This is a genomic window from Candidatus Proelusimicrobium volucris, from assembly GCF_959605025.1.
GTDB lineage: Bacteria > Elusimicrobiota > Elusimicrobia > Elusimicrobiales > Elusimicrobiaceae > Proelusimicrobium > Proelusimicrobium volucris.
The window spans coordinates 284138-399480 of sequence record NZ_CAUHCY010000001.1 but is presented as its reverse complement, the minus strand read 5'-3'; the positions used below and the strand labels follow the sequence as shown (position 1 = coordinate 399480).

The 115343-nt window shown below is 43.6% G+C and carries 106 protein-coding genes and 4 tRNA genes (2 of these 110 running past the window's edge); 59 read left to right on the top strand and 51 right to left on the bottom strand.

The features are described from left to right. The 4 genes in view from ACQY3M_RS01960 to ACQY3M_RS01945 are tightly spaced (at most 12 nt apart) and all read left to right on the top strand, a layout consistent with a single transcriptional unit that may run on beyond the window. Positions 1-839: the 3' portion of a tetratricopeptide repeat protein gene (locus tag ACQY3M_RS01960; protein ID WP_428065730.1), read on the top strand. 121 nt of this gene lie to the left of the window's left edge; 839 of the gene's 960 nt are visible here — the last part of the coding sequence; its start codon lies beyond the left edge, outside the window; the stop codon is at positions 837-839. Between the two features lie 12 nt (positions 840-851). Next, on the top strand, positions 852-2768 hold the full coding sequence (locus ACQY3M_RS01955) for a heavy metal translocating P-type ATPase (RefSeq protein ID WP_428065728.1): 1917 nt from the start codon (positions 852-854) through the stop codon (positions 2766-2768). Further along, positions 2761-3171 (top strand): preQ(1) synthase, encoded by a 411-nt coding sequence (gene queF, locus ACQY3M_RS01950; RefSeq protein ID WP_428065726.1) that lies wholly within the window; start codon positions 2761-2763, stop codon positions 3169-3171. Before ACQY3M_RS01955 ends, queF begins: the two co-directional genes overlap by 8 nt. Continuing rightward, positions 3168-3905 (top strand): hypothetical protein, encoded by a 738-nt coding sequence (locus tag ACQY3M_RS01945; protein WP_428065724.1) that lies wholly within the window; start codon positions 3168-3170, stop codon positions 3903-3905. Before queF ends, ACQY3M_RS01945 begins: the two co-directional genes overlap by 4 nt. A 113-nt stretch (positions 3906-4018) precedes the next feature. Here ACQY3M_RS01945 and ACQY3M_RS01940 read toward each other — a convergent pair whose 3' ends face one another. Further along, positions 4019-5122, bottom strand: a complete 1104-nt coding sequence (locus ACQY3M_RS01940) for a GMP reductase (protein ID WP_428065722.1) — start codon at positions 5120-5122, stop codon at positions 4019-4021. Positions 5123-5297: 175 nt separating this feature from the next. On the opposite strand from ACQY3M_RS01940, the gene ACQY3M_RS01935 reads away from it, so the two are divergent. The 17 genes from ACQY3M_RS01935 (at position 5298) to hflX (ending at position 21348) form a co-directional block, all read left to right on the top strand. Next, positions 5298-6011 carry a hypothetical protein gene (locus tag ACQY3M_RS01935; RefSeq protein WP_428065720.1) on the top strand — a complete coding sequence of 238 codons (714 nt, stop codon included), beginning with the start codon at positions 5298-5300 and terminating at the stop codon, positions 6009-6011. A 1-nt stretch (position 6012) separates the two neighbouring features. After that, positions 6013-6996, top strand: a complete 984-nt coding sequence (locus ACQY3M_RS01930; protein ID WP_428065718.1) for an AAA family ATPase — start codon at positions 6013-6015, stop codon at positions 6994-6996. Continuing rightward, positions 6996-7877: a DUF58 domain-containing protein gene (locus tag ACQY3M_RS01925; RefSeq protein WP_428065716.1), complete on the top strand. Its 882-nt coding sequence runs from the start codon at positions 6996-6998 to the stop codon at positions 7875-7877. Before ACQY3M_RS01930 ends, ACQY3M_RS01925 begins: the two co-directional genes overlap by 1 nt. Beyond that, positions 7877-8938 carry a hypothetical protein gene (locus tag ACQY3M_RS01920; RefSeq protein WP_428065714.1) on the top strand — a complete coding sequence of 354 codons (1062 nt, stop codon included), beginning with the start codon at positions 7877-7879 and terminating at the stop codon, positions 8936-8938. Before ACQY3M_RS01925 ends, ACQY3M_RS01920 begins: the two co-directional genes overlap by 1 nt. A gap of 2 nt (positions 8939-8940) precedes the next feature. After that, a complete protein-coding gene (locus ACQY3M_RS01915) occupies positions 8941-10047 on the top strand; it encodes a VWA domain-containing protein (protein ID WP_428065712.1) in 1107 nt (368 codons plus the stop codon). Between the two features lie 4 nt (positions 10048-10051). Beyond that, complete coding sequence (locus ACQY3M_RS01910) at positions 10052-11053, top strand: vWA domain-containing protein (RefSeq protein ID WP_428065710.1); 1002 nt, start codon at positions 10052-10054, stop codon at positions 11051-11053. A gap of 6 nt (positions 11054-11059) precedes the next feature. Beyond that, positions 11060-11728, top strand: coding sequence for a hypothetical protein (locus ACQY3M_RS01905; protein ID WP_428065708.1), 669 nt, complete (start codon positions 11060-11062; stop codon positions 11726-11728). A 1-nt stretch (position 11729) separates the two neighbouring features. Beyond that, positions 11730-13523, top strand: coding sequence for a BatD family protein (locus tag ACQY3M_RS01900; RefSeq protein ID WP_428065706.1), 1794 nt, complete (start codon positions 11730-11732; stop codon positions 13521-13523). After that, positions 13523-14254: a tetratricopeptide repeat protein gene (locus ACQY3M_RS01895; RefSeq protein WP_428065704.1), complete on the top strand. Its 732-nt coding sequence runs from the start codon at positions 13523-13525 to the stop codon at positions 14252-14254. Before ACQY3M_RS01900 ends, ACQY3M_RS01895 begins: the two co-directional genes overlap by 1 nt. A gap of 3 nt (positions 14255-14257) precedes the next feature. Then, a complete protein-coding gene (locus ACQY3M_RS01890) occupies positions 14258-14815 on the top strand; it encodes a D-sedoheptulose-7-phosphate isomerase (protein WP_428065702.1) in 558 nt (185 codons plus the stop codon). A gap of 3 nt (positions 14816-14818) precedes the next feature. After that, on the top strand, positions 14819-15283 hold the full coding sequence (gene rpiB, locus ACQY3M_RS01885) for a ribose 5-phosphate isomerase B (RefSeq protein WP_428065700.1): 465 nt from the start codon (positions 14819-14821) through the stop codon (positions 15281-15283). A gap of 21 nt (positions 15284-15304) precedes the next feature. Next, complete coding sequence (locus ACQY3M_RS01880; protein ID WP_428065698.1) at positions 15305-16954, top strand: glucose-6-phosphate isomerase; 1650 nt, start codon at positions 15305-15307, stop codon at positions 16952-16954. A gap of 16 nt (positions 16955-16970) precedes the next feature. Then, on the top strand, positions 16971-17393 hold the full coding sequence (locus ACQY3M_RS01875) for a hypothetical protein (protein WP_428065696.1): 423 nt from the start codon (positions 16971-16973) through the stop codon (positions 17391-17393). A gap of 8 nt (positions 17394-17401) precedes the next feature. After that, a complete protein-coding gene (miaB, locus tag ACQY3M_RS01870) occupies positions 17402-18628 on the top strand; it encodes a tRNA (N6-isopentenyl adenosine(37)-C2)-methylthiotransferase MiaB (protein WP_428065694.1) in 1227 nt (408 codons plus the stop codon). Positions 18629-18637: 9 nt separating this feature from the next. Further along, the gene (locus tag ACQY3M_RS01865; protein ID WP_428065692.1) at positions 18638-19105 is read left to right on the top strand and encodes a PilZ domain-containing protein; all 468 of its coding nucleotides are present in this window, start codon (positions 18638-18640) and stop codon (positions 19103-19105) included. Positions 19106-19177: 72 nt separating this feature from the next. After that, entirely contained in the window at positions 19178-20122 is a 945-nt protein-coding gene (miaA, locus tag ACQY3M_RS01860) for a tRNA (adenosine(37)-N6)-dimethylallyltransferase MiaA (protein WP_428065690.1), read from the top strand. Further along, positions 20107-21348 carry a GTPase HflX gene (hflX, locus tag ACQY3M_RS01855; protein ID WP_428065688.1) on the top strand — a complete coding sequence of 414 codons (1242 nt, stop codon included), beginning with the start codon at positions 20107-20109 and terminating at the stop codon, positions 21346-21348. Before miaA ends, hflX begins: the two co-directional genes overlap by 16 nt. On the opposite strand, the gene ACQY3M_RS01850 is transcribed toward hflX, so the two are convergent. From ACQY3M_RS01850 to ACQY3M_RS01775, 16 genes are all read right to left on the bottom strand, one after another. Next, positions 21334-22299: a trypsin-like serine protease gene (locus ACQY3M_RS01850; RefSeq protein WP_428065686.1), complete on the bottom strand. Its 966-nt coding sequence runs from the start codon at positions 22297-22299 to the stop codon at positions 21334-21336. The genes hflX and ACQY3M_RS01850 overlap by 15 nt on opposite strands. Beyond that, entirely contained in the window at positions 22296-23237 is a 942-nt protein-coding gene (locus ACQY3M_RS01845; protein WP_428065684.1) for a trypsin-like serine protease, read from the bottom strand. The genes ACQY3M_RS01850 and ACQY3M_RS01845 overlap by 4 nt, the downstream gene beginning before the upstream one ends. Before the next feature lie 462 nt (positions 23238-23699). Then, the gene (locus tag ACQY3M_RS01840) at positions 23700-24377 is read right to left on the bottom strand and encodes a hypothetical protein (RefSeq protein WP_428065682.1); all 678 of its coding nucleotides are present in this window, start codon (positions 24375-24377) and stop codon (positions 23700-23702) included. 279 nt (positions 24378-24656) lie between these two features. Next, positions 24657-24732: transfer RNA gene (locus ACQY3M_RS01835), tRNA-Pro, on the bottom strand. 28 nt (positions 24733-24760) lie between these two features. Further along, positions 24761-24835 (bottom strand) — tRNA-Pro (locus ACQY3M_RS01830). A 56-nt stretch (positions 24836-24891) separates the two neighbouring features. Further along, positions 24892-25245, bottom strand: coding sequence for a MerR family transcriptional regulator (locus ACQY3M_RS01825; protein WP_428065680.1), 354 nt, complete (start codon positions 25243-25245; stop codon positions 24892-24894). A gap of 3 nt (positions 25246-25248) precedes the next feature. Continuing rightward, on the bottom strand, positions 25249-25509 hold the full coding sequence (locus ACQY3M_RS01820; protein WP_428065678.1) for an HU family DNA-binding protein: 261 nt from the start codon (positions 25507-25509) through the stop codon (positions 25249-25251). A gap of 30 nt (positions 25510-25539) precedes the next feature. Further along, positions 25540-26526, bottom strand: a complete 987-nt coding sequence (locus tag ACQY3M_RS01815; protein ID WP_428065676.1) for an NAD(P)H-dependent glycerol-3-phosphate dehydrogenase — start codon at positions 26524-26526, stop codon at positions 25540-25542. Then, positions 26513-27127, bottom strand: a complete 615-nt coding sequence (plsY, locus tag ACQY3M_RS01810; RefSeq protein ID WP_428065674.1) for a glycerol-3-phosphate 1-O-acyltransferase PlsY — start codon at positions 27125-27127, stop codon at positions 26513-26515. Before plsY ends, ACQY3M_RS01815 begins: the two co-directional genes overlap by 14 nt. A gap of 284 nt (positions 27128-27411) precedes the next feature. Next, complete coding sequence (locus tag ACQY3M_RS01805) at positions 27412-33054, bottom strand: alpha-2-macroglobulin family protein (RefSeq protein ID WP_428065672.1); 5643 nt, start codon at positions 33052-33054, stop codon at positions 27412-27414. A 65-nt stretch (positions 33055-33119) separates the two neighbouring features. Then, entirely contained in the window at positions 33120-34715 is a 1596-nt protein-coding gene (gene argS / locus ACQY3M_RS01800) for an arginine--tRNA ligase (RefSeq protein ID WP_428065671.1), read from the bottom strand. Between the two features lie 12 nt (positions 34716-34727). Next, a complete protein-coding gene (rsfS, locus tag ACQY3M_RS01795) occupies positions 34728-35279 on the bottom strand; it encodes a ribosome silencing factor (protein ID WP_428065669.1) in 552 nt (183 codons plus the stop codon). Positions 35280-35325: 46 nt separating this feature from the next. Further along, a complete protein-coding gene (locus tag ACQY3M_RS01790) occupies positions 35326-36231 on the bottom strand; it encodes a LytR C-terminal domain-containing protein (RefSeq protein ID WP_428065667.1) in 906 nt (301 codons plus the stop codon). Further along, a complete protein-coding gene (gene yqeK / locus ACQY3M_RS01785) occupies positions 36201-37331 on the bottom strand; it encodes a bis(5'-nucleosyl)-tetraphosphatase (symmetrical) YqeK (protein ID WP_428065665.1) in 1131 nt (376 codons plus the stop codon). The genes ACQY3M_RS01790 and yqeK overlap by 31 nt, the downstream gene beginning before the upstream one ends. After that, entirely contained in the window at positions 37328-38629 is a 1302-nt protein-coding gene (locus ACQY3M_RS01780; protein ID WP_428065663.1) for a protoporphyrinogen/coproporphyrinogen oxidase, read from the bottom strand. The genes yqeK and ACQY3M_RS01780 overlap by 4 nt, the downstream gene beginning before the upstream one ends. Next, positions 38619-39644, bottom strand: coding sequence for an MraY family glycosyltransferase (locus ACQY3M_RS01775; RefSeq protein WP_428065661.1), 1026 nt, complete (start codon positions 39642-39644; stop codon positions 38619-38621). Before ACQY3M_RS01775 ends, ACQY3M_RS01780 begins: the two co-directional genes overlap by 11 nt. Before the next feature lie 33 nt (positions 39645-39677). On the opposite strand from ACQY3M_RS01775, the gene ACQY3M_RS01770 reads away from it, so the two are divergent. Further along, positions 39678-40304, top strand: coding sequence for a hypothetical protein (locus ACQY3M_RS01770; protein ID WP_428065659.1), 627 nt, complete (start codon positions 39678-39680; stop codon positions 40302-40304). Between the two features lie 53 nt (positions 40305-40357). On the opposite strand, the gene ACQY3M_RS01765 is transcribed toward ACQY3M_RS01770, so the two are convergent. From ACQY3M_RS01765 to ACQY3M_RS01750, 4 genes are read right to left on the bottom strand one after another with little or no spacing between them, the layout of a single operon-like run. Continuing rightward, positions 40358-41797, bottom strand: a complete 1440-nt coding sequence (locus ACQY3M_RS01765; RefSeq protein ID WP_428065657.1) for an oligosaccharide flippase family protein — start codon at positions 41795-41797, stop codon at positions 40358-40360. A gap of 12 nt (positions 41798-41809) precedes the next feature. Next, positions 41810-42631 carry a purine-nucleoside phosphorylase gene (locus ACQY3M_RS01760; RefSeq protein WP_428065655.1) on the bottom strand — a complete coding sequence of 274 codons (822 nt, stop codon included), beginning with the start codon at positions 42629-42631 and terminating at the stop codon, positions 41810-41812. A 10-nt stretch (positions 42632-42641) separates the two neighbouring features. Next, positions 42642-43007, bottom strand: coding sequence for a YraN family protein (locus ACQY3M_RS01755; RefSeq protein ID WP_428065653.1), 366 nt, complete (start codon positions 43005-43007; stop codon positions 42642-42644). Further along, positions 43000-43650 carry a ribonuclease HII gene (locus ACQY3M_RS01750; RefSeq protein ID WP_428065651.1) on the bottom strand — a complete coding sequence of 217 codons (651 nt, stop codon included), beginning with the start codon at positions 43648-43650 and terminating at the stop codon, positions 43000-43002. Before ACQY3M_RS01750 ends, ACQY3M_RS01755 begins: the two co-directional genes overlap by 8 nt. A gap of 198 nt (positions 43651-43848) precedes the next feature. Between ACQY3M_RS01750 and ACQY3M_RS01745 the strand changes: the two genes are divergently transcribed. Together ACQY3M_RS01745 and ACQY3M_RS01740 are read left to right on the top strand one after the other, a co-directional pair. After that, complete coding sequence (locus ACQY3M_RS01745; RefSeq protein ID WP_428065649.1) at positions 43849-43983, top strand: hypothetical protein; 135 nt, start codon at positions 43849-43851, stop codon at positions 43981-43983. 206 nt (positions 43984-44189) lie between these two features. Next, positions 44190-44546 (top strand): hypothetical protein, encoded by a 357-nt coding sequence (locus tag ACQY3M_RS01740; protein ID WP_428065648.1) that lies wholly within the window; start codon positions 44190-44192, stop codon positions 44544-44546. Between the two features lie 126 nt (positions 44547-44672). Here the strand turns inward: ACQY3M_RS01740 and ACQY3M_RS01735 are convergent, their stop codons facing one another. The 4 genes from ACQY3M_RS01735 to ACQY3M_RS01720 form a co-directional block, all read right to left on the bottom strand. Then, positions 44673-44984: an ankyrin repeat domain-containing protein gene (locus ACQY3M_RS01735; protein WP_428065646.1), complete on the bottom strand. Its 312-nt coding sequence runs from the start codon at positions 44982-44984 to the stop codon at positions 44673-44675. Between the two features lie 248 nt (positions 44985-45232). Beyond that, complete coding sequence (locus ACQY3M_RS01730; RefSeq protein ID WP_428065644.1) at positions 45233-45970, bottom strand: hypothetical protein; 738 nt, start codon at positions 45968-45970, stop codon at positions 45233-45235. A gap of 314 nt (positions 45971-46284) precedes the next feature. Further along, positions 46285-47358 (bottom strand): type II toxin-antitoxin system HipA family toxin, encoded by a 1074-nt coding sequence (locus tag ACQY3M_RS01725; RefSeq protein WP_428065764.1) that lies wholly within the window; start codon positions 47356-47358, stop codon positions 46285-46287. Then, complete coding sequence (locus tag ACQY3M_RS01720; RefSeq protein ID WP_428065642.1) at positions 47354-47701, bottom strand: helix-turn-helix domain-containing protein; 348 nt, start codon at positions 47699-47701, stop codon at positions 47354-47356. Before ACQY3M_RS01720 ends, ACQY3M_RS01725 begins: the two co-directional genes overlap by 5 nt. Positions 47702-48408: 707 nt before the next feature. On the opposite strand from ACQY3M_RS01720, the gene ACQY3M_RS01715 reads away from it, so the two are divergent. Together ACQY3M_RS01715 and ACQY3M_RS01710 are read left to right on the top strand one after the other, a co-directional pair. Beyond that, on the top strand, positions 48409-48702 hold the full coding sequence (locus tag ACQY3M_RS01715) for a helix-turn-helix domain-containing protein (protein ID WP_428065641.1): 294 nt from the start codon (positions 48409-48411) through the stop codon (positions 48700-48702). Continuing rightward, entirely contained in the window at positions 48699-49670 is a 972-nt protein-coding gene (locus tag ACQY3M_RS01710; RefSeq protein WP_428065639.1) for a reverse transcriptase family protein, read from the top strand. The genes ACQY3M_RS01715 and ACQY3M_RS01710 overlap by 4 nt, the downstream gene beginning before the upstream one ends. 82 nt (positions 49671-49752) lie before the next feature. Here the strand turns inward: ACQY3M_RS01710 and ACQY3M_RS01705 are convergent, their stop codons facing one another. The 5 genes from ACQY3M_RS01705 to ACQY3M_RS01685 form a co-directional block, all read right to left on the bottom strand. Further along, positions 49753-49992 (bottom strand): hypothetical protein, encoded by a 240-nt coding sequence (locus ACQY3M_RS01705; protein ID WP_428065637.1) that lies wholly within the window; start codon positions 49990-49992, stop codon positions 49753-49755. A gap of 91 nt (positions 49993-50083) precedes the next feature. After that, a complete protein-coding gene (locus ACQY3M_RS01700) occupies positions 50084-51001 on the bottom strand; it encodes a tyrosine-type recombinase/integrase (protein WP_428065635.1) in 918 nt (305 codons plus the stop codon). A 191-nt stretch (positions 51002-51192) separates the two neighbouring features. Then, the gene (locus ACQY3M_RS01695) at positions 51193-51414 is read right to left on the bottom strand and encodes a helix-turn-helix transcriptional regulator (RefSeq protein ID WP_428065633.1); all 222 of its coding nucleotides are present in this window, start codon (positions 51412-51414) and stop codon (positions 51193-51195) included. Between the two features lie 241 nt (positions 51415-51655). Further along, entirely contained in the window at positions 51656-52369 is a 714-nt protein-coding gene (locus tag ACQY3M_RS01690; RefSeq protein WP_428065762.1) for a phage/plasmid replication domain-containing protein, read from the bottom strand. A gap of 587 nt (positions 52370-52956) precedes the next feature. Further along, positions 52957-54018 (bottom strand): hypothetical protein, encoded by a 1062-nt coding sequence (locus ACQY3M_RS01685; RefSeq protein ID WP_428065631.1) that lies wholly within the window; start codon positions 54016-54018, stop codon positions 52957-52959. A 486-nt stretch (positions 54019-54504) separates the two neighbouring features. On the opposite strand from ACQY3M_RS01685, the gene ACQY3M_RS01680 reads away from it, so the two are divergent. The 6 genes from ACQY3M_RS01680 (at position 54505) to ACQY3M_RS01655 (ending at position 64179) form a co-directional block, all read left to right on the top strand. Continuing rightward, the gene (locus tag ACQY3M_RS01680; RefSeq protein ID WP_428065629.1) at positions 54505-57459 is read left to right on the top strand and encodes an SNF2-related protein; all 2955 of its coding nucleotides are present in this window, start codon (positions 54505-54507) and stop codon (positions 57457-57459) included. After that, on the top strand, positions 57444-58022 hold the full coding sequence (locus ACQY3M_RS01675) for a hypothetical protein (RefSeq protein WP_428065627.1): 579 nt from the start codon (positions 57444-57446) through the stop codon (positions 58020-58022). The genes ACQY3M_RS01680 and ACQY3M_RS01675 overlap by 16 nt, the downstream gene beginning before the upstream one ends. After that, positions 58012-59727 carry a site-specific DNA-methyltransferase gene (locus tag ACQY3M_RS01670; protein ID WP_428065625.1) on the top strand — a complete coding sequence of 572 codons (1716 nt, stop codon included), beginning with the start codon at positions 58012-58014 and terminating at the stop codon, positions 59725-59727. Before ACQY3M_RS01675 ends, ACQY3M_RS01670 begins: the two co-directional genes overlap by 11 nt. A 10-nt stretch (positions 59728-59737) precedes the next feature. Continuing rightward, a complete protein-coding gene (locus ACQY3M_RS01665) occupies positions 59738-60499 on the top strand; it encodes a hypothetical protein (RefSeq protein WP_428065623.1) in 762 nt (253 codons plus the stop codon). 19 nt (positions 60500-60518) lie between these two features. Then, a complete protein-coding gene (locus ACQY3M_RS01660) occupies positions 60519-63158 on the top strand; it encodes a DEAD/DEAH box helicase (RefSeq protein WP_428065621.1) in 2640 nt (879 codons plus the stop codon). A 178-nt stretch (positions 63159-63336) separates the two neighbouring features. Continuing rightward, the gene (locus ACQY3M_RS01655) at positions 63337-64179 is read left to right on the top strand and encodes a TIGR02391 family protein (RefSeq protein ID WP_428065619.1); all 843 of its coding nucleotides are present in this window, start codon (positions 63337-63339) and stop codon (positions 64177-64179) included. A gap of 414 nt (positions 64180-64593) precedes the next feature. On the opposite strand, the gene ACQY3M_RS01650 is transcribed toward ACQY3M_RS01655, so the two are convergent. The 9 genes from ACQY3M_RS01650 to ACQY3M_RS01610 form a co-directional block, all read right to left on the bottom strand. Beyond that, positions 64594-65289: a response regulator transcription factor gene (locus ACQY3M_RS01650; protein WP_428065617.1), complete on the bottom strand. Its 696-nt coding sequence runs from the start codon at positions 65287-65289 to the stop codon at positions 64594-64596. 11 nt (positions 65290-65300) lie between these two features. Then, positions 65301-67961, bottom strand: coding sequence for an ATP-binding protein (locus ACQY3M_RS01645; protein WP_428065615.1), 2661 nt, complete (start codon positions 67959-67961; stop codon positions 65301-65303). Next, positions 67948-68511, bottom strand: a complete 564-nt coding sequence (gene kdpC / locus ACQY3M_RS01640; RefSeq protein ID WP_428065613.1) for a potassium-transporting ATPase subunit KdpC — start codon at positions 68509-68511, stop codon at positions 67948-67950. The genes ACQY3M_RS01645 and kdpC overlap by 14 nt, the downstream gene beginning before the upstream one ends. A 1-nt stretch (position 68512) precedes the next feature. Next, entirely contained in the window at positions 68513-70597 is a 2085-nt protein-coding gene (gene kdpB, locus ACQY3M_RS01635; RefSeq protein WP_428065611.1) for a potassium-transporting ATPase subunit KdpB, read from the bottom strand. Between the two features lie 5 nt (positions 70598-70602). Continuing rightward, positions 70603-72279 carry a potassium-transporting ATPase subunit KdpA gene (kdpA, locus tag ACQY3M_RS01630; RefSeq protein WP_428065609.1) on the bottom strand — a complete coding sequence of 559 codons (1677 nt, stop codon included), beginning with the start codon at positions 72277-72279 and terminating at the stop codon, positions 70603-70605. A gap of 11 nt (positions 72280-72290) precedes the next feature. Continuing rightward, on the bottom strand, positions 72291-72374 hold the full coding sequence (locus ACQY3M_RS01625) for a potassium-transporting ATPase subunit F (protein ID WP_428065760.1): 84 nt from the start codon (positions 72372-72374) through the stop codon (positions 72291-72293). 513 nt (positions 72375-72887) lie between these two features. Continuing rightward, a tRNA-Arg gene (locus ACQY3M_RS01620) sits at positions 72888-72959 on the bottom strand. Between the two features lie 171 nt (positions 72960-73130). Next, positions 73131-73649, bottom strand: a complete 519-nt coding sequence (locus ACQY3M_RS01615; protein WP_428065607.1) for a hypothetical protein — start codon at positions 73647-73649, stop codon at positions 73131-73133. Positions 73650-73661: 12 nt separating this feature from the next. Continuing rightward, positions 73662-74429 carry an exodeoxyribonuclease III gene (locus tag ACQY3M_RS01610; RefSeq protein ID WP_428065606.1) on the bottom strand — a complete coding sequence of 256 codons (768 nt, stop codon included), beginning with the start codon at positions 74427-74429 and terminating at the stop codon, positions 73662-73664. 33 nt (positions 74430-74462) lie between these two features. On the opposite strand from ACQY3M_RS01610, the gene metK reads away from it, so the two are divergent. Both metK and ACQY3M_RS01600 read left to right on the top strand, forming a co-directional pair. After that, complete coding sequence (metK, locus tag ACQY3M_RS01605) at positions 74463-75623, top strand: methionine adenosyltransferase (RefSeq protein WP_428065604.1); 1161 nt, start codon at positions 74463-74465, stop codon at positions 75621-75623. 59 nt (positions 75624-75682) lie between these two features. Further along, on the top strand, positions 75683-77932 hold the full coding sequence (locus ACQY3M_RS01600; protein ID WP_428065602.1) for an AsmA family protein: 2250 nt from the start codon (positions 75683-75685) through the stop codon (positions 77930-77932). Between the two features lie 53 nt (positions 77933-77985). Here ACQY3M_RS01600 and ACQY3M_RS01595 read toward each other — a convergent pair whose 3' ends face one another. Beyond that, positions 77986-79224 (bottom strand): MDR family MFS transporter, encoded by a 1239-nt coding sequence (locus tag ACQY3M_RS01595; protein WP_428065600.1) that lies wholly within the window; start codon positions 79222-79224, stop codon positions 77986-77988. A gap of 90 nt (positions 79225-79314) precedes the next feature. On the opposite strand from ACQY3M_RS01595, the gene ACQY3M_RS01590 reads away from it, so the two are divergent. From ACQY3M_RS01590 to ACQY3M_RS01580, 3 genes are all read left to right on the top strand, one after another. After that, positions 79315-80001, top strand: coding sequence for a YggS family pyridoxal phosphate-dependent enzyme (locus ACQY3M_RS01590; RefSeq protein ID WP_428065598.1), 687 nt, complete (start codon positions 79315-79317; stop codon positions 79999-80001). A 20-nt stretch (positions 80002-80021) separates the two neighbouring features. Continuing rightward, on the top strand, positions 80022-80285 hold the full coding sequence (locus ACQY3M_RS01585; protein WP_428065596.1) for a DUF167 domain-containing protein: 264 nt from the start codon (positions 80022-80024) through the stop codon (positions 80283-80285). Between the two features lie 388 nt (positions 80286-80673). Beyond that, a complete protein-coding gene (locus tag ACQY3M_RS01580) occupies positions 80674-81534 on the top strand; it encodes a hypothetical protein (RefSeq protein ID WP_428065594.1) in 861 nt (286 codons plus the stop codon). 116 nt (positions 81535-81650) lie between these two features. Here the strand turns inward: ACQY3M_RS01580 and smpB are convergent, their stop codons facing one another. Continuing rightward, positions 81651-82121 carry an SsrA-binding protein SmpB gene (gene smpB, locus ACQY3M_RS01575; RefSeq protein ID WP_428065592.1) on the bottom strand — a complete coding sequence of 157 codons (471 nt, stop codon included), beginning with the start codon at positions 82119-82121 and terminating at the stop codon, positions 81651-81653. Between the two features lie 96 nt (positions 82122-82217). On the opposite strand from smpB, the gene ACQY3M_RS01570 reads away from it, so the two are divergent. The 16 genes from ACQY3M_RS01570 (at position 82218) to ACQY3M_RS01495 (ending at position 97506) form a co-directional block, all read left to right on the top strand. Beyond that, positions 82218-82301: transfer RNA gene (locus ACQY3M_RS01570), tRNA-Leu, on the top strand. Positions 82302-82403: 102 nt separating this feature from the next. Continuing rightward, positions 82404-82640, top strand: coding sequence for a hypothetical protein (locus tag ACQY3M_RS01565; RefSeq protein WP_428065590.1), 237 nt, complete (start codon positions 82404-82406; stop codon positions 82638-82640). A 21-nt stretch (positions 82641-82661) separates the two neighbouring features. Then, entirely contained in the window at positions 82662-82994 is a 333-nt protein-coding gene (locus tag ACQY3M_RS01560) for a hypothetical protein (RefSeq protein WP_428065588.1), read from the top strand. Positions 82995-83102: 108 nt separating this feature from the next. After that, positions 83103-83969: a cell division protein FtsQ/DivIB gene (locus ACQY3M_RS01555; protein ID WP_428065586.1), complete on the top strand. Its 867-nt coding sequence runs from the start codon at positions 83103-83105 to the stop codon at positions 83967-83969. 15 nt (positions 83970-83984) lie between these two features. After that, complete coding sequence (gene ftsA / locus ACQY3M_RS01550) at positions 83985-85238, top strand: cell division protein FtsA (protein WP_428065584.1); 1254 nt, start codon at positions 83985-83987, stop codon at positions 85236-85238. Between the two features lie 3 nt (positions 85239-85241). Further along, positions 85242-86441 carry a cell division protein FtsZ gene (gene ftsZ, locus ACQY3M_RS01545; protein ID WP_428065582.1) on the top strand — a complete coding sequence of 400 codons (1200 nt, stop codon included), beginning with the start codon at positions 85242-85244 and terminating at the stop codon, positions 86439-86441. A 1-nt stretch (position 86442) separates the two neighbouring features. After that, positions 86443-87516 carry a type IV pilus twitching motility protein PilT gene (locus ACQY3M_RS01540; RefSeq protein WP_428065580.1) on the top strand — a complete coding sequence of 358 codons (1074 nt, stop codon included), beginning with the start codon at positions 86443-86445 and terminating at the stop codon, positions 87514-87516. After that, the gene (cmk, locus tag ACQY3M_RS01535) at positions 87513-88199 is read left to right on the top strand and encodes a (d)CMP kinase (RefSeq protein ID WP_428065578.1); all 687 of its coding nucleotides are present in this window, start codon (positions 87513-87515) and stop codon (positions 88197-88199) included. The genes ACQY3M_RS01540 and cmk overlap by 4 nt, the downstream gene beginning before the upstream one ends. Next, positions 88193-88798 carry a lysophospholipid acyltransferase family protein gene (locus ACQY3M_RS01530; protein WP_428065576.1) on the top strand — a complete coding sequence of 202 codons (606 nt, stop codon included), beginning with the start codon at positions 88193-88195 and terminating at the stop codon, positions 88796-88798. Before cmk ends, ACQY3M_RS01530 begins: the two co-directional genes overlap by 7 nt. Positions 88799-88847: 49 nt before the next feature. After that, positions 88848-90041, top strand: a complete 1194-nt coding sequence (locus ACQY3M_RS01525; RefSeq protein WP_428065574.1) for a S1 RNA-binding domain-containing protein — start codon at positions 88848-88850, stop codon at positions 90039-90041. A gap of 189 nt (positions 90042-90230) precedes the next feature. Continuing rightward, positions 90231-91166 (top strand): RDD family protein, encoded by a 936-nt coding sequence (locus ACQY3M_RS01520; RefSeq protein ID WP_428065572.1) that lies wholly within the window; start codon positions 90231-90233, stop codon positions 91164-91166. A 12-nt stretch (positions 91167-91178) separates the two neighbouring features. Beyond that, a complete protein-coding gene (locus tag ACQY3M_RS01515) occupies positions 91179-92201 on the top strand; it encodes an RDD family protein (protein ID WP_428065570.1) in 1023 nt (340 codons plus the stop codon). 422 nt (positions 92202-92623) lie between these two features. Beyond that, entirely contained in the window at positions 92624-92812 is a 189-nt protein-coding gene (locus ACQY3M_RS01510) for a hypothetical protein (RefSeq protein ID WP_428065568.1), read from the top strand. A 978-nt stretch (positions 92813-93790) separates the two neighbouring features. Continuing rightward, positions 93791-94750: a hypothetical protein gene (locus ACQY3M_RS01505; protein WP_428065567.1), complete on the top strand. Its 960-nt coding sequence runs from the start codon at positions 93791-93793 to the stop codon at positions 94748-94750. A gap of 1742 nt (positions 94751-96492) precedes the next feature. Then, positions 96493-96996, top strand: coding sequence for an O-acetyl-ADP-ribose deacetylase (locus ACQY3M_RS01500; RefSeq protein ID WP_428065565.1), 504 nt, complete (start codon positions 96493-96495; stop codon positions 96994-96996). A gap of 3 nt (positions 96997-96999) precedes the next feature. Then, on the top strand, positions 97000-97506 hold the full coding sequence (locus tag ACQY3M_RS01495; protein ID WP_428065563.1) for a DNA-deoxyinosine glycosylase: 507 nt from the start codon (positions 97000-97002) through the stop codon (positions 97504-97506). A 161-nt stretch (positions 97507-97667) separates the two neighbouring features. On the opposite strand, the gene ACQY3M_RS01490 is transcribed toward ACQY3M_RS01495, so the two are convergent. Continuing rightward, positions 97668-98648 (bottom strand): hypothetical protein, encoded by a 981-nt coding sequence (locus tag ACQY3M_RS01490; RefSeq protein ID WP_428065561.1) that lies wholly within the window; start codon positions 98646-98648, stop codon positions 97668-97670. 134 nt (positions 98649-98782) lie between these two features. Between ACQY3M_RS01490 and ACQY3M_RS01485 the strand changes: the two genes are divergently transcribed. The 4 genes from ACQY3M_RS01485 to ACQY3M_RS01470 are packed head-to-tail and all read left to right on the top strand — an operon-like array spanning position 98783 to position 102156. Continuing rightward, positions 98783-99055 carry a hypothetical protein gene (locus ACQY3M_RS01485; protein ID WP_428065559.1) on the top strand — a complete coding sequence of 91 codons (273 nt, stop codon included), beginning with the start codon at positions 98783-98785 and terminating at the stop codon, positions 99053-99055. A 4-nt stretch (positions 99056-99059) separates the two neighbouring features. Then, positions 99060-100106 carry a quinolinate synthase NadA gene (nadA, locus tag ACQY3M_RS01480; protein ID WP_428065557.1) on the top strand — a complete coding sequence of 349 codons (1047 nt, stop codon included), beginning with the start codon at positions 99060-99062 and terminating at the stop codon, positions 100104-100106. Continuing rightward, a complete protein-coding gene (gene nadC / locus ACQY3M_RS01475; RefSeq protein ID WP_428065555.1) occupies positions 100103-100933 on the top strand; it encodes a carboxylating nicotinate-nucleotide diphosphorylase in 831 nt (276 codons plus the stop codon). The genes nadA and nadC overlap by 4 nt, the downstream gene beginning before the upstream one ends. 11 nt (positions 100934-100944) lie before the next feature. Continuing rightward, entirely contained in the window at positions 100945-102156 is a 1212-nt protein-coding gene (locus ACQY3M_RS01470) for a PLP-dependent aminotransferase family protein (protein ID WP_428065553.1), read from the top strand. Between the two features lie 179 nt (positions 102157-102335). Here ACQY3M_RS01470 and ald read toward each other — a convergent pair whose 3' ends face one another. The 7 genes from ald to ACQY3M_RS01435 all read right to left on the bottom strand — a co-directional run bounded on the left by ald (position 102336) and on the right by ACQY3M_RS01435 (position 109664). Beyond that, positions 102336-103457 (bottom strand): alanine dehydrogenase, encoded by a 1122-nt coding sequence (gene ald, locus ACQY3M_RS01465; protein ID WP_428065551.1) that lies wholly within the window; start codon positions 103455-103457, stop codon positions 102336-102338. A gap of 131 nt (positions 103458-103588) precedes the next feature. Next, on the bottom strand, positions 103589-105175 hold the full coding sequence (locus tag ACQY3M_RS01460; protein WP_428065549.1) for a CTP synthase: 1587 nt from the start codon (positions 105173-105175) through the stop codon (positions 103589-103591). 13 nt (positions 105176-105188) lie between these two features. Then, positions 105189-105935 carry a 3-deoxy-manno-octulosonate cytidylyltransferase gene (kdsB, locus tag ACQY3M_RS01455; protein ID WP_428065547.1) on the bottom strand — a complete coding sequence of 249 codons (747 nt, stop codon included), beginning with the start codon at positions 105933-105935 and terminating at the stop codon, positions 105189-105191. Further along, positions 105932-106921, bottom strand: coding sequence for a D-glycero-beta-D-manno-heptose-7-phosphate kinase (rfaE1, locus tag ACQY3M_RS01450; protein ID WP_428065545.1), 990 nt, complete (start codon positions 106919-106921; stop codon positions 105932-105934). Before rfaE1 ends, kdsB begins: the two co-directional genes overlap by 4 nt. Positions 106922-106931: 10 nt before the next feature. Continuing rightward, a complete protein-coding gene (locus ACQY3M_RS01445; protein ID WP_428065543.1) occupies positions 106932-108185 on the bottom strand; it encodes a DUF3108 domain-containing protein in 1254 nt (417 codons plus the stop codon). Next, the gene (locus tag ACQY3M_RS01440; protein WP_428065541.1) at positions 108182-108733 is read right to left on the bottom strand and encodes a D-glycero-alpha-D-manno-heptose-1,7-bisphosphate 7-phosphatase; all 552 of its coding nucleotides are present in this window, start codon (positions 108731-108733) and stop codon (positions 108182-108184) included. The genes ACQY3M_RS01445 and ACQY3M_RS01440 overlap by 4 nt, the downstream gene beginning before the upstream one ends. Then, complete coding sequence (locus tag ACQY3M_RS01435) at positions 108723-109664, bottom strand: lysophospholipid acyltransferase family protein (protein ID WP_428065539.1); 942 nt, start codon at positions 109662-109664, stop codon at positions 108723-108725. Before ACQY3M_RS01435 ends, ACQY3M_RS01440 begins: the two co-directional genes overlap by 11 nt. A 133-nt stretch (positions 109665-109797) precedes the next feature. Between ACQY3M_RS01435 and lpxK the strand changes: the two genes are divergently transcribed. Next, on the top strand, positions 109798-110889 hold the full coding sequence (lpxK, locus tag ACQY3M_RS01430; RefSeq protein WP_428065537.1) for a tetraacyldisaccharide 4'-kinase: 1092 nt from the start codon (positions 109798-109800) through the stop codon (positions 110887-110889). Positions 110890-111081: 192 nt separating this feature from the next. Here the strand turns inward: lpxK and ACQY3M_RS01425 are convergent, their stop codons facing one another. After that, entirely contained in the window at positions 111082-113736 is a 2655-nt protein-coding gene (locus ACQY3M_RS01425; protein WP_428065535.1) for a 4-alpha-glucanotransferase, read from the bottom strand. Positions 113737-113796: 60 nt separating this feature from the next. Beyond that, positions 113797-115011, bottom strand: a complete 1215-nt coding sequence (locus ACQY3M_RS01420) for an MFS transporter (RefSeq protein WP_428065533.1) — start codon at positions 115009-115011, stop codon at positions 113797-113799. Positions 115012-115059: 48 nt separating this feature from the next. On the opposite strand from ACQY3M_RS01420, the gene ACQY3M_RS01415 reads away from it, so the two are divergent. Further along, positions 115060-115343 carry the 5' end (the start) of a DnaJ C-terminal domain-containing protein gene (locus ACQY3M_RS01415; protein WP_428065531.1) on the top strand. Its footprint extends 721 nt past the window's final position, so only the first 284 of its 1005 coding nucleotides appear in the window; the start codon lies at positions 115060-115062; the stop codon falls past the right edge of the window.

Genomic DNA, 115343 nt, shown 5'->3' with positions numbered 1-115343 from the left:
TAAACGCGTATAATAAAATTTTGAAAGACGATCCCGATTATCTTTCGGCTTTGATAAACCGCGCCATACTTTTGGAAAAGCTTGGCGATTTCGACCGCGCCGAGGCCGATTACAAACATGCCGTTAAGTTAAATCCGTATCACCCCAATGTGCTTACGAATTTAGGTTCTTTTTATCTTAACCGCAACAATCCTTTGGACGCTTTAAGCAATTTTAATATCGCCTTGGAAATAGATCCCAACAATGTATTGGCTTTGATAAACCGTGCGGCGGCCTATCAGGCGATAGGGTATAAACAACGCGCCTTGGAAGATTTGGAGGAAGCGTTGTTTATAGATCCGGAAAATCAAATCGCGATAGTCAATAAAGCCATTTTGGATTACGATATGTTCCATTATGATGACGCCATCGACGGCTATACCCACGCTTTATACAATGATCCAAAGAACGCGCAGAACTTTTACAGGCGCGGCAAAGCTTTTCAATATTCTGGCAGATACGGCAATGCTTTGGCGGATTTCAATATGGCGGTAAATTTGAAGCCCTCGTACATACCGGCGCTCTTTGCGCGGGCTCAGCTGCAGTTTAAGAGCGGGGATTACCAGTCCGCCTTGGCCGATTTAAATAAAATAAAAACGATAGACAATAAATATGTTCCGGCATACGAGTTCACCGGCGACATTATGGCGATAGAGGATCCGGTAACGGCGACTTCCAACTATATGGTTGCCAAGAGGCTGGACCCGGCAAACTATCGCCGTTATAATGCCAAGATAGCTTTAATGCGCACCAGTGCGGGGCGCAGGAAGGTGGTAACTAGAGCGGTGGACGATATCTAAGAGGTTTTGCCGATGCAAAAGAGAAAGATAATTCTTTTTGCGCCTTCGTCTTATTTTGTTCGAGGCTGGGTAAGCGTGTTTGCGGCCGCGTTGCTATTTATGGCGTATATGGCCGGATTTTCAGATACGAGCAAATTTCTGATAATATTGCTTGCGTTCTTTTGGGGGGGAGAACTCTTCCTAAGGGGCGCGATTTTGGAGTTAAAACAATTTTATATCGGTTTTAACGCTTATGCCGCAGTAAGCGGCGGGGCGGCTTTTTTGTTTGCCGTTCTTAACAACTTGCACGAGACTCCTCTCTTCCCCGTATCGGGTGCGGGCGCTTTGCTTCCTTTTATTTTTATTGCTGCGAATTTTATTAAATATTTCGAACTGAAGCATATAGGCAGCAGCAAGAAGTTTATAGAAAGCTTGGACGGTTTTATATCGAAATCCGTTTTTAAAGTTCAAGACAATGGCGAGACTAAAAAGATTTTCGTATCTGAAGCCGAAATAGGCGATATATTGCTTATAAAGAACGGGGAGCGCGTCGCACTTGACTGTAAAATAGTGAAGGGTTCCACGATAGTGGACGAGAGTTTGCTTACCGGCAATGTTACTTTGGCGGCCAAGCAAAGCGGCGATATGCTTTTCGCGGGCAGCGTCAATAAAGGTACTGCGGTACAGGCCGAGGCTCTAAGCCTTAAGAACAGCTCCAGAATCGCACGTATTTTGGAAGAGGTCAAGAAGAGCGAAAATAAGAAAATGATTTTCCCCAGCCTATTGGAGAGTTATGCGCTTAACGTTTTTTTGTTTTTCCTTATATTGGCACTGATACAATTTGGTGTGGGTGCCGTTTTAGAGAAAGATAAGATTTTGTATTGGCTGTTGGTCGCTTTGTTTATAATGGTGTTAAGCGGGCCTGTTACGTATATGGCGGCCGTTCTGATACCGGTTTGGTTTTGCGTACGCAACGGCAAGAAGAGCGATATTTATATACAGAACGTCCCCGCGTTGGAGATTTTGCGCGACAGCGACATTATCTATATAGATAAAACCGGAACATTGACTACGGGGCGTTTGGAAGTGGCGGGCGCTTACGCAGCTGATGGCGTATCGGAAGAAGACGTATTAAAGGCTGCGTATACGGCGCAAAGCGGGGCTGATAATATTTTCGCCTGCGCTTTAAAAGAATACGGACGGAAGCATAAATTTACCGCGCACAAGTTAAGTTCGGTGGAGCTGCACCCCAGTTTCGGCACGGTGGTGAAGGAAGGAAAAAATACTATAATAGCCGGGCGAAAAGTATGGCTGGAAGACAAAGGAATAGAAGGTTTGCCTTCCTGCGAGGATACTAAAAGGACGGTTTTCTATGTAGCCAAGAACGGTAAATATATAGGCGCGGTCTATTTTAAGGACAGGCTGAGAGCAAACGCAAAGACCACAATCGGCTTTTTGAAAGGATTGGGCAAGAAGATATGTCTGCTTTCGGGCGACAATGAAGGCGCAGTAAGTGCGGCGGCAAAAGCCGCGGGGATAGGAGAATATTGCGCGGCGATGTATCCGCAGGATAAAGCGGCTAAGATAGCGGCTTCCTCAAATATGGGGGAAAGAACGGTAATGCTGGGCGACGGCTTTAACGATATCTTGGCTTTATTGCAGGCGGGTGCGGGTGTGGCGTTCAGTTCGGCTAGCAATGTGTTTTCCAGTTGGGTGGATATTATAATTAAGGATAGAGATTTTGCCGCATTTAGAAGAGTTTTCGAATTGGAGAAAAGCCGCCGGGAAGTCATAAAACAGAATATATACATATCGGTTTTTTCCGGTGTGTTTATGTTTTGGCGGGTTTTTACGGAATGCGACATATTGTCGTGGTATGATTTAGTTTTAATTATGTTTTTGACGGTACTTATAATAGCCGTCAATTCAGCGAGGATAAAACATGGATAAAGATATAGATTTTGGATACACTAAAGATCATGCGCGCAAAGGCGCAAATACTCAACTCCCTGCGATACAATGCTGGGAAAATCAGTATAAGAGGGATTATTTGATAAAGATAGTTCTGCCGGAATTTACTTCGGTATGCCCTAAGACGGGCCTTCCCGATTTCGGGGTTATAACGATAGAGTATATCCCTGACGAGCTATGTTTGGAGCTTAAATCCTTAAAGTACTATTTGCTAGAATACCGCGATATGGGTATTTTTATGGAGAATATCGCTAACAAAATATTGGATGACGTGGTAAAGGCCTGCAAGCCTAAGGCGGCCAGAATAACCGGAGAGTTTACTCCGCGCGGCGGGCTAAAATCCGTAATAGTTGCGGAACACGGGAAATGGACGGTAAAATGAAATATAGGAACATAACGGCGCTTTTGTTGGGAGTTTTTGTTGCCGGCCTTTTGTGGGAGTATTATTTAAAGCCGAAATATCAGATAAAGATGGGCGACGAGGAAGTGTTATCCGCGATAGCGCAGGCGGATATCGCCGCGCTTAACGAGGCCACGGCGGCAATAGAAGGGGAGGTGTTGTTCAAAGATTACGGCGAGGGCGCGGAATTTAAAAACGATATAATCAACAATTCCTCTGGAGAGACGGAAGAATTCGATTTCCACAGCACGGCCAATAGAAAGCCGGATTTTTTTGAACAGGCCGCCATGCCGCTCAAAAAAACGACTAAGATAATATTGGAAGACGATTCCCCCGTTATGAACCCAGAAGATATAGCGGCCGAGCAGGGGGTTGCTTTGGCAGATTCTACAGAGTTGCCCAACAGGATTACGATGATAAGGGCGCCTGCCAGATTTTCTTTAATATCTTCCGCGGCGGATTATAAAAAGTACAAGGCCGAGAATAAAGGGGAATATCCTTCTGTTGATTTTAAGAAGGAACGAATAGTTTTCGTGGAATCGGACAGTATGCTTTCAAACGGGTTTTTTCAAGTGGCGGATTACGAGGATACGCCCGATAAGATAATAGTACGATACCGCGTAAATATATTCGGGGCAGAGAAACGCGACGGCCGCGCACCGTACATTATAATACCCTTTGGCGATAAAAAAGTGGCGATAGAGCAGATAAAATAATTATAATTTGCAGTTATCCTGTTTTTTCTAGATAGCAGGCAATTTGTTTAAGATAAAGATAAACAGCCCGCGGCTCTAAATGCCGCAGGGCTGTTTTTATGGGATTTTATCGGTTATTCCGCGCCAAAGATATTATTAAGCTGTCTGTTGACGCGGTAGAAGGTGGCGCATTTGGGCATATCTTTGATGCGTTTTGCGCCGATATAAGTCATGGCGCTTCTTATGCCGCCGAGTATGGCCAGTATGGTATGTTCGATATCTCCGCGGAAAGGGATTTCCACTACTTTGCCTTCGCTGGCGCGGTAGTTCTTCATCCCGCCGTAGAACTTTTCCTGAGCGTAATCGGAGCTCATACCATAGAATTTTTTGAACAATTTTTCCTGTACTATACGGGAAATTTCGCCGTTATCCTTAGCGGAAAGTTCGTTCGTCTCATAGATTTTTTTGGAGATTTCTCCTCCGCTTTCCTCATGGCCGGCCAGCATTCCGCCCAGCATAACGAAATCCGCCCCCGCGCACAGGCTTTTGCAAACGTCGCCGGGCACGGTGCATCCGCCGTCGGCGCAGATCATTCCGCCGACACCGTGTGCCGCGTCGGCACATTCTATTACGGTGGAAAACTGCGGCCTTCCCACGCCGGTAAGTTTGCGCGTGGTGCATACCGATCCCGGCCCTATGCCGACTTTAACGATATCCACTCCGTTAAGGATAAGATCTTCGGTCATGTCGCCCGTAACGACATTGCCCGCCATTATCAGAGCTTTTGGGAATTGCTTTCTTACTTTCTGAACATATTGGATCAAATAGGGCGAATAGCCGTTCGCCACATCTATACAGATATTATTTACGAGTTTAGAAGCCATAACGTCGGCAAGTTTATCGTAGTCGTTTTGCCCTACGCCGCTGCTGATGAAAATAAGGTCATTGTTTTTGAATTGTTTTTGATTTTCTTTCAAAAAAGCGATAAGTTCTTTCGCTTCATAGTGTTTGTGAAGTGCGCAGAACAGATTATGCTTCTCAAGGGCTTTAGCCATCTCGAAAGTTCCCGTGGTGGCCATATTGGCGGCGATAATTCCGGTGCCTTTTATGGCGGAGGACGCCCATTTGAAATTATATTCTCTAATAATGTCCACTTGCGAGCGCGAAGCCAAAGTAGAACGTTTTGGTCTAAGCAAAACGTCTTGATAATCCAGTTGGATATCGTCGTAAATTCTCATAAAAGCTCCGTTAAATAAAGAAAGTGGGTAAAATCAACCCTTTGATATGATATAAAATTTTTGGGATTGAAGCGCAACCGCTTGAAAATAAGCCAATATCGTTTATAATTTAAACGGATATTGGTAGTGGACATAAACGGCAAAATTCTATAAGATATACGAAACGGAGGATTACATGAAACAGATTATAGTTTTATTGCTGATTATAGGCGGCGGATATTATTTATACAATAACGGTTTGTCTGATGTTCTTAGGAAAGCCAATTTAGACCCGAAAGATTTTGTAGAGGGAGTAAAAGAGGCCACCGGCGGCACTGTCGGCGGAGTTTCAAAGGCGGCCGAACTGCCTGAAATAGCGCCGGAACGCGCCAGCGGGCTAAAGATGAACGCCGCGAATATGAGATTGGTGGAAACTACGGTTTTTAACACTTACGATACCGACGTATGCTTTGCGTATACGGAGATGATTTACGCTTCCGGTTCGGCTTCAGCGCCGAAGGTTATAAACAAATACCTTGCCACTTTTACCTTGCCCGAGGATAAAAATAAAATTCTTCCTTTGGTAACGAAATATAAGGATAAACAAAGCCTTAAGATATTGGAAGATTTTTTAAAGAGGGGCGTATTTTCCAGGAGTATGCTTCTTAAAAAGATATCGGAATACCGCAACAAAGAGGCTTTGGCGGTTATAAAGAGCGTGGCGGATACGCCGTCTTCGCCGGTGCGCGATGAAGCTCAGAATATTTATTCCGAGATGATAACGCAGTCTTGGTATACGGGCGTACAGTCTGCGGCCAGCCAAATTGGCACGGGCGATAAGCAACTTGCGTCTCACAGAATAGCGGCTTTAATGAATAATCCTAATCAAAGCAATAAGGGGGATTTGTAAGGTGAATATAAGCGAAATAAACAAGAAGGTGCAGGACGAGAGTCTTTTCCTTCAGGATTTGCGTCACGAAATATCCAAAGTAATAGTCGGGCAGGAAGATCTTATAGAAAAAATGCTCGTCGCTTTAATAGCCGACGGCCATATTTTGATAGAGGGCGTGCCGGGTTTAGCCAAGACCTTGACTGTAAAGACCTTGGCCCAAGCGTTAAGCGCCAGTTTTCAGCGCATACAATTTACTCCGGATTTATTGCCGGCCGATATTACGGGTACATTGATATTTAACCCCAAAGAGGGTACTTTTACTCCGCGTCAAGGCCCGGTATTTGCGAACTTGGTATTGGCCGATGAAATTAACCGTTCGCCCGCCAAAGTGCAAAGCGCGCTTTTGGAAGCGATGCAGGAACGGCAGGTGACGATAGGTGCGGAAACCTATAAACTGCCCGATCCGTTTATGGTATTGGCGACGCAGAACCCCGTGGAACAGGAAGGCACTTATCCTCTGCCCGAGGCGCAGGTGGACAGGTTTATGCTGAAGCTGAAAGTAGACTATCCGAGCAAAGAGGAAGAGAAGATAATCCTTGAGCGTATGAGCTTAGCGCACAAACCTGTTGTAAACTCAAGCGTGAAGGTGGAGCAAATACTCAAGGCGCGCGAAGCGGCCGATTCGATATACGTAGACGACAAGGTAAAGAATTATATAGTGGATTTGGTTTTCGCTACCAGGCGCCCGCAGGAATACAAACTTGAGGATTTATCCTCTTACATAATGTACGGGGCGAGCCCTAGGGCGTCTATATATTTGACGCAGGCGGTAAAAGCGTATGCGTTCTTGGACGGACGCGGCTATGTAACGCCGGAAGACGTAAAAGAAATGGGGCCAGACGTGCTGCGCCACAGGATCCTGCTGACTTACGAGGCGGAAGCGGAAAACGTAAGCACGGAAGATATAATAAAGAAAATTTTTGCTACGGTTGAAGTACCATAATGCAGACCTCTGACATATTGAAACGTGTTCGCCGGATAGAAATCGAAACCGGCAAGTTGGTCAGCGAAACTTTCGCCGGCGAATACTTAAGCGTTTTCAAGGGGCAGGGTATAGAATTTGCGGAAGTCAGGCAATATATACCCGGCGACGACGTGCGTTCGATAGATTGGAACGTTTCGGCCAGGACAGGCGGTACTTTCGTCAAGAAGTTTAACGAAGAGCGCGAACTGAGCTTGATAATAGCGTGCGACGTGTCGGGCTCGCAGTACTTTGGCTCCACGGGCAAGTTTAAGAGCGACGTGGTGGCGGAATTGGGCGCGATATTCGCTTTTTCCGCAATAAAAAATAATGACAAAGTGGGGCTGTTGCTCTTTTCCGATCAAATAGAGCTGTATATCCCGCCCAAAAAGGGCAAACGGCATGTTCTTAGGATAATAAGGGAGCTTTTGGCGTTTAAACCCAAGAGCAAAGGCACTAACATATCCTTGTGTTTGGACAGTTTAAACCGAATGATAAAACGCAAGGGTATATTATTGTTGCTATCCGATTTTTTTGCTTCCGACTACGAAAAATCTTTTAAATTGGCGGCGCGCAAATTCGATTTAATACCGGTAGTGGTGCGAGATAGGCTTGAGGACGAATTCCCGTCCTTGCCCGGCTTTATAGAGCTGGAGGCTTTGGAAAACGGGAGCAGAGCGATGGTTCAGTTATCCTCTAGGCAGGCGGGCTATATAACCGCGGACAAACAGTATAAGAACGACGCCGCGCTGAGATTGTTTTATCTTACGGGGTGCCAGTATATACAGGTCGAAGCGGAAGGCGACGTGATAGAACCGGTAATCAAGTTTTTCAAACAGCGCGCAAAGAAGTTGAGGCGATAATGACGAAAATATTTAAGACGGCGGCAGTCATATTGTTAATGGGTGCGGTTCCTCTTTTCGCGCAGGAGATTGGGGGGGAAGTTGCTAATGGCGCGGAAATGGGAAGCGAGGTCGCTTCCGTTTCGGAAAAGACGGAGGAGAACGGAGCCGTTGAAAGCGAAGGCGGCAAAAAAAACCTGGCCGAGGCTGGCGGGGAAACTTCGGACGATATTCCCGAGGAGGAAGTGGAATTTACTTCTTTTCCCAAGGAACTTTCGCTTGCGGGCGATTTCTCGGCTTATATCACATTGCCGCAGCGCGCGGTTCTTGATAAAGATTCTTACAGCCAAAAAGATTTTGAGATACTTTCGGCCACGCCCGACGAGAGCGGGCTCAATATAGAAATAAAGGCCGTTCCGTTTTCTTTGGGCATATCAACTTTTACGGCGCTTACTTTTACGGGGCAAGACGGGACGCGTTATGTCAGCAAAGCGGTGAATGCGGAAGTCAAAGCGGTGGACACTGGAATAAAGGAAAAGAAACTGTTGGATATCCGTTCGCCGTATCGTCCGTTTAACTATTGGAATGTTTTTTGGCTGTTGGCGATAGCCGCGATTATTATCGGCGGTTATATGGCTTACAGACGCCGCCGCCCTTACGATAGGGCCGCGCTTTTAAAAGCCTTCGAAGAGGACAAAAGACCGCTGGACATAATCGCTTTGGACAGGCTGGACCATCTTCTTGCGGGCAACTTGTGGAATGACGGAGAATACAAAATTTTTTACGTTAATATGATAGACATTCTGCGCGATTATTTGACTCTCAGGTTTAACATACAGGCGCATAACTATACCAGCAGGGATTTGCTTAGGATATTAAAGAAGATGCCCGAGTTTAAAGGCGATCTCAGGCAGCTTGGCGATTTGCAGCGTTCGGCCGACTACGTAAAATTCGCGAAGGTAGAGCCGACCCAAGCGCAGCGCGACGCCGATATAAATAATATGCGCAGCATAATAATAGATACCCGTCCGCCACGATTGGAAAGCGAGTCTAAGGAAGAAAAAAAAGAGGTTGAACTTTAATTATGCGCAAGGATAATTTGATACCGATACTTTATAATGTGCTGGCCGCGATAGGCGGCGTGGTGGCGCTGTTTTTGTTGGCGTTGATATTCATAGGGGGGAGAAGTTTGGGCAGTCCGTATTTTATGCTTTTGATGGCGGTACTGCTTTGCGCGGGGATATCGGCGGTATTAGTGCGGAAATTCTTTGCGCCTGCGGTAAAATATCCGTTGGGTAAGGGCGTCAAATTTGAAGATTCGACATTGGTAAAATTGGCCAAATGGCTGCCTTTGGGTTTATGTATAACGGCATTATTTTTGAGCGTTTTGGCTTTAAGCCGCCCCCGCAAAGAGGGCAAGAGCGTTCTTCCGCCCGCCAAAGGCGTGGATATAATGCTAACCATAGACACTTCCGGGAGTATGGCTGCGCTGGATTTCAAACCCGACAGAATGACCGCTGCCAAGAGTACGGCATCGGATTTCGTCGACAAGAGGGCGACGGACCGTATCGGGGTGGTGGTATTTGCAGGGTCGGCGATGCTTCAATGTCCGCTGACATTGGATTATTTCGCGGTTAAGGAGTATATAGATTTAATCAATATTGATATGCTTTCCGATCAGCTTGGCACCGCGATAGGCGACGCCATAGCGGTATCTGCCAAGCATTTAAAAGACAGCATAGCCAAGAGCAAAACGATAATATTGCTTACCGACGGGGAAAATAATACGGGAATGGTTGACCCGATAGCGGCGGCCAAAGCGGCGGCGGCGTACGGCATAAAGATATACACGATTTCGATAGCCAGCGGCGAACCGGCCGATATGAAGGTAAATACTCAGAGTATATTCGGGCCGGTATCCGCAACTACGCAGCTTCCACCGCCATCGCCCGAATCCGAGGCAACTTTGATGCAGATAGCGAAGGAAACGGGCGGCGACTTTTTCAGAGCCAAGAACAATGCGGAATTGCAGAATATATATACTCGCATAAACGAATTGGAGAAGACGGAATTTGACTCTTCCCTGCAGCTTAACTATACGGATAATTACAAACCCGCTTTAATCACGGCTATCTTATTGTTGATGGCGGCTTTTATAGCGGATAAATTTATATTTATAAAGATACCTTGATAATATGGAACTGTTTAATAGTCCTTCAATATTTATTTATATGATATTCACGGCGGCGCTGTTGGGCGCGCTGTGGTATTTGGGCGCGGCGCGCGGCGAGAAGATAAAACGCGCGCTTTTCAGCGCGGAAAATTACGCCAAACTTGTGCCGCAGGAACTGAAGTTCCGCAGAAAGCTGAAAGACATACTGTTTTTGAGCGGCTTGTTCTTCTTTTTTCTCGCTTTGGCCGGGCCGCAATGGGGGCGCCAAAAAATAGATGTGGAGGCCAGCTATTCGCAAGCGGTAATAGCGGTGGACGTATCGCTTTCCATGCTGGCCGAAGATGTAAAGCCCAACAGAATGGACGGCGCGAAGACAATGCTTTCCATGTTAATAGACAATTTAGCCAGGGAACGTGTCGGGATAGTGGCGTTTACGTCCAAGGCTTTTATGCAAAGCCCGGTTACCAGCGACGTCGGCGCGTTAAAAACTTTGGCGCAGGGTTTGAGCGTCAATATGCTTCCCATGCCCGGCACCGAACTTGCGCCCGCAGTTAATTTGGCGGCGAAGATGCTGGCCCCGTATCCCGGCAGCAAGGCGCTGGTGCTTGTAACCGACGGGGAAGACCATAACCCCCAAGATTTGCAGGCGGCCCTAAAGACGGCGCGCGACAATGACATAAAAATAATAGCGGTGGGGATAGGGAGTGTCGACGGGGAGCTTATCCCGATAAAGGAAAACGGGGTTAAAAGCTACAAAAAAGACAAAAACGGCAAGACCGTCCTTACCAAATTAGATGAGAAGAGTTTGATAAATTTAGCCTCCTCCACCGGTGGGGCGTATATAAAGTTTATCGGGCCCCAGCAAACGGCGGAAGAAGTTTACCGCCAAATGCTGATGCTGGACAAAAGCTCTTCTTTGGTAAACGGGAGCATACTATACAAGAATAGGTATCAGATCCCGCTTTTTATAGGTTTTGTATTGGTATTGAGCTCTATACTTATTGCTTTAAGAAAGGTAAAATAAGGGTATATGCGTAAATTGTTTGTTTTAATGTTTTTGCTGGCAGTAGCGGCAGCCGCCAATGCGGGCGGCGGCGGCGATTTGCGCAAAGGCAATAAAGCCTACGACAAAGAGAAATACGGCGAAGCGTTTGAGTATTATAACAAAGCGGTGGAAAACGGCGAGCCGGAGAAGGGTTTTTATAATTCCGGCGCGGCGCTTTACCGCCTGCAGGATTATGACGGCGCTTTACAGGCTTATGACGCGCTGAAAGACAGTTCGGAATTTAAGCAGGACGCCTATTACAATGCGGCCAATGCCTATTATAACCGCGGCGACAGCGAAGCGGCGGTAAAAAGTTTGAGGTCGGCTTTGCTTCTCAACAGGGAAGACAAAGAGGCTTTGCACAATTTGCAGTTTATTTTGCAGGAACAGCAAAATCAAAAGAACCAGCAGGACAAAAACAACAATCAAGGCGACAATAAACAACAGCAGGATAAACAGGATAATTCCGATAATCAGGACAAAAGCGGCAACAAGGAACAAGAAAAACAAAATCAAAGTGGGGAAAACGATTCCGAACGTAAGTTGTCGCCTTCGGAGGCTGATAATATTCTTCAAATGAGCAAAGAACACGTAAATCAAGAGAAGAGGAATATATCCGCTGCGGGCGCGAGCGAAGTGGAGAAGGATTGGTAGCATGCTAAAAAGATTTTTTATAATATGTGCTTTTCTTTTTGCGGCGATGGCGGGGTTCTGCCAGGTGGATATCGACGTGTACGCCGATAAGACTAATATAGACCTCTCGGAGGAGATCCAGCTTACGATAACGGTAAAATCTTCTTCCACCGAGGTGGAAGTTTCGCAAATGCCGTCTTTGCCGAACTTTAATATATATTCTTCCGGCCAGAGCCGCAATATCAGCATGATAAACGGTAAAATAAACGCCACGCAGCAGTTCAACTATATATTGATACCGCGCTTTGCGGGTAAATCGGAAATAGACGCTTTTACCGTAACGGTGGACGGCAAAAACTACCAAACAGAACCCATAACGGTGGAGGTATCCCGCACGCAAACGGGCAACGCCGAAGCCTCTTTGATGAAGAGGAATAACTCCTCCAAGAGTACCAAGGAAATAAAATTAAAGCCCAGTTCGCCAGCCTCCAAGGACGATAAACCGGCGTTTTTTATGACTGCCTCGGTAGATAAAGACACCGCCTATATAAACGAGCAGATAAACCTTAAAGTGCGTTTTTACCAATCCCAAAGCACTACCGGCAGCCCGATGTACGATAGGCCTAAGATGGAAGGCTTGGTTTTTGAAGATTTGGGATCCAAACAGGAGTTTGAAGTTATCAACGGCAGGCAATACGTCTACACGCAATTTGATTTGGCGGTATTCGGGATATTGCCCGGCAATGCGACGATAGGCTCTGCCACGGTGGAATATAGGACGGTAGGCGATATATTTGATCCGTTCTATTCTTTCTTTTCGGCTTCCAAAACGGACGTGAAGAAGGTAAGCAGCAAACCGATAGCCATCAATATTTTGCCTTTGCCAAAGGAGGGGCGTCCGAAGTCGTTTTACAATGCGGTCGGACGCGATTTCGCCATAAAGGCATCTTTGGATAATCAAACGCCGCAGGCCGGCGAGCCCATAACTCTCACGATAACGGTAAAGGGCCATGGTAATATGCGTGCGGTGGGGGACGTCCCCGTGCCTGATTTGGGCAAGAGTTTCAGGGTTTACGATACTACTTCTTCCTTTACCAGCAAAGCCACCGGCAATATATTGGGCGGAAGCAAAGTATATAAAACTGTGATAGTACCCCGCGCCTCTGGCGTGTTTACGATACCTCCGATAGAATTTAGTTATTTTGACGTAAAGGATAAAACCTACAAGACGATAAAATCAAATGCCATTGACTTGGAAGTGAGCCCTTCGGCAAATACGTCCGCGGCGCCGCTGTCGTTTTCCAGCGCTTCGGCGCAGGGTGTCAACGGCGGGGTGGAACAGATACTCCAGGATATAAGATACATAAAAGAGGGCGATATATCGCTTTTCAGCGGGCTGGCGAGCGGTTTTGGTTCTTTGGGGAAATGGCATTATTTGATTTTTGTATTATTGGCCTTCGGCGGGATTATTTACGTTTTGCTGAACAGCGAGATACCGGTATTTTCCAAAAAGAAAGCGTTCTTGACGGCGAAGAAAGCTTTGCAGAAGGCCAAGACGGTGGCGGAAGTATCGCAGATTTTAACAAAATATATAGAAATGAAATTGGGCAAGCCGATAGGGATAAGGTCGATATCGGAATGTGCGAAGCAGCTTAAATTGGAGAGCCAAACGGCGTATTCTTTGGAGACGCTTTGGCAGGAATTTGAGATGTTGAAATACGCTCCTTCCAGTTCGCTCAACAGCACGGTAGCCGCGGAAGAGGCCGCCGGCAAAACTTTGAGCGTGATACAGGAAATGGAAAAGGAGGTAAAATAATGCGCGGATTTATAATGGCGGCATTGTTAATGTTGGCGCTGCCGCTTTGCGCGGAAGAAAAAGCCGCCGAGCAGAGCGCGGCGGATAAATACAATTCCGGCGATTATTTGGGTGCGGTTGAACTTTATCAGCGGGAGGCACAAGCCGATCCTGCCAATCCGTATGTGCTTTACAATTTGGCCAACAGTTATTTTAAATCCGGCGACGGCGACAAAGCGTTGGTATACTATTTCCGCGCTTTTAAGATATTGCCGCGCGACGCTGACATCAGGCACAATTTGGCTTTTGCTTTGCAGTCTACGGGGCAGAAACTTGTACCCGACGGCATACCGGATATGGTGTTCAATTTATACCATTACTATTCTTTGCCGGAATTGAAGGGCTTATGCGCTTTGTTTGCGTGGCTGAGCGCGATATTGCTTATGATATACCTTTTTGGCGGCAAAAACGGCAAGGTTAAAGGTGCGGTTTTGATATGCGGTGGGATATTTGTTTTGTTGGGTATATGGCTTTTGGCGAGGTATCCGTCCGATACGCAAAGGGTTGCGGTGGTAACCGTTCCGCGGGCGGAGCTTAGAAGCGGCCCAGGGGATAATTTCCCCGTCAGCGTTACCGTTCCGCGGGCGCACCTGCTTTTGATAGAAGACGGCAAAGGCGAATGGGATAAGGTAAGTATAAAAGACACCAATTCTTCGGGTTGGGTGTTGAATAAGTCGATAGAGGAGATTTGATTTATGTTCACCAAGAACGAGAGTAACGAACTGATAGAAGTATTGAGATATGTAGGCGACAACTTGGGCCCGCAGATAAACGAGTTGGCGCTCAAGATAGTGGAAAGTTTCCGCAACGGCGGCAAAGTGATATTAATGGGCAACGGCGGAAGCGCGGGCGACGCCCAGCATATAGCGGCGGAGTTTGTGGGGCGCTATAAAAAAGAGAGGCGCTCTTATCCCGCTTTGGCTTTGAACACCAATACTTCTACGATTACGGCGATAGGCAACGATTACGGCTATGACGTAACGTTTTCTCGTCAAGTTGAGGGCTTTGCCAAGAAGGAAGACATCGTGATAGGCATATCCACTTCCGGCAACAGCGAGAATGTACATAAAGCCTTGGAAATTGCGAAGCTAAAGGGCTGTTATACGGCGGCTTTTTTGGGCAAGGACGGCGGGACTATCAAGAATGTCGTAGATTTGCCTATTATAGTAAAGAGCAACAATACTCCGCGCATACAGGAGTGCCATATCTTTATCGGGCATACCTTATGCGAATTAGTGGAAAAGGAAATATAGTTTATGATAGTGGCAATAGGTTGCGATCACGCTGGTTTTGAGATAAAAGATTTAGTGCTTGGAACTTTAAAGAGTTTGGGGCACGAGGTATTGGACGAAGGCACTTTTTCCGCCGAGAGTACGGACTATCCCGATTACGCGAGGAAGGTCGCTTTGGATATAGAACAAGGCAAAGCGCAAAGAGGTATACTTATTTGCGGCAGCGGTATAGGTATATGCATAGCGGCGAGCAAATTTAAAGGGATAAGGGCGTCCATCGCGCATGACGTATACAGCGCGGCGCAGGGCGTAGAGCACGACGATATGAACGTGTTATGCCTTGGCGCGCGGGTTTTGGGCGCGGGCGCAAAAGAGCTTGTGCCGCAGTTGGTAAAGGCTTTTGTCGGGGCGCATTTTTGCAAGGGCGAGCAGCGCCACGAACGGCGTATCGGCAAGGTGCGGGCGTTTGAAATGGAAAATTTTAAATAAATTATTTTAAAGAGGGAAAATATGAAAGTCAGTTACAATAAATCGGCTGAGGAAATAATAAATAAAGGTTTAGCTAAATTGGAAGGCGCGGATTTCACGGCGCGTTTATACAGGCACGACGCTTCTTTGTGGAAAAGCGAAGAAGCTCACACCAAGATAATAAACAATTCTCTCGGCTGGACGGAAGTTTACGATTGGACTTTGCAAAGACTTCCCGAAATAAAGAATTTCGCCGAAGAGGCAAAAAAGGAATTTGACCACGTCGTTTTAATGGGTATGGGCGGCAGCAGCTTGGCGCCTGAAGTGTTAAGAGTAATTTTCGGCAAGAGCGAGGGCTGGCCCGAACTTTTAGTCCTAGATAGCACCAACCCCGACTGGGTATCGTCAGTAAGAAGCAAAATTGATCCCGCCAAGACTTTGTTCATATTCGCCAGCAAATCCGGCGGTACGGTTGAGCCTTCTTCCCAATTTGCGTATTTCTATGACGAAGTAAGCAAAGTAAAACAGGATGCGGGCGATAATTTTATCGCTATAACCGATCCCGGTACGGGGCTTGAAACCTTGGCGACGGAAAAGAAATTCAGAAAAATATTCACCAATAAAGCCGACATCGGCGGCAGATTTTCTGCCTTGTCGTTTTTTGGTATGGTCCCGGCGGCTTTAAGCGGTATTGACGTGGAGAAAATTTTGCTCTCGGCCAAAGAAGCCGGCGAAGAATTTAAAAGCGATAAGGTGAGCGCGGCCGTTAAGTTGGGCGCATTGATGGGCGGCGCTTATGCCGAGGGGAAGGATAAACTTACTTTGGTAATGCCCTCCTCGATAGAAGTATTCGGCTTGTGGGTGGAACAGCTTGTCGCGGAATCCACGGGCAAGGAAGATAAGGGCGTAGTGCCGGTGGCGGGCGAGAAGCTTCATAAAGGTTTTGATTATAAATCCGACAGGATATTTGCGGGCATATCGTGCGATTGTGCTTGCTCAAAGGCGATAGCGGAAGAAAAGGAAGCTATTAAGCAATCCGCGCATCCGTTCTTTGAAGCGGAAATGAAGGACAAATACGCCATAGGTTCAATGTTCCTGTTGTGGGAAGTGGCTACGGCGGCGTGCGGCGCGCTTATGGGGATTGACCCTTTTGACCAGCCCAATGTCCAGGCCGCCAAGACGATAGCCAAGAATTTGCTTAACGATTTGGCCGCGGGCAAGACTTCCGAGGAAACTTACCTGGATATAATCGTATCGGATAATTTGAAAGGTAAAGTTAATTTGGCGACTTTGGGCGCAGACATAAAAAAAGTTTTAAGCGGCAATGATTATCTGGCTATACTGCCTTATGTACACAACAGCAAGGCGGCGGACGAACTTTTCTCCGCGATAAGGGACGGCTTTTTGACAGCCACCAAGCACGCGGTATTGTTTGGATATGGCCCTAGGTATTTACATTCTACGGGCCAACTGCACAAAGGCGACGGCAATAACGGGGTGTTTTTGATAATCTCGGCCGACGCCGATAACGACGTAAAGATACCCGGCGCGGCATACGGTTTTAAGGATTTGGTAAACGCGCAGGCGTTGGGCGATTTCAAAGCGCTCGCGGAGAAGGGCAGAAGAGTGATAAAGGTACACGTGAAGAAACCCGTACTCGCGGGGCTGGAGAAGTTAAAAGAAGTGTTGTAAGGGGAGTAAGATGGTAATGGCAAAGACGAAGAAGATAATAAAAGAGACTATCGGCAAGGGTAAAACTCTTCTGAAAAAGAAAACGACAAGTATAAGCAAGAAGAGCTGTTCGAGCGATAAGTCTAAATCGACCAAAGCGGTAAAAGCGGCGGCCGAGGAAAAAGTAAAGACAAGCAAGGATATTTGCATAGATTATCCTATGAACAATGATACCGTATTTTGCGGTCATTATTGCTTTAGGCTTGGCAGTTTAAGAGATGTGCCTTATATGCGCATATCAATAAACGGAGGCCCGTGGCAGGAATGCAGAAGGGCCAACGGTTATTGGTGGTTCGACTGGTGGAATTTCCAGACGGGCAGTTTTACGGCGGAGGCCTGCTCCGAGATAGACGGCAAAACCGTAAAGACTGCTAAGCGGAAATTCAAAGTTACTTTATAGGACATAACTTGAAACTCGTATACATACAAACCTTTGGCTGCCAGATGAATACGGCCGACTCCGAAGAGATGATGCTGGCTCTGGCGGCCAGGGGTTGTTTTATTTGTGAAGATTTGAATAAGGCCGATATAGTCCTTATAAACACATGCACTATAAGGGAGCATGCGGAGCATAAGGCATTATCTTTGCTGGGGCGGCTTCGCAAATGGAAGGAAGAAAAAGCGGGGCGGATAATAATTTTCGCCGGTTGCGCGGCCCAGCGTTTGGGCGCGGGCGTAAGAGGAAAATTCCCTCACGTGGATATAGTATGCGGCGCAAAGAGTATTGACGATTTTGACAAAATTTTGGATAAATCGGGGCTTTTCGGCTCGGATAAGAGTGCGGGCAAGTCGGCGGCTTTAAATTCCCCGATAGCTTTGGTAAACATAATGCGGGGCTGCAGCTGTAAATGTTCTTACTGTATAGTGCCGTATGTGAGGGGGGAGGCGTTCTCTTTGGATTTTGACGCCGTACTTAAAGAAATAGAAGGTAAACTTTCTTTAGGGGCAAAAGAAATAGTTTTGCTGGGCCAGACGGTAAACGCTTATAATTACAAGGGCAAGACCTTTGCCGATTTGTTAAGAGCGGCATTAAAGTTGGAAGGTTTGGACAGGCTGCGATATTTAAGCCCGCACCCTCTTTTTATAACGGAGGAAGTGTCGGAAATAATGGCCTCGGAGCCGAAGATGTCCAAGCATTTGCATTTGCCTGTGCAAAGCGGGAGCGACAAGATATTAAAGGATATGAAGCGCGGATACGGGCGCGGCGAGTTCTTGGAAAAAATAGCTCTTTTAAGGCGCGGCGGCATTAACGTAACTACGGATATAATAGTAGGCTATCCGACCGAAACGGAGGAGGATTTTAAACAGACTTTGAGCCTCGTAGACGAATGTAAATTCGGCGGGGCTTATTGTTTTAAATTTTCGCCAAGGTTTGGTACGCCGGCCTTTTCGCTTAAGGAACTGCCTAAAGAGGAAGTGGAAAAACGGCTTGATATTTTGTTAAATAAGATAAAGGAAAACGCCAAAGCCGCCTATAAAGCGCAGGAAGGGCGGGCTGAACGGGTTCTTATGGAAGATCCGCATAACGGGCGTACTTTAAGCAATTTTTGGGTTAAGACGGAAGCCTCGTATAAAGCGGGCGAAGTGGTAACCTTAACTATAAAAAAAGCGCAGGAAAGCATATTATTGGCGTAAGGGGGCGCTATGGCAGAAGAAAAGAAATTTGTGGAACGCAGGAAACACCAGAGGGTTCCCGTAATCAACAATATAGTGGAACCGATAGATTTGATATATACCGACGACGCTACCGGTGAGAAGGTGGAGGTCGCTGCGGTATTGGCGGATTTATCTTCAAGCGGTATGAGGATAGTTTCATTTTTAAAGGCGCCGGTATCGGGCGATATGCAAATAAGAATGCAGCTGCCGTTCATTGGGAAGTTTGAGGTTGAAGCCAAGACGAGCTGGATAAGGCAGAAAGGGCCCGTATATACCATAGGCATACAATTTATAAAGATAGCGCCAGCGGTTGCGGCCAAGATAGAAGCTATGGCAAACGATTATGCCGACTGCAATACCAGAATATTGCTTAAGCTGCCCGAGGTCTGCGTGCCGAATTGCAAGTGCGCGCCCGTATGCAGCAAACTGCATAAGGATCTCACATTGCACAAATAGCTTTTAAAACGCGGAAACATATTTGCAAAACACCGTTTTAATAACGGTGTTTTGTTTGATAAGGGAATATTTATGAACAAAGAAAATCTGCCGATAATAATAGCCGGCCCTACGGCCAGCGGTAAGACTGGCGCAGCTTTGGCGCTTGCGAAAATAAGCGGCGGGGAGATAATCTCGGTAGATTCGCGGCAGGTATATAAATTTATAAACGCGGGCACCGCCGCGCCTAAAGGCGAATGGCAGGGCGGCTTTTATAAAGTTGACGGTATAAAATATCATTTGGTGGATTTTTTGGATTTAAACGAGGTTTTTGACGTCTCCCGTTTTTGCCACGCCTCCGAAGATATTACGTCGGGCAGAACGGGAACGCAATTTATTTTCGCGGGCGGGACGGGAATGTATATGCAGGGCTATTTTTCGGGTATGGACAAACTGCCCGAAGCTGATCCCGCCATAAGGGCTGAGCTTGCCGTATTGGCCGAGGAGAAGGGGCGGGGATATCTGCATAAAATGCTGGCCTCCTTTGACGAAGCGAGTGCCGCGGCCATACCCGCGGGCAATATACACCGCGTGATAAGAGCAATAGAACTTTACAGGCTTACGGGCAAACCCGCCTCCGTTTTGAGAACCGGCAAATATAAGGCGGAATTCCCTAAAGAAAAAGTTTTGGCTTTCTATATGGATTGGGACAGGGATGAACTGGAAAAACGCATTATAAGCAGAACCGAGGCTATTTTTGAGCCTATGGCGGAGGAAGCGCAAGCTGTTTTAAAGATGGGATATAAACGCGATTGTCCCGGCCTTAAAAGTTTAGGCTATCGGGAAGCTTTGGAATATATAGACGGCAAAATAGGAAAGCGGGAAGCCCTGGATAAAATAATTATCCTTACCAGACAATACGCCAAACGCCAGCGCACATGGTTTAGGCGCTACGACGATATTATAAGGATAAAATGTTCTTCTGATAAGAGCGATGAGGATATCGCCAAAGAGATTTTATTATGGAAAGAGCGTTAACCGTAAGCGTAAGATTAAAGAACGATTTTGATAAAGATAGCTCTGTAGAGGAGCTGATAAGGCTTTGCGATACCGCGGGGTGCGAAGTAGTGGAATGTTTTAATGTCCGTATGGAAAACTATAATCCCGCTATGTACATAGGCAGCGGCAAAGCCGAAGAGATAGGGCGCTACGTGGCTGAAAACGGGATAGATGCCGTAGTCTTTAACGAAGATATAACCCCCGCCCAGCAGAAGAATTTGGAAGAAGCCATACCGTGTAAAATCATAGACAGGACCCGCCTTATCTTGGATATATTTGCCCAGCGCGCCCGTACGAAAGAGGGGCGTTTGCAGGTGGAGTTGGCTCAGCTTAATTACCTGTTGCCGCGCCTAAGCGGGCGCGGCGCGGCTATGATGCAGCAAAAAGGCGGCATAGGCATGCGCGGGCCGGGTGAAAGGAAGTTGGAATATGACCGCCGCAAAATCCGCAAGAGAATAGCGAAATTGGAACAGGATATAGAATCCGTCCAACGTGAACGAAGCGTAAGGCGGGGGCAAAGAACTGCCGTACCGGTTCCTCAAGTCGCATTGGCGGGTTATACCAATGCGGGCAAAAGCACTTTGCTTAACGCTCTTACGGGACGGGAATCAGCCTATGCCGACGATAAGCTCTTCGCCACTTTGGATCCTACAAGCCGTAAAGTGCACTTCCCCAGCGGGATAAATATGGTGTTTACCGATACCGTCGGTTTTATACAGAAGCTGCCGCACGGTTTGGTGTCGGCATTTAGGGCGACTTTGGAGGAAACTAAATTTGCCGATTTGGTGCTGCACGTAGCGGACGCTTCCTCCGATGAGATTGAGGAGCAATCCTCCACTGTAATGAGCATTTTAAACGAAATCAACCCCGAAGGAGGGGAAATCCTGCGCGTTTTCAATAAATGCGACGAATTGGGGCCGCTTAAACTGAACGCTTTGAAGAAACGCTTTGAAGGCGCGGTGTTTATATCGGCCAAGACAGGCGAGGGCTTTGACGAACTGTTTAAAAGGGTGGAGGAGATAATCGCCCGCAAATGGAAAAGACGCCTCTTAAAAATCCCTTATGCCAAAAACTATCTGATAAAGGAAATATATTCCCGCGGGTTGGTGCTTTCCCGCAGTGACACTCCCGAAGGTACAGACCTTTGTTTTATGGCGACGGAAGGCAATTGGCAATCGGTAAAAAAGAAGTTACTTCTTTCCTAAATTGACTGTATCCAATAGGTTCAGCAGCTCTTTCTGTTTGGCGTTTAAGTTGCCCCAATATTCCGGGGTGGCTTCTATATAGCCGAAGCTGCCCACATGCTCGTGTATAAAATCAACTACTTCCTGATCAAAAGCGCTTAAATAAACTATGCTGAGAGGATCGTACTTTTTCGTCTTTTTGTTGTATATCCCAACGGACCCGATCGCCGATACTATTGCCACGAGTTCGCCGGTATTAGTCATTACGCCCGATCCCGATATCCCTTTTATTATGCCGAAGTTTTTTGTAAAGAAAAGTTTCTGTTGGGGAGAGTAGACCAAAGAATCCTTTGCGTCAAGTACTTCGCGTTTTCCGTCCCATATCGAAATTGCCGATATACTTCTGTTCAACTCCTTACCCTCTTTTTCGTTTACGATGAGCAGATTGGGGATATTTGTTCCTTTTACAGCTTTGTAATAAAGAGATTCATTGGGTATTCTCTGTAAGAATTGCTCTTCGGTAAGAGCCCTCCTTATGGACATATCTTTGTAGACGACTTTTGTTTCCGAGGGCTTAAAATAGAGCAGAGCCAAGTCGTAAGAAGAAGAGCGTTTGTCCAATTTCGCCTTTTCGTGTTTGAATATTTTGGGTGACTGCGGCGTGTGTGTTACCGTCATATCGGCTTCATAATTAGGGCCGACGATAAGGCGCGCTTGGAAGCTGCAATTGTCCCGACAGGCGTTTTCCACGCAATGCGCGGCGGTAAGGAACCAGTATTCGTCCAAACGCACCGCTTGGCACTTGTTGATGTTCTTTTCGCCGTGGCGGTTAAAGTTGATTTCATAGGTATTGCTGAAGTCTTCGACTTCATTGTAGGAAGACTCATCGCTGACGGTAATAAAACTTACTTCTGCCGACGCCTGATGAGAGAGCAAAAACAAAGATATAAAAAAGAGTAAAAACCGCTTCATAACTCCATTTCCTCCATATTCCGGGTTAAAGCTCTGTACTCGTCGGGTACTACGGCGAAATAATTAAAGCCCGCTTGCTTTATTTTTAAACCTGGCACATGGCTTTTTAAGAAAGACAGTACAGAACTATCAAAGGTGGAAAACATCGAAAAATCTATATCTTTTATTTTGGCGCCGCTGCCATCGGTCAAAGTTCTTTGTGTATGAGCCACGGCGGAAACTATTGCCACCAGTTCGCCGCTGCTCGTTATTACGCCCGAGCCGGATATCCCTTGCCTTATGCCAAAGTTGGAAGTATATAGAAAATTGTGCTTAGGCGAGAAGAAAACATAATCTTCCGAGCTTAAAATTTCTTTGTCGTAGTCCCATACCGAAGCCACCGCCAAAGCTCTGTTAAGCAGTTTTGGCGTTTGCGTTTTCAGCGCCAATATTACGGGGAAATTTACGCCCTCTATCGCCTGGTTGAATTCAGATTTTTGAGAAGCGTTTAACTTTTTAAACAAGTCGTCTTTTGCTATAAGACGCATATTTTTCTTGTCTTTAAATATGTAGGAAGTGTTTGCGGGATTAAAGCGTATCAGCGCTATGTCGTAAGAAACTTGATCTTCTTTTGATTTACCGTGAAGATAAGCCGCTTTAGAGAGACCGTTGTGTGTGGTGGTCATTTCCATTTCATATTCGTCCGTATTGGCCAACTTCGCTTTTATCGTACATTCCGAATCGCATACCGGCACAAGGCAGTGTGCTGCGGTGATAAACCATTCCTTATTAAGCCTTACCGCTTGGCATTTGGATTCTTGTTTGTCTCCGGGCCTATGTACGTTTATTTCGTATGTGTTATTGTACTGGCGTACGTCCATATACTTCTGCGCTTTAGCCGGTGCAGCCGCGCAGATAAATATAAATAAAAATAGAAATATGTTTAAGTGTATCCTCATAAAAATATGATAACAAAAAGAATCCTTTTTTAGAAGGGCGCCTTATTCCTTTTTAGATAGGTCTTCGTCCGGGAATGTTTCCCGCTTGATTAAGTACTCTTTTTCTTGGGCTTCTTTAACTATGTTACTCAGCATAGAAATATTATAGCCGGTAAATATGTTAAGGGATTGTTTAATAAATTTTCAAGTGAATATAAAATCTTCACGCATTCGCATAAAGTTTGGATATATTCTTAATTTTTTGAAACATTAATTTTTGCCCAATGCGAAAAGAAAAGCTGAAATTATTTAAAAATCTTTTTGCTTTGTAGGGCAAAGGCCAGATATTTATTCATCTATAAATAAAGCATTTTGTATTTAGATATAAATTAGGGACCTCAAATCCTGATGATTCTTTGGAAAGAAAAAAGCCGCTTATCTGAAAGCGGCTTTTTTATTGCTTTTGCAAATTAGATATTGGCTTTAATTGGCGTCCTCCCAATCATCTACGGTTGGCGGGTCGAATGTTATTATTTCCAATCCCAAGGCTTCAGCCAATGCGGTTTCCATTCTCCTGGATTGTACCTGCGGATCTTCTGTTAAGTTCCAAGAATAGACTTTTTTTGTTTTTGCAATATTATGCGTATCTACCACGTAAATACTTGCCGTTGAAGGTTTTGTGCCCAGCGGGAGAAACACATCTTGACAGGCATTATCAGAACATACGGTAACGGCATTCATAAAGAAATTTACATTGTACAGGCCGGTTAACCAAGGTATATTTTTGTTTGGAGAATCTTGATAAATATCCAAGAATACCGGTACATAATTCATACCGTGGGCTTTAGGGACAATACGCGTTGCTATTTCATTAAGATATGGTGCCATTAACTTGGATTTTTCACAATCTGTTTCAAGCAATACGACTACCAAAAAGTCTTGATTATAGTCGGGCGTTAGAATATTGAGGCTGTTTTCGTCTTGAGAATTGCGGCTGATAACCAAATTCTCGCTTCCGGTAAGGTTTTTAAATGTAATTTCTTTCCATTCGTCATACATTTGAGTATTTGTTTCGGAAAGTTCAGGGAAGTTGTCTTCAATTATGACGCATCCCGTTAAAGGCAATAAAAAACACAACAGCAAAAGAAACAGTTTTTTCATAGAAGTCTCCTGGATAGAATGTTAGCATAATCTGCTACTTTAATAATATGAAATTTATCCGCCAAAGTCTATCTATGTGATAATGGGCTTATAAAGCTAAAATAGGGAAAATGCTTTATCAGTTGTTTAATATAATAGATGTTAAAAATAGTAAAAAAGTATTTTTTAGGTTGTATAAAAAAACAGATATAGTTTATAATTTGATATTTCATTATTATCAAAGTAATTATCGTTGATAAGGCAATAAAAAAGACACTTCGTAAGAAGAGCCTATCTAAATGGTCGGGGCGGCGGGATTTGAACCCACGACCTCACGGTCCCGAACCGTGCGCGCTACCAGCTGCGCTACGCCCCGTTTATTCTTTGTATGTAAATATTTTAAATGGTCGGGGAGCCGAGAATCGAACTCGGGACCTCTCGCACCCCAAGCGAGCGCTATACCACTAAGCCACTCCCCGATTAGTTTCCTGCTGGTAAAAACCGGTGCCTGTTTTTACCTTACCCTTATATTTTATCATTCTTTAATGATTTGTGAAAGGGTTTCTTTTATTTCTTTTAAAAACTTTACATCTTTTACCGTGTAAGAACTCCTATTTTCTTTCGGCCTGGCGCCCAACGCCATATACTTGCTAAGATGCTTTTTTGCGCCTTCCAAAGTCATTTTATGGCGCTGTGTAAGTTCTTTTATCTTTGATATGGTGTTTATGTCGCTTTTGGTATAACGGCGATGTCTGCTCTCTTTGCGTATCGGCCTTATCAGGTTAAAGTTCTTTTCCCAATATCTTATGGTATATTCGGGGATACCGCAAAGTTTGGATACTTCGCCTATGGTAAAATATTCTTTGTTTTGCAGTTCCTCGATATTCATATTTTACTTTAAGATATTTTCCGACGCTTTAAATCTTATGCGCGTCTTGGCCGGTACGGGTATTTCTTTGCCAGTTTTGGGGTTTTTTAAACTTATGGGACGGCTTTCCTTCGTCTTGAAAGTCCCAAAATTAGATAAAACCACTTTGTCGCCTTTTTTTAAGGCGTCCTTCATTATTTTGATGGTATTTTCCACAGCCGCTTTGGCCTGCTTCTTATCAAAAAGGTGTTTGGAGAGTTCCTGTATTATATCTTCCTTATTCATGTGAGTTTCCTCCGTGTCTGTAAAATTCTTTTAAAAACCCAACGCTTGTATCAGTACTGACGGCTTTTCTCCTTTTATTACAATTTTCCAAATAGCCGTTATTACCGGACAGTTGAGTTTGTTTTTTTGTATTAAATCGTATACGCTTTGGACGGAATTGGCCCCTTCCGCTATCGTCCCGACCTGTTCTTTGGCCTGTTCCAAAGTTAAGCCTTGGCCCAGCTTCTCGCCGAGTCTTCTGTTCCTTGATATGGCTGACATACCGGTCAGTACCGCGTCACCCAGTCCGCATAAACCGTAAACCGCTTCGGTGGTGCAGCCTTGGCTTAACATTATGGCGTTAAGTTCCTGCATAGCCTGTGTAAGAAGGGCGGCTTTTGTATTGGCACCATCGCCTATACCGTCTAATAAGCCGCAGCCTATCGCCACTACGTTTTTTATGGCGCCGCCGTATTCCGCGCCGCGTCTGTCGAAAGATGTTTCAAGTATTACTGGTGGAGCGCTTAACTTTTCTTTAAGTTCGCTCATAAGTACGCCGTTATGGCCCGCCAAGATTATTTTGGTGGGGATATTCCTTGCCACTTCCAAAGCGAAACTGGGGCCGCTGAAGGCAAAAACATAATCTTTAAGCTGGGGCAGTTCTTCCTCTATGATTTCGCACATCGTCTTGAAGGTTTTATCCTCCAAGCCTTTTGACGCGCTTATTACGGGGATAACCCGCCCGTTTAAAATCGGTTTGATTTTGGCGCAGAAAGCTCTTATCGCTTTAGATGATATCACAAACACCAGCATATCGCTGTCTTTTACGGCATCTTCCTCGCTGCCGGTAAGAGTGATATTATCGTGAAATTTAAAATCCGGTATATGGGGGTGACGGCCGTCACTGTCTTTTATTTTTGCCAGCAACTCCTTCGAATATTCCCATACCGTAACTTTATAGCCGATCTTGGCTATATGCTGGGCTATAACGCTGCCCCATACGCCCGCACCTAAAACCGTTATTTTATTTATTTGCATTTTTTTTGGCCCCGTCTTCAAAAGCGAGTTCGCTTTTGTTAAGCATACGCTTAATGTTGGGTATATGTTTGTAGATTACTATTATACCGACTACTGTACATACTAAGCTGTAGCCTAAAGGGTAATCCCCTATAAGAAAGCTGGCAATCGGCAGTACTATCGCCGCCAATATGGAGCCGGGCGAAATTCTGCCGGTTTTCCATACCACTATGACGAAAGAGGCAAACGCTATTGCCGTAGGTATCGGCAACAAAGCGCCGAATACGCCTGCAGAAGTCGCTACGCCTTTGCCGCCGCGGAATTTGAGATATATCGTCCACATATGTCCGCATATCGCCACAAAGCCGCATATTAAGGGCATATATTCGGATGAAGGGGCGAAATACTTCGCCATTTCAACCGCGAGCGCGCCTTTAAAAGCGTCGCATAAAAACGTGCTTATACCGGCCCATTTCCCCACTGTTCGGTACACGTTTGCCGCGCCCGGGTTGCCGGAGCCGTAATTCCTGATGTCAAACCCTTTAAGTTTTTTTGTTATCAAATAACCTGAGGGTATGCCACCTATCAAATAGCTTGCAAGCAAGAGTATTAAATTCGTCATATTCTTATTATATTAAATTTTACCTTCTTGCAATATCTTATTTGCGCGAGTATATTATCAATTTCCAGGGGTATGTATATAGGCTTTAATTTTTTAACTTTAAAGTTCGGGAAGCTCTGCTTATTGAAAAGAATGGGAAGTATTTCTAAGCGCATTTTCGCTTTTGGCGCAGGGCGATTATTCCCGTTCAAGTCGCGGTAAAATAAAAATTCCCGGCAGGTCTGTTGCGCAGTAAACAAAAACCGCCCGTAAAGATTACGGGCGGTTTCGTCGAATTTATAAGACTATTTTACTTTAACTTTAAACCCTGCGCTGTGGGCCGTTATTTCCGGCATATACATACTTTGCAGCTGGGCCGCGCCGGAAGTGAAAGTTCCCGCGTCGGTCGGGCGCATAGTATATTTAAGCTCATAAGTGCCTTTGGGCAGATTTTGCAGGAAGAAGTTGGTTACATTGTCTTTTAACTCTTCATATCTGCTAAGCTGGCCGTCATATTTCCAACCCGACAAAAGCGCGTCGGTTTCGAAGGCGGCGGGTTTAGGGTCGCTTAAGACCACAAAGTCGAAGGCGGATTCGCTCTTGACCGTAAGGCGCACCTCAACCTCATCGCCTTGCTGGAGTTCGTCGCCTTCCTTGAGTTTGGAAGCCTTGCCGTCCCTTATCAGATAATAGTCTTTCTGTACCGTTATCAAACCGCCTTGAGAAGCCTGCGTGGGCGCGGAGGTCGTAAACAGCGCGCTTATAGTAGCATAATCGTCGTAATCTTCTACGGGTTTTTCCATCGTGAGGACGGCTTTGTTTATCGCCGCTTTAAAGACGTCGGGCGTTACTTCGTCGCCGTATACACTTATCGTCAAGGAAGAAGAATCCAAGTCATAAGGTTCTACGGTAATCTTTTTGGTCTTGCCGTTCCATTCGGTGGTGAATATCTTGGTTTGGTCGAGCACATTCCCTTTGAGCATTATGCCCATAAGCGCGTAAACGGCTTTAGCGGCGCTTTGCGGGCTGCCCCAGGCTTGCGCTTTCTCATTGAAGATAAGCCACTTTACAAGGCCGTCTACTCTTGCGTCTTCTGGCGCGACTTCCTTTAAAGCCTGTATGGCGGCCGCATGCAGGGTTATACCGTCTTCAAACCACTGCCAAGTGCGCTCTTCCATCGTCCAGGATATCCCCGTAACGTCTGAGGCGTTTGAAGTGTCAAACAATCTCTCTATTTGCAGCTTCGCCTTATCCATGTCGCCCAAGCGTTTGTATATTGAGGCGGCATAAGCATAAGAAAGCGGAGTTTGAAGAGGATTCTTCTCGAACTCGGTCATCGCTTTTGAAGCCAAAGCATAGCTTTTCGCGTTCCACTCTTTGGGGAAGGCCGTCAAAATATAAGCGGTATATACGCCTACATTTATATCCTTGTCGGAATAATTCTTCACCAGGTAGTTCAGTGCTTTTTTGGCTGTTGTTTCGTCTATTTTTACGCCGTGGGCATAGGCTTGGGCGAAGTCGTTAAGGACGCTGAGCGTTATGAACATATTGCTCATTCCGCCTTTTACCCAAGGATAGCCGCCGTCCGGATTTTGGAATTTGGCCAAGTCTTGTTCCGCTTGCTGTTTTTGTTTTTCTACCAGTTTTGCGTCAAACAGGTCTATAACCGCCTGTTGCTGATTGTACCCTTTTGAAAGTAAATACCACGGGCTTTGGGCGACATCATTTAAGAGTAATTCTTCATTTGCGCTCCAAGCGGGTGATACGCTGCTTCTTTGGGGCAGTTTTGCCGCGGCTTCCTTTAATTGCGGATAATCGTTATAAAGTTTGTTGAATATCGACAATGTAAAGTAAGCGTTTGCCGCGGCGGTAGCCGAAGTCCTGCTCGTTTTGGTAAGCAAGGGCATGGCATTTAGTACCGGCATTAACAAAGAGGGGGAAATCGTGATGTGGGCCGCCTGTATTTTGGCGTCTTTGTCGACTCCTCCCAAGAAAAGCTTGTTTGTGCCTTTTTTCAATACTACCGTCCTGCTGGAACTTAACTGCTGTTCGCTTGGAAGTAGAGGAACGGTCTTTATTTCGCCGTCGCTTAAGGCTGCGTTCTTGGCCGAGGCCGAGAACATTACCTCACTGCCTTCCTGCGGGGCTTTAAAGCTCCAGGTAACTAAGTTTTGACCTTTTGCGCCTATCAATATGTGTTTGGTATCATATTCCAGCGTTTGACAGCTGTCAAGCTCCTGCTCACAGCTGTGATTTACGGTTAAATTCACCTCGGCCGGCATAGCTTCGTTGGTGGTATTGCTTACCATAGCCTGAAGCTGTATTTCGTCGCCGTTTCTCAGGAAGCGGGGGGCCTCCAAATTTATCATAAGGTCTTTCCTGGTGATAAAGTTGAAATCCGTTTTGCCCGTTTTTACGTCTTTGGTAAACGCCGCGGCGAGGACTTTCCATTCGCCCGCGCTTTGAGGCAATTTGAACGTAAATTCCGAAAATCCATTCTTCACGTTCAAGTCCGGCAGCCACAAGGCATTTGTCGCGAAGTCCGTTCTAAAACTTACGCTGTCGCTTCCTCCTTGGGCTTGCTCTGCCTCGGCTACTGTGTCCGCGCTGAAAGCGGCTTCCTCTGCGGATTTAAGGGCGCCGGCGCTTCGCATGTCAGTCATCGCCATTTTTGGCATGGCGGAATTGTAGAGTATTGGCATTGGACCCGGCATTGAAAAATCTAAGGAAGATTCAAAACCGTTGTATGCGTTTTTTGAGTCCTTTGCATAAGGCGCCAAAGTGCTAAAGGAGTGTTGACGGTAATAATCCAATGCTTTATTGTATACCGTCACCAATGCTCTGGCGTTTACTTTGGATTTATTTTCGTCCAAAACCGTCAGGCTGATGGTCTTATTGCCGCCCGGCAGAGAAAATTCCGTGCCCGAAAGTTCCAAACTCAGTTTGGAGTTTACATAGGGTACTTTTATCATTGCACTGCCGGAGTAGATATTATAATCGTATACGGAGAACCATCTTATCGTAAATCCGCCCTGATAATCTTTACTTATCGGCAGCTTTAATAAAGCAGTCCCTTTCTGCGTCAAAGTTTTGGAGCTGAGCAGGAAAGAGTCTTTATAAACCTCCACATATTTATTGCTCTGCGCTTTGGGCGAAGCTAAAAGTATATAAGTCGTCTCGCCCGGATAATAAGTATCGTTTTCCGGCAGGATAGTGTTTTCTGGCAGAGATATGCCGGGTTTATCAATATTGACTACCAAAAACGGCAAAGTGTCGTTTTCCGATACGCTGTCCTCACTGCCTTGCGGAGTAAATTCAATGATGTAGAACCCTTCCTTTAAAGGAGGGACCATATATTGTATCGGATTGCCGTCTTTGAATTCGACTTTGTCTATTTTGATGATTTCGCCTTTTTTAATTTGTTTTTTCAAGTCGGTCGAATATTTATCCCATTTTTCCGGGGCTTGCGCTTCAAACAGCCTTGCGGTCGCGGTTCCTTTCAGAGGCTCGCCGTTTATATTTGTCATTTTTACCGTTAGAGGATTCTGCGTAGCGCTGCGCAGGAAGTTTTTGTTTAATTCGATATCGAAGAATTTTTCTTTCGCGCTGGCTATGTATGATTTTTCGCTGTGTATCGTATTGCCGGCTTTATCGGTTACGTATACGCTTACCGTATATTTTACCGGTATTGATTGGTTCAAAGCTACGGCATCGTCTTTCTGCGGAGTAAAGGTTATTTTGAATTCTCCGTTTTTGCCGGTAGTAGTTGCGCCTTCCTTTATTATTTCGGTGGGGCTGAACGGTTTTGCGGCGCGCCAAAATATCGGGAAGAAATTTTCTTTGGTTACGGTGTAGGAGACTTTAGCGTCTGCCGTATAGAGGCCGTAATAATATATGGCATTGCCTTTTACTTCAAAAGGATTGCCGAATTTTACGGCTTCTTTATTGTCCAGCAAGTTTACTTCAAAGGTAGGTGTTTTAAAGGCTTCCACGCTGACATTGGCATAGGCGTAATTATTATCGATTTTCGCCTGAATATTATAATTGCCAAGCATGGCGTCTTTGGGCAGGCGGTAGGTATAAGAGGCCGATCCCATATCGTCCAGCTTCAAGGTTTTTTCTTCCAAAATATTGTAATTGGGGCCTCTTAAAGATATCTTTACGTTTTTGCCTTCCGCCAAAAGATAACCTGCCGCGCCCTTAAGTTCGGCCGCGGTTACTTGGGCCTTAATGGTGTCGCCCGCTTTGTATATGGACATACTGGTATTTAAGGCCAAATAATTTTTCTGGACTTGCGGCTTTTCAAACCATAAGCCATCCAATATCGCGTAATTGCCGCTTTTGCTGGCAAAGATTGACAAAGGATTATAACCTTTTAAGTTTTTGTTTTGGGCAAAGGCTTTTACACCGTCTTTGCCGGTATATACCGTCTTGCCGGTATTGGGCTCCAGCTTAACGCCTTGTTTGGGCAAGCCCGTTTTCGCGTCTAAAGCGTAAATATTGTAGAAGTTGCCTAAGCTAGTTTGCGCCGTAATGTTTTTAGCTTTGGCGTAACTTGTGCTTGCAAGGGCCAAATCTGTGTAATTTACAAAGATAAAATCTTCTACATTTGCCTTCTTTCCAGATTTGTCGTAAGAATACTCCTTTTGCTGGCTAAGGGCTATTGCGTAAAAGCCGGCGCTTTCTTTAGGAAGCATAATATCGCTGGTATGGGTGGCATATTTTTTATCGTATGACACCGATATACCCAGCGTACGCAAAGGTTTGTTTAACGACAATTCGTTAAGAACATTTTGCCTGATAGAAACATTTTTCTTGCCACGTATCAGCTTTTTTATGTTATCGGGATTTACTTTAAATATGTGTATGTAGAATTTTTCCAAATTCCTTGTATAGACTTGGAGGGGATATTCCTGATTGGGGGCCGCATTGGTTTTGTTCTCCCCAAAATCTAAGCGCGGGCCTGTTATTTCCTTTTTAAGGTTTTTACATGCGTCGGTAATGATATTAAGCTCCAAGCCCGTGCAATAATCCAAGGTTTTTACAGCGTCCTCGTACATTTCCAAATTGTTAAAGGCTTGCGCCGCTAAATAGGCTGCCCTGGCTTTGGGCAAAGTTTCCTTCGCTTGGAAAATATACTTCTTTACGCCGTAAGCGTCGGTATAGGTTTTTGTCATACCGGATATATATTGCATCCAGTTGGCTTTTAAAGTGATAAAGTCACTTGTGTCGATGGGTATCATTTCCACGCGTTCCAAGTGCCACAACTCCGCGGCGGTTGAGCGGTCTTTACCTTTTATTTTGTAAGCTTCCTCATAGATTTCCTCGGTGGGTTTTGTTGCATATTGTTCCCATACCTTTACCATATAGTCAAACAGAGTCGGATACATCGCTGCCGGCGGGATATCTTCGTAAGAGTAATAAGAGTGGGGGTTTAAGATATAGTCTTTGCTCAGGTCATAAGACATATCCGCTAGTTTCTTGCGCATATCCCACAGTTTGGAAAGAATTTCTTTCTTTTCGGCGTTTTTCTGCGCCAAAGTGAACTTTGTTGGGTCGGTAACGGTTTCCTGATTTTCCGGCGCTTCATATATGTTGTTCTTAATCAGCGCTAATTTTACCAAATAATATCTGGCCTTCCAGAGATTGCTAACCGGCACTTTATAGGAATATATTTGCCTAAGCGCCGTATCGTATTTATTTTGGTAATTATAGGCTATCGCAGTCTTTAGTTCGGCCTCGTATTTAAGGTCCTTGTCTTTAGACTGCAAGAATGGCTTGTAAGCCTCGACCGCTTTGGAATACAAACGATCTTCGAAGTATTTATTGGCTGTTTCTATCCCCTTCGGTTCCTCTTCCTGAGCTTGCGCCCTTAAAGAAGGAGCCGCTGCGAAAACAGCCAAAACCGCCATTATCAGGGCGGTAAAAAGAATTAGATGTTTTCTCATTATCTCTCCTATAATTTTAAACACTAACAAAACACTTGCAAATTAAATGCTTATCGGCTACGCTTTTACATGTGTTCCGGCGCGCTGACACCGATAAGTTCAAGCCCCTTTGCAATCCGTTCCTGTACCAATTGGCAGGTAAACAGACGCGAACGAGTGGTTTTTTCGTCCGATTCGTCTATCACTCTGCTAGAATCATAGAACGCGTGGAACAGAGATGCCAGTTCAGTCAGATAAGAAGTAAGATGATGCGGGCTTAAATCTTTTACGCAGGTTTCCAAGGTCTTTTTAAACCACAGCATTTTGCTTAAGAGAGCTCTCTCCTGTTTGGATATATTGCCCGGCTCGGTCATCGCAAGAGGCTCAAAGCCTTTCTCTTTGGCCGTATTGAATATGGAACATATCCTCGCGTGTACGTATTGTACGTAAAACACCGGGTTTTCATTGCTGCGTTTTTTTGCGATATTCAAATCAAAGTTAAGGTGCGCGTTTGGGGTTCTGCCCGCGAAGAAGAATCGGCAAGCGTCGCGCCCCACGTCCTGAGTCAAATCCCTTAAAGTAATGAAGGTGCCGGCCCTTTTGGACATTTTTACCTTTTCGCCGTTTTCTATCAGGTGTACCAGTTGATGTATTATCGCTTTAAAAGAGTGTGGCTCTTTACCCAAGGCTTTTACCGCCGCTTCCATTCTGGGCACGTAGCCGTGATGGTCCGCGCCCAAGATGTCTATCAGTTTGGTGTAGCCTCTGTCATATTTGTTTTTGTGATAAGCTATATCGGCCAAGAAATAAGTCGGCCTGCCGTCGGCGCGCACCAAGACTCTGTCTTTATCGTCGTGGTCGGCGCTGGTGCCGAGCCATACGGCACCGTCTTTTTCGTAGACTTTATTTTGTTTTTTGAGTAAATCCAAAATTTTGTCGAGCGCTTTTTCTTTGTGCAATTCGCTCTCTCTAAACCAGCGGGTAAATTCAACGTCGAAGGCTTTCATGTCTTCCTGCTGGGTTTTGATAATTTCTTCCATCGCGAAGCGCCCGTATTCGCTTTCCGGCAGGCCTTCGGGTATTCTCTTGGCCAAATCTATAAGATATTCGCCGTGGTAGCCGTTTTCCGGCGGCTCTTTGCCCTGCGCTCTGGCTTTTAAAGATTCGCCGAGCAGCTGCGCCTGGTTGCCGGCGTCGTTGATGTAATATTCCGCGTCGCAGGCTATGCCCAAAGCGCGGTGTATTTTTACCAAGCTGTCGCCCAAGCTCGCACCGCGCCCGCTGGCCACATGCAGCGGCCCGGTGGGGTTGGCCGAAACAAATTCTATCAAGATCTTTTCCTTGTTTTGCGTGCCGGCGGTTGCCCTGTCTTTAAGGCGTCTGTCGCGAGCGGCTTCCACCAGGAAAGTGTCGTCCAGTTTTATGTTGATAAATCCCGGCGCCAAAAAATCGCACTGCGCCACTTCGTCTAGCTGTTCGATTACTTTTGCCGCTTTCTTTGCTATATCCAAAGGGTTTTTCCTCAGCGCTTTTGCACAGGCCATCGCCCACACCAAAGAGATGTCGGCGTCTATATGGCTTGGCGGGGGGGCGAATTCCACTTGCGGCAGAATATCAAACTCCGCGAAGTAAGGATCTTTTGTTAATCTGTCTTGTATTTTGTTTCTTAAATTGCTGAGCATTCTCTTTCCCTTCTATTTAGTGGATTTTTTTGCGGTCTTTTTTGCAGTTTTCTTTGCCGCGGTTTTTACTGATTTCTTTACGGTTTTTGCGGCCGCTTTTTTTAAGGTTTTTTTATCTGTCTTTTTTGTCGCAGCCTTTACGGTTTTCTTGACGGCCTTTTTAACGGTTTTTACCGCCGTTTTCTTTACGGCTTTTGCAGCCGTTTTTTTAGGTTTTTGCCATTTCACTTCTTTGCCGAAGCTGAAAATCTTGTCCAGCGCGTAAAATTCTCTTGCCGCCCGGGTCATAATGTGCATCATAAAATAGCCGTAATCCGATACACGCCAAGTAGTGGTTTGGCCGCCGTCGCGGTTGTTTTTGTAGAGTCCGTCTTTTTTAAGTTCGGTGCCGGCGTCCATATCCAAAGCGTCCAAATGCGGCGTAGACGTAGCCGTACCTATAACTATATAATCGCATAGGCTTGAAAGCCCACATAAATCGTATACTTTTACTTCTTCCGCTTTTTTATCGTCTATAAATCGTGCGGTTTTTATTACCAGTTCTTTGGCTTGTTTTTTATCCATACTCGCTTTCCTCTTAGTTTATAACACACACCATAGAGTTTATCATTTATTTATACCGTTTTGGCAATACAAAATCTTTACCTAATACTATTTTAACATCGGATATCGCGTTTTTGTCGCGATGTGTAAAAATTTCGTGGTCTTCCAGCCCCAGCTGATAGGCCGTTTGCTGTATATCCAAAAGGCGGGAGCTGTTATCCAAAATTTGGCTTCTTTCCAAAAGCTCGGGGTAATTGCCGTAGCTTATTACGTCTACGTTTAATATCCCGCTGTTATTTCTTTCTCTTAGAAATTTGGTGACTTCGCCCGCCAGTCCGTTCTTGCCCGAAGCATTTAACACTTCCACTATCAACGGACCTTTTGCCGTTTGGTTGGGCTTAATGTCGGTTGTGATGCTTATGGCGGCTTCCTGCTGTTTGCGGCCTTTTATTATTTTGTCTACCAAGGGATTTTGCACGGCAAAGTCCGAAGGCTGCAAAGTTGAAAGTTCCGTACTGATTAAAATAAAATCGCCGAAGGACAAATCCGTCTTTCCCTCGCATTTCAGCTTTATATAAGCGTAAAGGTATTGGAATATTATATAGGGCTTCTTCTGCCAAGACTGCAGATTATTTTTAAACTTCTCCCAAAATTCGATCCTTTTTTGTCCGCGGATGTCTATGATGATAACTTTGTCTTGTTCTATTTTCGCCTTTTGCAGGATTTCCTGTGCGCTTAACGCTTTTTTTGTGTTGGGCAAATTGTTTACCACGGCTTTTTTAAATTCCGGGTTATAGGCTATAAATATCGGGGGTGAAGACAAAAGCAATACTTTTACCGGTTCGTCGCTTCTTTTTATAAGCCCGTGCACCGAAGTGTTAAACTGCGCCGCCGCGCCATATAGCAAGATGGCCAGCGCGCAGTATACTATCAGCCTTAACTTTAGTTGCTTTTTGAGATAATCCCGTTCCATAATTTAATACCCGCACCCGCAAGCCATTTATCGGTTTGTATAGTAAAAAGCAGTTTAACCCGCAAAGCCTCTTTGAGGCCCTCATCCAAAGATTTTTGCGCTTCCTGATAGACTTTCCTCGCTTCGGCGTATCTTCTGTCCTTGCTGGACATATCGGCAATAAACAATATTTTTTCTTCCAAGGTCATATTAAGGCGCCCCAAAGTATGGTATTTTATCGCGTTTAGCACTTCGGCCTTCTTGATTTTGAATATTTTCTTTGCCAAATCGGCGGAAACGTCGGCATGCAGCAAAGCGGGGCTGTATTTGATGATGTCTTTAAGCCCATCAACCTTAAGTCTGTTTTTAAGGGCATACTCGGCCAGTTCCTGATTGCTCATGCATTTTGCCGAATCGTGCAATATCGCCGCCAGCGCCATATCCTCGGGTTTTGCACCGTATATCTTGGCGAGTTCCACCGCGCCTTGCGCCACCATCTTTACGTGTAAATATCTGTTGGGGCGCAGATTATCCTGCAGCCACTTGTGTATTTTTAGGCCGTATAAGTTTTGTTCTTCTATCGCTTTGGCCGTTTGCGGCAATAGATTGTTGGGCAAAAGCCCGTTGCAAAGTATCGCTATTCTTATCTGCGTGGAGGAAACCAGCGGGAAAGTGCCTTCTAAAAGTATATAGTCGAAGTCCTTTGTATTAAATTGTACGCCTTTGCGCTTGCCGGCGGCTATTATGGCATTGTCGAAAATATAGGGGCTGTTCTTCCAGTTATGCAAATCGTTTAGGCAGTCCGTGCCGACAAGCAGATAAACCTGCGCGTTGGGATAGAGTTCTTTTACCCGTTTTATCGTTTCCCAAGTATAGGTTACCCGTCCGTTTTTATTTTCGAAATCGTCGAAAATTATATTCTTGTCCAAGGCGCCCAAAGCCTCGCGCGCCATCTTCGCCCTGAGCTTGAAGGGCAGCGCGGGCGCCGCCTTGAACGGGGATTGATATGCCGTAAAGATATGCGTCTTATCGGGCCGTATCTGTTTGATGGCCGCTTTTAAAATCGCGTAATGCCCTTTGTGGACGGGGTCGAAACTGCCGCCGTATATAAGAATTTTCATTTGGATACCTTCGCTATCGTTTTGGCTAAGGCGGCGGCGTCAAGCAGGGATTTTTCCATAAACGAATACTCCCAAGCGCCGTACCTGCCAAGTAAGTATATATCTTGTTTAGCCAGATAATCAAGGATAAGGCCCCTGGCCTTGGCGTATCGGCCGTCGTATATCGGATAACCGTATCTAATATGGTGCCATTTTTTCGTAACAATTTCACTCTTTTCGTCTATAAAGCCCAAGTCTTTCAAGGCCGAAATGGCTTTTTGTTTAAGTTTGTTCAAATCGGCCTTGCAGTTTTGCCTTAGGGCAAACTCTATGTAAAGGCTGAAAGTCCCTTTCGGCGCCGAGCTTTTGGAAAAGGAGGATTGTACTCCTACCCTGTAAAACGGATATTTGTCTTCGGGGAAGTAGAACCAATGGCCTTTAGGCGCTTTGCCTTTAAAAGCGATATTAAGCACGTAAAGGCTGTTGTGTTTAAGCTCCTTGAAAGCTGCTTTTATTTCGGCGGGCAGGCCTTTAAGCGCTTTGCCCAAAGCGGGCAGCGGCATTGTGCTTACGAGTTTATCATAACTTACGGTTTTGCCGCCCGCCTTGAAAGTTTTATTCTTAAAATCTATCGCGGTTAGCGCGGAGTTTAAATTGATATTATCCAAGTCTTGCGCCAAGGCCGAACATATCGCGCCGCAGCCGCCGCTTTTGGGATAGTAAAAGGTGCTGTTGTAGCCCGTCTTTTTGTTCCTTTTAAGATAGGCGCCTTTGATAATATCCTCAAGCGTATAGGCGGGTATAAATTTGCCGCACCATTGGGGCGTTAGTTTTTCCAGGGGGAAGTTCCACAGTTTTGAGTTGTAGGGAAACATAAAATATTCGCATATCCCTTTGCCGTATAAAGCCAAAGCCCAGTCTTTGAAAGAATCTTTTTTCTCCGATTGCGCACCGTAAGCTTTTATCGCCTCGCTTACGCAATAGGAAATATCTTTTTTATCCAAGCGAAAGAGATTGTTTTGGAACGGAAATTCCACTTTTTTGCCTTTGAAAAAGACGAAAGCTTCCCTCTTTATTTGTGTTTGGTTCCGCCCGAGCAGTTTGCGCGCCAAAGCTTTGCCGCTTCTTGTAGAAAGGTGCAGCAGGTGGCCGCTGTAATCGAACGTGAAGCCTTTCTCTTGATAAGAGCCGCAAAGCCCGCCTATTTTGTCTTCGGCCTCGTATATGGCCGTTTCTGCTTTGGCGCGGTATTTTTTCAAGTGGTAAGCGCAGGCCAGCCCGCTGATGCCCGCCCCGATAATCTTTATTTTAAGAGGCATTTTTTATCCTCGCCAAAAATATTGCCGCGCCCGTCAGCATAAGTGCCGCCGCCGCGTATATCGTTAAAGATATTTGCGTCCCGCTTTTGGTTATATAGAGGGCGGCGGCGTCCAATAACAGTGCCGCGCCCGCCGATATTAAAAGTATTGTTTCGCCGCTTAGGCCGACGCTTTTTAAGCGCAGGGGGAAATGGTCCGGCGTAGCGCTTAGCGGGTTTATCCCTTTTGATATTCTTATTACGGAAACAAAGCCCGTATTAAAGACCGGTACGGCCAGTATCAAGAGGGGGGCGTAAACGGCAAGCGGGTTTTGGGCGGAGTAGCTTGTTCCCAAGGAAAGTGCGGCCAGCAAAAAGCCAAGCAAAGTGCTGCCGCTGTCGCCCAAAAAAGTTTTTAGCCGCTTTGAGTGATTATACGGCCAAAACGCCGCCGCCGCTCCAAGCAAAGCGCAAGCCGCGAAGTTTACGTAAATATATTCCGACGGCAAGGAAATTACCGTAAAAGCCAAAGCCGCCAATAAGGCTTGGCTTACCGCGAGGCCGTCCATAATGTCGATAAGGTTAAAAGCGTTTGTTACCCCGACCACCCAGAGAACCGTCAGAACATATCCCAAAGGCTGGGCGGTAAATTGTACCGATATGCCGTAATATATAAGTGCGGCGGCCGCAAGGGCCTGTATTACCAGGCGGATATACGGGCTTAGCCCGAGCGGTTTTTTGATGTCGTCTATTAGTCCAAGCAGATAAATTATCGCGCCGCCTATAAATATACCCCTTAAATTGCGTAAGGTTCCGCTTGGAAAATCGGTAGTGAACCTTACCGCCGCCAAAGCGGAGAAAAATCCCAAAGCCAAGGCCGTGCCGCCGGCCGTGGATATTACGCCCTTATGCGTTTTTATCTCCGTGGGTTTATCTTTGAGATATTTGGCGGTAAGTTTCCTTAAAAACGGCAAAGAAAACGCCGTTATCAAGGCGGCGCATATAAAATCTAACAAATACGGCTTTAAACTTTGCATAATAATATAATATAAAATAAGGAACAAAAAAATATGAGCAAAATAAAATTTCTGATTTTACCCTTTCTGTTTTTTCTTTGCGCGTGCGCAGTAAAGCCGGTTTTGAATAAAGGCGAAGAACCCGTACGCAGCTACCCCGTTTTTCTTACGGGCTGGGAAACTTCCGCCGTATTTAAGGCCGAGTTTAAGGCGGGCGATTATCAAAGCAGTTTCCTGCTTGTCGTCAATAAACGCAAGTATGCGGACTTCCAAATAAAAATATTGGGGGATTATTCCTCCGTACTGCTAAACGCCGATTATGTTAAAGACAATTTCAGCTATAACTATGTGCTAAAAGAGTTTTTTAATAAAACCTCCAAAGCCGTTTTTGAGGATATTATAAGAATACTCTTGATGAAACCATCGGATTATCAGGGATATACTTCCGATGGCGAAGCGGGCGTAATTGTTTTTAAAAGCGGATCGTTTTTTAATTCCTACTATTTTAAGCGCGGGTTAAGCTATCCTTACGCGATGAAGCAGAGCAAAGGGCGCATAAACAAAACGGTTGAATTTAACGATTACAGAGTCTTCGGCGAGAGGCCGCTTCCTTACCAAGTGGTTTTTAAAGACCAAAAGGAACGAGCCGAAATCGTTTTGACTTTGCTCAGCGTTAAATAATTTAATCTTTATCGTTTTTTGATTAAGCTTTTGCCGATGCTGAAGATTGGTTTTCAGCGTTTGGCGGAGAGTTCTTTTCTCGTTTTGACTTTTAATATTATCAACAGCGCCAAAACGGGATATATGCACAGCATTATAATTCTTAAAATCAAGGCGTGTATCGGCGGCATTTGCCCCGCGAACAGATTGCCCATAAGCACCAGCAAGGCGGCGCAGGCCATCAGGCTGAGTTTTTTATAGTGGTAATTAATGGGATAATTCCTCTGCAAGAATATAAACAACGCCAAGGCCATAACTACATAGCTTACGAATATCGCCCAGCCCGCGCCCACTATCCCGATAACCGGCACTAGGATTATATTGGTTATTACGCTCGCCGCCGCGCCCGCCAAAGTGATGAACATCAGTACCTTTGTCTTTTTGGTAAGTACGGGCGCGACCATAAAATTGATGTAAAACCCATAAAATAAATAGCCCGCCAGCACAAGCGGAATTATGTTAAGGCCGGACCAGTAGTTTTCGTGTATCAGATTAAAACCGAGGAATTTGGTTTGTATTATCGTAGGGATAAGCAGGGAAAGCCCCAAAAACAGCCAGCTGGCCGCGGCGGCGAAATAGGTAAAAATCTCGGCGAACAGTTCCTTGCAGTCGGGTTTTGCCGAGGCCTGTATGAAAAACGGCCGCCAAGCTTGATCGAACATAGATACCGCCAACATCATAAATACGCCGATTTTGAAATTGGCTTGGTATATGCCAACTTCGCTTAAACCCGCCAAATGAGAGAGCAGCGGTTTGTCTATCACGTTTACCATAATGCTCGCCATGCCAGCAGGTATAAACGGCCAGGAAAAGGCGAACATCGCCTTAAAGAGTTTTGTGTCAAAGGCAAGTTTGAAATCTTCCTTTATCACGGGCAGCAATAATATCAGCGAGGCCAAAGATGCCGCTATCCCCGCCATAAAAATCCCGTCCACGCCCGTCTTGAAATAGACCAAAGCCAGCAGATTGCCCGCCACATTCACCATTATGGAAACCGTCCTTATGATGACGAAATGCCAAGCCCTGTGTTCAAAGCGCAGTTTGGCGAAGGGGATGATATTTAAAGCGTCCAAAGCCAAAATAAAACAGCAGTATTTTATAAGGTAGGCGTTTTCCCGGCCTATGCCCAAAGCCGCCGCTATATATGGGCTGAGTGCGTATATAATCAGCGAAAGGGCAACAGATGTCATCAGGACGGCGTTAAACGGGGTTGAAAATACATTTTTGTCCTTATGGTCCTGCGCGAAGCGCAGATAAGCCTGGTCCATACCGTACTGATACACGATATTAAACAGCGCCATAAACGCGAATACCGTCGCTATTACGCCGTATTGAGAAGTCGCCAAATAATAAGTGTATACGGGCACCAGAAAAAAGTTAAAAAGCCGGGCGACTATGGTTGAGGTGCCATAGATTAAAGTTTCTTTGCCCAGCCTTTTAACTTTATCAATCATTTTTGCCGTTAATTATATTTTTGCAAGCAAGTCCTGCAATATCTTCGCGAATTTGCCTTCAATCTTTTTAGTTTCTTCCAAGGTTTCTTTATGGCTGAGCGGCGTTTTTGATATTCCGCTGGCCAAGTTGGTTACCCAGCTAAGACCGCATATTTTTAAACCCAGCTGCCTTGCCGTAATGACTTCCGGCACGGTAGACATACCGACGACGTCCGCCCCCAGCTTTTTAAAAGCCTGTATTTCGGCCGGCGTTTCGAAATTGGGGCCCGTAACCGCCAGATATACGCCGGGCAAAGCGTTAATTTTATGCTTCTTGGCTATGGCGAGGGTTTTTTGGGCGATGTCTTTGTCGTAGGTGTCGGTCATATCGCAGAACATTGGGCCGAAGGCGGGATCGTAATTGCCGATAAGCGGATTATTGGCCATAAGGTTGATATGGTCTTTAAGCACGCAGAGGCTGCCCGGTTTAAGTTTTGCGTTGATTGAACCCACCGCCGCCGATACCAATAAAGTTTTTACGCCCAGCATCCATAAGGTGCGTATGGCGATGGCGATATCCTTCATCGGGTGGCCTTCGTAATAGTGGAAGCGCCCCTGCATTACGGCTATCTTCCTGCCTTTATATTCGCCGAAAATCAAATTGCCGCTGTGGCCTGCGACGGTGCTCCTTAAAAATCCCGGTATTTGGGCATAGGGGATAACGATCTTTTTATCCAGCGGCGGCACGGAATTGGCCAGCCCGCTGCCCGTAATTAAAGCGATTTCGGGTTTGAAATTTTTGGTTTTTTTGTTGATGTATGCTGCGGCTTTCTTTACAGTTTGAAGTTGTGTCATGGCTTTCTCCTTATAAAAACAATCCGCTTGGCGTAAAAGCGTTTTTTATATGTTCGAGCCTGTCGCCCGTTATGGCTATTATATCAAACAAAAGCGCGTTGTAAGACGGATTTTCTTGTTTAAGATAAGCTACTGCCGCCTTTGCGATTTTTTGCTGTTTGCTTTTGGTAACCGCGGCGACAGCACCGCCGAAAGCATCCGAGGAGCGTTGTTTTACCTCTACAAATACAAGCGCGCCCTCTTTTTGCGCTATTATGTCCACTTCGCCCAAGGGGCAGAGGTAATTCCTTTTTATGATTTTATAGCCGTTGTCTTGAAGATATTTCGCGGCGCGTTCTTCCGCTTTGTCGCCCTGCCTGCGCAGAAAACTAAACATTTTTGTTCTCCGCAAACAGCCCGCCGTACATCGATAGCAAAGGCTCAAAAGTCATTCTGTGCTGAAGGCAGGGACCGTACTCTTTTATGGAAGCTATATGGCTTTTTGTGCCGTAGCCTTTATGCCCCGCAAAATCGTAGAGGGGGAACTTTTCGTCCAAAATATCCATAAATCTGTCGCGCGAGACTTTCGCTATTATGCTGGCCGCCGCCACACAGAGAGATTTGCCGTCGCCGCCTATAACGTTTTTTTGTTGATGGTGAACAAAGGGAACAAGCCTATTTCCGTCTACCAAAACGACGGCGTTTTCCTTTTCGAAAAAGGCCAGGGCGCGGCGCATGGCGATAAAAGTTGCCTGGAGAATATTGTGTTTGTCTATTTCCGCGGCTGAAGCGTAGCCCGTACGCCATAATATAGGCAGTGTGAGAAGTTCCTCAAAAATTTTCTCGCGCTTGGCGGGGGAAAGTTTTTTGCTGTCGTTTATTTTCGCCATTACGGGGTGGCCGTAAAGCTCCGGCGGAATATAACACGCCGCCGCGGTAACGGGGCCCGCCAAAGGGCCTCGTCCGGCTTCGTCTACGCCGATTATTTTTGAGAATGGAAACTCTTGAGATATTTGAATGTCAAATTCGCTCAAACTCATTAAATAATTCTACTAAATAAAATCCCCGCGGCATAATAACGTTTGTCTTCAATCTGTGCAAAGTAAAGAAAAATATTGCCGCTAAATGCCGTTATTATGGATATTTTTTATAAAATAAAAATAATCTATTTTATTTATAGTATAATTAAAAAAGATTATAAACATTTCTTTAAAAGGTTAGATATAAATTTTATAAATATGCCAAACGATAAGCAAAGAGGTTTTAAACGGAAAAAAGATAATTTAACGCCCGCCTTCAAAGCTCTTTTGGACGATTTGGACGAGGAGGAATGGCAAATCGTCACTTTTGAGCTATACGATGAGAACGAATAAATTTGGGGTAAGGGCAGGACCGCGGCTTTTATCTGCCGCGTGAGAAATTGGCTTTTGTGTATCGGGCGATTCTCGGCTTGAGGGCAGCGGCGGAGATAGCGCGAAACGCAAAAGCCAATCTCATTATAAAAGGAATGAAACTAAATCCCCTTGATTTTTTGCTTTATGTTATATTAGATATTAGAATACTTAGGGAGGAAAGAAAAATGAAAAGGGACCTGATCTTTATAAGTATGATTTTGGGCTGTATGATAATTGCGGGGGGCTGCGCTTCTTCCGGCGATAAAAAGGCCGAGAAACTTGCCAGCCTTACTTTGGATAATGAAGAAATTTACAAATGTTCGTCCGATTCAGATTGCGTATCGGTGTTGAAGGATTGCTGTTTATGCGATGGGAAGGTCGCGATAAACAAAAAATACGCCAAAGCGTTTAATCAGTCCAAGGGTGAGCGCTGCGCTTTTGTGCCCTGCACTTTGCAGATGTGCTATGTGGATATAACTCCCAAGTGTGTGGAGGGCAAATGCACCGGGGAACCGATTGATCCGCCTTCGGTGTTGCCTTAGTCGGAGGATAAATAGTTTTGGTAAAACAATATAAAAAATTAACGCGGAGTCCTATAAGCTCCGCGTTATTTGTTTATTTGTTTGTTTCCGAGTGTTTGTTTTTTTGCTTTTCAAGATTTTTGCCGCCTAGGCGCGTATCAGTGCCGTATCCATTATTTTATTTCTTATTTTAGTATTGGCGCCATATCCGATTAAAGTTCTTTTGATTTCGGGATTGGGATTAAAGATAGCAAGCATCAACGGCGTCCAGCCAAAAGAGTTCTTGGCGTTAACTTCGGCGCCGTTTTTGATTAGTCTTTGTATTTCGGCTACGGTAACGTTTTTCCAATTTACGGAATTGAAATTAGCTTGTTTTTTCGCTTCACCCGCGAAACATGAAGCCGTAGTAAACAAAGAAAAGAATAAAATAAATATGGCTAAAAGCAGATTACCTTTCATTTTGCAGTTCCTCTTTCTGCCTTGTGTTTGTAGATTAGTTGCTGTATATTGGCCATTTAAGAAATAGTGCCGTAAATAGTTTAGCAAAGAAGTTTTGCAAAAACAATAAGAAGAATAAGTTTAGAAAAAACGGTGGGCAAGGGTAGTGCAATGGGGCATATTTTAGCTTTAGTAGACAACCGCAACGCCAAAATAGGAGTTATATAATAGTTGTTGAAAAGATAATAATTGATAATTTCTTAAAATAATTAAATATGCAAGAGTTTCATTATTTTTCCGGTAGCGGAATCAAACAGGATAATCCGTTTAAACGTTGAATTTTTTATAGTAGGAAGTTTAGTAGTATCATAAGCGAATTTTTCTTGGAAAGAATTTATTCCTATGATAAGCCAGTATTCGTCACATTTTGAAAATGAAAGGGAACATTTTTCTTTTCTAGTTATAGCTTCTTTCAAATTTTCTTCTATGGGAACATAGTTGGCTTGTCCAAAGTAACCAACACAAGTATGTCCTGTGCGTTTTTGTAAAATAATTTCTGAGAAAGGGTTAGATGGTGGCAATGGTATCTTTTTTAGTTGATTTATATGAAGGCATTTTAAATTCCCTTTAACTAAATTTATAATTTCATCTTCAATATATTCATAAGAATTATTCCTTTTATTTAAATATGGGGGAGTATAAATCGGTTGAAAAGGAGTGTTGAGTATAACTATAAAATCTTTCTCTTTTTGTGAGAGTTGTTTTCTGATGTTTTGCGTAATTTTGTTCATATCAGCACTAAAACTGATAGAATGCTTTCCCTTTTTGCCACATTTTGTATGTTCTATACCTATAGTCTTATTGCTAATAAAAGTTATAAAATCAGGACTTTCTTGAGATTCTAACTCACATTTAATTTTGTAGTGTTTTAATACTTTTATAACAATTTGTTTCTCTATATCTTTTTGTTTGTACATATTATTTACTTGTGCGTCTTTAATCTTCAAACAGTGATTAGAAAACGAAAGTCAAATGAGTATATGAGATTAAAAGAAAAAGGGAATCAGCCTAAGAAAAAACTTCTATAAATGTTTGTTAATGAGTTTAGCCTGTATATTGCAAGGAAGGTTTTAGATATCTTAAAAAAAGTGCGCCCAACAGGAATCGAACTTGTATCCCCAGCTCCGCAGGCTGACGACAATTTTTTACTCAGGCAGCCGTTCATCGTCGTAAAACATCTTTTCAAAATCCTCCTGTCGGGGCCAAGTGTCCAAAAAGTGTCCATTTTTCCTAAAAGGCCCGTTTTTGGCCTTCTTTACCCTTATTCAAAGGCACTTTTTACCTGTTCAATAATTTGCACGGCGTGCTTACGGTCTAAACCCGTTTTTTGAGCCAGTTCCAGCATATCTGCTTCCGTTGGCAGCCCCTGGCCCAGTACCGTGGTGGTATGCTGGCCGTTAAACCCTTCAGACGGCACTAAATCGTACGCCGGAGACACCTGCCAGCGGTTATTTTCATATACAAATGAGAAATTTTTGGCGTGGTCGTCTTTATTCTGCCCAATTACGTTAAATGCCATTAGGCGGAACATCTTTTCCGCTTCCTGCACATCTCGTGTTAAAAACAGGGTCGTTTCAATCAAGGTTTTATAGTCCAGTGATGGAATGCGGAAATCCGCCTGGAGCAGGCCGGCCGCTGTATGCATATGGATACGCTTGTTTCCTTGCCTGTCAAAGCGTTTTACGCCAAAATACTTGCCTTCAAATAAGCGTGTTTCTGGCATAATAAGCCCCGCTTTATGTGCTATTTGCGAGTATTTGTATTCTATTTCACCGATATTGGCCGGATCTTGGGTATTACGGAACTTAATCAGCCACTCTTCTCCGTCAATAGTAAGCAAGACCTTGGGGCGGGCCCCGCCGGAACTGCCACCCTTGGCTGCAAGTAAAGATAGGTCTTTAGTAGGTTCATCGTGTAATACTTTTTGGGTTTCCTGCTCCAGGTAAGCAAGCGTTTTATCTTGGTCATCTTGCCCGATGGGGTGCGTGGGGTGATAGGTAAGAGCCCCCATTGTTTTAGGCCCCACGATACAAAGCCAATCTAGGGGTGATAAAGTAGCCGGATTAATCCCCTGCTGGCGCAGGAGCCTGTCTATTAACAGGCGTCCCCAGCCGTCTGGTAAACTATCATTAAATACCCCAAATAAGCCGTCAAAAGGGTCCCATTTGCTGGTAAAAACACCCGGCTTTAGCGGAAGCAGCAAGGGAGAGATAGAAAAGCCTTCTTCCAGCCACTGGGCACTATATTCAAAAGCGCATAAATTATCCCGGCGCAAGGCTAATGTGCCGACTAATTGCTCATTATAAAATACCTGTAAAGATTGAACGGACTTAATCATTTTTGCGCCCCCTTTGACGGGTTTTGTGTTGTTGACTATCAATTACTTCATTAATGTGTTGATAATTAACCACGCTAAACAACTGCTTAAATTCAGCCGTAGCATTCAGCGCTACTGCCAGTTTCAAAAGCGATTTAAGGGATATTTCCGCTTGGTTTTCAAAGCGTTGTAAAGAACCCAAACTGACCCCGGAGCGCTTGGCAAGAGCCTGTTGCGTAAGGTTTAGTTCCAGCCGTCTGGCCCGTACGCGTTTAGCAATCCCTTCTGCTAAGGCCTGAGGATTGAAATCTTCTATTAAATTAGAAACTAATATATTATTTGTTAAATTGTTATTAGCCATATAACATATAATATATTATGTATTAATAATTTTCAAGACCTAAAAGACTGGCAAGAGAGGTTAAAATGAAATAACCATACAGGGCTTCTATATTAAAGTGAAGAATCCTTTTGGGAATTGCTTGGGGAAGATCTAAAATTATATTACAAACTAGCGAAAAAAATTCGCTTGCAGAGAAATTATTTATTTTGTATCATATATATGTTCAACTGAAAGGTCTACCTCTCCCATAATGTCGTGAGCTGAAGTTTAGCTCGGCTCTTTGAAAGAAGGAGCAACCCTTTCGAGCGCACAAAGCACTCCGTCCGTTATGCAATGCGTCGCACGCATGTAAATGCGCAACCGAGACCTCTAGCATAACACCAGAAAGCTATAATAAGTTTGCGCTTGAACTTTTCATAAATAGGGAGTATGTAATTATTCATATTCTATCTGTTTATGGGGAGAACTCTTTGGGATATTGCATTGAATTTGCATAGGACCGATACACTCATAGGGAGAACAACCACTGGTCTTTAAAAGACAAATTTAGGTGGTTAAAGGAGTGTATATATGTCAAGAAGGAAAAAGACATCATTGAAGTTGAATAAATATGTGAAGGCTATTCTTTGCAACCCCGCATTTTGGCGGCTAACAATAAGAGTTATATTAACGTTTATTGAATGGTACTGTAAAAAATAGACAATGCAATATCCTAGATTAATCGTATGAATAAATTAAATAAAGCCTTGCGCCTTATTCGTGTTTTTAATGATATGAGCCTATCGGAATTAGCCAAAGAAATGAAAGTTTCAATTGGCTATTTATCCGAAATTGAATCAGGCAAAAAAAATCCTTCCTTAGACATTATCCGCAAGTATGCCACTGTGTTTCATACAACAGAGTCTGCTATTTTGTTTTTTTCTGAAAATATACAAATAGATAGCAAAACAAAAACGGCCTTGCGTAATAATATCTTGAAATTCTTAGAGGCCTTGGACCATCTAAAAAAGAGCAAATGACTGCCAAACCAATTTCTCATTCTCCCTTTTTCCGATTAGAGTCCAAAAGAAAATTGGCTAATCTCTTAGGATTGTCTGTTAAAGAAATTCAATCTATTACTAAGGTTCTTAAAACTAACCCTAGCGAATATTACCATGTATTTACAATGAAACAACAAGGTAAAAGCAGGCAGGTAGAAGAACCTATTGGAATATTGAAAGGAATTCATAGCCGTATTAAAGATTTATTTGCTCGGACAGAAGTCCCAACTTGGTTAATATCTGGCCAAAAGGGTAAAAATATAACGGATAATGCGCGCCCTCATATTCCTGCTAATTTTGTAACTTGTGTAGATATTGAGAAATTTTATAAACACGTAGCGCGTGAGCGTGTTTATCAGATGTTTTTATATACTTTTCAAACTTCTCCCGATGTCGCGTTTTTTTTAACAGAACTTGTCATGTTCCAAGATGTTCAAACAGGACATTGTTTTATACCAACAGGTTCTCCATGTAGCCAAGTTGTTGCTTTTTGGGCATATTATCATACTTTTAATGATATTGCCGACTATGTGACACGATTAGGGGTAACCATGACATTGTATGTAGATGACTTAACCCTTTCCTTTTCTCGTCTGATTTCATCCAGGATAATTAATAATATCCATAATCGATTAAAAAGTGTTGGCCTCTCTTTCAAATTATCAAAAATTAAACATTATGGCCCCTCACATTATAAAGTTGTAACAGGAAATTGTATTACCCCTGGGCATCAATTGATTCCCACACGGAAACTTCGCCATGATATAAGTAAAATGGTGAATAATCAAAATCTGGATTCTTTTACACTGAAGCAATTGCGTAGTTTGAATGGGAAAATAGCCGCAACTCATTTACAAGATCCTACGATGTTTCTCCCCTTATATGGAAAAACTAGAAAAATATTAAAGCAAAAAATGGCTTCCAATAAACCTCAAAGTAAGCATTAATTTATTGACTTCTAAGCAACAGTTATTGAATAGTAAATTTATATAGAACAATCCCCACTACATCTGTTTAGTGGGGATTTGCTTATGGGGTAGGTAATGTATTATTAAGGGCCTGTTGAATATGTGGCAATGCTTGTTGAAACGTGTTAATGTTCATTACTATCCCTCGTTTAGAGCGGCGCAACTCATCGTTTTCATCTTTATAAAACACCCTTAATTCCACCAATTTTTGATTGTATTGCGTGGAAATAATACATTTCACTTCTTCGTTGGCATTCTTTCGGAAGCTATACACTTCCCCTTCTATTTTTTCTGTTTCCATTCTTTCTTCTCCTTTATGCAAATTGTGGCAGTAAATCATTCACAATTTCTATGGATTTACGCAAATAAGTAGGGCTTAAATGCGCGTAGCGTTAGGTTAATTTTAAGTCAGAATGACCCAAAATACGCTGTAAATCGGTAATAGAGCCGCCTTTCATCATAAAATGACTGGCAAAAGTGTGGCGCAAATCGTGAAAGCGGATGTTTTGTATGCCCAGTTTTTTAAGCGTATGACGAAAGTCGTACTCCACCATTTTTTCCGTCAGCGGGAATACTTTACCTGTTTTAAGCGGGTGCATACTCAGTAATACCTGACGTAAAGACGGCATAATGGGCACTTCTCGCTTATTGCCGGATTTGGAAATATAAATATGGATAATGTTATTCGTCCAATCAATGTCTTTCCAATCCAGGCGTAGAATTTCGCCCCGGCGCATACCTGTACAGATAGCAAAGGCTACCAAGTTACGGGAACGCTCTGGGATATGCAACAAAACTTCTTTAATCTCCTCTTGCGACAGGTAATTGGTGCGGGCAGGGTTTTCTTTTTGCTTTCCTACTCCTATGCATGGATTTTCACCCTTATACAACTTAAGTAAGATGACTTTATTAATAATAGCCCGCAGGACGCTAAAGTGCCTGTTAGCGGTGGATGGACTAGTTTCGGCCAGGCGTTGGTTATAAAACTCCTGTACATTGGCCGTAGTAATACTGGCTAGGGGCTTATTCCCAAAGTACTTTTTGAGAAATTCTATCGTATATTTCATCTTAAAAGCACTTTTTTTCTTACTTAGGTGAATGGCATAGTATTTATCCGCCGCTTCCCAAAAGGTAAGTTGTTGTTTCTTTCTGTCTGGGAAGAACTTCCTTTCGGCTATCTCGGCCTTACGCTTGGCTAAGATCTCTTTAGCCAGTGTTTTACTACCATAAATAGTTTCCCGGTGTCTCTTCTGGTATTCGTCACGGTAGTCAATTGTAAAACTTTTATTTAAATTATCTTTGATTCCCATATACTGTATTCCCTTTCTGCTGCCGTGCTGCAGAGCTTATCATCATTAGAGCGTTTTGTAAAGCAGCACACGGCTATATTTCTGCTTGTTTGGGCTTATTAAGGGCCTTTATGGGACCCCTAATAAGACAAAACGCCCCTGGAGTCGTTATATATACGCCTCTGTTATCATTGAAAAATTGTAGTGATTATTTACGCCCGAATCTTGAAGATGGTACTTAAATCATCGTTTCTACTTTTTGCTTCTTCCAACGACTTATCTACTTCCACCAGATCAAACCTTACCCCTCTTTTACCAAGTTTAATAATCCATTGGGGTGGAATTTTACCTTGGCTTTTGTAGGTATAGATACTGCCTTCCGTTGTCCCTAAATACTGGGCCAATTCTTTAGCATTTACTAAACGCGGTGTCATCAAATCCTCCTGTCTGCAGGCCCATATTTACTGTAGTATTACCCACACATTTAGGGGTTAATTTCCAGCTGGTTTCATATGAGATTTTTTGATAATCTTCTCACTGAATAGGACTCATTTGCAATATTGAAGATAGCAAAATTTCTTTGAATATCTTCTCCGTTTCGGAAGTAGATACATATCCCTCTTGCAACTCTTTCCAATAACGTAAGGCCGTCTTAGCATCACTGTGTTTTTTTAATCAAGTGAAAGTAAGATCTGCTCCCAGGTTCTGTAACATCCAAACAAGCCAGCAACGCAAGGATATGGACTGTAAGCCGTGAATCCCGTGCTTTTGACAAAATATTTCTCTCTCTTTTAGAAGCGTATTAAAATCAGATTCTACCAGTACAATGCCATCTAATATTTGATATAGCCTATTCGTCAATATAGTTCTGGCAATTTCAGGGTTGAAAGCATTAGCCAAGGTGTTTTCAAAGGCCAAGTGTTGGGTCCTAAATTCTCTTTCAATTTCAACACTTTTTTTGATTTGATACTTAACATTGACAATAGAAAAAGAACCCTCTTCCAAGATGTTTCGCAACCCTAAAGGGATATATTCTTGCGTTAATCCTTCATGAAGTTTATCGTAAAAGATTAATTTGCGGTGTTTAAGCATATTCACGCAACAAAATCCATCTTCCGGGTAATAAGTAACGGCTTTCTTAAACCGACTTATCTTTTTACTGCTCTCCATTAAGTTTTGGCAGAAATTAGACGCCAGCGGAATTAATGCAATCTTATTCACATCCATTCTAAATAATTTATGTTGCATTAATACTTCTGGTTCCACAAATACACCTGCATAAGCCAGTTGTTCTACACTTTTGTACACAAAAGTCTCTAAGTCCTTTGGACCGACTTCATACAAATTATGTCCAAAAATGACTTTTGACGGGCAAGATTCCCAATAAATCCCATAGAAATCCCTACGTATAGTAGGAAAATATCCGGCTTCCAGGTGTTTATATCCTGATCCGTCCCTATGTGGGGCTAATAGGTATCTATGCCTACTATCAGCCCTATCGTTTATCCCATGCTAGCCCGTGTGGCACATAAAAGGAGTAATAATTATGCTGGATAAAGTGGCTTGTTATCTTTTACCGGGAGAGGTTAAAATTATATCTCCCAATATATCCCTGTCAACCCCAATATTTACTATTGGCGGTTAAGCCCATTAAATGAGCTACCCGAATGCGATTGCAAGCGGGGAAAATGAATTTTTTGTTATATGGTTCTATTCCCAGGGAAAGAGTCCCATCAATACAACTTTTTTTGAATATTTCCATTATTTCTCCTTTGTGATTATTTGTTCTAATCACAGATTTATTTACTGTTCAGTATGTCTGAACACATATTATTTTAAGGGAAAAAATAATGTTTGAAAATTGGGGGCGGGTTCTAGGTGCCCGACGAGAAATTGCCTAGAAAACAAAAAATCTACCTAGAAGAAAGGTAGATTTTGTATAGGTGAAAAATGAATTTAGATATAATCTAGGTGCCTTAGGGGGTGTCCTTGGTTTTGGGGTGTAAATAAAGGCCCGTTTTACCGACGGTAATATCAAAATCCAGTGAAAAATGATATTGCTCAGATATTTTCCTAAATTTTTTGAGTGTTTCTATGCGGTAGCTTTCTAAACGCTTAATAATATTTCCAGACATAGGGCTGCGTTTGGGGGTGCTAAGCCCCCTTAACCACTGCTTTAATTCTTCTTGGAAAGTTTTTACAGATTTTACTTCCCCACGGTACATAACCAGGAATTGAAGGAAGAAAAATTGAACAGAATCAGTTTCAAAAGGAATCTGGTGCTCCTTGTAATAGACAATAAGCTTACTGTAATCAAAAGAGGATAAAGACTCTTCCGGACAGGTAATTTCAATTCCGCAATATTCTATTAGTGTAGCCGCTGTTTTGCGCAATGGTCGCAAAAGTTCAACGGTAAACCGGAAATGTGGATAATCTAAAATGGCTTCTACTTGGTTTTGAGACAGATTCTCCTGGTTATGATCCAGAAAACTGATTTCGGCTCCTTGTAGGGCTAGCTTTTCGCGGAGTAAAGCAAAAAGAACGCATTCTACCCACCGGGCAGAAGGATTTTTGAGGCTTTCTTCTCCACTCAGAAGCTGTGGCGTGATGGAAAAAGACGGGCCGAATTTTTCTTTTTGGTTATTTAAAAAAGATACAGTATTGCCCCAAGAATGTACAAAACTGAAATAATTAAAGGGATTTTGTGTAAATTTATGCTCTCTGTAAGCAGAAAGGTAATGAGCTAAAAACTTCTTGAAAGAATCTTTACTTTTTTTAACCAAACAATAGCCATTGATGGGAATATGGTACAGGGGCCTCTTTTTGTCATGGTTAGGCTTTTCGCCCCCAGCCGTAACGGTAGGCAGTTCTGTAAGCAAATTTTTACCATATATCACTTCCAAAACGGGTAATTGTTTTAAGTTTTGTAGTTCTATTAGATAAGATGGAATAACAATAAATGGGTGGTGGTACAAATAGAGTAGCACCAGCGCTTCTGGGTAAGAGAGTAATTGGGAAAAGGGCATTGTATCTTCCATAATTGTTATTATAGCCATTTTTACATCTAATTGGGTAATCGGTTGGATTTTCTGTATAACTAACGAAATAGGCTGTATTTTGACGCATTTTATAAATCCAAGCCAAACCGTGGGTATTTAGGTGGATTTAAGCATTTACTCTTCCATTATGCGCACTTTTTAGGGGGTAAATATATTGGCACAAGGAAAGCTCCTAAAATTTTCCAGAAAATTTTTTTGACCGGACTTTTTATTCTAAAATCCCAAAATTTATTTTTGTGATGTTATCTTCCGCTTTTAGTGACTTCCGTCCGCCGTCCTTATTTTTGGCAAGCGAAAAATAGCGGACGAAATCCGCCCCAAAAGGCTTACTTCGTTACAAAAGATATCTTTTGTTGTTCTTTTTGTATATTTCCCTGAGCTCCCTTTGCAGTTCACCTTCTTCTATAGTAAAATAAAAGAAATCCTAATTATAAAAAATAGTTCTTTCTGATTATAGGTATATATGTGAAATCTTTTGCCAAAGCACAATATTTAGCCCAATTATTAACCTTAAAAAATCCTGCTAACTCTGTTACAAAATTAGGGCGTTCCGTTCTTAATTCTACCATTGACTTAACCCCGCACCAGATTGATGCGGCTTTGTTTGCGTTTCAAAATCCACTTTCTAAAGGTGCTATTTTAGCTGATGAAGTAGGCCTGGGTAAAACTATTGAAGCCGGCCTAGTCATTAGCCAGCTGTGGGCCGAAAACAAGCGCAAGATTTTATGCATTACCCCTGCTTCCATTCGTAAACAATGGCAAGGAGAATTGAGCGATAAATTTTTTATTGATTCCTTTATTTTAGACACCAAAACCTATAAACAATGTCAAAAAGAAGGTAATGAACTACCTTTTAATCAAAAAGATAAAGTTGTCATTTGCTCGTATCAATACGCCCGCCGTATGGAACGGGATATTGCTTTAGTAGATTGGGATTTAGTGGTAATAGACGAAGCGCACCGCTTGCGTAATGTCTATCGTTCAGATAATAAAATTGCGCGCTCTATTCAAAAGTCCACCGCCCAGCGTAAGAAACTACTCTTAACCGCCACTCCTTTGCAAAACTCCTTATTAGAATTATATGGATTAGTTAGTTTTGTAGATGAGCGCATTTTTGGCAATTTAGAATCGTTCAAAGCGCAATTTATCCAACATTCAGATGTATTTGATGATATCCCTGTATTATCGGATGATGCTAAAACCACAGCCCAAATGCGTGCAGAACGTCTGTTTAATGATCTTAAACAGCGCATCGCGCCTATTGCACACCGCACTTTACGCCGGCAAGTTCAGCAATATGTGCGTTATACCAAGCGCAGTTCTATTACTATAGACTTTACTCCTTCCGATGACGAATTAGAACTGTACGAAAAAGTATCCGAATACTTACGCAAACCGTCCTTTGGGGTCTCTTCTAGTAATAATGCTTTATTGATGTTAGTTATTCGCAAGATTTTGGCTTCATCTTCTTTTGCTATTTCAGACACTTTGGGTAAACTCATAGAGCGGCTTAAAAAAGTGCGTGAAACGCAATACCCGGAGCCGGATGTAAACCTGGCCGAAGATTTTGAGTCATTAGAAGAACTGCAGGACGACTGGGCCGAAGCCGGGGATCCGCAAGCCGGTTGCGTTTATCCTTTTCCCAAATCTTCCAAAGGCCTGTCTCTTAAAGAAAAAGTCCACGTTCGGGAGATGATTACCGATGAAATCAACCAGTTGGAAGATTACCGCAAACTAGCCAAAAGCATTACAGAAAACGCCAAAGGAAACGCTCTCTTACAAGGCATAGAACTGGCCTTTTCTCAAGCCAAACAACTGGGTAGCCCGCGCAAAGTACTGGTATTTACAGAAAGCCGCCGCACCCAACAGTATTTAAAGGAACTTCTGGATAAAAACGGCTTTGCAGATTGCACGCTTACCCTTAACGGCACCAATACCGATCCTGCCAGCAAGGCCTTACTAAAACAATGGAAAGAACGCCACCAAACGGACGGTAAAATTACGGGTATTGTATCGGCGGATACGCGCGCAGCCATTTTGGAAGAATTTAAGGACCGGGCGCAAATTTTATTGGCCACGGAATCTGGCGCCGAAGGTTTAAATATGCAGTTTTGCAACGTGGTGGTCAATTATGACTTACCCTGGAACCCCCAACGCATCGAACAGCGCATTGGCCGCTGCCACCGCTATGGGCAAAACTATGATGTGGTGGTAATTAACTTCTTAAATACCGCCAACGCGGCAGATAAGCGCGTGCTGGAACTGCTAAAAAATAAATTAAACTTGTTTGACGGGGTTTTTGGCTCGTCGGACCCTGTATTAGGGGCGCTGGAATCCGGCGTAGATATTGAAAAAGCCATCGCGGATATTTTCCAAAAATGCCGTACAGAGCAGGAAATCCAGCAAGCCTTTGATAATTTACAAACCCAGCTGAGTGATACCATCGCCCAGGCGACAAGTCAAACCAAAAGCAAAATTTTTGATAATTTTGACGAAGACGTCCAAAAACGCATTAAAGGGCTGGATAAAGCCCTGGGAGACCTCACCCAGTACGAAAGTTATATGCTGGCCTTTTTACAGGCTGTATTGGGCAAATCTTTCTCGTATGACCCAAACACCCATTCCGTGTTTATTACCACGCCCAAACTGCCGTTTTGGCAAAAAGAATGGAGCGGTACTTACAGCCTCAAGCAGTCTTTGGTAAGCACGCGGCCTTTGCACTTAAATTTGCCTATGATGCAGGCCCTGTTGCAGTATGTCCTCCAGCAAAAACCGCAGGAAGAACAAATCACGTTTGACTATACCCACAGCGGCAAAAACTTGGCCATGGTAAAGCATTTAGTGGGTAAAAGCGGGTATTTGCGGCTGGTTAAAATGACTGTCTCCGCCCTGGATACCACCGAGTATTTGCTCTTTTCTATGTGTACGGATTCCGGTAAGGACTTAACACCCGAATATGCCCAAAAACTGTTCAAAACCCTGCCTGTGGCGGCTGAACCCATACAAATTGGGGATAACCCCCGCCACTACCTGTTAGACGCATGCGAAAGCCGCAAAAAACAGGTTTTAGACCAAATTTCCCAAGAAAACAGCCAATATTTTGACGCTGAAATGGATAAACTAGATCAATGGGCCGACGATTTAAAGAACGATTTAGAGCGAGAAATTAAGGACTTAGATAAAGAAATCAAAGCCCTAAAAAAACTAAACCGGGAGACCACCGCATTGCAGGAAAAACTATCCTTAGGGCGCCAGCAGAAAGAAAAAGAGGACTTACGCCGCCAAAAGCGCGCCCGCCTGTTTGACGAGCAGGACGAAATTTCCCGCCGTAAAGACCATATTTTGGACGATTTACAACAGCGCTTACAAAACAATGTAACCGAGCAAGAAATTTTTATTATCGGATGGAAAGTGATATGATATATGTTCAATTAGTCTTAATTGCATTGATATTAGCCTCTTTTGTAGTAGAATGGAAATATGGGAAGGGAAATATAGTGGCCTGTTTAGGATTATTAGTTGCATTATTCTCTACACCTTATTTTACGCTTCCTACAGAGTTAGAGAGACATCATCAACAAATTTTATGGAATGAAAGATATTCCTCATTCCAAGAGCAATTGTACCATGTAAATTCAGTACATCATAACTTTCAGTATTTTCTAAAGGCGACATCTCTACAAGAGTTTCCCAAGGTAGCACAACAAGCCAGTATAGATGCAATTTCTGTAATTGATGACGATATTTCAAAACTTGTTTTAAATGGCTTGTATTATGAGATGGTTTTAGGAGAAAAAACAAATACAGTTTTGGAAAATTACTTAAAGGAGTTACAGCCTTTAGTGCAGACGATTAAAGAAAATTTGTTTAAGAAAGAAGAAATTAACTCACAACAACTTAGTGATAAAGAATATGATGCTTTTTTAAAATATCGGTTGAATGTTTTGCGGATTTATACAGAGGATTTTGAATATGGTAAATAAACAGAAGTTGGAACTGACATGGATTGGGAAAGATACCCCTGTTAAGGTGGAACCGCGGATTTTGGTGCATGACCCCACTAAAGACTATGGCGATAAAGCCACCGATAATATGCTAATTTACGGCGATAACCTGCTGGCCCTAAAAGCCTTGGAGCAGGACTATGCCGGCAAAATAAAATGTATCTATATCGATCCCCCGTATAATATTGGAGTGGCTAATAATCAAGTATATGATGATAATAAAGAACACTCCGAATGGCTCCAACTAATGTATTCTCGTATAGAAGTGTTATATAAGTTGTTAGCTCCGGAAGGAGTAATTTTTGTCCAAATTGATGATTTTGAACAGGCATATTTACGCTTAATTATGGATGAAATATTTTTACGCAAGAACTTCATTGCGTGCTTACCTGCAATTATGAATTTAAAGGGTAATCAAGATCAATTTGGTTTTGCAGGTTGCCATGAGTATGTTTTATGTTATGCCAAGAGCAAAGGAAACTTACAAATAAATAATTTTAATGTAGAAGATGTAGATAATTTGGAATGGGCAGAAGATGATATAGGATTGTATAAAAAAGGGGCGCCATTGAGGGCAACCGGAGAAGAAGGACTTAGAGAAAATCGTCCTTCAATGTTCTATCCCCTTTTATGGAAGGATGGGGTGCTCTCTACTATTCCTAAAGAAGAATTTAATTCCTTGTATAATAAAGAAACGAAGCAATTTAATGATGTGTTTTTGAAAGCATTAAAAATAAAATATGAAAAGGATGGATATACCTTTATCCTTCCAATGGTAGATACGGATAATTATGGCCGATGGCGCTGGGGTTATACAACTTCTAATATTGCACGATTAGGTTATGATGTTTTGGTCTGTATTAATAAAGGGAAAATTTCTTTGTATAAAAAACAACGACCTGAATTAGGAGATTTACCTACTAAGAAACCTAAGTCTTTTTTATATCGTCCAGAATACAGTAGTGGTAACGGAACTGCACAAATTAAAAAATTGTTTGGAGATAAAAAATTTCCATACCCCAAACCGGAAGAGTTAATTGCTGATATTATTCACTTGGGTTCTAACCCAGGGGATTGGGTTTTGGACTCCTTTTTAGGCTCCGGCACCACAGCAGCCGTGGCGCACAAAATGGGCCGCAAATACATTGGCATAGAATTGGGCGAACATTGCCATACCCATTGTATCCCGCGCCTGCAAAAAGTGATTGACGGAACGGACCAGGGCGGTATTTCCAAAGCTGTCAACTGGCATGGTGGCGGTGGCTTTAAATACTACTATCTCGCCCCCAGCCTGTTAAATAAAGACAAATACGGCCAATACGTCATTTCCAAAGAATACAATGCCGATATGCTTGCCGCGGCCGTAGCCAAAAACGAGGGCTTTAAATATGCCCCGTCCCAGGAACAATTTTGGAAGCAAGGCCAAAGCAGCGAGGCGGACTTTATCTATACCACCACCAACCACGTGGGGGCGGAATTGCTTTCCGCCATTGCCCAGGATATGAAACCCGGCGAAAGCCTGCTGATTTGCTGCAAAAGTTTTGATTCGGGCCTTTCCAGCCGTTTTGCCAACATAACGGTTAAAAAAATCCCTGCCGCCCTGTTAGGCCGCTGTGAATTTGGCAAAGACAATTACAACCTTAACATCATCAACCCGCCCGTATTGGAAGAAGAGGAAGAATAAGGAGTTGAATATGGGTAAATTTCTGGTAGAAGAGACTATTGAAGCGTGTACAATTACTGCAGATGCTATAAAAAGAATAGATACTGAATTGAATGATATTATCAGCCAATATAACAAGGGTAAAGAAGATATTAATACTCGGCTTTTGTATTTAATTCGGTTTGACGGAAAGGGATATATTGTTGATGATATTGATTCTTTATTAAAATATTTTTCCGACGCCCAAACAGTGGAAAGAATTGTTTTTGAAGTTTCGGATATTACGACGGAACGAAATGAAAAAACTATTGCTATTTATTTAAATAATAATATTCAAACTCTTTCATCTTTTGTCGTTACTAATGATTGTAAGGAGTGGACTGAGGGAACCTTTTATCGTTTAAAAGGAATATTAAGTAAGTATCAAAATTCTTACTCTTGGGTTCGGAACTGGAAAGTTGAAGCGTTTGTTCAAATAACTGCAGTTTTATTAATGTTTTTCTGTGCGCTGTATTTAGCAGTAAAAACCTGTTCTATGTTAAATGTTGAGCATCCTTTTTTGATTTCGTTTATCGGTTGGTTATTGTTGTTTTCAAACTGTTGGACATATACTATGCTGAATTTAAGAACTTTAATGTCTAAGATATTTCCTGTGGTTGCATTTAAAGGAAATAAATTAAAAAAATATCTGCAAAACATTGTATTGTCGGTAATAGTTGCTCCTTTCGCTATTTACTTGCTCGCAAATATTTTTCAGTATTTCAAAACTGTTGTAACAACAATATTTAGGTAATGTTATGAACCAAAACGCTTTGTATATTAAAAACCGTCTTTCTCTGCGTGCCCCGCAGGCCGAAGCCCTGTATATCCTGGCGGATATTTGCCAGCTGTTGCCGCTTTCTAAAGAAAATGACCTTACCGCCCAGGTGGCCGCTATCCGCGCCAAATCCCCACTTTTTAAGGATTTTGAACGCCAATTCCCCAACCTGTGCTTTGCGTTGGCCACTGGAGTGGGCAAAACCCGCCTTATGGGGGCTTTTGTGGCGTACCTATACAAAGAGCATCAAATACAGGATTTCTTTATTCTAGCCCCCAATTTGACCATTTACGACAAGTTGATAGAGGACTTTTCCAAACCGGCCAACCCCAAATATGTGTTTAAGGGGATAGCGGACTTTGCGGTTAACCCACCGCTGGTGATTACCGGGGATACTTACCGTGAAATGACGGAACATCAATTATTCCAGGAAAGTATCCGCATTAACATTTTTAACATCTCCAAAATCAACGCCGGTGAACGCAAAGGGGATAAGCCGCTTATTAAACGCTTATCCGAATATTTAGGGCAGAGCTATTTTGACTATTTAGCCAGCCGGGAACGCCTGGTGCTGTTAATGGACGAAAGCCACCACTACCGGGCCGAACGGGCTATGCAGGTAATTAACGAATTAAACCCCGTTTTGGGTATAGAAGTAACTGCTACGCCGCAAATTCAAAAAAGCAGCAAGGCAGTGCCGTTTAAGAATGTGGTGTATGAATATTCCCTAGCCAAAGCCATCCAAGACGGGTTTGTTAAAAAGCCCTATGTGGCTACCCGCAAAAACTGTAAGCCGGAAAATTTCACTCCGGAAGAAATTGACCGTTTTAAAGTGCAGGACGGTATCCGCCTGCATCAGCATACAAAAGTGGAGCTGGAAAAATACGCCCGTAATAATGGCCTGCGTATTATTAAGCCTTTTGTGCTGATTGTGACCAAAGACACAGATCATGCCGAACAAATCAAACAAATGATTCAAGCGGATGACTTTTACAACGGCTACTATAAAGACAAGGTAATTGTGGTGCATTCCGCCCAAAAAGGAAGCGAAAAAGACGAAAATATTACCAAGTTACTCTCTGTGGAAAATCCGCTAAATAAAACAGAAATTGTTATTCACGTAAATATGCTTAAAGAAGGGTGGGACGTTACAAACCTGTATACTATCGTCCCCTTGAGGGCGTCCGCTTCGGATACCCTTACGGAACAGACTATCGGGCGTGGTTTGCGCTTGCCGTATGGGCGGATTACTAACGATGATACTGCCGACAGGCTGACTATTGTGGCGCACGACAGATTCCAGGCTATTATTGATGAAGCCAACCGGGAAGGAAGTCTGCTGCGCAAAGAAAACATTATTGAACTGGATGACGATTTTGACAATACCCCCGCCAAAGAGGTAATTGTTTCTAAACCCATACTGGTGGCCCAGCGGGAAGAAGCGGCAAAAGCGCCAGAAACGTCTTTTTGGGTTCCTCAAACCCCAGAAGTTAAAGAAGCGGTGGCTATTTTGCAAGATAAAATTTTGCCTAAAATGGGCTCGGAAGTAAAAACCATTAGGGATTTGTCTTCTCCTGTAACGCAAGAAATAGCCATAAACCGGTTGGAAGAAGAATTAACCGGGAGCAGTTTGTTTGCTAAGGAGCAAATAGCAGATATTAAAAAACATTTGCCCCAACTGGTGCAGCAGTTTGTTTCCAGCATTATTCCCATCCCGCGGTTAATTGTACAGCCGGGGAAAGACGGCTATTTGAAGTTCCAGCCGTTTGAACTGGATACGACTAACATTACGTATCAACCTGCTTCCCAGGAGATTTTTATTAAATCCTTAACCGATGGAAAATTTGCTTTTTTACAGGGGAAAGTATCAGGGGATATTAACCAAGAGAGTGCGGAAAACATTTTGTTGTCGGCCCTGTATGATATACCGGAAATTCCATACGAGGATTATGCCGATTTACTGCATAGTTTTGTGCAGGCCGTAATTACTAAATTAAAAAGCTATTTGAAAGAAGAAGATGTAAAAAATGTACTGGTAAGCTTCCGAAAACCTATAGCGGAATTGATTTTTGCCCAGATGAAACAGCATTCCGTGTATGTGCAACCGGATTATACAGCCGCAAAAGTGTATCCATTTGAAAGGATTTACCCGCATAATTACGATAAAATTACGGCTGATAAGGTGTACCACTATACCGCTACTATCGAACCTACTAGCCAAATCCCCAGTAAGGTTTTTACAGGGTTTCAAAAAGCATGTCATAATCTGTATAAGTTTGATTCTAAGGCGGAAAAGGATTTTGCCAGCATTTTAGAGCAAGATCCAAAAGTCTTAAAATGGCTTCGCCCCAGTGACAGGCAGTTTGATATTTACTGGCGCAATGGGAGTCATAAATATCAGCCGGATTTTGTGGTAGAAACGGCTGAAAATCTCTTTTTAATAGAAATCAAAAGCGCCCGGGATTTAGAACTCTCAGAAGTAGAAGAAAAAGCCAATGCCGCCACCACTTGGGTAAAACGGGTGAATGAGTCAGCTACTGAAACGGGGGCTAAAAAGTGGAAGTATTTGCTTATTCCCCACAGTGAGGTTCTTTTGAATAGGGATCTAGCGTGTTTTGAAACCTTTGCAAAATAAAGGGCAATTAACCCCGCCTAAAGCGGGGTTTTGTTTTTCTCCCCAGCCTTTAATTTTTTTATGATATTATCTTTCGCTTTTGCGTATTCCGTTGGCCGTCCTTATTTGGGGAAATCGGAAAATGAAGTACGACACCCCAGAGAAATCTCCTTGTTGAATGAAAATATAAGGACGTTAATTGATTGAAATTAACGTATTTCAAAGGAATGTATTTGAGGTTGGTTGGCAAGTCCCTGAATACAATTTGCTAGTATTAATTACAAACTATAATTGGGAAATAACAATGAGTAATATATCAACTGCAGATAAACAATATTTAGATAACGCTTTACGCCTGGGTTCTGGAGGTCGGATTATTCGTTTTTCTGAAGAAGAGTTTGTTAATTTCTTCCAGGAACAAGGGGTAAATATTAACGACGAGGCCTATACAGAATATGGAAAAACACAAAACGATCGATTCCGTGCCTGGCTAGATAAAGCAGATAATAAAACTGTTGGAAGTGTGATCTTAGAAATAGCAGCTTTATTTAGAAATAAAGAACAAGGCCAGATTATTTCCGTTAAATTTTCATCAGGATTAGAAAAAATAGGTGAAAAACTGTTATCTAAGCCTGACCGAAGCCAAGCTTCAGTGGCGGGGAATTGTATTCATATTACTATTAGGCCTGAAATCTATAACCATATACAACGCTATCTTGAAACAGAAGACTACTTTCACGCTGTGGATGAAGCGTATAAGATAGTAAGAGAAAAATTAAAATCTATTACGGGGAAAGAAAGGGCCACGGAAGTATTCGGAGAGGTCGGTACAAAGGTAGAGTTTTTAGATGGATTATATGGAACTAATACGAAAAAAGGTACTCCCCAATATGATTTTTATAGAGGATGTGGTTATATTCATTTAGCTATTCAGTTTTTAAGAAATGAAAAAGCTCATAGTAGTGCTATAGATCTGGATAAAAATCTAGCGATTCATTATTTAGCTTTGGCTAGTTTGGCGTATGATTTGATTTCCAGATAACCTAACAGGTTTTTTAGTCTTCTATTCTTGGGAGGACATCTTCCCTTTAGGCACGTCCAAATAACTGAAGGCGTCTTTCCAAATCCTGTAACTGTCCAAAATTTGGCGGGTTATAGAGAGAAAAGAGGTGTCCAAAAAGTGTCCATTTTTGGTCAAAATGCGTTAAAATCCATTAAACTGCATTAAAAAAAGACCTCCTAGTTTTAGGAGGTCTTTTTATATCTTTTTGGCTCTTTTATCGTCGGAGGATTAAACTTTGTTAAACTCCGCTAAGAACCATTTTAAATGGCGCGCCCAACAGGAATCGAACTTGTATCTTCAGCTCCGCAGGACTAGTGTATAGTACGCAAAACAATAAAATTCCTTTTAATTTAGATAGTTTTTATCTCCTCTATATATTGTATTTCTTCTTATTTATTCCTCTATTTTATCAATGCGATAACCTACTCCTTGTTCTGTTTTTATAAATCCTTTCATCTCTTCACAAGTTTCTAATTTTCGACGCAAATTAGCTACATAAATTCGGACATAGTGGGTTTGTTCATTGGCAAAGGCTCCCCAAATATTAGTTAAAATAAAATTTTGCGTAAGAATTTTCCCTTCCCAAGAAATTAATAATTTCAAAAGGTCAAATTCTGTAGCTGTCAATTTTATTTCTTTTCCTTGCACTCTTACTTTTCTTAAATTTACATCTACTTCTAACGGCCCATTTTTATACAAAGGAGTGTCTTTTAAGTTTGCCCCATGACGCAGCGCCACTCTAACCCTGGCGCCCAATTCTGCTACACTAAAAGGCTTGGTTAAAAAATCATCGGCTCCTAAATCTAAAATCTCTATTTTATCCTTATCCGAATTTAAGACGGTAAGAACAATCACGGGGGTTGCGTGTTCTTTTCGGATGGCTTTTAATACTTCTCCACCAAACATATCCGGAAGGTTTAAATCCAATAACACCAAATCCGGATGTTTGCTTTTAAATAATTGCAGCGCGCGGCGTCCGTTTTCTGCTAAAAAGACTTCATAACCCTGATTTTGCAAGCTGTTTTCTAAAAAGCGCCTAATACCTTTTTCGTCGTCTACAACTAAAATTTTTGCCCCTTGATTCAGCATAGCCTTATCTCCTAAATTTTAGGTTGCAACTCCAACGGGAATAACATCTTGATTTTTAATCCCCCGGAAGGATTGTCTTGCGCAACGGCATCCCCGCCGTGAAGCAAAGCAACTGATTTTACGATAAACAGCCCCAGCCCTGAGCCCGATTTTTGGGAGGAGGTGCTTTTGGCCCGATAAAATTTATTAAAGATGAGTTTCTTTTCCTCGTCATCCAATCCGGGCCCTTCGTCACAAGTTTCCAATACCACACATTGGTTTTCTACATAGCATTTTACCCAAATATGGCCGCCTGTGGGCGTATAATTTACCGCATTAACGATTAAATTGGATAAAGCCGATTCTACCAGAGCAAAGTTTATCCTTACAAAAGGCAAATCTTTTTGAAAAGAAGTCACTAACTTGTGTTTTGCCGCATAAAGCGAAAGTTTGTCTTTAACGGAATAAACTATATCTTGTAAATCCGTCCATTCTCGTTTTATTTCCGAACCCACGCTTACTTTGGAAATATCTAAGATGTTGTTGATTTCGTAAGTCAAATTCAAAACGGCGCCTTCCAAATCATCCAAACTGTCTGCATTTTTGCCTTTCCCAGTTTTTAAAACGGCCAATGCCCCTTTAATCACGGTAATTGGGGTTTTGAGTTCGTGTGATACGGTATTAAGAACCAGATTATAAATTTTTTGAGTTTCTTCCAGCCGTTTCATTTCCTCCGTTTTCTTTTTCAGCCTTTCTCTTAATAAAAAACTGGCTATTTGCCCCGCCACAGATGCTAATAAATTTCTGTCTTCGGCCGATAAAGATTGAGCGTAATTTTGGGGTAAATACGATAAAAACCCCACCACTTCTTCTGCGGCGGATAAAGGAATATACAAGGCCTCCGAAGAAGACAAGGTGGCGGTGCCCCATCCGGCTTCTAAATTATTTTTCATACACCAAAAACCAACCGATTTTTCTTTCGGATTTTCTGTCCACGCATATCCCATGGGGTGACTGTTCACAGTTTCAAGTTTTTCTGGAATAATTTGATATACAACAGCAAATTCTCCTTTAAATAAATATTTAAGTTGTGATAAAATATCCTGTAATGCCGGTTTTATTTCTAATGCGGCCGATAAAATACGGGCAATTTTTAATAGGGCGGCGTTTCGCTCTTCTCTGGCACGCAATAATCTGCGGCTGGTTTGAATGCGATGAATCAATACACTAACTACTATAGCTGTAAATAAATACACTACAGACATTATCCAATCTTCCGCTTTATTTATTTTGAATGTAAATAAGGGGGGGATAAAAAAGAAGTTCCAGGCTAATGCGCTTGCCAAAGCGCAAAACATGATGGGCACAATAGAAGAAAAAACTCCGACAAACAATACCAATAATAAATATACAAATCCAACGGCAAAATAACCCGTATAATGAGCCAAAACAATATTAAAAATAGTAACTAATGCCAGTAATAATAAGATTCGATAGTATTTACTAGGGTTTGTTTCTAAATAAAAGGTCCGCCAAAAAGAATTTTTTTCTTCCACTCCCATCCAGCCCATTTGATGCAAAAGCTGTACATCTACTTTTGTTTCTTTTAATAAGCGGGTAACTAAAGAGCCTCCTAAAAACAGATCACGCCACAGGCTGCTTTGGGATTTTCTTAATAATACACGCGTGATGCCATACTTATTGATTACGCTTTGTATAGCAGAAAATCGATCCGCATCTACACGGGTAATTAACTCCCCATTCATATTGCGAAAAAGCTCTTCATTGGTAAGGAGGCTTTCTTTTTCTCTATCAGACAAAAGGCCATTTTTGTCCATTAATAGCCCATATAACTCCGCATTGGATGCCAAAGCTGCTTTTCGGGCCGCTCGAATTACTTTTTTGGTAGCAGCATCCGAATAAATTAAAATTAAAAACTTTTCTTTATGTCCTGCAGGTGCAATACCGGATTGAAGCGCTTCCAACTCTCCGCCTACCACATCTCCGGCAAAGCGTAAAGATAATTCTCTAAGAGCGGTTAGTTTATCGGTTCTAAAAAAATTTTCGGCAGCGACGACAGAATTTTGTGGAAGATAGACTTTTCCATCTAACAATCTTTCCAGCAATTGTTCGGCGGGCAAGTCAATCAGTTTAATTTGGTTGGCCCGTTCAAAAATGGCATCCGGAACGGTTTCTCTAACAGAAATACCTGTAATTAAGGCAACATCTTCTTTTAAACTTTCTACATGTTGTACATTAATCGTAGTGTATACATCAATACCGTTAGATAGAAGTTCTTCCACATCCTGCCAGCGTTTTTTATGACGGCTGGACAACATATTGGTATGCGCCAATTCATCTACTAAAACGACTTGGGGGCGACGTTCAAGAATCGCCTCCAAGTCCATTTCATTAAATAATTTCCCTTTATATGGGATTTTTTTGGCAGGAATCACTTCTAGGCCGTCCAACAGTGCCGCCGTTTCTTTTCTTCCATGTGTTTCCACTACTCCAACTACAATATCCACCCCGTCTTCTTTCTTTTTTTCGTGAGCGGTTTGTAACATGGCGTAGGTTTTGCCCACCCCTGGACACATGCCTAAAAATACATACAGATGCCCGCCTTTATTTTTGTTTTCGGCGGTTTGTACGGCTTGTAAGATTCTGTTTGGATCAGGTCTATTTTCTTGCATAAGTTTCCATATCGTCTAAAGCTATATTTAATTTTAACACATTAACACGCATTTCCCCCAGGAAGCCAAAATCTCTGGGTTCAATCGTTTTGTTGATTAATTTCTCTACTTCTTTTTCAGAAATATTACGGGCATTAGCAATACGTTGGACTTGTTCAAACGCTGCTTGCGGACTGATATGGGGGTCAATCCCTGAGGCGGAAGTAAAAAGCATTTCATCTGCCACTTTGCCGGTGGGGTTCATATATTTAGCTTTGTTTTCTTGCATCGTTTGGAAAATAGCCGAAGAAGCCGGGGATATATTGCTAGCACCAGACGGCAAAGTATTATAATTACCGGCAGACGGACGCCCCCAGAAATATTTATCCTGCTGAAAGAGTTGGCCTACAAATACTGCGCCAATATTTTTACCATCTTTGACTATAATATTCCCAGTTGTATTATCTACAAAAAACAAATGACTGGCTCCCGTTATAATGGCAGGATAAATAACACCTGTCACAATACTTAAAATTACCAAGAATTTAAAGGAAATCCATAAATTTTTCATCTTATTTACCTCCAACACCCAATAATACCAACAGCATATCAATCAGTTTAATGCCGATAAAAGGTGCAATTAATCCTCCAACTCCATAAATAAGCACATTTCTTAATAATAACTGTTTAGCAGTTTGCGCCCGGGTTTTGATACCCCGCAGAGCCAATGGAATCAGTGCCACAATGATTAAGGCGTTGAAAATAACGGCACTTAATATGGCGTTTTGCGGCGTGGATAAATGCATAATATTTAACGCCTCCAGCGGGCCTCTTGCGCCATTGGCGGCAAAAATGCTTCCAAATAAGGCTGGGATAATAGCAAAGTATTTGGCTACATCGTTTGCAATGCTAAATGTGGTTAAAGCCCCGCGGGTAATAAGCATTTGCTTGCCTGTTTCCACAATTTCGATAATTTTGGTAGGGTTACTTTCCAGATCTACCATATTGCCGGCTTCACGGGCGGCTTGCGTTCCGGTGTTCATACTAACCCCAACATCGGCTTGGGCTAATGCGGGTGCATCGTTAGTTCCGTCTCCGGTCATTGCTACTAAATGTCCTTGTGCCTGTTCTTGGCGGATGCGTTTTAACTTGTCTTCTGGAGTGGCCGAAGCCATAAAATCGTCCACCCCAGCTTCTGCCGCAATAGCAGCGGCGGTTAAAGGGTTGTCCCCGGTAATCATTACGGTTCTAATGCCACGCATACGTAGCTCGGCAAAACGTTCTTTAATGCCGCCTTTTACCACATCTTTGAGATGTACAACCCCCTTCACAATGCCATCGTCTACTACCACAAGAGGAGTACCTCCTTTTCTAGAGATAGCATCTGCATTTTTTTGTACATCTTCGGGAACTTGATGATTGTACTTTTCCTTTACAAACCGTCCAATAGCTGTTACAGATCCTTTACGTATAACACGAATTCCTTGGGGTTGCTTAATATCCAAGCCACTCATTTGAGTTTGTGCCGTAAAAGGAAAAAGATGGATTTTTTCCATATCCAGGTCTTCTGCGCGTAGACCAAAACGATTTTTAGCTAACACCACAATGGATCTCCCTTCCGGGGTTTCATCGGCTAAAGAGCTTAATTGCGCAGCTTGGGCCAAATCTTCTTCTTTTATATTACCAGCAGGAATAAATTCAGAAGCCATCCGGTTGCCTAATGTAATAGTACCGGTTTTATCTAATAACAAAACATCAATGTCTCCAGCTGCTTCAACTGCTCTTCCACTGGTAGCGACTACATTTAATTTGAACAGTCTATTGATTCCGGCAATCCCTATGGCACTTAATAAACCGCCGATTGTGGTGGGAATCAAACAAACCAATAATCCGGTTAATACGGTTATATTCATAAGATTGGAAGCGGCAGGATCTTGCAGGGCAATATAACCGGAAAAGAATTTTAACGAAATAACAGCGGCTAAAAAGACCAATGTTAACCCGCTGAGTAACAAAGACAAAGCAATTTCGTTTGGGGTTTTTTGTCTGGAAGAAGATTCAATGAGTGAAATCATTCTATCCATAAAACCTTCGCCAGGGGCGCTGGTGATACGTATGGTAATGCAGTCGCTGATGACCCGGGTTCCGCCTGTAACGGCACTGCGGTCTCCGCCGGATTCACGAATGACGGGGGCGGATTCACCGGTAATGGCGGATTCGTCCACACTGGCCACCCCTTTTATTACTTCACCGTCCGCCGGGATAATGTCTCCAGCCTGGCAAACCACAAGGTCTCCTTTTTTCAATTTGTCAGCTAATGTGCGTATGGTTTCATTGCCAGAAAGGACATTGCCGTAGATTTCTTTTCTCCCGGCTTTTAAGCTTTCGGCTTGGGCTTTTCCTTTTCCCTCAGCCAGCGCTTCGGCAAAGTTGGCAAACAGCACCGTAAACCACAACCAAAGGGATACTTGGCTTTCAAACCACATGGATTGGCCTTTAAGCATGCCGCTTACGCACACTAAAGTAGTAATAATTGCCCCTAAAAATGTAACAAACATCACGGGATTTTTTATTTCTTCTTTAGGATTTAACTTTAAAAAAGCGTGTAAAACCGCCCATTTTAATAAATCTTTTTGTACAATTTTATTTTTTTTCATATGTTTTATCCTAACATCAACATTTCAAGCACGGGGCCCAAAGCCAAAGCCGGGAAATAGGTTAATACGCCCACCACTAATATAACCCCTAACAGCAAACCTCCAAATAAGAGACCATCAGTAGGAAAAGTACCTTGGCTTGTGGCCATTGTTTTTTTACTCGCCAAAGAACCAGCCATTACTAAGCACGGCACGATGATGGCAAAACGACCGATTAACATACTAATGCCAATACCTAGGTTATAAAACACGGTATTTACATTTAATCCCGCAAAAGCGCTCCCGTTATTACCTGCTCCAGAGGTAAAAGCATACAATACTTCCGTTAAACCGTGCGGGCCCGGGTTTAAAATAGAATTTCTAGCACTTTCTAAGAAAACACCTAAGGCCGAGCCAAACAAAATACAAAATGCAGGAGCCAAAATAGCAATCACACACATTTTTACTTCTTTTTGCTCGATTTTTTTACCTAAATATTCGGGCGTTCTGCCCACCATTAAACCAGATAAGAATACAGTCAGCAGTATAAATACCAGCATTCCATACATCCCAGCACCAACCCCGCCGAACACGATTTCTCCTAGCATCATATTAAATAGAGCAATACCACCTGCCATCGGAGATAAACTGGAATGCATACTGTTTACAGCTCCGTTGGAAGCCGATGTCGTAGCGGTAGACCATAGCACGCTGTTAATCATTCCAAAGCGGGTTTCTTTTCCTTCCATAACACTTTCTACTCCTAATTGAGTGGCATTATAATTTTCACTCCATATACTAATGGCTAATCCGCCCACCCAAATAAGTAACATAATTGTAAAAAGTAATACTGCGTGTTTCTTTTCTCCGGTCATAAAACCAAACAAAAATACGCAACCTGCCGGCAGCATTAATAAAGCAAACATTTCTAAGAAGTTAGAAGTAGGGGTGGGATTTTCCAACGGGTGGCTACTGTTAGTTCCATAAAAACCGCCTCCGTTGCTGCCTAGCTGTTTAATGGCGATTTGAGAAGCAGCCGGCCCCAGAGGAATGGTCTGTTCCTGCCCTTCCAGCGTTTGTACAACGATATTTTTCTTAAATGTCTGGGGTACCCCTTCAGTAGTAAGCCAAAATGCTAATACCATACTAAGGGGTAATAATATATATAGAGTGCTTTTCACCAAATCACTCCAAAAATTACCTAGCATATTGGTCTTTTTACGTATCAAGCCGCGGATGAATGCCACAAGGACGGTCAACCCAGTGGCCGCGCTTAGAAAGTTTTGTACACCCAATCCTAGCATTTGGCTAAAATAACTTAGGGTACTCTCTCCGCTATAAGCTTGCCAGTTGGTATTGGTGACAAAACTTACTGCTGTGTTAAAGGCTAAATCCCACTTTAAACCGGGCAAATGGTTCGGGTTTAAAGGTAAAAATCCTTGGCATATTAACATTAAAAATAGGACCAATAATCCTAATCCATTGAACGCAAGCAGACAGAGTGTGTATTCTTTCCAGCCCATTTCTTTTTGGGGAGCTATGCCAGCTATGCGATAGATTAACCTTTCCAAAGGACCTAAAATAGGGGAAAGGAGTGTTTCCTCTCCACGGAAAACACGAGCCATATATTTCCCTATAAAAGGGGATAGCGCTATTAATAGAAGAGTGTAAAATAATACTTGAACCCACTGATTTGTATCCATAAATATTCCTCTTAGAATTTTTCAGGGTTAAAAACGGTAAATATTAAATAGCCAAATACCCCGATAACAACTACAAACAACAAGGTTTCTGCCATATAGTCTCCTTTTAGTTACCTCAATATCATAAAATTTTTAATTGTTTAGAAAAGAAAATAAATCTGTTAAGTGTGTAAAAAAACCGTAAAAATTTCTTTATTCCACTTTGATATAAGCAGAAATCTTTAATTTTTAGTAGTAAAGGTTAGGACTGAAAAAGTATACCCAGTTGACCTTGGAGTTTGTCTTTCGACACTAAAGGGCTGTTCTTTACAGTAACACGCTTAAGTGTCGCATTCTTAACATAGAAGTATAAAATACATATAGATTAAGAGAGATAGATGAGTGATTCAAATATATATAAATGGATTCAACTGTCCAAAATTTGGCATGTTATAGAGGGACAAGAGGTGTCCAAAAAGTGTCCATTTTTGGTCAAAATGCGTTAAAATCCGTTAAACTACATTAAAAAAAGACCTCCTAGTTTTAGGAGGTCTTTTTATATCTTTTTGGCTCTTTTATCGTCGGAGAATTAAACTTTGTTAAACTCCGTTTAGAACCATTTTAAAAAGTGCGCCCAACAGGAATCGAACTTGTATCCCCAGCTCCGCAGGCTGGTGCTCTATCCATTGAGCTATGGGCGCTTCCAAATCTCTATATATTCTACTATATTACTCGTAATTTTAGCTACTCTTTTTTAAAGTTATAAATATAATATCGTATTTCCATATACTTTTTGAGCAATAAAAAACAGCTAATCATTTGAAGTAAATGAAGTAGACAACTCCAAACGATTAGCTGCTGTCTTAAATTTATTACTCTTGGTATTCGGGCGTGTTAAATATGCTTTGCAAGCATCTTCCGCTTACGCAGGCCGCTTTCGCTCCGCCGAAGTAGCTTCTGGGGCATTTTGAAAGTTCCGGGCATTGTTCCGGTTCGCCGGATACTCTCTTATATTCTTTTATCAATTCCTGCTCGTACTGTTTGTTTACGAAGTAGGGGGCATAGGCCTCTTTGCAGCAGCTGGGATATACCGCTACGCAGTCATCGTCCGTTTCGCAGCCGGAGAATAAATCTTGAATATCGCTCATGCTGTTGCTTTTTGCCGCGTCTTCTTCCGTGGCTTCATAAGAGGTGATTTCCTTTTCCGGCTGAGCTGTTTGCTGATCTTGGGGAAGTACGGTTTCTTCAACTATAACTTCTTCTGTCAGGACTTCTTGCGCAGCGTTTTCGCCCGCAGGCGCGGCGGTTTGCTGTTTGCTCATGGTTTTCCAGGCTACCACTATTACGGCTAAAGCCGCCAAAATTATTACTATTGATTTTATGTTTTTCATTTATAGCTCCTTTTATATTTCTATATCAATGCCTACGGGCGCATGGTCCGAGCCGGGCACGTCACTTAGTATATAAGCATTTTTTATAAGTTTTGAGGCCTTCTCGTCAACCATAAAATAATCCAGCCGCCAGCCCACGTTTCTGCTTCTGGCGGAAGTTTTATAGTCCCACCAGGTGTACTGCTTGCCTTGAGTGTTGAACATTCTGAAGGTATCCACCAAGCCCTCGCTGAAGAACTTATCAAGCCAAGCGCGTTCCTGCGGAAGGAAGCCCGTAGTCTTTTGGTTTTCTTTTGGGTGTTCCAAATCTATTTCTTTATGCGCGGTATTGACGTCCCCGCAAGTTATGACGTATTTCTTTTTTGAAAGTTCTTTGCACATTTCTAAAAATGCCGCATAGAAGCGCAGTTTGTACTCGACTCTGTGTTCGCCTTGCCCCCCGTTGGGAAAGTAGACTGTTAGGAAGTAGAAATTTTCGTATTCCAAACACAGCATCCTGCCTTCCGCGTCGAACTCCTCACTGCCCAGGGAAGTCGATACCGACAGCGGTTTTTCTTTGGTGTAAACGCCAACGCCGCTGTATCCTTTGCGCTGAGGTACGGAAAAGTAGGAGTGATATCCCGGAATATTTTTTAATTCCTCGGATAATTGTTCCGGCCAGGCTTTTGTTTCCTGCAGGCCGATTATATCGGGGTTGGCTTTTAACAGCCAATCCTTAAAACCCTTCTTTTCCACGGCTCTCAGGCCGTTTACGTTCCATGAAAGGAAAATTCTCTTCATAATTGATATAATATCATTTTAAGGACAATAATTATGAGAAAAGGCAGATATTTTTTAACTTCCGAATCCGTTTCGGAAGGGCATCCCGATAAGGTGTGCGATCAGATTTCCGACGGAGTTCTTGACGCCATATTGGCTAAAGATAAGACGGCTCGCGTCGCTTGCGAAACTTATATAACAAGAGGATTGGTTGTTGTCGGAGGAGAGATTACCACCTCCACCTGGGTCGACGTAGACAAAATAGCGCGCGACACCATAAAGAATATCGGATACACCGATGCAAAATATGGTTTTAACTATGAGACTTGTTCCGTAGTAAACGTTATAGGCAAGCAATCGCCCGATATCAGCCAGGGCGTAAACGTTGGCGGTGCCGGCGACCAGGGGTTTATGGTCGGATATGCTTGCAGGGAAACAAAGGAATATATGCCGCTTCCGCTCCAGCTGGCGCACGAGATTTTGATTAAACTTGCCGATATGAGGAAGAGCGGCGAGCTCTCTTACGTTGGGCCCGATTCCAAATCGCAGGTGACGGTGGAGTATAAAGACGGCGTCGCGCAGAGAATAGATACCGTCGTTCTTTCCACCCAGCATACGGAAGATATTTTGGATAAAACCGGCAAGAAAATTACCGAAGAGTCCAAAAAAGAATTGATAGAAAAAGTGATAAAACCCGTAATAGGCAAATGGGCCGACGACAAAACCAAATATCTTATCAATCCTACCGGCAAATTTGTAATAGGCGGACCGCAGAGCGATACAGGTATGACGGGCCGCAAGATTATAGTTGATACTTATGGCGGTCGTACTGCCCACGGCGGCGGCGCGTTCAGCGGTAAGGATCCCACAAAAGTGGATAGATCGGCGGCATACTTGGCCAGATATATAGCCAAGAATGTCGTAGCTTCTGGCCTGGCGGAGGAGTGCGAAGTCCAAATAGCTTACGCGATAGGCAAGGCCGAACCGGTGGGTTTTTATTTGGATACTTTAGGTACAGGCAAAGTGTCGGACGATAAGCTTACGGCAATATGCAAAAAGGTGTTTAAGATGACGCCGCGCGCGATAATAGAGCAGTTTAAACTGCAGAGGCCTATATATCAAAAGACGGCTTCATACGGGCATTTTGGGAGGAGTATCTTCCCTTGGGAGAAAACCGACAAAGCAAAAGAAATAGCCGCACTGGCCAATAAGTAAAATTTAATTTCCCCGATACAGTGAGTATCGGGGAAATTTTTAGGATTACGGGGGTTGTAATGAAATTTATTCGCATATCGTTAAGAACGCTGCTGTATGCGGTCGGGGCCGTCGCCTTGTTGCTTTTGACGGGGGATTTGGCACTGCGGTATTTGCTGCCTACGGAGGGCGTTCAAAAGAAGATAGTTTCTTTCCTGGCGCAGAAAACCAAAGGCGAAGTAAGCATAAAAAATATAGCCGCGGGCCTTACCGGGATACACTTAGATAATATATCGATAAAAGCGCCGGACGGGGCGGAAATACTGCAGGCAAAAAGCGTGCTCGTAAAAATATTGCCGTTTCAACTGTTAAAGGGCGATATAGATTTTAACGATATATCGATAGAGGGGCTTAAGCTGAATGTAATAAGGGACAAAAACGGCGATTTTAATTTCGAGCCGTTTTTTCCCGCAGGTGGAGAAAAGGAAAACTCCAATGATGGTAATGAGGCTAAGGGAGATTCCTTTCTTAAAGATTTAAAGATAAAACATATTCAGCTTCGCGAGTCGGAAATTTCTTACTGCGATTTGGCCAAGAATATAAAGATATCTTTAAAGGAATTGTTTTTGGATATTGATAATTTCAGTTTTTACTCCCCGTTTAAATTGAGCGTAAATACTTTACTAGATTATCAGCAAAAATCATTCAAACTGGATAATTTGCCCTTGGGATTTACCGTTACATCCGCTTTAGCGGGGATGAATTGGGATAACGCTTTTGCGCAAATTGATCAGCTTGTTTTGGAGCGGGGCGACAGCCTGTTGAAGATAAGCGGCTCCGTAACTGATTTTTTAAACCCCGATATACAGCTAAATACGCAAGCGAATAATTTTTCAAGTGAAGCGTTAAACGGTTTGTTTAACACTCCGGCCTTCTATTTGGGCAAAGCCGAAGTGGACATCAACGGCTCTTACAATTCAGATCTGAATAAAATACTTATAAACAGCTTTAACATAAGCGCTTTAAATTCCGCAATTAACGGCAAGGGCGGTATAATTTTGGGCGATAATCCCTCTTACAGCTTAGATTTAAAGATAGCCTTGGCATTGGGGGGATTTTCTAAAGCGATAAGCCTGCTGGGCGAGTACTTGCTGGACGGTTTTCTAAGCGCGTCTTTAAAGCTGGGGCAGGGAGAGGTCCGCGGACGGGTATCGGCAAAGAACGTCGGGTTTTTCTATGACGGGGCGGGAACGTTTAGCGAGGTTAACGCGGTAGCGGAAATAAAAACCTTAAAGAATATAACCCTCAATAATCTGAACGGCCGTCTAAACGGCAATGCATTCAAAACTGCTCTTACATATTTGGACAACGGTCAAAACGCGGATGTTAATTTTAATTTGCAGGCGGATAAAATTTTGTTAAAACAGGGGAGCTCTTCAATGCTGGATTCAGCCTCGGAGTATGACCCCGATACCGAACCTGTTTTGGCGGAAGATTCTACCCCCGCATCAGATAAGGATAAAGGCTGGTTCTTGCCGCCTTTAAATATAAAAGGCACGGCGAAAGTCGCGGCGTTGGAGGCCCCATATTTTAACGCATATGACGTGAACTTTAAAGCCGATGTTATAAATTTCAAGCCTTCTTTGGCCGGGATAAGCGGACATTTCTCATTGAATACCGGTACAGGGGTGATAAAGGATTTGTACCGCCTTACCAATGCAAACGCTTTGACGAAGGTTCTGTTCGTTTCCCTGGGGGTGGTGAGCAAGCTGATAAACAGTTTGGACGTGCTGTCGCTTCTCAACACTTTGGCGGCCGCGATTTTACCGGTTGACAAACAGGCCCAGGCTTTGGAGACGTTGCCCGACAAGATATCCGGTTCTCTTAATTACGACAGCTTTGATATGGATTTGAATTTTAAAGACGGGGTTAGCAATATTAAAAAAGGTTCTTTTATATCATCGCTCATATCTTTTAATTTGGAAGGGAATATAAATTTCAACAGCAGGGCGATAGATATGGCACTCAACGCGGCGCCCGGCAGAATAAGCGAAAACGGGATAATGCCGCTTAAAATAAAGGTCGGCGGAACAATTGAGAATCCTGACGGAAAGATGAGTATGCTTTCCAGTGCGACTAGTTTGATTAGCCAGACGATATTTAAAAATCCCGGCAGCAGGTTGGTAAAGAAAAGCCTTAACGGCGTGTTGGGTATATTCGGTTTGAAATCGGAAGATAAGAGGAATAAAGGCACAAGTTCGGCAAGCGGAGGGGAGGATTTTATTCCTATTGAAATTCCTTCTTCTGACGAAGAATCCGCCGCCAAATAAGACATAAATTTTGCTTGCATAAAAAGCCCCGCCGAGAAAGCGGGGCTTTAAATTTATCTGGCCATGGGCTTTGTTATCGGCATTGGCCTTCTTGGCTTTAAACCGTCTTGTTCGTAGGTAACCCATTTTTTGAGGTTTAAAAACGCGGCGCCCGCCACGCAGGCAATCGCGGCTATAACTAGCCAAGGCAAAGGCGGGTAAGCGGGGCTTAGGTTCTGCATCATTATCCCGGCAAGAAGTATACCCGAGGAAACCCCCGCTTGATTGGAGAGAACATATAATCCTAGGAAGCGGCCCCTTTTATTATCCGGCGCAATATTGGAAGCCAAAGAATGGCCCGCAGGCAATACCAGCATTTCGCCCAAAGCCGCGAATACCATCCCTATAATAAGCGTATAAAATCCCAATGCGAAACCTACCGAACCATATCCTATGGCGTAAAGGAAACAGCCCAAAGCCAAAGCTGCGCTCAGGCGCATCTTTGCTATAAATTTTGACGCTTGGTATTGCAGCAGAACAACCGACATCCCTTGAATTGAAAACAATAACCCCACGGCGTTTTCCGTCAAGTTAAGGCATTTGACGGCATGAAGGGAAAGACCGACTACCAATTGGGCCGAAACTATCGAAATCAGGAAATTATAGAAACATAGTCTGGAAAGGTTTGCATTTTTAAGTTCCGCAAACATTTTGATGAAATGACTTTTGCGGCGCAAGACTTTTTTGAGAGCGTCCTGAATATAAAGCTGAAGGTAAATCATTGCGGTAAAAAAGGTTATAGATGTTAGAAAGAATCCTAAAGAATAAGATATATTCGCCAGGAAGCCGCCCATGGCCGGGCCCAATGTCCAGCCCAAGTTAATACCTATTCTTATGTATCCGAAGGCTTTTACCCGTTCAGCGCTATTGGTGTTATCGGCTATCCAAGCGTTGGAGGCGGGGCGGAAGAATGCTCCCAAAAAGCTGCCCGCGAAGTGGAATGCTATGGTTATGAGATAATGCGCGTCGAAGAAAATTGACGCGGCGATAGCCAGCATAGACAGTGACCTGAGAAATAGGGAAACGACCATAACTCTTTTTCTTCCGAAGTTATCGGAAACTTCCCCGCTGATCGCGCTTGCCGCCGCGGTGGTAAACATTGCCGCCGCGAGCATAATGCCGATAATGCCCGGCGCTACGTGTTTTTGGGTGGTCAGATATATGGTAAGAAAGGGGATGCTCAAAGCATAGCCGAAGGCGATAAGGCCGTTGGCTACGGCGATAATTATCAAACTTTTGGTCTTTTCTGTCATATTGATATTGTACAACTTTAGGAGCGGTAAAAATTAAAACTTTGCGTATTTCACAAAATTTTGATAAAATAGTCAAGAGGGCGGTTCTATATGTGCCATAAATCCAGCTATTTTGACAATTATTGCCGTATTCTGGCGGATGCGCGCGCCATTGCGGGGAAGAGCGGTTTCGACGCCGATAAGGTTAATGTGCTTGTGGTAACGAAATACGCTCGCGCCGAGCAAATAGCGCAGCTGCTAAGCTGCGGCGGTATATCGATGATAGGGGAATCTCGTCTACAAGACAGCTTGGAAAAGTGGAACTCGCCTTTGCTTAGCGGATATAAAGTACAAAAATTTTTTATAGGGCACTTACAAACCAATAAGGCTGCAAAAGTAGTAGACAATTTCGATTTTATTTGTTCTTTAGACTCTTTGCGTTTGGCGCGTTGTATAGACAAGGAAGGCGAGAAACTGGGGCGCAGTGTTAGTTGCTTGGTCCAGATTAAGCTGACGGATCGGGAAACCCAGGGCGGTTTGCCATTGAAAGAGGCCGGCGATTTTATAGAGCAGGTTCGCAAGGGGTTTAAACACATAACGCTTAGGGGTATAATGGCGATAGCGCCCGACACCGAAGATAAAGCCCTGCTAAAAGAATGTTTTAAGAAAGCGGCTGAGATTTTTAAAGTCTATTTTACTAAAGAGGATTATCTTTCTTTGGGAATGAGCGGGGATTATGAAACGGCGGTAGCAGAAGGCAGCAATCTGCCGAGAATAGGCAGCGCCGTATTTAAGTAGATTTGGGAAGGAGGAAGGGCATGATAATAAAAGTGCGGGTAATTTCCACTACCGGAGACAATGAAGTAGTAAGCAGGATAGGCAGCGTGCTTCGCGTAAAAGTTAAGACGAAGAAGTTAGACAGCGAAGCCAATGATATTCTTAAATATTTTATGGCGGACTTTTTCTCCGTCAATGAAGAAGACATAAACATAATCAAAGGCAACAAAGGCAAGGAAAAGACGGTGGAGGTTCGCGGTAAAAGCGAGGAAGCCTTAAAAAAGGTAATGGACGCCATACCGTAATTAGATCCGTTTTAAGATAACCAATTACACGCAAAGGATTTAAAAAGTTATTGTAATACAAGTTGTCATGGTGCCGCGTTAGTAAAGCTAACGCGGCTTTTTTGTTTTAATCTATTTTAAAAAATCGATAATTTTAAAAATGTTCACTATTTTTTAAGAGTTAAAATTTTCAATATTGACCTTTGAAATAGAGCTAAAGGCAGTGATAAATATTATTAGAAGGTTAATCCAATGTTTCAAGATAAATACTTGAAAAATGGGATAAAAGTCTTTATAAATAAGAAAATTATAGGGTTGTCTGGGAAAGTTGTAAATGTTAAGATATTATAAAGGGAGCTTTGTGTTTTGACATCAAGAAATTAAAACAGGTTTAGGAAAGGAGAAAGATATGTTTATGTTTCACATAAAAAGGAAATTGCCGATTATTATTATAACGGTTATGCTTTGTGTGTTTATCGGCTCTACAAATGTGAAGGCGTATGAAACGCTTTTAACTCCTGGCAGCGGGGGGACGATAGTCGATGGCGGGACATTGGTGGATGGCGCTACCGTATCGACGGTAAATTGTAGCTCCGTCGGTGCGATTCAATATCGCGCAAACAGTGATTGCGGGACTTCGCAGAGGACGTGCTGCGCAAATAAACTGTGGTCTGGTTGGGATAAGGAGTGTACTTGCCAAAAAAACGGTGCCGATTGCGATTTGTGGCAAATATATGCCAGTTTTGATGCCATAAACTGTAAATGTGTATGCCCCGAGGGCGCCATAGAGGTTAACGGCGTTTGCGAGTGTGACGAAGCAAACGGTTATGAACTTGATAATCATAAATGCGTTAAGAGAGCGGGATATCAAATCAAGAGCGGCGTATTTTTAATACCGGCGTATGGCAGCAATTATTTGTGTGCAGATGGCGGCTCCAGCTCTTTCCCGGCAGGATATAACCCCAAAAGTTGTAGGGAAAGATCGGGATCGAGTGAGTGTTATGATGACTATATTATGAACACTTCTGCCCAAGAGTTTAGATGCACAGAAGATACTGACGAGAGATGTTCTTCCTCAGACTATGAGAGTATTTGTAGGAGTAAAGGTTCCGGCTATAAGTGTATAATCAGCAGCAGCGGAAAGCCGGGATCGGCTACGGCGTGTATGTGCGAGTGGTACGGCAACTATTGTGGGGAAGCTTCGGGCTTATCCTGTACAAACATAAAGTTAAATGCAAAGGGTAGCGGACAGTATTTGGAGTGCGAATAAGGGTTTATAATTTCGCTTAGCTAAGAACCGCTTCGGTTTACGTCGAAGCGGTTCTTTAATTTAGCAACTTTTTAATAGTGGGAAATATTTATCTCGTTATCCGATAAAACTGCTAATCACAATTTGAATTTATTTTTAAAGCCGCGTTCCATCTCTCTGGAGAGGTCTTTCTTTTTTAGGGTTTCGCGTTTATCGTATATTTTTTTACCTTTGGCCAATGCTATTTTGGCTTTTGCCCAACCGTTTTTAAGATATATTTCCAACGGTACTATGGTTTGGCCTTTTATTTCATTGGCGGCGGTAAGTTTGTTGATTTCTTTTCTGTGCAGGAGCAGTTTTCTTGTTCTTGTCGGGTCCAAAGATGTATGAGTGTTGAAAGCATAGGGCTTGATGTGCATATTAAACAGATACGCTTCGCCTTTATCCATTCTGACGAAGGAGGAATCCAAACTGCAGTCTTTAAGACGCAGCGATTTTATTTCCGAGCCGAAAAGCGCCATACCCGCTTCGAATGTTTCCAGAATGAAATATTCGTGCAGTGCTTTTCTGTTTGTCGAAACAACTTCTATTCCTTTCTTCCTTGCCATAGAAGTAATTTTAGCAAATTTACCGAAGGAAAGATAAAAGGTATATTTTATTCTTGATTGTAAAAAAAGTCTGAATTTAATAAAATAATCAAAGATGGGCGGGTGGCGGAATTGGCAGACGCGTACGGCTCAGGACCGTATGTCCGAAAGGACTTAAGGGTTCAAATCCCTTTCCGCCCATTGTTTTCTGATTAACTTCTTTGATCTCCCTACACAATTCTATAACAAACAGAGTAAATGATTATGAAAAAGATATGACTAAGTGTCTTTTTGACGCTATTTTTGTCTTTTCCGTTAGCGGCGTATGATTATCCTTCCGATTTGGAGGGATCAAATGCCCTTTTGGAAAGCAGGTATGACAGCGTTCGTCCTTACGTCAGGGCAGATGCGGGGCTTACTTATTCCTCTTTTGAGCTTGGCTCGGGAGAGGATTTGACAGACTTCCAATTTATAGGCAATTTGGCTTTGGGCGCGGAGTATAAGCGTTCCAGAGTGGAATTGGCTTATCAGCCCAGGTAAGCCGTTTCCGATGTGATATATATGCTTGCGGATACTTTCGCCAGCGTCAGCGGCGACGTATTTATGGTCAACTACTTTTACGATTTCTTCTATGCTAAGTATTTCGACCTTTATATAGGAGCCGGGGTCGGTGTCGATAAGTGGGAAAGTGTTTCCCGCGCTACGATATCTGGTTCTAAAGATGTAAAAGATGACGGCACATCTTTTATAGGCGGGCTGTATTTGGGAATGAGTTTTAATATCCCTATGAAGTATATCGTGACCAGTTTGGATATGGGCGTAGATTATTACTATGAAAGGCATTTTAAAACTAACAATTTTGTTCCCAAAGTGGGATTAAGGTTTGGTTTTTAGCCAAAAGCCCCGCCTTCAGGCGGGGTTTTTTATTTCGGCGTTTTGATAGGAATTTATTGCTCTGTATGAGGGTGTTAAAATATAGTAAAATTGATAAAGCCTAGAGCTATGGACATAAGGCATAAACCTTGCCTTTTAGGCTCAAGAAAAGCGGGTATTTTGATGTTGTCAAGAAAGAAAAAGGCCACCAGGCGTTTTGCGCCGATACGCGGCAAGCGGGAAAAGGCCCTCAGAATAAAGAGAATAATTTTGGTTTTATCGGCTTTTGCGGTTATATTTGCGGTATTTTTCGTTTTAAATAAGGCCGCGGATATGATTTTTGACGCGAAAAGCCGTCCTCAATGGCTGCAATGGCACGTTAAAAAGATAAATGTAGGCGGAGAAGACGGGGCGATAGCCGAAGAAGTAAAAAAATATATAACATTTAAAGAAGGCGACGCCATATCCTATTCGGATTGTTCTGCGTTGGAAGGCTTATTGGAAGACAATTTGAAGGAGTTGAAGAAAGTTTCGGTTTGGCGCAATTATTTTACCGGGGACTTAAACGTGAAGATAAAGAAGCACGAGCCCTTTGGCAGAATAGAAACCGAAAACAAGAACTATCTTTTTGCGGAGAACGGCCTTATTTTTAACGACGATAAATCTCCCCGATATGAGGCCCTTTTGAAGATAAAAACGGAAGGGGAAATAAAAGGTGAATTTTTGTCTAAAGAATTTGTAGAATTAGTAAAAGCGGTAAAGGGCGAAACCGATTTGTCGGTGGAGGAATTTACCGTGAATATGGATAAACAATCTTTCGGTTTAACGCTGAAAGGTGCATATGCAGATATGGGCGGGTTGAAAGACGGCGCCGGAAAGATAAAAGTTTTGGAAAGGGTTATGGCGGAATCTGCCCGCCGCGGTTTTAAAGAACCCTTTAAGATTGATTTTAATTATTTTAACGACGGCAAAATATATTTAAAGCCGTCGGCATAAAGGTGTTTTTATAATATGGCTAAGACGAATTTAATAGCAGCATTGGATATAGGCAGCGGCAAAGTAACGGCCGTGGCCGCCGCATATGACGCGGAAACTAATTCTTTAAGGGTAGTAGCGGGTAAAAGCGTTCCTTGCCGCGGCCTTAAGAGAGGAATGGTCAGCGATATAAGGGAAGCCTCCTCCTCAATAACCGAGGCTATAAACTATATGGAGGAAAAAGCCGAGCAAGACATAAACGCTTTATATGTAGCTTTGCGCGGGGATCATTTGGAATCCTTTACCAATCACGGGACGTACAATATATCCCGTGCCAATAAAGAAATTACGGCCGAAGATATAGAGCAGGCGATAGCGAATGCGCGTTCGATCCCGATAAAGATAGATAACGAGATTATAAGCGTAGTTCCGCAAGGTTTTTCCATAGACCGCAAAGGGGGGATAACCAATCCCGAGGGCATGGACGGTTCTCTTTTGGAGGTTGACGTCCATATAACTACCGGTTTAAGCTCTTGCGTGAATAATTTAATGAAAGCTATCACCCGCCCGGGCTTTAGGGTCGACGGAAAATTTTATGGTTTGGTGTGCCTGGCCGAGAGCGTACTTTCTCCCGAGGAAAAAGAGAGCTACTGCCTGATAATAGATTTGGGCGGGGAAACAATATCCGTAGGCATATGGGCGGAAGGCGCTTTGATATACGCCAAAGATTTTCCGTTCGGGTGCGATATTTTTACCAGGGATATAATAAACGCTTTGCATACGCCCAAAGCCAGCGCGGCGGAAATAAAAGAGCGCTACGGCGTGGCTTATCCGGCGTATTTGGAGGAGGAAACTACGATAGAAGTTCCCTCCATGGACGGCAAAAGCTCCTCCGAGATAAAAAAGAGTTACCTTTTGGATATAATCCAGCCGCGGGCGGAAGAGCTTTTTGAAACTATCCGCGAGAGCATAGAAAAAGCCGGTTTTGGCGATTTCTTAAAGGAAGGTTATGCCGTACTTACGGGCGGCGGTTCTTTAATGCCTGGCATAGAGGCACAGTGTTGCCAGAGCTTAGGGCTTAAGGAGGCACACAAAGCTACCGTCCAGCGCGACATAATAGACGCGGAAGAAAAATATTTTGATCCGATGTACACGACGGCATTGTCTTTGGCGGCCTATGCCGCGCGCAGGGAAATGATAGCTGAGGAGCACGGCAGCGACATGGTAAACAGGTCGCCTATACTAAAATTCTTCAATATGCTGAAGAATTCCAACATTTTTGGCGGTTAATTTATGAGCGATAATTCATTGGATTCATTGTTTTCGTCGGCCGAACAGTTTGAAGGAAAGTTGGCCAAGATAAAATGCGTCGGAGTAGGCGGCGGAGGCGGCAACGCTATAAACCACATGATGGAAGCGGGGATAGACAATGTCGATTTCGTGGCTATAAACACGGACGCGCAGGATTTAAGGCGCAACAAGGCGCCGTATTTGGTGCAAGTCGGCGAGAAAATAACAAAAGGTTTGGGCGTCGGCGGCGATCCTAAGCGCGGCAAGCAGGCGGCGGAAGAATCGATAGAGCAGCTTCGCAATGTGGTTACCGACACCGATTTGCTTTTTATAACAGCGGGAATGGGCGGCGGAACAGGTACGGGCGTAGCGCCGGCTTTGGCCAAGGTCGCAAAAGAAATATATGGCGACAATATTTTGGTGGTCGGAGTAGTTACCAGGCCGTTTAATTTTGAAGGATATGTGCGTGCGGATCAGGCCGATAAAGGCATAAAGGAAATGCAAGAATATGTGGACTCGATGATAATCGTCCCGAATGAAAGGCTGTTCGAAAATATAGACTCCAAAACTACTACGGAAGAAGCCTTCAAAATGGTCGACGAGGTGCTTTTGCAGGCCGTAAAAGGGATTTCGGAAGTGATATTGCGCCCCGGCAATATGAACATAGATTATAATGACCTTAAAACTGTAATGTTAAAGTCCGGGTGTTCTTTGATAGGCATAGGGCAGGCTAAAGGGCCTAAGCGCCATTTGGACGCGGCGCGCCAGGCATTGAGTTCTCCTCTGCTTGAAAACGCCGATATATCCGGCGCTAAAGGATTTATAGTATATTTTACCGCGCCCGATGATATTACCATGACGGAGCAAGGCGATGTGATGAATATAATCAAGCAATATGCCAGCAATGAATCTAAGGTAATGTTTGGGCATATGTACGATAAGAGTTTGCCGCCGGGCACATTCAGCGTGACGATAATAGCCACTGGCTTTGGAAGAGAGGGTGCGCCCCGTTTAAATACGGTAAGGCATTCTTTGGGGGTGGGTTCTCCCGAGAAGACGCGCGAACCCATAAGGAATATTCTGCCGCATACGGCTTCGCCGCGGGCGGTGAACCGCACGCCAAGAAGCGCGGACGCTTTTGATTCAAGATCTGATTTTATGCTTATCCCTGCGTTTATAAGACGCAGGAAGGAGGAAAAGTAATATGGCCATCGGACTTACCACTTTGCTTAAAACGGTAGTAGACAATAAAGCCAGCGGTTTGCATATAAGGGGAAACTCCAACGCTTATGTTCGCATAAACACGAAGATAAGGGAGATAGAGGACTGTTTCTTGACCAATGACGACGTTAAGAAAATCGCCGCTGCGATAATGGGCGAACGCGAAAAAAAGATGTTCGACCAGAACTTGAGCGTAGACTTCGCGCTCGACGCTAAAGAATACGGCCGTTTTAGGTTTAACGTATTTAGGCAATCGGGCAAGATATGTATGGCCATAAGGCATATACCGTTAAGGATACCCTCGTTTGAACAGCTTAATCTCCCCGGCGAAACGCTTAAGAAAATAGCCGATAACCACCGCGGCATAGTGTTGGTAACGGGTATGACGGGTTCGGGCAAATCTTCTACTTTGGCCGCGATGATAGACCATATAAATAAGACTCGTTCCTGCCATATCCTTACGGTGGAAGACCCTATCGAATTTGTGCATACCGATCAGCGCAGCATAGTCAGCCAGCTTTCTTTGGGTACGGATACGCTTTCTTATTCATCCGCACTCAGATACGCCATGAGGCAAGATCCTAACGTAATCATGTTGGGCGAAATGCGCGACGCGGAAGTTATCCGCTCGGCCATAGCGGCGGCGGAAATGGGGCAGTTGGTGCTTTCCACTCTGCACACGATTAACGCGGTGCAGACGATATCCAGGGTAATAGAATCCTTCCCGCCCGAGCATCAGGGGCAGGTGCGCTTTCAGCTGGCGGACCTTTTAAGGGGCGTAATATCGCAAAGGCTTCTGCCAAGGGTAGGCGGCGGATTGGTACCCGCAATAGAGATAATGTTGCCTACGGCTCAGATAAAAAAGTGTATACTGGAAAATAAAATCTCCGATATATACAAGGCTATATCTTCCGGCGAATATTACGGCATGCAGACATTTGACGATTCTTTGGTAAGGCTTCACAGGGAAGGCAAGTGTAAACTTGAAGACGTTTTGGACTTCTCTACGAATCCGGACGGTATTATGCTCGCGCTTAGAGGCTTGGACAATAGATGACAAAGCTACGCCCTTCCAAAATAACCATAGCCATAGATGGTACCGCCGGTGTGGGTAAATCATCGGTAGTCAAGGCTGTCGCCTTTAAGTACGGCATCAGTTTTTTAAGTACGGGGCAAATGTACAGGTGCCTTGGCTGGAAAGTGCTTAAAAGCGGTATCAATATGGACGACGAGTCTGCGGTAATCAAAGCGGCCAAAGATATTGTTTGGGGTTTTGAGCGCCAAAGCGACAGCAGCTTAAAAGTGCTGGTAGACGGCCAATATTTGGGCGATAAACTCCAGCTTGAGGAAGTAGGGCGGGCGGCCAGCAAAGTGTCTGCGATAGGCCCAGCCCGCGCGGTAATAATGCAAAAGCAGATTGATTTGGGCCGCGAAGGCAATATAGTTATGGAGGGGCGCGACATAGGCACCGCGATATGCCCCGATGCCCCCGTCAAGATTTACCTTATAGCCAATGCCGAAGCCCGCGCGCAAAGGCGTGTAAAACAGCTTCAGGAACAGGGCGAAAAGGCCGATTACGACGAAATATTGGCCTCCATCATATCGCGCGACGAGCGCGATTCCAATCGTTCTTGTTCGCCGTTAAAACCGGCCCCGGACGCCGTGATTATAGATACTTCGGCCTTAAGTCTTGATGAGGTTATAGAGAAGGTTATGGAGGAAGTTGGCAAGGTATGGTAAGACAAGCTCTTCTTAATTTGATAAAATTTATGTTTAGAAGTTACTTTTTGCTCTTTTACAAAGTGAAAGTGAGCGGATTGGATAATATTCCGCAGGAAGGCGGTTTGATAATGGCGTGCAATCACATGTCCAATTTCGACCCGCCGTTTGCGGGAGGATTTGCCGGTAAGAGGAGAGATTCAATCTATTTCATAAAGAAGGAGCTTATGTCGGTTCCGTTGTGCGGGCGGCTTTTTAAGTATTTTGGATATATTCCGGTAGACAGGCGCAAACCCGGCGGCGATATGGGGGCGATAAAAGCGGCTTTGAAGGTAGTGAAGAAAGGCGAGAGCCTGTTTATCTTTCCGGAGGGCACTCGCTCCAAGACAGGGAAACCCGGCAGAGGAAAGCCCGGCATAGGCTTTATGGTATATCACAGCGGCGTGCCGGTTTTGCCGATAAAGATAACCAATACAAACAAATTGCCTTTTACCAGAGAGGAATTAAAAGTAACGTTTGGCAAACCGTTTAAGGTGGTGCCGGACGAAACGAGGGAAATAAAAGAGCAGTTTCAGGAATTTGCAGATAAAGTAATGGACGAAATAAATAAACTTGATTAAAACGGAGGTAACACATTTTACGTCTGGAACGTAAAGTGTCAAGAGCTATATGACTAACCCAGAAGAAATAAAAAACACACAGGCGGCCGAAAGCGGCGAAGATATGACGATGGACCAGTTGTTCGCCGAACAGGACGCGATGCAGGAGAAATTAAACAAAAGGGAAATCGTCAACGTAAATGTAGTTCAAATATCACAGGATAACGTGCTGGTGGATACGGGCGACAAGAAAGAGGGGTTGATCCCGTTGTCCGATTTTGAGGGCAGAGCGATACCGACGGTAGGCAGCGAAATAAGCGCGGTGCTCGTACGCAAAGGCACGGACGAGAGACATTCTATTTTATCCCATAAGAAGGCTTTGGAGGCTTTGGGTTGGGACATTTGCAAGAAGGCTTTTGACAATAAGGAAAGAGTGAAAGGCATAATAACCGAATGCGTAAAAGGCGGGTACAAAGTGGACGTAAACGGCGTGCAGGGTTTTATGCCGTTGTCGCTTTCGGAAATACATCCGGCTTATAAACATTATTTGCCCAAGGGCGCGAAGATAAAGGCTGTTATAGCGGAGTTCTCGAAGGAAAAGCAGAAACTGATAGTTTCCAGAAAACAGGTTCTGCAGGAAGACGAGGCTGAGCGCAGAACGCAGGTTTTGAGCGAGATTAAAGCCGGCGACGTTTTGAGAGTAGTCGTATCCAAAGTGGGCAAGGACTGCCTGTTCTTACGCTTCCACGGAATTGAGGGGATAGTAACCTTGGATAATGTCGCCTGGAAAGATCCTCAGACGATACTTGCCAATTACAGGAGAGGACAGAGAATTAAAGCCAAATTGCTCTCGATAGACGAAGAAAAGGGCGTAATGAATTTCGGCGTGAAGCAGTTGTTCCTAAATCCGGCCGATCTTCTTAAGAAACGCTACGGGTATATGACGACGGTAAAAGGCGTTATTACAAAAGTGTCCGATGAAGGCGTGGAAGTGGAATTGGGCAAAAATAAGACGAAGGGCTTTATCGCGGAAAACGAGCTTGGCTTGGATTTTACCGGTAAAGAAGGTGATACCGTTCAAGCTGTTGTAATAGGCGTGGACGCAGCCAATTTTACGGTAAATCTTTCCGTAAGACGTTTTGACCAGGTCCAGAATAGAAAGGTAGTGGCGCAGTATTTGAAGCAGGCGCCGCGCCCGACCTTGGGCCAGCTTTTGCAGGATTCTATGGAAGTATCCGAGGAAGAATCCGAAAGCGGCAAATAATAAAACTTGGCAATTTAAAGGGATACTCGATATGGGTATCCCTTTTTTGTTTTTAGCGGTTGTGGCAGATTAAGAAAACGGGGGCGATAATTTATTGTGTTCGTTAAATCTCTTATAACATTAAAACCTTTAAGTAAAAATGTTTTTGTTGTATAATTTTAGAGTTAAAATCTTCATAGGGGTAAGAAAATGTACGCCGGCTTTTGGAAAAGGTTTTTTGCTTTTATAATAGATTGGGCCATATTATTTGCCTTGATGTTATTGCTTTATATTGCGCTAGGTATTTTTACATTTTATCTGACTGATTGGCAGAGTGATACTGGTATAAATTCAATAAATGTTCTAACAGCGCTTTTTTACTTAAGTTCCTTCGCTGTTCCTATTCTTTATTGGAGCTTTTTTGAAGCATCGTCTTATCAGGCTACGCCCGGCAAAATGGCGCTTGGCATAAAGGTCTGCGACGAGAACGGAAATCGGCTGAAGTTTGCACAGTCGTTGGGGCGCAATCTGGGTAAGATAATTTCGAATTTAACTTTTTATATCGGTTATGTGATGGCGGGTTTTACGGTTAAACGGCAGGCACTGCACGATAAAATGTCGGGCTGTTTGGTTATTGATAAAACGGCTAAATTTGAGGATTTGCGTCCTTTCCCCAAAGCGTCGCTATGGAAGATAGCGGCGACGGTATTTGCGGCGCTGTTGCCGTTCTTTTTGTTGTTTGCGCTAATAACGGCATTAATAGTTTTTCTTTCTTTCTCATATGTAAAATCTTTTATGGATTTTAATAATGCGATGCAAAATCTAAGTATGATAAAACGAATGCAGACTTCCTATAAACTGGAAAATGGCGCCTATGCCGACAGGGTAGGAGATTTGTTTTCTGCAGGAAACGAGGCGGTAAAAGCGGAAAGTTCAGGGAAGGAAGACTTTTCTTTCTCACATGACGGCGATTTTTCTTATAAGTTGGTTTCAGGTGGAGTTGCGGCAGAATATAAAAGGGTACCGCATTATTATTTAACGTTGTGTTATGATGCCGAAAAAAAATGTCTGAGCGATGATTTGGAAAAATTAAAAGATAGAGATATTGTCATAGCGTCCCCAGAGGAATGCTGTGTCGAAAAATAGGAGGATTAAAATATGTATGCAGGGTTCTGGAAAAGGCTTGCCGCCTTTATAATAGACAACATAATAGCCTATGTGCTTTTGATGATTGTAATGGCTTTTATAGGGTATAGCGATAAGCTGTCCAATCCCGCTACGGTAGTATCGGCGGTTTTGGTTATGACGGCATGCTCAATGCTGATTTATGCTTTATATTGGGCCTTGTTTGAGAGTTCTTCTCTGCAGGCTACGCCGGGCAAAATGGCGCTGGGTATAAAAGTAACGGATATGAATGGCAACAGGATTTCTTTTGGCCGTGCGCTTGGGCGTAATTTGGGTAAAATAATATCCGGATTTACGCTTAATATAGGCTATGTTATGGCGGGTTTTACCGTAAGAAAGCAAGCCTTACATGATAAAATGGCCGATTGCTTGGTAATAGACAAAAACGCAGATACTCAGAATTTACAGCCTTTGCCTAAGGCAAGCGGCACATTGGTATTTTTTGCCATATTAGGCGCGCTTAGTCCGTTTATTATTTATATTGTTGCGATGAGCTTTATGTTTATGGCGTTCTTTAAGATGGCTGGTATTCCGTCAATCCCGACAAGTGGAGCTTCGCTATCGGAAAGGGGCGATTATGCTGAGGTTTTTGAATCCGCTGAAGAAGATTCGCCTGAAGACGCCTATTTATTGGAGGAAGACGACTTGAATAATGCGGAAATCCTTAAAGTTAAAATGATGGGCAATCTGCTTCTTGTTATTGCGAAAATTCAAGAAATGTATGCCGAGCAGAATAACGGCCAATACGCCAAAACTTTTGAGGAACTAAAAGCGAATATGCCGGAATTTCCGGAGCAATCCTACGAAGTCGTCAATTACAAATTGGCACTGGGAGAGAATTATATTACGGCCTCGGCCGAGGAAAAAGACGGCATTCCCGCCCATACGCTGACCCGCTGTTACGCCAAAGACAGGACTTGTATATATGCGCATGTTTTCTCTTTTATTAAAGAAGTAGATTTGCCCTATTCTCAGCCCGAAATGTGCTGTTTATAAGTTCTTAATATATTGGAAGAAAAAATCCCGCCGTCTGTACGGCGGGTTTTTTATTGGAGTATAAACAAACTTCTTAGCCTGCCTGATTTCCTAAATAGCCGCTTATTTGTTTTTTATAGAAATATTCATTTTGCTTGCTTGCAAGTATCATATTTGATTTTTTCAATCCAAAGCCGTATGTCGAAGTAAATCCCCAAAAATAGAAACAGCTTGACTGTTTTTTTTTTTTTGATAAATTTTTCCTATGAATCTGCCTGCAGAATAATAGATATTTTTGTTTGAGCTTAGATTAGTTTTAGCGACACTATTAACTATAAAAGAGGGGAAAAAGATGTTAAAAAATAAAACGGTTGGTAAATTGTTTTTAACTGTATTTTGTTGTTTTGTCTGTTTAAGTACAACGTATGCGGAGAGTTGCAAAAGTGGCAGACAATATAAAGTTTCAGGAAATTGTGGATATAAAGTCAGAGAATGTTGTGATAATAAAGATTATGGTAAATATTGGTCTCCTTGGGCAGAAGATGGGAAAACTACTTGTTGTTCAAGCGGCTGTCCTACTTCTGCTGGAACATGTAAAGAAGAAAGTGGTTATGACCCTAATGTTTTGGTAGCGGGATCATGGTATTTTCTAAACTGTCGTTGTGAACCTGGTTCAGGCTGGCAGTGCGACAGATGCTTTAAGTGTCAGGCTCCTTCGGGTAGTTCGTGCAGTGGGTGTTTAAATATGATACCGGAAAATTCCATACCTAAACTATACAGAAGTAGCCCTAATCCTTGCAGTATATGTGAATGGGAATGTAAACCTGGTTATTCCTTAAGCGAAGATGGATTAAGTTGTATTGAGGGCTGTAAAGATTCGAGCGGAAAGTATGTCCCCAAACCTTCCGATGATAATACAAGGAGTTGTGGATGCGTGGTTTGCAAGAGGAAAACATATACTTGTGAACCTGGTTCGGGGTGGAAGGCGACTTGGAAGTTTTCAGGTTGTGTTTCAGGATTATCTCCTAATTGGACTTCAGAAACCTGTGTGGCCCCTAACGGCGGTTATATTTGCCAAGGTTATGAGGCACACGGCGGCTATAATAATCATTCGGACGATTGTCCTTTTACGTTTGAAGACCGTATGAATCCTTCAGTGTGCGGAGACAGATTTATATATGTGACCGGTTCTTATAGAGCTCATTGCTATGGGAGATCTTCAGAAAAGAGCAGTGATTGGGCAGTTAACGTTACTTGTGTAGTTAAAGGCTTATCTTCCTAAATAAGTCTTTAAAAAGAGAAGTAACCGCCCCGCCGCGCAGACGGCGGGGTTTTTTATTGGCATATAAACTTTTTAGCTTGTCGGATTTTTTAAACGGCCGCTTATTTATTTTTCTCTTGAAAGATTTCGCTTTATCTGCCGGGGAATATCATATTCTGTTTCCAATTTAAATCCGTACGTCTAAGTAAACCCAAAAAGCAGAAACAGCTTGACTGTTTTTTTTTTTTTGATAAATTTTTCCTGAATTGCAGGCTGGGAATATTATTCATATCGTATTTTGTGCGAAACTTCCCGGAGCCTGCATAGAAAATCGGAGGAGGTATTTTTTATGTCAAAAAATTGCGGATTGAAATTATTGCTTTCAGCACTTTTTCTAGCAGTCTCTCTTCCAGTTTGTTCGCAAGTGTTAAAACTGTGTACGCCAGGTACTAAACAGTATAAACCGAAAGGCGACTGTGGGACCAGCGTCAGTACTTGTTGCGATAGCGGAATATGGAGCGGATGGGATAAGAGCTGTGGTTATTTTTGGAGTTGCCGACAAGTACCTAAAAGTTATTGCAGAGGGACGACGGGCGGTCTTCCGGCTACGGTTAGCGGTTCTTTGCAAGGGAAAAGCTGCAGTGAATATGGCAAAGAGGGCTTTTCCAGCGGAACGACAAATGGCGATGGAATGCTTATAGACGGAAGCAACAGTGCTTGCTATCAATGCGCCTGCGGATATATGCCGACGAGCCCTGCGTGCAACTGCTCAGGTACGGCCAGCGGAAGTTGTACAGCATATATAAACGGTGCAGCTTATGTAGGAACAAGAAAATGCGTGGCTTCGTGTCTTTGGGATGATTGCTATTCTATAAGTAACCCCGAAGGACAATATTGTGGTTTGACACCAGGTAAGACATATCAATGCACTCCGGCGGCATATCCGGAACACGGCGGTTATCAAGTATGCGAAAGCGCTTACGACGAACCCGGACAGCTGAAAATAAGCGCTTGTATAGCTTGCGGAGCCAACCAGTGCCTAGCTAAAAGCGGTGGACTTGGATCTGACGCAAGATACTACTGTGTATCCAAACCGACTAGCGGATCTGACACTAAAGGAAAATATAATTGTACGGCTGCCACTTGTCGTAATGCGGGTATGACTACATCTCCGTGGACTTGCACGGCCAAAACATATACGTCGTGCTATAGCGGGTATACTTTGAGCGGCGGGAATTGTGTTTCCAACAGCGGAGGAGGCGGGGGGACTATACGCCCGATAGAACCGGAGCTGCCTTTTTTGAAATAGCCGCAGAATATTATTTGCAGAGGATATTCCTCTCAACTAACCGCCCCGCCGCGCAGACGGCGGGGTTTTTGTCGTATGAAAACAAGACTTAATAATATATAAACAGCCGTACAGGTCAATGCCTATATTGACTGGACTAAAGAGCTGCGTTTATCTTTTCGCTTAACATAGTATCGTTTTTTAAGGGGATATCTCAAATATTTTTATATTCTACTCTAAAAATATCCGCCTTAATAAGAGAGTATTTTTTATGTCGGAGGGGAAGAATAAAAAATTGTTTTTTGTGCGCTACCTGAAGATATAAGAATTATTTGCCAAAAGAAAAATGGAAATATAATCCGCTTTGGATAATTTACACACGGATTTAAAGCCTTGCCAAGTATAAAACACAAAATCCCAAAATTTTGATACACAGAACTGAAAAGTAAAAAACAACCATTTTCTTTCCCTAATATTGTTAGAAACAGCTTGTTTTCGCCAAAAATGAGCTATAAACGCTTTTTGTGCTTTTAGGTATAAAGAGTACCCAAAAAGATTTAAAAACGAAGTGAGTTTCCTTTAATTTATTATTAAATTACGCAAAGAAAGCATTTAAAAGATCCGCAATAAACACTTTGATCTGCAATCTCGCTAAAATAATATCCCGATGGCCTTCTATAAATCCAATTATAGCCAATTAGTTTTCCTAAATGTAGAATTAAATTTCTTCTATAAATAGCAAGTTATTATTATTATTCCTTTAGATGATAAGAGATATCAGAATGTTCCCAAAATAAAAATGATACTAATTATTTCTATTTTATATTTTTATTATAGAATATAAATAATTCTACAATTAATGAAACACCTAAATTTTATAATTTGTTTTAATTGTAGAATATATTTTATTCTATAAACTTTGATATCTAGTGTTAAATAAAAATATTTTTATATTTTTATAGAATTAAAAAATGTCTATAATAATAAAGTATATAATCAAAGATTTGTTTTTTGGGTATATCTATTGTTAAAAATATTTTTTAGTTCTATAATATGTTAAAAATTTGGATATATAATAATTCTATAATCTAAAAATATTTATATTTTTATCTTTATTCTTTTATGGAATTGAATAAGTTCTATAATATTTAATAATTTGTAGTATTTTTTTTATTCAATAATAAGAGATATTTATTATAATTATTCTTAAGGAAAAACTAAAACATTGAGTAAATTACTAATATTGACATTTGGAAGTTTGGCTGGGTTTAGACTTTTTTAGGTGTTTTTTAGTATTTAGATGTTTTTAAGCTACGCAAATCACTAGGGAAGTTAATATTGAAGAAAAGAGTAAAATTAAAGGAAACAGTATTTCTTTTTACTAAAAGATTTTAGATTTATTAGTACGCATTGTATCAATAATTAGGTCAATTCCGGAGATGGATTGCTTGGCTTTTATGGTGGCATAATATTTGCATATTGGTTAATATACGGAGTAATATCAGCTAATTTCCCGCATTGATTTTGGGGAGGGAAGATCAACTGCGATGTGCATCAAATAAAAAGTGGAGGTCTATTGCTGGAATAGGGACAAATTGAGCTTGCGCCGGCGCTGATTATCCCATTTATATTGAGTGCTCCTATTGCTTTGATATCGCTTAAAAAGGGCTTTTTTATTTGATACAATTCTTCTAGCCTGTTATTTTGTGTGTTTTAGGCTAATATATTTATATGGATTTATAATATTTGGAAAGAGGGTTGTTATGAATATAAAGGTATTGGAAGGGGACATAACGCTTTTGAAGGTAGACGCGATAGTAAACGCAGCGAACAGCAGTTTGCTTGGTGGCGGTGGGGTAGACGGCGCTATTCACAAGGCTGCGGGGCCTAGACTATTGGAGAAATGCAAAACTTTGGGTGGCTGTAAAGCCGGTGAGGCTAAGATTACCAGGGGTTACGATTTGCCCGCCGCCTTTATTATTCATACCGTCGGGCCGATGTGGCATGGCGGAGCCAGCGGCGAGGAAGATACTTTAAAAAGATGTTATGAGAACAGCTTAAAACTTGCTGAGGAGAACGGTTTAAAGAGTATCGCTTTCCCGTGTATATCAACTGGGGCCTACCATTTCCCGGCAGAGAAGGCGGCCCAAATCGCTTTTGATGCCGCAAAGGAATTTCTTAAGGACAAAGCGGACTTTACTGTTTATTTCGTCTGTTATAACGGGGCGGACTATAAGCTCTACAAGAAACTTGAAGCCGCTTTATAAGTTATGTTGAGGAGTTTTGCCGCCGTTACCGATGATAATACAGAGATATTGACGGTGGGGACTATGCCGGGGACGGCCAGTTTGGCCGCGGGCGAATATTACGCGCATAAGCGCAATCATTTTTGGCCGATAATATTTGCTTTGTTTAATGGCGGCAGAACTTTAACCTCATATGAAGAAAAGATTGCGCTTCTCTTATCTCACAAAATAGGGCTTTGGGACAGTCTTGAATATTGCGACAGGCAAGGAAGTCTGGATAAAGATATTCGACGCGAACGCCCTAATAATTTTAAAGCTTTATTTCAAAGTCGCCCTAAAATAAAAAGAGTGGTTTTCAACGGTCTTGCGGCGCGCAATTACTTTCTGAAATATAATAGCGTTTCCGACGGGCGGGAATATGTTTTAATGCCTTCGACCAGCCCCGCCAACGCTTCCAAATCTTTTGAGGATAAACTCCTTTTATGGCGCCGGGCTTTAGATATTGGCGGACGAGTTATTGCAAATAAATAATCTTTTGCATTAAACTACAATGTTCCGTTTGAGATGGGAGATAAATTGCTTTTTCTTTACTTGTTTTCCGGTGCGGATTTTAAGTTTTGCCATTCTTATGGATTGAAAATAAAAAACCCCGACTTTATAAAAAGCCGGGGTTTTGGTTATTAAAGCGATATTTAATTCATATATTCGCCGTTTACTATACTTATTGCGGCGGTATCGATTGGTGTTACCGTTTTCTCGTCTAAATTAACCTCATAGGAGCCGCAGGAAATCGGGAAGTCCTTCATCGTGGAAGGCGTTTTGCCCAATTTGCCGTTTACTTTGCAGGTTACTTTGTAGATAGGCGTTCCGATTTTAACGGTGGTCCAATCTCTGTCGTTTGACATAAGCACAAGGCCCTGAGCGCGTTTTGCTTTGTCTATGGCGAGGATATAGGAGTCTATCTCCTTGTTGTAAAATCTTTTAAGCAGGAGAACGGCTTGGCGTCTTTCGTAGGATAACTTCTTTTTTAAGAGTTCCTGCCTTTCCGAATCGGATATTTCGTTATAATCAGGTTCTTCTTCATCTGTTTTGATATCGGTATAGATTTGCGGCGTAGTATCGGGCTTCTTTTCCGGCGCGAAGAGATATGTCCCTTGCTTGGTATCGGATTCTCTATATAACTTAGCCGTTTGCGTACCGAAATCCAAATCGAGGAACTGTTCCGGTTTTGTCACTTGGTCATATTCCAACTGTACCACACCGTCGGATTTGATTACGCCTTTCTGTTCCGCTTTAGCGTGTATCGTCTTTAAAAAGGGCGAGTAACTTACGTTGACGGTGAGTATTTCAGGCTCGTATTTTTTTGCCGCGCCATATTCCACCAAATCGTCGGCGAAACCGGCATTGAAATCCATTTGTACGGATTTATTTTCGCTATACCAGCAGCAGCGGGTGATGCAAGCTCTGTCGGTATCGATGCGGTACTCGGCCTCCGCGGGATTAAAACGGAGATTTAATTTATAGCAAACGTCGGCGGTGGAGCCGTCCAGATCCGACTTTGAAGAAACAATGGAAATCCATTGTTTAGTGGAACTGCCGTCCGTGGTACTCATTCCCACGCAGCCGCAAATAAACAGCGGCATCAATAAGATAGAAGGTAAAAATTTTCTCATACTTTGATTATATCCTATTTTTAAGATAAATTATAAGATAATTCATAATAGCATTTTATTCAAGACTTTTTATAAATTATAATATAATATATACATATATTGAAGGATCGGACGCTGTTTTAAGGAGGAATATAATGAAATATTTGTTAATGGTTGCGGTGTCTTTAGCAGTTTTGGGCGGATGCGCTTCCAACTCAGCCAAAGGCGAAGAGGACGCGAAATATTCCAATAAAGTTTCTGCCGAGGATACGACTCAGGGGAATGTTATCATTGATGAAGAATTTGATTTGCTCGTCGCGCCTGAATATGATTATGAAACGGAAGTTCCTTACGCCGAGCAAATAAAGAATCAACCCGTTAAGAAGCAAACCAAGAGAGCTAAGAAACCCGTGGCGGTAAAGCAGTAATAAGATGCGGGACTTTACGGCTGCGCAAATGGAAGAAGAAGCGCGACGGCTATACGCCTTGTTGGGCAATGTCACCGATTTTAAAACCGGCGGGAAGTATACTCTTGAACATTGCAGGGCGATAGCGCCGTCTGTTTTGGCGGTAAACAATCTAAAAAAAGAAAACGACGCCGTAATTTTGGCGCACTATTATTGTGCGCCGGAAATAGTTTACGGCGTCGCCGATTTTAAAGGCGACTCTTACGCTTTGGCGAAGAAAGCGGCGGAGTTTGCCGGCAGGAATATAATATTCTGCGGTGTCTATTTTATGGCCCAAACGGCCAAGATAGTAAATCCCGGCAAAAGGGTATATCTTCCGCCGGTTACGGCGGGCTGTTCCCTTGCTGATGGCATTGACGCGGATACGGTATCAAAACTTAAGGAAAGTTATCCCGATGCGGCGTTTGTGTGTTACATAAACAGCACTGCCGAGGTTAAAGCATTGTGCGACGTATGCGTTACGTCTTCGAATGTGTACGACATAGCCGCGGCGCTGCCAAACGAGAGAATAGTTTTTATACCGGATTTGTTTATGGCCGACAATATCCGTGCCGAACTTAAACGGCGCGGTATAAAGAAAGAGGTACTCTCTTTCGGAGCGACTTGCTGCGTACACGATAAATATACGGTGCGTGACGTAGAGGAACTGCGTTGGGCACATCCTTCGGTAAAAATAATAAGCCACCCGGAATGTCCTTTGGCGGTGTGCGAAATCAGCGATTATTGCGGCAGTACTTCGGGTATGTTGGATTATGTAAAGAAATCCGACGCCAAGGAGTTTGCGGTCCTCAGCGAAGACGGCATCGTAAATTCTTTGGAGCTGGAAAATCCGTCAAAAACATTTTACGCTGTCAGCAGGCCTTGCGGCCAGATGAAGCGCAACACTCTTGGCAATATATTGGGCGTTTTGAACAATTTGGAACAAGCCCCACAGGTACAGGTACCATGCGATACGGCGCTAAGAGCTAAGAAATGTATAGATAATATGTTTGAAATGGCAGGTAAGAAATGATAGACAAAATAATAGAGTTGGCGGTTGAGGAAGATTTCGGACTTGGCGATATAACTACCGATAATATTTTTGGCCCGAATGACTTTATAAAAGCCGCTTTTATAGCCAAAGACGATATGATCGTCTGCGGAGGCGAGGTCGCCAAGGCTGTGTTCGGTTATGTAGATTCGTCAATAAAATTTAAGATGCTGAAGAAAGAAGGCGAGTTTATAAAAAAAGGAACGAAACTTGCCGAGGTAAGCGGCCCTGCGCTTGGCGTTTTGAAGGGCGAGCGTCCCGCGCTAAACTTTATGCAGAGGATGAGCGGCATAGCTACTATGGCTTTTGAACTTAATAAAATAGCCAAGAAGTATAAAGTTATGCTGGTTGACACCAGGAAATCGTTGCCTGGTATGCGCAAATTTGACAAATACGCCGTAAGGACAGGCGGAGCCAAAAATCACAGAATGTCGCTTTCCGACAGCGTAATGATAAAAGATAACCACATATCGGCCTGCGGAGGAATAGAGAAGGCTGTAAAGCTTATAAAGAGCAAGATAGGCCATACACCCAAGATAGAAGTGGAAACGAAAAATCTTAAGGAAGTTAAGGAAGCGTTAAAGGCTGGGGCCGATATAATTATGCTGGATAATATGTCCATATCGGATATATTAAAGGCCAAGGCTTTGATAAACGGCAAAGCTATTATAGAGGTGTCCGGCGGAGTAAACCGGAATAACCTGGAAGACTACTGCAAAACGGGTGTAGACGTGATATCGATGGGCGCGCTGACGCATTCTGTACCCGCGAAAGATATAAGCATGCTTGTATCTGAGATAAAGAGATGAGGAGTTTAAATATGAAAGATTTTTCACATTTGTTGGCGAAGGTAAACGGCAGAGCTACGGCATCCGTAATCAGGGAATTGCTTAAGATGACGAGCGTTCCTGGTATGATTTCTTTTGCCGGCGGAATGCCTGCGCCGGATTTGTTTCCGGCGGAGGAGATTGGAGAAATAGTAAAAGATGTAATAGTCAAAGAGCCTAATATAGCCTTGCAGTATGGCTGTACGGAAGGGGAAAGCGGTTTTAAGGCGGAGCTTATCAAACTGCTTAAAGCGGACGAGGATATTGAAGTTACTCCAGATGAGCTTATAGTCACTTCGGCTTCCCAGCAGGCTTTGGATATAGTTGGCAAGGCCTTTGTCGATCCTGGCGATGCCATAATAGTAGGCAAGCCGACGTATTTAGGCGCTTTGCAGGCTTTTGAAACATACGGCGCGGATATGATAGGCGTAGACAGCGACGATTTCGGCATAACGGCGGAATCTTTGGAAGAGAAATTGGAAGCCCTCAAGAAAGAAGGGCGCGTATGCAAATTTATCTATATAGTGCCCGATTTCCAAAATCCGACGGGTACGACAATCCCCACGGAACGCCGCGTAAAGATATTGGAACTTGCCAAGAAATACGGCACCGTTATTTTGGAAGATTCCCCTTACAGGAAAATACGCTTTAAAGGGGAACATCAAAAGACTTTTTACGCCTTGGACAAGGGCGAGGGTAATGTAATAACGATGTTCACTTTTTCCAAGACATTCGTTCCGGGTTTCAGGCTGGGTTATATAATCGCCAATAAGGAGATAATAAGGAAATTCGCGATACTAAAACAGGCGATGGACTTGTGCAGCTCTCCTGTCTGCCAAGCGATAACGGCGGAATATTTAAGGCAGGGCCGGCTTGAGAACCATATAAAGAAATTGGTGAAAGTATACAGCGAGAAACGCGAAGCGATGTTAAATGCTTTGGAAAAGTATATGCCGCAGGGCGTTACGTGGACCAAACCTGAAGGCGGGCTTTTCCTCTGGGTGGTCTTGCCGGAAAATATCGACGCGGAAAAGATGTTTATAACGGCTGTAAAGAACAATGTGGCCTACGTAATAGGTTCGGCTTTTTATCCCGACAAGAGCGGCAAGAATACTTTGCGTTTGAACTTTTCCTATGCGTCTTTTGAGCAGATAGAAGAAGGCATAAAACGTCTGGGCAAAGCGATAAAGGAATACAAAGCCTAAACTAAATCTTTAAGACAAAATCCTCTCCCTAAAAAGGAGGGGATTTTTATTTGTCCAATCGCGGAGGAAGAAACGGCGATTTACGCGCGAAATATTTGGCTGTTTGTGTATTTATCATAAAAAATCCCGCTTTTTAAAAGCGGGATTTTTACTCGAAGGACAATTTTGCGCGGCTGTTTTTAAAGGTCTAAAGCCTTTAAGGGCGGCATATATAGTTTTTCCAAGCCGAAGGCTTGCGCCACCGGCTCATAAGTTATAAAGCCGTCATAGGTATTAAGCCCAGTTAAGAGGGCCGTATTTTCTTTGCAGGCCTTTTTTATGCCTTTGGCGGCCAGCTGCAGTCCATAAGGCAAAGTTGCGTTGTTAAGCGCAAATGTGGAGGTTCTGGCATAAGCGCCTGGCATATTGGCTACGCAGTAGTGGATAATATTATCTACTGTGTATACGGGATCGGAGTGGGTTGTCGGGCGTGAAGTTTCAAAGCAGCCGCCCTGGTCTATGGCGACGTCGACCAAAACCGCGCCGCTCTGCATGGTTTTAAGGTCTTCTTTTGTGACGAGTTTCGGGGCTTTTGCGCCGGGTATGAGTACGGCTCCTATTACGATATCGGCTTTTTTGAGGGCTGTTTTTACGGTCAGCGGGTCGCTGTAAAGGCAAGTAACGTTTGAGGGGAGTATTTCGCTAAGGAACTCCAGCCTTGCCAAATTCAAGTCGCACACCGTTACATTTGCGCCCAGGCCGGCGGCGGTTTTAGCGGCATTTGCTCCTACCGTTCCGCCGCCCAGGATAAGCACTTGCGCGGGAGAAACGCCCGTAACTCCGCAGGGCAATATTCCGCGCCCGCAATAATGTTTGCTAAGATAGTAACTGCCCATTAAAGCCGACATTCTGCCCGCGACTTCACTCATCGGTTTAAGAAGGGGGAGCGTATGGTTTTCTTCCACCGTTTCATAGGCTTCGCTTATTATTTTTTTCTTTAGGCAGACGTCGAGCAGTTCCCTGTCGGCGGCGAAATGAAAATAAGTGAAGATGAGCTGGCCCTCTTTCATTAGGTCGTATTCCTGTTTAAGGGGCTCTTTTACTTTTACTATCATATCGGCGGCAGACCATACTTCGGCCGCGGTTTTTAATATGGTGCAGCCGGCGGCTTCGTATTCACAGTCGGGCAGAGCCGAACCCAAACCCGCGCCGCTTTCGATAAAGACGCTGTGTCCGGCTTGTACGTAAGCGTGTGCGGCATTTGGCGTAAGGCCTACTCTAAACTCATTGTTTTTAATTTCTTTTGGGCAGCCTATTTTCATTTTTAGCTCCTTTACGGCAATCATTTTAAAATATTATGCAGTCTTAAATTCTTTATATATTTTATCGGCCGGAATTTGCAAGCCATACAAAAAGCCCCGCTTTAGAAGCGGGGCTTTTGAATAATTTGTATTTAATTCTTTTTATTCTTTAAAGCCGCTTTGGCTAATCCGTCAAAGAGCGGATGGGGCTTTAAAGGACGGCTGGCGAATTCGGGGTGGAATTGCACCGCTATAAAGAACGGGTTTTTTGGATATTCCACGATTTCAGGCAGCAATTCTTTATGCCAGGCGCTTACTTTAAGGCCGCAATTTTCCAGCAGGGGGACAAATTGCGGATTGTATTCGTAGCGGTGGCGGTGTCTTTCTTCTATGGTGTCTTTCTTGTATAGTTTATGGGCAAGGGAGCCTTTTCGTATTTTCGCGCTGTAATTGCCAAGACGCATAGTCCCGCCGAGTTTCTTTATTTTCTTTTGGTCTTCCATCATAGCGACGACGGGGTTTTTTGTGTCGGGGTTGATTTCGGTGGAGTCGGCGTCTTTAAGGCCGGCCAAATTGCGCGCGGCTTCTATGACGGTGCATTGCATACCCAGACATATCCCCAGGAACGGGATTTTATTTTCTCGTGCGTATTTTATGGCTTCTATTTTGCCCGGTATTCCGCGTTTGCCGAATCCGCCCGGCACGATAATGGCGTCCAATCCTTTAAGAGAAGCGGGTATAGGGTCTTTTTGCGTATTTATGTATTTAACTTTTACCGATACTTTATTTGACATTCCAGCCAAATATAAAGATTCCGCCACGGATTTATAAGCGTCTTTAAGTTCGGCGTATTTGCCGGCTATGCCTACGGTGATTTGCTTTTTGGGGGAAGTGGCTTTGCGCACGAAGTCGAACCATTTGCCGTCGTTTTTCTTTTTCGCTTTGAGGTTCAATCTCTTTATTACCAAATCCGTAAGGCCCTGTTTTTCCAGTTCTTCCGGTACGAGGTATATCGATGGCGCGTCCATAACTTCTATTACGGCGGCGGGTTCTACGCTGCAAAAGAGGGAGAGTTTCTTTTTCATCGAGTCTGAAATAGGGTGTTCCGTTCTGCAGGCCAGGACGTCGGGTTCTATGCCGATTTCGCGCAGTTTGTTTACCGAGTGTTGTGTCGGCTTTGTTTTAAGTTCGCCCGCGGAAGAAATATAAGGCACCAAAGTGGCGTGCAGCGTCATAACGTTTTCGCGTCCGCGTTCGACCCTGAACTGCCTTGCCGCTTCCAAGAAGGGCAAGCCCTCAATGTCGCCTACGGTGCCGCCTATTTCTATTATCGTAATGTCGAAATTTTTATCAAAGGCGGCAAAGCGTTTTTTTATTTCGTTTGTTATGTGCGGGATTACTTGTACGGTTACGCCGTTATAATCGCCGCGGCGTTCATTGTCTATTACCGTTTGATATATCCCGCCGGCGGTAGTGGTATTGGCTTTGGTCATCGGGACGTCTAAAAATCTTTCGTAGGTGCCTAAGTCCAAATCGGCTTCCGCGCCGTCGGCAGTTACGAAAACCTCCCCGTGCTGGTAGGGGCTTAATGTTCCCGGGTCTATATTGATGTAAGGATCGCATTTTATCATATTGACCTTAAAACCGCGCAGCTGCAAAAGTTTCGCCAAGCTCGCGCCCGTTATCCCCTTGCCGAGCGAGCTTACCACCCCGCCCGTAACAAATATAAATTTCGACATTTCAATTACTCCTTTACTGTTCTTTAGAAATTTTTACAAATTCTTTCGCCCGTTCCAAATCCTCCGGCGTATCTATCGCGGGGCCCGTTTTTACCGTCAATACCGCTTTTATCGTCATACCCGCCTCAAGCGCGCGGAGCTGTTCCAATTTTTCCAGCCGCTCCAGCGGGCTGGGCGGCAGCTGAACGAAGCGTTCCAGCGCGGCCCTCTTATAGCCGTATATCCCGCAGTGGATATGATATGGCGCCTTTTCGCTCTGCGGAGTCTTTTCCCTTTTGTAGGGTACTACGGAGCGGGAAAAGTATAAAGCCCGTCCGTCTTCGGCAAGTACCGCTTTTACGTGGTTTGGATTATCGACTTGATCCCAATCAACGGTGGGTATGCAGGCCGTGGAAATATCGGTGTGCCGGTCGGTTTTCAAAAGTTCGGCCACGGCGCGTACGGTTTTAGGCAGGACAAAAGGCTCGTCGCCTTGCACATTGATTATGTAATCGGCTTTTAAACCTTTTGCCGCTTGGTAAATTCTGTCGGTGCCGCTGGGACAGTCGGAAGGCGTCATCACGGCTTTCGCGCCAAAGTTCTGCGCCGCTTTGGCTATACGTTCGTCGTCGGTGGCGATAATTACGTCCCCGCATTCGGCCTTTTGGCAGGCCTCGTATACCCATTGTATTATCGGCTTGCCGTAGAGGTCGGCCACAGGTTTGCCGGGGAAGCGGGTGGAACCGTATCTGGCGGGTATTATTATTAAAGTGTCGCTCATAAAACCTCTTTTATTTCCTCTACGGTGGCGGTCGCCGTGCCGAGTTTCGCCACCACTATACCCGCCGCTTTATTTGATATATATGCCGCGTCCGGCAGAGAAGCGCCGCAGGCCAAAGCCAAAGTAAGCACCGATATTACAGTATCGCCCGCGCCGGTTACATCGTAAACTTCCTTGGCGGTAGCTTTTATTGTGGTTACTTTTGGTTTCGCACCCTTTTCAAACAAAGTCATACCTTCCGCACTTCTGGTGATGAGTATCGATTCGGCATCTAAAGTCTTAAGTATTTTTTTGCCTAGATTGATTATTGCGGCATTGTCCTTTTTGGGCGGCAGGCCCATGCCTTCCCACGCCTCTTTGGTATTGGGGGTCATACAGGTAATGCGTTTGTATTTGAGGAAGTTATCTATCTTCGGGTCCACGCAGACGGGAATATTTTTTGCTCTGCATATATTTATTATTTCCTCTATATTATGATCGGAGAGCATTCCCTTCCCGTAGTCCGACATTACTACGCCCTTTGCAGTTTTTACTGCTTTCTTGAAATTCTTCATACATTCTTTGGCTATCGGCGGGCAGATGCGCTCTTTGCTTTCCCTGTCCACTCTTACTACCTGCTGGCGTTCGGCTATTATGCGTACTTTTTGGGTGGTGGGCCTGTTGTCGTCGGTAACCAAGGCGCTGACGTCAACGCCTTTATCTTTTAAATAACCCTTCAAAATAGTTCCTTTTAAATCTTTGCCGATAACGGATAATATTTTTGGCTTGGCGCCGAGTACCGCCAAATTTACCGCCACATTGCCCGCGCCGCCCGCGATAAAATCTTCTTCTTCCACGTATACTACGGGGACGGGCGCTTCTGGCGATATCCTGCTCACCGAGCCTTTGACGAATTGATCCAGCATAATATCGCCTATTACTATTATCTCTTTGCCTTTAAAGCTGTCTATAATATCGGTAAAATGACGTTTCTCTTTATTTTGCATAAAAGCTCCTTTATTTCGTTTCGCTTGTGTTTGGCGTTTGCTCGGATAGGGAATATTCCGTAAGTTCCGCCGTTACGCTGCCGATGAACACTTCCACCGACATCTTTACGGGCAGTCTGCGTTCGTCATCGGTAAGCCATACCTTAAGGCTTTTGCCTTTGGCGGTAAATATACCCTCGCCGCTGAATTGCGGCTCCACTACTATACAATTAAATTCGCCCGCTTTAACTTTTACCTTCTTCTTGCCCAAAACGGTAACTTTCAGCGGATATTGTTTTTGACGGTTGACGATGTCAAAATAAATTTCGCCCTTTTCCGGCAGAGGCTGCAATCTTACGTAATAGAGTGCGGATAGCATATCCAAAACCTCTTCTCCTTCAAAGGTCATCTTTTGGGTTTTTATGTTGCCGTCCCTGTCCTGCCTGTGATTATTATAAGTGTTGTTAGCGTAGTTAAAGGCTAGCCACTCGTCGCGCGCGTATTTGCCTTCCCTCACGCTTTGCCAATAACCCAGGGATTTTTTTGCCGTAATATCCAACCAAGATATATTTATATCCCTAACCTTAAATAAAGCGTCTATTATGCTGTGGGAATTGGCGTCGGCCCTAAGTTCATAGGCCAAGGTGCCGTTACTATCTACTATTCTGGTCGTTTGCAGCTGTGCCACGCCCGCCACTATGAAAGACCAGCCAATATTATATTTTAAAGTTTCGCCGAACCATACGGGCTTTTTTAATGATTTGGTTTGTTCGATTGTCGCGTCCTGTGCGAAGTAGAAAGGCGAAGTCAAACGTCCTTCTTCCGTCTTTAATATAACGGCTTCGGGGTCGTCATAGGCGTTCATTTCGGGAAATTGTTTTTGTTCTTCCTCGGCGGGAGTTCCGGCGTTTTTATCCGTATTTTCGGCTTTAGTCTGAGCCTTGCCGTCTTTGGATTGCTGTTCGGCGGCGGTTTTATTGGTTTGTTTTTGTTTTGCTTTTTGCTCCGCTTTTGTCTGCTCTTCGTTCAGTTTCTCTTTTTGCGAGGGCGAAGGGGAAGGGGAAAAGAATTTTATAAGAGATTGGGTAAAAGTCTGAGGTTCTTCCTCCGTTTCCTTTACAGCGGGAGGCTCTTGCGTTGGCTTTTGTTTTTCTTCTTCCACCTGCTCTATGGCGGGTGTTTGTACCGGGGTGCCCTGTTCTTGTAAAACGACTTTATTGTTCTTTGTCGCGCAGGCCGGCAGCAACAGTACTGAAGATAGTATAAGTACGGTAAAAAATCTCATTTAGAAATCTCCTTAATATATTTCGCCGCCCCGTAAATATCCAAACAGATTTTCACATTTTTAAGCTGTGGGGCGTATTTGGCTTTTTGGCGTTTGCCGTTGGCCGTAAGCACCATAATGCCGCGCATGCCGATATTGGCGGCGAAATCTATATCCGATTTTTTGTCGCCTATCATAAATGAATTGGCGACGTCGATATTATGTTCCTTTATCAATTTCAGCCCAAGGCCAGGCGCTGGTTTGCGGCAGGAGCAATTCTCGTTCGGGGCGTGAGGGCAGTAATATATGCCGTCTATATCGGCCGCTTCTTTAAGCAGTTGGCACATCCTTTGGTTTACGGCGTTGACTTCGGCCTCGCCGAAGTATCCTCTGCCTATGCCCGACTGGTTCGAAACTATAAAAAGTTTATAGCCCATTTCCTTAAAAAGTCTAAAAGCTTTCAAAGTATTTTTATATAGCTTTACGCCCTTGGGGTCAGAGAGATAAGTACCCGGTTTCTCTTTGATTACCGTTCCGTCGCGGTCCATTAAAATGGCTTTATTTTTCATGGGAAATATCCTTTTTTAGTTCCGCTTCCTGCTGCTTCATAGCTTCTATGCAATCTTTTTCGCGTTTCCAGCGGTTATGGCCCCAAAGCCAAGTTTCGGGCGCCAATTTAATGTAATCTTCAAGTTTTGATTTAAGCAGTACGGTATAATCGTACACGGCCTTATGGGAATATTCTATTTTCGGGGGGAGAAATGTATCCGTTCTTTCCACTATTATTTTTTTGCCGCGCCTGTATATCCTTATGGCGTATACCGGCACCTGCGCCTTAAGCGAAAGCACCGCAGTCAACGGGGCGACTTCTGCCGCCCTTCCCAAGAACGGCATATACAGCTTTGAGGCGTGCACGCTTTGGTCGCTTAAAATTGATATTAAACCGCCCTTTTTAAGAGCTTTAAAGCAGGAAAAGAACGGGTTATATGCGCTTATGTAGCGCGCTCCGCGTATGGAGCGCAGGCGGTTTACTTCTTTGTCGACGTAAGGATTTGTCTGAGGCTTTGCTATAAAGCATACATTTTTAAAAAGAATGCTTACTATTAGGCCCGCGATTTCCCAGTTGGTAAAGTGTCCCAAATGCAGAATGCAGCCTTTGCCCGCGGCATTCTGCGCGGCCACTTCTTCCATTCCTATCAGCTCCACTTTTGAAAGGATATCCTCATCTTTCATATAGGCCGCTTTGACGAACTCCGCCGACAGCCTGCCGATATTGCGCCAAGATTCCAAAGCTATATAATCAACTTCTTTTTCTGATTTTTCGGGAAAAGCTTTTTTTATGTCTTCTTTTGTTCTCAGGTAGCGTTTGCGTATGACCAGTGTAAGAGCTGAACCCAGCAATTCGCCGAATTTAAGGGCAAAACTCCACGGCATTAAACGAATAGCGAAAATCAATGCCTTAAGCCCGAGGTACTGGCAGTAGAAGTTTAAATCCTGCATATCTTATTATATCAAAAAGGGGTATCCTTGGTGCTTATATTTAAAGGAACGCGCGTGCGGAAGCGTGGTTATTTATTGGCGGCGGCGAAAATAATATAATATATTGTCAGAACAATAATCGGAGAATGTTTATATGGATTTCATAAAATTAAGGGAAAAACTGTTAGCTAATCCCGCCGGACGTTTACTGTTGGCTTTTGCGGCTTTTATTTACGGCTTGGGCGTGAAATTGGTGTTGTTTTCATATAAAAAGGGCTGGCGCGCGGTAAAGGCGGTAAACAGCAGGGTGGTATGCATAGGGAATATAACCGCGGGCGGAACGGGCAAGACGACGGCCGTCCTTTTGTGCGCTTCAAAACTGAGCAAAGCTGGCGTCAGAACTGCGGTGGCATCGCGCGGATATAAAAGGAGCGCAAAAAAAGACGAAGTAGTGGTTCTTTTTGACAAAGATTTGCTTAATTGGCGCGAAAGCGGCGATGAGCCTTATATGATGAGCCAGCTTTTGGCCGACGATAAAGTACCGGTGGTAGTCAGTTCCGACAGATACGCCGCGGCGAGCCAGGCTGTCAAAGAATTTAGAAGCCAGGTGATACTTTTAGACGACGGCATGCAGCATCATCGTCTTAAAAGGGACGCCAATGTCGTTTTGATAGACGCGGTAAATCCGTTCGGCGGAGAGGAGCTTTTACCTTTAGGTACTTTGCGCGAGCCGATGACCGCTCTTAAAAGGGCTTCTTTGGTGGTGATAACGCACAGCGATTTGGTGTCGGAGCGAGAACGCGAGGAGATAAAAGATACCGTCCGCCTTATTAACGACGAAATAGAAATAATAGAAGCTATCCACAAGCCGGACTATTATTTTGACGTTACGACAAAAACGAAACTAGCCCTTAAAGATCTTAAAGGCGATGCCGTAGCTTTTTCCGCCATTGGGGATCATTCCAGCTTTGAGCAGACTTTGCGCAATTTGGGCCTTAACTTAAAGCAGACTTGGCGCTTCCCCGACCATGGTACCTATGATATGGAGCAGATGGAGACTTTCGCTTCTTCGCGCGGCGGCCTTCCGCTTATTACAACTTTTAAGGATTACGTAAAATTCCCCGAAGGCTGGCAGGACGTCATTAAAGACAAACTCTATATTTTAGCGATAAATATGCAGATACTTAACGGGGAGGAAAACAAACTTATGGAAATACTATACCCGGGTATAAGCAAGAAAAAATAACTTTTGTTTTTTGCGGAAAATTTATATGACTCCCGCTATTTTGAGCGGGAGTTTTTTATCGTCTGATTTCGTATTGGGGCGAGTTCGTTTCCGCCTGATGTTAATCTTTAGGCGGAATAGGAAACTTTATTGCCCGCCGAAAAAGCCGCCCCGTAGGGCGGCTTTGCGAAAGACTTGCGGCGATATTAGGCTTTAAAGCCTGCCGCTTTGCGCCGTAAGAGCGCGCATTTTATAGTTTAGTTCATTGTCGGAGATAAGATCTTCCAGCGCAATATGCATACGGTAACGCCAATAATGTTTGGGATTTGAGGGTATGTTGATGCGCTCGCTTTCTATATCGGGCAGGCGGCGTTTCTCGTCTATGCTTAGCCAATCCTGAAAAGAGTTCAGACACAGCATTGAGGGTGCGGCAAGGTTCATTCTCAGCACTTCCTCGCATATTTTGCCGTCGGCCTCTTGCGGGGCGGCGCCTTCAAAGCGCAATACCCGATTGTAAAAGGATTGGGTTTGCTCCTTATCTTCCCGCCACCAGCCGCGCAGGGTAGACATATCGTGCGTCGATATGGTGCAAACCGAAAGATAGGGATATTTGGCAGGGTCGCCAAAACGGTCAAGCGGGCTTTTTGGCATACGCTGGATTTCCAAACTCAATATTTGCAAATCGTTCATCACCTCGGGCACGCAGGCTGGTATCATACCCAAATCTTCCGCGCAGGAAAGCATTGCGGTGCAGCGTACCAGCGTCGGCAATTTTGCCATGGCTTCTTTCTTCCAAAAATCATTGTGCCTGTGGTAAAAATAGTTGTTGTACAAATTGGTATAAGCCTGTTTTTTATCCTCTGGCAAAGCCTCAAACGCCAAGGATTTTAAAGCCGATATGCGGGGGTGGTACATATCGGGCTTGCTCTTATCGGCCACGAAAAGCACATTGCTTATAAGGGAATAGAGGCCTTCTTTTAAGGCTTGGCTTTCGGCGTCGGTTTTTTCCTTAAAATACTCTTCCGTTTTGCGCTGGGTATTGAAAGATTCCTTAAGTTCGTAAAGGCCGCCTTCAAGCGGGATAAGATATTCGGATTTTGCGAGTTCCGCTTTTTCCGGAAAGAACTTTTTAAGGGTTTTATCATCTATATAAGGTTTAAGATATTGCTCTTTAAAATCCAATCCGAAGTTTTTAATTTCTTCCGCGCTCATCGGCATAGCGGGCGAGAATTGGCCCAGCAGTCCGTGTACGGAACTAAGCGGAATATCCCATATCCTGAAGAATCCCAAGACGTGGTCTATGCGGTAAGCGTCGAAATATTCCGCCATTTTTTTAAATCGTTTTTTCCACCACAGATAACCGTCTTTCGCCATTTCCTCCCAGTTGTAAGTGGGGAATCCCCAGTTCTGTCCGTTGACGGAGAAATCGTCAGGCGGCGCACCGGCCTGGCTTTGCATATTGAAGTAATGCGGTTCCGTCCAAGCCTCTACGCTGTTTCTTGATACTCCTATCGGTATATCGCCTTTTAAAATCAGGCCTTTGCTTCTGGCGTAATTGGCCGCGTCTAAAAGCTGTAAGTGCAGATTATACTGCGTAAAATAATGCAGGCGGACTTCTTTATAGGCTTTGTTTTTTGGCGAGGTCAGCTCGTATATGCGGGCTTTATCATATATGCGGTAAGGGCCCGGCCATTTGGAAAAGTCGGCAGTTTTATATTTGTCCCTCAAATAGCAGAAAGCGGCATAAGGGCGGAGCCACTCTTTATTGGCCTCGAAGAATTTTAGGTATCCTTCGTCCTGAGGGAACTCTTTATATCTTTCTCTGTATGCCGTTTTGATGTATGCTCTTTTTAAAGCGTTTACCTGTTCGTATTCCACCTGTTTTGCGGCGTTAAGGCGGCGCCGTTCCAAATCAAACCAATATTGTTTGTTTTTGTTTTTGAGCGGGCCTAAGGCATTTAAGTCCATATACATCGGGTGTATGGCGTAAATGGAAATGCTTGCGTATGGGTAAGAATCCGTCCATGTACCGGTGATGGTGGTATCGTTTATGGGCAGTATTTGTATTACCTTTTGGCCTGCGGCGACGGCCCAGTCGGCCAATTTCTTCAAATCGCCGAAGTCGCCCACGCCGAAGCTCTCTTTGCTCCTTAAAGAGAATACGGGCAGCACTATTCCGCTTTCGCGCGGGAGGGGAATATCAAAAACGGGGAAATAATCGTTTTTTGCCAATACTTCTTTAGATTTTATTTCGGCGTTAAGGAGGCAGTTTTCTCCTTTCTGCCAGAATACCTGCTCTCCGTGTATGGCGACGAATTTAAACTCAAGAGGGAAGTTCATTTTTGAGGCGTCCAAAGCTATGCTCCATTCATTGGGCGCGGTTTTTTGCATGATCGGCGCGTCTTCTGGTTTCCAGTTCCCAAGATTATCGTCAGATCCGCATATCTTTAGGATAAAATCTTTCCTTGCCTGCGGGGCATAGGTTTTTATCAGCAGGGTTTTATCGCAAAGAGAAAGCTCCCCGCAGGTTTTAAAGCCGTCGTTAAAAGCGGAAGAGTATAAAAAGGAATTTGGCGGAACGTCGCGCCAGGAGTCCTGCACGTCCAGAGTATAATCCAGGGGGATATCGGCCAATGATAATTCCCTTTTGGGGAAGGGATATTCCCGTCTGTGTTCGCGGTCGCCGCGGTATACGGCGTAGGAATATTTGATATAAGGTATGTAATTTTGGCCCAAATCGAGCTGGGCCGTCCAAAGGCCGTTGCCTTCATCATCCATACGAAGCGGGAAAACTTTTTTGTTTTCCAACAGCAAGGCCAGGTACTCGTCTTGCCCGGCGAAGTAATTTAAGGAAAATTTAATTTTCATAAAGGAATATCCCCCGTAGCGTATCAAATTTATTATAACAACTTTTTTACGGCGGCGTTTTCAGTTTATGGGGGGAGTAGCTTCGCTTCTTCTGGCCCAGACCGCGGCGCCAATCAACAGGGCGAAGAATATCAATACCGCCAGAAGGGTATTGAATAATCCGCTGATTTTAAGCAACAGCGCGATTACCAGAATGAAAACGCTTTCTATAAATGCGGCGCCTGCGGCGAAGAGGCCCAAAGTTTTGCCTCTCGTTTCCTCTTGGGCGCGCGACAAAATGATGGTTATTACCATCGCGCTGAACGCGCCGAAGGGCAAGCCGCACAGGCCAGTGGCGGCTATTACCAGCGTCTTGGGCAGATTGTACATCAGCACCAACACCGAGAGCGCGTAGGCCGAGTAATTTATTACCGAAAGGGTAAAGAACTTAAATTTTTTGCCCGCCGCCGCGTAATACACCGCCCCGATAAAAGCGCCAAGCCCGAAAGCCGCTTCCAATAAACCCAGGAACAGCGAACCGTGTTTAAATTCATGCACATAGCTGGGCAGGATAAGCAGTTCCCACGATTGGCCCAGTATAAAAAGCGGCAAAGTAATCAAAATGACTTTAAGCAGGAAAGGATCTTTTGTAAGGTTGTCCCACGCCGTTTTGTAAGTGGTGGGATTGGGTTTTATACGCGGCTTTCTGGCATTAAAAATCTTTAACGCTATTATTACTATCGCCAAGCAGAGAATGACTGCGCAGACCCACGCTTGCAAAGTGCCGTAAAGCGCGATGATAAGCCCGCCCGCCAAAGGGCCGGCTACGGCCATAATACCGTCCAAGGCTTCGCGTATGCCGGTAACTCTGTGCAGCGGCATCGCGGCGAGGCGGGCGTAAGTGGGCATTAGAGATTGCCTCGACATTTGGCCCGGTTCGTCAAAGAACGCGCTGAAGAATATTATAGCCGAAATCAGCCAAGGTTTCGCGTAATCAAGAATTATAAGCGTAGGTATGGCGGCGATAAGGATAAGCTGGGAGGCTTCGCATATCATCATAGTTTTTGAGCGTCCCAATCTGTCTATGACCGCGCCGCCCCATAGCGAAGAGAAAATGCTTGGCATAATAGTAGCGAAACCCGCTATGCCCAGCCAAATTACGGAATCGGTACTGACAAGTATATACCACGGCAACAATATCTGAAACAGCTGATTGACCAATGAGGATAAAGCCTCCATGGTCAATATCAGCCTAACGGGCGTGCGGTTATATTTTGTTTCCGTGTTAGCTACCATAAGGTAAATAAATTATATAAAATGATTTCATAAGGAAGGGGGGAATATATGTCAGAATACAAAGACTATTATAAGATATTGGGCGTCGGCAAAAACGCAAGCGAAGCCGACATTAAAAAGGCTTTTAAAACTCAGGCCCGCAAATATCACCCCGATATGCACCCTGAGAGTGAAAAGGCCGCAATGACCGAGAAGTTTAAAGACATTAACGAGGCCTACGAAGTTCTTTCCGATAAGCAAAAACGCGCCATTTACGATCAAGTCGGCAGCGGCGGATACCAAAATTACGCGCGCGGCGGCGGGGCGTCTACCGGGCGCGGCAGTTCTTCTTA

Bases quoted from the DNA above. Each gene is read 5' to 3' on its own strand.
- kdpB (WP_428065611.1), bottom strand. From the start codon at position 70,597: ATGAAAAAAAATAAAATTGTACAAAAAGATTTATTAAAATGGGCGGTT.
- ftsZ (WP_428065582.1), top strand. From the start codon at position 85,242: ATGAGCGATAATTCATTGGATTCATTGTTTTCGTCGGCCGAACAGTTT.
- ACQY3M_RS01915 (WP_428065712.1), top strand. From the start codon at position 8,941: ATGCGCAAGGATAATTTGATACCGATACTTTATAATGTGCTGGCCGCG.
- lpxK (WP_428065537.1), top strand. From the start codon at position 109,798: ATGGATTTCATAAAATTAAGGGAAAAACTGTTAGCTAATCCCGCCGGA.
- ACQY3M_RS01850 (WP_428065686.1), bottom strand. From the start codon at position 22,299: ATGAAGCGGTTTTTACTCTTTTTTATATCTTTGTTTTTGCTCTCTCAT.
- ACQY3M_RS01520 (WP_428065572.1), top strand. From the start codon at position 90,231: ATGTACGCCGGCTTTTGGAAAAGGTTTTTTGCTTTTATAATAGATTGG.
- miaA (WP_428065690.1), top strand. From the start codon at position 19,178: ATGAACAAAGAAAATCTGCCGATAATAATAGCCGGCCCTACGGCCAGC.
- yqeK (WP_428065665.1), bottom strand. From the start codon at position 37,331: ATGAAAATTCTTATATACGGCGGCAGTTTCGACCCCGTCCACAAAGGG.
- rsfS (WP_428065669.1), bottom strand. From the start codon at position 35,279: ATGGATAAAAAACAAGCCAAAGAACTGGTAATAAAAACCGCACGATTT.
- ACQY3M_RS01875 (WP_428065696.1), top strand. From the start codon at position 16,971: ATGGCAAAGACGAAGAAGATAATAAAAGAGACTATCGGCAAGGGTAAA.
- ACQY3M_RS01700 (WP_428065635.1), bottom strand. From the start codon at position 51,001: ATGGGAATCAAAGATAATTTAAATAAAAGTTTTACAATTGACTACCGT.
- ACQY3M_RS01940 (WP_428065722.1), bottom strand. From the start codon at position 5,122: ATGAGAATTTACGACGATATCCAACTGGATTATCAAGACGTTTTGCTT.
- ACQY3M_RS01900 (WP_428065706.1), top strand. From the start codon at position 11,730: ATGCTAAAAAGATTTTTTATAATATGTGCTTTTCTTTTTGCGGCGATG.
- plsY (WP_428065674.1), bottom strand. From the start codon at position 27,127: ATGACGAATTTAATACTCTTGCTTGCAAGCTATTTGATAGGTGGCATA.
- ACQY3M_RS01650 (WP_428065617.1), bottom strand. From the start codon at position 65,289: ATGCTGAATCAAGGGGCAAAAATTTTAGTTGTAGACGACGAAAAAGGT.
- queF (WP_428065726.1), top strand. From the start codon at position 2,761: ATGGATAAAGATATAGATTTTGGATACACTAAAGATCATGCGCGCAAA.
- ACQY3M_RS01470 (WP_428065553.1), top strand. From the start codon at position 100,945: ATGAAAGATTTTTCACATTTGTTGGCGAAGGTAAACGGCAGAGCTACG.
- ACQY3M_RS01825 (WP_428065680.1), bottom strand. From the start codon at position 25,245: ATGAATATCGAGGAACTGCAAAACAAAGAATATTTTACCATAGGCGAA.
- ACQY3M_RS01910 (WP_428065710.1), top strand. From the start codon at position 10,052: ATGGAACTGTTTAATAGTCCTTCAATATTTATTTATATGATATTCACG.
- ACQY3M_RS01615 (WP_428065607.1), bottom strand. From the start codon at position 73,649: ATGAAAAACATAAAATCAATAGTAATAATTTTGGCGGCTTTAGCCGTA.
- cmk (WP_428065578.1), top strand. From the start codon at position 87,513: ATGACAAAGCTACGCCCTTCCAAAATAACCATAGCCATAGATGGTACC.
- ACQY3M_RS01880 (WP_428065698.1), top strand. From the start codon at position 15,305: ATGAAAGTCAGTTACAATAAATCGGCTGAGGAAATAATAAATAAAGGT.
- ACQY3M_RS01745 (WP_428065649.1), top strand. From the start codon at position 43,849: ATGCCAAACGATAAGCAAAGAGGTTTTAAACGGAAAAAAGATAATTTA.
- ACQY3M_RS01695 (WP_428065633.1), bottom strand. From the start codon at position 51,414: ATGACACCGCGTTTAGTAAATGCTAAAGAATTGGCCCAGTATTTAGGG.
- ACQY3M_RS01790 (WP_428065667.1), bottom strand. From the start codon at position 36,231: ATGGAACGGGATTATCTCAAAAAGCAACTAAAGTTAAGGCTGATAGTA.
- ACQY3M_RS01755 (WP_428065653.1), bottom strand. From the start codon at position 43,007: ATGTTTAGTTTTCTGCGCAGGCAGGGCGACAAAGCGGAAGAACGCGCC.
- ald (WP_428065551.1), bottom strand. From the start codon at position 103,457: ATGAAAATAGGCTGCCCAAAAGAAATTAAAAACAATGAGTTTAGAGTA.
- ACQY3M_RS01920 (WP_428065714.1), top strand. From the start codon at position 7,877: ATGACGAAAATATTTAAGACGGCGGCAGTCATATTGTTAATGGGTGCG.
- ACQY3M_RS01865 (WP_428065692.1), top strand. From the start codon at position 18,638: ATGGCAGAAGAAAAGAAATTTGTGGAACGCAGGAAACACCAGAGGGTT.
- ACQY3M_RS01845 (WP_428065684.1), bottom strand. From the start codon at position 23,237: ATGAGGATACACTTAAACATATTTCTATTTTTATTTATATTTATCTGC.
- ACQY3M_RS01895 (WP_428065704.1), top strand. From the start codon at position 13,523: ATGCGCGGATTTATAATGGCGGCATTGTTAATGTTGGCGCTGCCGCTT.
- ACQY3M_RS01935 (WP_428065720.1), top strand. From the start codon at position 5,298: ATGAAACAGATTATAGTTTTATTGCTGATTATAGGCGGCGGATATTAT.
- ACQY3M_RS01815 (WP_428065676.1), bottom strand. From the start codon at position 26,526: ATGCAAATAAATAAAATAACGGTTTTAGGTGCGGGCGTATGGGGCAGC.
- ACQY3M_RS01600 (WP_428065602.1), top strand. From the start codon at position 75,683: ATGAAATTTATTCGCATATCGTTAAGAACGCTGCTGTATGCGGTCGGG.
- ACQY3M_RS01590 (WP_428065598.1), top strand. From the start codon at position 79,315: ATGTGCCATAAATCCAGCTATTTTGACAATTATTGCCGTATTCTGGCG.
- ACQY3M_RS01685 (WP_428065631.1), bottom strand. From the start codon at position 54,018: ATGGAAGATACAATGCCCTTTTCCCAATTACTCTCTTACCCAGAAGCG.
- ACQY3M_RS01925 (WP_428065716.1), top strand. From the start codon at position 6,996: ATGCAGACCTCTGACATATTGAAACGTGTTCGCCGGATAGAAATCGAA.
- ACQY3M_RS01705 (WP_428065637.1), bottom strand. From the start codon at position 49,992: ATGGAAACAGAAAAAATAGAAGGGGAAGTGTATAGCTTCCGAAAGAAT.
- ACQY3M_RS01585 (WP_428065596.1), top strand. From the start codon at position 80,022: ATGATAATAAAAGTGCGGGTAATTTCCACTACCGGAGACAATGAAGTA.
- ACQY3M_RS01445 (WP_428065543.1), bottom strand. From the start codon at position 108,185: ATGAGATTTTTTACCGTACTTATACTATCTTCAGTACTGTTGCTGCCG.
- ACQY3M_RS01485 (WP_428065559.1), top strand. From the start codon at position 98,783: ATGAAATATTTGTTAATGGTTGCGGTGTCTTTAGCAGTTTTGGGCGGA.
- ACQY3M_RS01560 (WP_428065588.1), top strand. From the start codon at position 82,662: ATGCTTGCGGATACTTTCGCCAGCGTCAGCGGCGACGTATTTATGGTC.
- ACQY3M_RS01905 (WP_428065708.1), top strand. From the start codon at position 11,060: ATGCGTAAATTGTTTGTTTTAATGTTTTTGCTGGCAGTAGCGGCAGCC.
- ACQY3M_RS01440 (WP_428065541.1), bottom strand. From the start codon at position 108,733: ATGAAAAATAAAGCCATTTTAATGGACCGCGACGGAACGGTAATCAAA.
- nadC (WP_428065555.1), top strand. From the start codon at position 100,103: ATGATAGACAAAATAATAGAGTTGGCGGTTGAGGAAGATTTCGGACTT.
- ACQY3M_RS01420 (WP_428065533.1), bottom strand. From the start codon at position 115,011: ATGGTAGCTAACACGGAAACAAAATATAACCGCACGCCCGTTAGGCTG.
- ACQY3M_RS01675 (WP_428065627.1), top strand. From the start codon at position 57,444: ATGGAAAGTGATATGATATATGTTCAATTAGTCTTAATTGCATTGATA.
- ACQY3M_RS01665 (WP_428065623.1), top strand. From the start codon at position 59,738: ATGGGTAAATTTCTGGTAGAAGAGACTATTGAAGCGTGTACAATTACT.
- kdsB (WP_428065547.1), bottom strand. From the start codon at position 105,935: ATGAGCGACACTTTAATAATAATACCCGCCAGATACGGTTCCACCCGC.
- ACQY3M_RS01765 (WP_428065657.1), bottom strand. From the start codon at position 41,797: ATGATTGATAAAGTTAAAAGGCTGGGCAAAGAAACTTTAATCTATGGC.
- ACQY3M_RS01780 (WP_428065663.1), bottom strand. From the start codon at position 38,629: ATGCCTCTTAAAATAAAGATTATCGGGGCGGGCATCAGCGGGCTGGCC.
- ACQY3M_RS01715 (WP_428065641.1), top strand. From the start codon at position 48,409: ATGAATAAATTAAATAAAGCCTTGCGCCTTATTCGTGTTTTTAATGAT.
- ACQY3M_RS01495 (WP_428065563.1), top strand. From the start codon at position 97,000: ATGTTGAGGAGTTTTGCCGCCGTTACCGATGATAATACAGAGATATTG.
- ACQY3M_RS01555 (WP_428065586.1), top strand. From the start codon at position 83,103: ATGGACATAAGGCATAAACCTTGCCTTTTAGGCTCAAGAAAAGCGGGT.
- ACQY3M_RS01710 (WP_428065639.1), top strand. From the start codon at position 48,699: ATGACTGCCAAACCAATTTCTCATTCTCCCTTTTTCCGATTAGAGTCC.
- ACQY3M_RS01580 (WP_428065594.1), top strand. From the start codon at position 80,674: ATGTTTATGTTTCACATAAAAAGGAAATTGCCGATTATTATTATAACG.
- ACQY3M_RS01740 (WP_428065648.1), top strand. From the start codon at position 44,190: ATGAAAAGGGACCTGATCTTTATAAGTATGATTTTGGGCTGTATGATA.
- ACQY3M_RS01500 (WP_428065565.1), top strand. From the start codon at position 96,493: ATGAATATAAAGGTATTGGAAGGGGACATAACGCTTTTGAAGGTAGAC.
- ACQY3M_RS01625 (WP_428065760.1), bottom strand. From the start codon at position 72,374: ATGGCAGAAACCTTGTTGTTTGTAGTTGTTATCGGGGTATTTGGCTAT.
- ACQY3M_RS01820 (WP_428065678.1), bottom strand. From the start codon at position 25,509: ATGAATAAGGAAGATATAATACAGGAACTCTCCAAACACCTTTTTGAT.
- argS (WP_428065671.1), bottom strand. From the start codon at position 34,715: ATGCTCAGCAATTTAAGAAACAAAATACAAGACAGATTAACAAAAGAT.
- ACQY3M_RS01840 (WP_428065682.1), bottom strand. From the start codon at position 24,377: ATGAAAAAACTGTTTCTTTTGCTGTTGTGTTTTTTATTGCCTTTAACG.
- hflX (WP_428065688.1), top strand. From the start codon at position 20,107: ATGGAAAGAGCGTTAACCGTAAGCGTAAGATTAAAGAACGATTTTGAT.
- ACQY3M_RS01610 (WP_428065606.1), bottom strand. From the start codon at position 74,429: ATGAAGAGAATTTTCCTTTCATGGAACGTAAACGGCCTGAGAGCCGTG.
- kdpA (WP_428065609.1), bottom strand. From the start codon at position 72,279: ATGGATACAAATCAGTGGGTTCAAGTATTATTTTACACTCTTCTATTA.
- ACQY3M_RS01775 (WP_428065661.1), bottom strand. From the start codon at position 39,644: ATGCAAAGTTTAAAGCCGTATTTGTTAGATTTTATATGCGCCGCCTTG.
- ACQY3M_RS01490 (WP_428065561.1), bottom strand. From the start codon at position 98,648: ATGAGAAAATTTTTACCTTCTATCTTATTGATGCCGCTGTTTATTTGC.
- ACQY3M_RS01805 (WP_428065672.1), bottom strand. From the start codon at position 33,054: ATGAGAAAACATCTAATTCTTTTTACCGCCCTGATAATGGCGGTTTTG.
- rfaE1 (WP_428065545.1), bottom strand. From the start codon at position 106,921: ATGCAAAATAAAGAGAAACGTCATTTTACCGATATTATAGACAGCTTT.
- ACQY3M_RS01645 (WP_428065615.1), bottom strand. From the start codon at position 67,961: ATGCAAGAAAATAGACCTGATCCAAACAGAATCTTACAAGCCGTACAA.
- ACQY3M_RS01760 (WP_428065655.1), bottom strand. From the start codon at position 42,631: ATGACACAACTTCAAACTGTAAAGAAAGCCGCAGCATACATCAACAAA.
- ftsA (WP_428065584.1), top strand. From the start codon at position 83,985: ATGGCTAAGACGAATTTAATAGCAGCATTGGATATAGGCAGCGGCAAA.
- ACQY3M_RS01525 (WP_428065574.1), top strand. From the start codon at position 88,848: ATGACTAACCCAGAAGAAATAAAAAACACACAGGCGGCCGAAAGCGGC.
- ACQY3M_RS01595 (WP_428065600.1), bottom strand. From the start codon at position 79,224: ATGACAGAAAAGACCAAAAGTTTGATAATTATCGCCGTAGCCAACGGC.
- smpB (WP_428065592.1), bottom strand. From the start codon at position 82,121: ATGGCAAGGAAGAAAGGAATAGAAGTTGTTTCGACAAACAGAAAAGCA.
- ACQY3M_RS01460 (WP_428065549.1), bottom strand. From the start codon at position 105,175: ATGTCGAAATTTATATTTGTTACGGGCGGGGTGGTAAGCTCGCTCGGC.
- ACQY3M_RS01890 (WP_428065702.1), top strand. From the start codon at position 14,258: ATGTTCACCAAGAACGAGAGTAACGAACTGATAGAAGTATTGAGATAT.
- kdpC (WP_428065613.1), bottom strand. From the start codon at position 68,511: ATGAAAAATTTATGGATTTCCTTTAAATTCTTGGTAATTTTAAGTATT.
- ACQY3M_RS01435 (WP_428065539.1), bottom strand. From the start codon at position 109,664: ATGCAGGATTTAAACTTCTACTGCCAGTACCTCGGGCTTAAGGCATTG.
- ACQY3M_RS01770 (WP_428065659.1), top strand. From the start codon at position 39,678: ATGAGCAAAATAAAATTTCTGATTTTACCCTTTCTGTTTTTTCTTTGC.
- ACQY3M_RS01945 (WP_428065724.1), top strand. From the start codon at position 3,168: ATGAAATATAGGAACATAACGGCGCTTTTGTTGGGAGTTTTTGTTGCC.
- ACQY3M_RS01530 (WP_428065576.1), top strand. From the start codon at position 88,193: ATGGTAAGACAAGCTCTTCTTAATTTGATAAAATTTATGTTTAGAAGT.
- nadA (WP_428065557.1), top strand. From the start codon at position 99,060: ATGCGGGACTTTACGGCTGCGCAAATGGAAGAAGAAGCGCGACGGCTA.
- ACQY3M_RS01670 (WP_428065625.1), top strand. From the start codon at position 58,012: ATGGTAAATAAACAGAAGTTGGAACTGACATGGATTGGGAAAGATACC.
- rpiB (WP_428065700.1), top strand. From the start codon at position 14,819: ATGATAGTGGCAATAGGTTGCGATCACGCTGGTTTTGAGATAAAAGAT.
- ACQY3M_RS01515 (WP_428065570.1), top strand. From the start codon at position 91,179: ATGTATGCAGGGTTCTGGAAAAGGCTTGCCGCCTTTATAATAGACAAC.
- ACQY3M_RS01720 (WP_428065642.1), bottom strand. From the start codon at position 47,701: ATGGCTAATAACAATTTAACAAATAATATATTAGTTTCTAATTTAATA.
- ACQY3M_RS01955 (WP_428065728.1), top strand. From the start codon at position 852: ATGCAAAAGAGAAAGATAATTCTTTTTGCGCCTTCGTCTTATTTTGTT.
- ACQY3M_RS01540 (WP_428065580.1), top strand. From the start codon at position 86,443: ATGGCCATCGGACTTACCACTTTGCTTAAAACGGTAGTAGACAATAAA.
- metK (WP_428065604.1), top strand. From the start codon at position 74,463: ATGAGAAAAGGCAGATATTTTTTAACTTCCGAATCCGTTTCGGAAGGG.
- ACQY3M_RS01425 (WP_428065535.1), bottom strand. From the start codon at position 113,736: ATGAAAATTAAATTTTCCTTAAATTACTTCGCCGGGCAAGACGAGTAC.
- ACQY3M_RS01505 (WP_428065567.1), top strand. From the start codon at position 93,791: ATGTCAAAAAATTGCGGATTGAAATTATTGCTTTCAGCACTTTTTCTA.
- ACQY3M_RS01750 (WP_428065651.1), bottom strand. From the start codon at position 43,650: ATGAGTTTGAGCGAATTTGACATTCAAATATCTCAAGAGTTTCCATTC.
- ACQY3M_RS01735 (WP_428065646.1), bottom strand. From the start codon at position 44,984: ATGAAAGGTAATCTGCTTTTAGCCATATTTATTTTATTCTTTTCTTTG.